This window comes from Streptococcus sp. SM5 (assembly GCF_027497975.1).
Genome location: NZ_JAJNSC010000014.1, coordinates 1 through 95,562 on the forward strand (window position 1 = coordinate 1; position 95,562 = coordinate 95,562).

86 protein-coding genes, 1 tRNA gene, 1 rRNA gene and 4 pseudogenes are annotated in these 95,562 nt (G+C 40.2%); 72 read left to right on the top strand and 20 right to left on the bottom strand.

The window, feature by feature from the left end; all coding sequences use genetic code 11:
• The 6 genes from PAN07_RS10895 to PAN07_RS10920 all read right to left on the bottom strand — a co-directional run.
• Positions 1–5,179, bottom strand: a 5,179-nt coding sequence (locus PAN07_RS10895) for an alpha-L-fucosidase (RefSeq protein ID WP_269797935.1), incomplete at its 3' end; no start/stop codon positions are given.
• Positions 5,180–5,515: 336 nt separating this feature from the next.
• Positions 5,516–5,992: a glutathione peroxidase gene (locus tag PAN07_RS10900; RefSeq protein WP_000203038.1), complete on the bottom strand. Its 477-nt coding sequence runs from the start codon at positions 5,990–5,992 to the stop codon at positions 5,516–5,518.
• The gene (locus tag PAN07_RS10905) at positions 5,989–6,567 is read right to left on the bottom strand and encodes a DUF3278 domain-containing protein (protein WP_000711238.1); all 579 of its coding nucleotides are present in this window, start codon (positions 6,565–6,567) and stop codon (positions 5,989–5,991) included. Before PAN07_RS10905 ends, PAN07_RS10900 begins: the two co-directional genes overlap by 4 nt.
• Before the next feature lie 26 nt (positions 6,568–6,593).
• Entirely contained in the window at positions 6,594–6,929 is a 336-nt protein-coding gene (locus PAN07_RS10910) for a hypothetical protein (protein ID WP_269797936.1), read from the bottom strand.
• Positions 6,930–6,939: 10 nt separating this feature from the next.
• Positions 6,940–7,482, bottom strand: coding sequence for a DUF3278 domain-containing protein (locus PAN07_RS10915; RefSeq protein WP_084861933.1), 543 nt, complete (start codon positions 7,480–7,482; stop codon positions 6,940–6,942).
• 15 nt (positions 7,483–7,497) lie between these two features.
• Positions 7,498–7,692, bottom strand: a complete 195-nt coding sequence (locus PAN07_RS10920; protein ID WP_001082472.1) for a helix-turn-helix transcriptional regulator — start codon at positions 7,690–7,692, stop codon at positions 7,498–7,500.
• Positions 7,693–7,859: 167 nt separating this feature from the next.
• Between PAN07_RS10920 and rsmH the strand changes: the two genes are divergently transcribed.
• From rsmH to mraY, 4 genes are read left to right on the top strand one after another with little or no spacing between them, the layout of a single operon-like run.
• Positions 7,860–8,810, top strand: a complete 951-nt coding sequence (rsmH, locus tag PAN07_RS10925; RefSeq protein WP_000159432.1) for a 16S rRNA (cytosine(1402)-N(4))-methyltransferase RsmH — start codon at positions 7,860–7,862, stop codon at positions 8,808–8,810.
• Positions 8,811–8,819: 9 nt separating this feature from the next.
• Positions 8,820–9,137, top strand: coding sequence for a cell division protein FtsL (gene ftsL / locus PAN07_RS10930; protein WP_000227824.1), 318 nt, complete (start codon positions 8,820–8,822; stop codon positions 9,135–9,137).
• Positions 9,138–9,140: 3 nt separating this feature from the next.
• Positions 9,141–11,393, top strand: a complete 2,253-nt coding sequence (gene pbp2X, locus PAN07_RS10935; protein WP_269797937.1) for a penicillin-binding protein PBP2X — start codon at positions 9,141–9,143, stop codon at positions 11,391–11,393.
• A gap of 1 nt (position 11,394) precedes the next feature.
• Positions 11,395–12,375 carry a phospho-N-acetylmuramoyl-pentapeptide-transferase gene (gene mraY, locus PAN07_RS10940; RefSeq protein WP_269797938.1) on the top strand — a complete coding sequence of 327 codons (981 nt, stop codon included), beginning with the start codon at positions 11,395–11,397 and terminating at the stop codon, positions 12,373–12,375.
• A 71-nt stretch (positions 12,376–12,446) separates the two neighbouring features.
• Here the strand turns inward: mraY and PAN07_RS10945 are convergent, their stop codons facing one another.
• Complete coding sequence (locus PAN07_RS10945) at positions 12,447–17,960, bottom strand: SIALI-17 repeat-containing surface protein (protein WP_269797939.1); 5,514 nt, start codon at positions 17,958–17,960, stop codon at positions 12,447–12,449.
• Between the two features lie 329 nt (positions 17,961–18,289).
• Here PAN07_RS10945 and PAN07_RS10950 point away from each other — a divergent pair, with 329 nt between their 5' ends.
• The 10 genes from PAN07_RS10950 to yidD all read left to right on the top strand — a co-directional run bounded on the left by PAN07_RS10950 (position 18,290) and on the right by yidD (position 24,447).
• Complete coding sequence (locus PAN07_RS10950; protein WP_084861926.1) at positions 18,290–18,538, top strand: YneF family protein; 249 nt, start codon at positions 18,290–18,292, stop codon at positions 18,536–18,538.
• Between the two features lie 199 nt (positions 18,539–18,737).
• Positions 18,738–19,532 carry a glutamate racemase gene (gene racE, locus PAN07_RS10955; RefSeq protein WP_084861925.1) on the top strand — a complete coding sequence of 265 codons (795 nt, stop codon included), beginning with the start codon at positions 18,738–18,740 and terminating at the stop codon, positions 19,530–19,532.
• Complete coding sequence (locus tag PAN07_RS10960; protein ID WP_265470824.1) at positions 19,529–20,500, top strand: nucleoside-triphosphate diphosphatase; 972 nt, start codon at positions 19,529–19,531, stop codon at positions 20,498–20,500. The genes racE and PAN07_RS10960 overlap by 4 nt, the downstream gene beginning before the upstream one ends.
• Positions 20,476–20,997 carry a metallophosphoesterase gene (locus PAN07_RS10965; RefSeq protein WP_001118949.1) on the top strand — a complete coding sequence of 174 codons (522 nt, stop codon included), beginning with the start codon at positions 20,476–20,478 and terminating at the stop codon, positions 20,995–20,997. The genes PAN07_RS10960 and PAN07_RS10965 overlap by 25 nt, the downstream gene beginning before the upstream one ends.
• Positions 20,994–21,455, top strand: a complete 462-nt coding sequence (cbpB, locus tag PAN07_RS10970) for a cyclic-di-AMP-binding protein CbpB (protein ID WP_084861921.1) — start codon at positions 20,994–20,996, stop codon at positions 21,453–21,455. Before PAN07_RS10965 ends, cbpB begins: the two co-directional genes overlap by 4 nt.
• Positions 21,452–22,186 (top strand): site-specific tyrosine recombinase XerD, encoded by a 735-nt coding sequence (gene xerD, locus PAN07_RS10975; protein WP_338092166.1) that lies wholly within the window; start codon positions 21,452–21,454, stop codon positions 22,184–22,186. The genes cbpB and xerD overlap by 4 nt, the downstream gene beginning before the upstream one ends.
• Positions 22,186–22,914: a segregation/condensation protein A gene (locus tag PAN07_RS10980; protein WP_084861917.1), complete on the top strand. Its 729-nt coding sequence runs from the start codon at positions 22,186–22,188 to the stop codon at positions 22,912–22,914. Before xerD ends, PAN07_RS10980 begins: the two co-directional genes overlap by 1 nt.
• A gap of 18 nt (positions 22,915–22,932) precedes the next feature.
• Entirely contained in the window at positions 22,933–23,502 is a 570-nt protein-coding gene (gene scpB, locus PAN07_RS10985; protein WP_000105302.1) for an SMC-Scp complex subunit ScpB, read from the top strand.
• Positions 23,489–24,211 (top strand): pseudouridine synthase, encoded by a 723-nt coding sequence (locus PAN07_RS10990; RefSeq protein ID WP_001222228.1) that lies wholly within the window; start codon positions 23,489–23,491, stop codon positions 24,209–24,211. The genes scpB and PAN07_RS10990 overlap by 14 nt, the downstream gene beginning before the upstream one ends.
• Positions 24,211–24,447, top strand: a complete 237-nt coding sequence (gene yidD, locus PAN07_RS10995; protein WP_084861916.1) for a membrane protein insertion efficiency factor YidD — start codon at positions 24,211–24,213, stop codon at positions 24,445–24,447. The genes PAN07_RS10990 and yidD overlap by 1 nt, the downstream gene beginning before the upstream one ends.
• Before the next feature lie 247 nt (positions 24,448–24,694).
• On the opposite strand, the gene galE is transcribed toward yidD, so the two are convergent.
• Positions 24,695–25,693 (bottom strand): UDP-glucose 4-epimerase GalE, encoded by a 999-nt coding sequence (galE, locus tag PAN07_RS11000; protein WP_084861914.1) that lies wholly within the window; start codon positions 25,691–25,693, stop codon positions 24,695–24,697.
• 295 nt (positions 25,694–25,988) lie between these two features.
• On the opposite strand from galE, the gene pepA reads away from it, so the two are divergent.
• Entirely contained in the window at positions 25,989–27,053 is a 1,065-nt protein-coding gene (gene pepA, locus PAN07_RS11005) for a glutamyl aminopeptidase (protein ID WP_084861912.1), read from the top strand.
• Between the two features lie 21 nt (positions 27,054–27,074).
• A complete protein-coding gene (locus PAN07_RS11010; protein ID WP_084861910.1) occupies positions 27,075–27,371 on the top strand; it encodes a bacteriocin immunity protein in 297 nt (98 codons plus the stop codon).
• A 97-nt stretch (positions 27,372–27,468) separates the two neighbouring features.
• Here PAN07_RS11010 and PAN07_RS11015 read toward each other — a convergent pair whose 3' ends face one another.
• Complete coding sequence (locus PAN07_RS11015) at positions 27,469–29,100, bottom strand: Na/Pi cotransporter family protein (protein WP_049499742.1); 1,632 nt, start codon at positions 29,098–29,100, stop codon at positions 27,469–27,471.
• Positions 29,101–29,403: 303 nt separating this feature from the next.
• Here PAN07_RS11015 and PAN07_RS11020 point away from each other — a divergent pair, with 303 nt between their 5' ends.
• The 5 genes from PAN07_RS11020 to glnA all read left to right on the top strand — a co-directional run bounded on the left by PAN07_RS11020 (position 29,404) and on the right by glnA (position 38,454).
• Positions 29,404–34,209: a bacterial Ig-like domain-containing protein gene (locus PAN07_RS11020; RefSeq protein WP_269797940.1), complete on the top strand. Its 4,806-nt coding sequence runs from the start codon at positions 29,404–29,406 to the stop codon at positions 34,207–34,209.
• Between the two features lie 273 nt (positions 34,210–34,482).
• Complete coding sequence (locus tag PAN07_RS11025; RefSeq protein WP_265465464.1) at positions 34,483–35,682, top strand: phosphoglycerate kinase; 1,200 nt, start codon at positions 34,483–34,485, stop codon at positions 35,680–35,682.
• 429 nt (positions 35,683–36,111) lie between these two features.
• Entirely contained in the window at positions 36,112–36,639 is a 528-nt protein-coding gene (locus PAN07_RS11030) for an aromatic acid exporter family protein (RefSeq protein WP_084947380.1), read from the top strand.
• A gap of 76 nt (positions 36,640–36,715) precedes the next feature.
• On the top strand, positions 36,716–37,072 hold the full coding sequence (gene glnR / locus PAN07_RS11035; RefSeq protein WP_000659548.1) for a transcriptional repressor GlnR: 357 nt from the start codon (positions 36,716–36,718) through the stop codon (positions 37,070–37,072).
• 35 nt (positions 37,073–37,107) lie between these two features.
• Complete coding sequence (glnA, locus tag PAN07_RS11040) at positions 37,108–38,454, top strand: type I glutamate--ammonia ligase (protein WP_261010469.1); 1,347 nt, start codon at positions 37,108–37,110, stop codon at positions 38,452–38,454.
• An 89-nt stretch (positions 38,455–38,543) separates the two neighbouring features.
• Here glnA and PAN07_RS11045 read toward each other — a convergent pair.
• Positions 38,544–38,663 (bottom strand): annotated as a pseudogene (locus tag PAN07_RS11045) (glutamine synthetase).
• Between PAN07_RS11045 and PAN07_RS17455 the strand changes: the two are divergent.
• Both PAN07_RS17455 and PAN07_RS11055 read left to right on the top strand, forming a co-directional pair.
• A pseudogene (locus PAN07_RS17455) lies at positions 38,628–38,776 on the top strand (cell envelope). The pseudogenes PAN07_RS11045 and PAN07_RS17455 sit on opposite strands and share 36 nt — an antisense overlap.
• Positions 38,777–39,229: 453 nt before the next feature.
• Complete coding sequence (locus tag PAN07_RS11055) at positions 39,230–40,495, top strand: restriction endonuclease subunit S (RefSeq protein WP_265472574.1); 1,266 nt, start codon at positions 39,230–39,232, stop codon at positions 40,493–40,495.
• On the opposite strand, the gene PAN07_RS11060 is transcribed toward PAN07_RS11055, so the two are convergent.
• The 5 genes from PAN07_RS11060 to PAN07_RS11080 form a co-directional block, all read right to left on the bottom strand.
• Positions 40,449–40,898, bottom strand: a complete 450-nt coding sequence (locus PAN07_RS11060; RefSeq protein ID WP_269797941.1) for a restriction endonuclease subunit S — start codon at positions 40,896–40,898, stop codon at positions 40,449–40,451. The genes PAN07_RS11055 and PAN07_RS11060 overlap by 47 nt on opposite strands.
• A gap of 108 nt (positions 40,899–41,006) precedes the next feature.
• Entirely contained in the window at positions 41,007–41,804 is a 798-nt protein-coding gene (gene psrA, locus PAN07_RS11065; RefSeq protein WP_265470821.1) for a tyrosine-type DNA invertase PsrA, read from the bottom strand.
• Between the two features lie 56 nt (positions 41,805–41,860).
• Positions 41,861–43,435, bottom strand: a complete 1,575-nt coding sequence (locus tag PAN07_RS11070) for a restriction endonuclease subunit S (RefSeq protein ID WP_265472572.1) — start codon at positions 43,433–43,435, stop codon at positions 41,861–41,863.
• The gene (locus PAN07_RS11075; RefSeq protein WP_050271293.1) at positions 43,435–44,898 is read right to left on the bottom strand and encodes a class I SAM-dependent DNA methyltransferase; all 1,464 of its coding nucleotides are present in this window, start codon (positions 44,896–44,898) and stop codon (positions 43,435–43,437) included. The genes PAN07_RS11070 and PAN07_RS11075 overlap by 1 nt, the downstream gene beginning before the upstream one ends.
• 12 nt (positions 44,899–44,910) lie before the next feature.
• Positions 44,911–47,244, bottom strand: a complete 2,334-nt coding sequence (locus PAN07_RS11080) for a DEAD/DEAH box helicase family protein (protein WP_265470817.1) — start codon at positions 47,242–47,244, stop codon at positions 44,911–44,913.
• A 470-nt stretch (positions 47,245–47,714) separates the two neighbouring features.
• On the opposite strand from PAN07_RS11080, the pseudogene PAN07_RS11085 reads away from it, so the two are divergent.
• From PAN07_RS11085 to dnaJ, 5 genes and pseudogenes are all read left to right on the top strand, one after another.
• Positions 47,715–48,023: pseudogene (locus tag PAN07_RS11085) on the top strand (DUF2812 domain-containing protein); the annotation flags it as partial.
• A 160-nt stretch (positions 48,024–48,183) separates the two neighbouring features.
• Positions 48,184–49,218 carry a heat-inducible transcriptional repressor HrcA gene (gene hrcA, locus PAN07_RS11090; protein WP_269797942.1) on the top strand — a complete coding sequence of 345 codons (1,035 nt, stop codon included), beginning with the start codon at positions 48,184–48,186 and terminating at the stop codon, positions 49,216–49,218.
• 26 nt (positions 49,219–49,244) lie between these two features.
• Entirely contained in the window at positions 49,245–49,769 is a 525-nt protein-coding gene (grpE, locus tag PAN07_RS11095) for a nucleotide exchange factor GrpE (RefSeq protein WP_000046029.1), read from the top strand.
• A 369-nt stretch (positions 49,770–50,138) separates the two neighbouring features.
• Entirely contained in the window at positions 50,139–51,962 is a 1,824-nt protein-coding gene (dnaK, locus tag PAN07_RS11100) for a molecular chaperone DnaK (protein ID WP_000034661.1), read from the top strand.
• A 474-nt stretch (positions 51,963–52,436) separates the two neighbouring features.
• The gene (dnaJ, locus tag PAN07_RS11105; RefSeq protein WP_001066310.1) at positions 52,437–53,573 is read left to right on the top strand and encodes a molecular chaperone DnaJ; all 1,137 of its coding nucleotides are present in this window, start codon (positions 52,437–52,439) and stop codon (positions 53,571–53,573) included.
• A gap of 280 nt (positions 53,574–53,853) precedes the next feature.
• Here dnaJ and PAN07_RS11110 read toward each other — a convergent pair whose 3' ends face one another.
• Positions 53,854–54,141, bottom strand: a complete 288-nt coding sequence (locus PAN07_RS11110) for a hypothetical protein (protein ID WP_000777754.1) — start codon at positions 54,139–54,141, stop codon at positions 53,854–53,856.
• Positions 54,142–54,150: 9 nt separating this feature from the next.
• Complete coding sequence (locus PAN07_RS11115; RefSeq protein ID WP_001278317.1) at positions 54,151–54,561, bottom strand: HIT family protein; 411 nt, start codon at positions 54,559–54,561, stop codon at positions 54,151–54,153.
• Between the two features lie 67 nt (positions 54,562–54,628).
• Here PAN07_RS11115 and PAN07_RS11120 point away from each other — a divergent pair, with 67 nt between their 5' ends.
• Both PAN07_RS11120 and PAN07_RS11125 read left to right on the top strand, forming a co-directional pair.
• A complete protein-coding gene (locus tag PAN07_RS11120) occupies positions 54,629–55,360 on the top strand; it encodes an ABC transporter ATP-binding protein (protein ID WP_000889953.1) in 732 nt (243 codons plus the stop codon).
• The gene (locus PAN07_RS11125; RefSeq protein WP_247939785.1) at positions 55,357–56,406 is read left to right on the top strand and encodes an ABC transporter permease; all 1,050 of its coding nucleotides are present in this window, start codon (positions 55,357–55,359) and stop codon (positions 56,404–56,406) included. Before PAN07_RS11120 ends, PAN07_RS11125 begins: the two co-directional genes overlap by 4 nt.
• 61 nt (positions 56,407–56,467) lie before the next feature.
• On the opposite strand, the gene PAN07_RS11130 is transcribed toward PAN07_RS11125, so the two are convergent.
• Positions 56,468–56,797, bottom strand: a complete 330-nt coding sequence (locus tag PAN07_RS11130) for a helicase BlpT (RefSeq protein WP_261084168.1) — start codon at positions 56,795–56,797, stop codon at positions 56,468–56,470.
• 295 nt (positions 56,798–57,092) lie between these two features.
• Here PAN07_RS11130 and PAN07_RS11135 point away from each other — a divergent pair, with 295 nt between their 5' ends.
• The 39 genes and pseudogenes from PAN07_RS11135 (at position 57,093) to PAN07_RS11325 (ending at position 92,107) form a co-directional block, all read left to right on the top strand.
• A complete protein-coding gene (locus PAN07_RS11135; protein WP_269797943.1) occupies positions 57,093–57,830 on the top strand; it encodes a LytTR family DNA-binding domain-containing protein in 738 nt (245 codons plus the stop codon).
• Between the two features lie 13 nt (positions 57,831–57,843).
• A complete protein-coding gene (locus tag PAN07_RS11140) occupies positions 57,844–59,175 on the top strand; it encodes a sensor histidine kinase (protein ID WP_269797944.1) in 1,332 nt (443 codons plus the stop codon).
• An 86-nt stretch (positions 59,176–59,261) separates the two neighbouring features.
• The gene (locus PAN07_RS11145; protein WP_269797945.1) at positions 59,262–59,618 is read left to right on the top strand and encodes a hypothetical protein; all 357 of its coding nucleotides are present in this window, start codon (positions 59,262–59,264) and stop codon (positions 59,616–59,618) included.
• A gap of 277 nt (positions 59,619–59,895) precedes the next feature.
• Complete coding sequence (locus PAN07_RS11150) at positions 59,896–60,141, top strand: hypothetical protein (protein WP_269797946.1); 246 nt, start codon at positions 59,896–59,898, stop codon at positions 60,139–60,141.
• Between the two features lie 483 nt (positions 60,142–60,624).
• Positions 60,625–61,029: a hypothetical protein gene (locus tag PAN07_RS11155; protein WP_049505115.1), complete on the top strand. Its 405-nt coding sequence runs from the start codon at positions 60,625–60,627 to the stop codon at positions 61,027–61,029.
• Positions 61,030–61,087: 58 nt separating this feature from the next.
• Entirely contained in the window at positions 61,088–61,336 is a 249-nt protein-coding gene (gene blpZ, locus PAN07_RS11160) for an immunity protein BlpZ (RefSeq protein WP_000276515.1), read from the top strand.
• 30 nt (positions 61,337–61,366) lie between these two features.
• Positions 61,367–61,978 carry a type II CAAX endopeptidase family protein gene (locus PAN07_RS11165; protein ID WP_269797947.1) on the top strand — a complete coding sequence of 204 codons (612 nt, stop codon included), beginning with the start codon at positions 61,367–61,369 and terminating at the stop codon, positions 61,976–61,978.
• 161 nt (positions 61,979–62,139) lie between these two features.
• Entirely contained in the window at positions 62,140–62,934 is a 795-nt protein-coding gene (locus PAN07_RS11170; protein WP_000362999.1) for a phosphotransferase family protein, read from the top strand.
• The gene (trmB, locus tag PAN07_RS11175) at positions 62,931–63,566 is read left to right on the top strand and encodes a tRNA (guanosine(46)-N7)-methyltransferase TrmB (protein WP_001266094.1); all 636 of its coding nucleotides are present in this window, start codon (positions 62,931–62,933) and stop codon (positions 63,564–63,566) included. The genes PAN07_RS11170 and trmB overlap by 4 nt, the downstream gene beginning before the upstream one ends.
• 126 nt (positions 63,567–63,692) lie before the next feature.
• Entirely contained in the window at positions 63,693–64,172 is a 480-nt protein-coding gene (rimP, locus tag PAN07_RS11180; RefSeq protein ID WP_269797951.1) for a ribosome maturation factor RimP, read from the top strand.
• A gap of 43 nt (positions 64,173–64,215) precedes the next feature.
• The gene (nusA, locus tag PAN07_RS11185; RefSeq protein ID WP_033681345.1) at positions 64,216–65,352 is read left to right on the top strand and encodes a transcription termination factor NusA; all 1,137 of its coding nucleotides are present in this window, start codon (positions 64,216–64,218) and stop codon (positions 65,350–65,352) included.
• 21 nt (positions 65,353–65,373) lie between these two features.
• Positions 65,374–65,667, top strand: a complete 294-nt coding sequence (locus tag PAN07_RS11190) for a YlxR family protein (RefSeq protein ID WP_000857567.1) — start codon at positions 65,374–65,376, stop codon at positions 65,665–65,667.
• The gene (locus tag PAN07_RS11195) at positions 65,660–65,959 is read left to right on the top strand and encodes a YlxQ-related RNA-binding protein (protein ID WP_033681346.1); all 300 of its coding nucleotides are present in this window, start codon (positions 65,660–65,662) and stop codon (positions 65,957–65,959) included. The genes PAN07_RS11190 and PAN07_RS11195 overlap by 8 nt, the downstream gene beginning before the upstream one ends.
• A gap of 16 nt (positions 65,960–65,975) precedes the next feature.
• On the top strand, positions 65,976–68,765 hold the full coding sequence (infB, locus tag PAN07_RS11200) for a translation initiation factor IF-2 (RefSeq protein ID WP_269797948.1): 2,790 nt from the start codon (positions 65,976–65,978) through the stop codon (positions 68,763–68,765).
• A gap of 251 nt (positions 68,766–69,016) precedes the next feature.
• Complete coding sequence (gene rbfA, locus PAN07_RS11205) at positions 69,017–69,367, top strand: 30S ribosome-binding factor RbfA (RefSeq protein WP_020903129.1); 351 nt, start codon at positions 69,017–69,019, stop codon at positions 69,365–69,367.
• Positions 69,368–69,582: 215 nt separating this feature from the next.
• Positions 69,583–69,765 carry a hypothetical protein gene (locus tag PAN07_RS11210; RefSeq protein WP_000522922.1) on the top strand — a complete coding sequence of 61 codons (183 nt, stop codon included), beginning with the start codon at positions 69,583–69,585 and terminating at the stop codon, positions 69,763–69,765.
• On the top strand, positions 69,762–69,914 hold the full coding sequence (locus PAN07_RS11215; RefSeq protein ID WP_000668203.1) for a hypothetical protein: 153 nt from the start codon (positions 69,762–69,764) through the stop codon (positions 69,912–69,914). The genes PAN07_RS11210 and PAN07_RS11215 overlap by 4 nt, the downstream gene beginning before the upstream one ends.
• A 116-nt stretch (positions 69,915–70,030) precedes the next feature.
• A complete protein-coding gene (locus PAN07_RS11220) occupies positions 70,031–70,264 on the top strand; it encodes a DUF1858 domain-containing protein (protein WP_000368739.1) in 234 nt (77 codons plus the stop codon).
• A complete protein-coding gene (locus PAN07_RS11225) occupies positions 70,264–71,598 on the top strand; it encodes a DUF438 domain-containing protein (protein WP_269797949.1) in 1,335 nt (444 codons plus the stop codon). Before PAN07_RS11220 ends, PAN07_RS11225 begins: the two co-directional genes overlap by 1 nt.
• Positions 71,599–71,607: 9 nt before the next feature.
• Positions 71,608–71,862, top strand: a complete 255-nt coding sequence (locus PAN07_RS11230) for a DUF1912 family protein (protein ID WP_000119706.1) — start codon at positions 71,608–71,610, stop codon at positions 71,860–71,862.
• A 95-nt stretch (positions 71,863–71,957) separates the two neighbouring features.
• Positions 71,958–72,353, top strand: a complete 396-nt coding sequence (locus PAN07_RS11235) for a helix-hairpin-helix domain-containing protein (RefSeq protein ID WP_000038635.1) — start codon at positions 71,958–71,960, stop codon at positions 72,351–72,353.
• A 279-nt stretch (positions 72,354–72,632) separates the two neighbouring features.
• Positions 72,633–73,198: pseudogene (locus PAN07_RS11240) on the top strand (GNAT family protein).
• A gap of 57 nt (positions 73,199–73,255) precedes the next feature.
• On the top strand, positions 73,256–74,317 hold the full coding sequence (locus PAN07_RS11245; protein ID WP_247930552.1) for a hypothetical protein: 1,062 nt from the start codon (positions 73,256–73,258) through the stop codon (positions 74,315–74,317).
• Positions 74,318–74,328: 11 nt separating this feature from the next.
• Entirely contained in the window at positions 74,329–76,980 is a 2,652-nt protein-coding gene (locus PAN07_RS11250) for a valine--tRNA ligase (RefSeq protein WP_269797950.1), read from the top strand.
• A 60-nt stretch (positions 76,981–77,040) separates the two neighbouring features.
• A complete protein-coding gene (locus tag PAN07_RS11255; RefSeq protein ID WP_158086149.1) occupies positions 77,041–78,468 on the top strand; it encodes an AAA family ATPase in 1,428 nt (475 codons plus the stop codon).
• Positions 78,455–79,480 carry a DUF4435 domain-containing protein gene (locus PAN07_RS11260; RefSeq protein ID WP_158086150.1) on the top strand — a complete coding sequence of 342 codons (1,026 nt, stop codon included), beginning with the start codon at positions 78,455–78,457 and terminating at the stop codon, positions 79,478–79,480. The genes PAN07_RS11255 and PAN07_RS11260 overlap by 14 nt, the downstream gene beginning before the upstream one ends.
• A gap of 248 nt (positions 79,481–79,728) precedes the next feature.
• Positions 79,729–80,949, top strand: coding sequence for a DNA cytosine methyltransferase (locus PAN07_RS11265; RefSeq protein ID WP_078352915.1), 1,221 nt, complete (start codon positions 79,729–79,731; stop codon positions 80,947–80,949).
• Positions 80,950–81,019: 70 nt separating this feature from the next.
• Positions 81,020–82,597, top strand: coding sequence for a hypothetical protein (locus PAN07_RS11270; protein ID WP_180374746.1), 1,578 nt, complete (start codon positions 81,020–81,022; stop codon positions 82,595–82,597).
• A 132-nt stretch (positions 82,598–82,729) separates the two neighbouring features.
• Complete coding sequence (rpoE, locus tag PAN07_RS11275; protein WP_000418409.1) at positions 82,730–83,317, top strand: DNA-directed RNA polymerase subunit delta; 588 nt, start codon at positions 82,730–82,732, stop codon at positions 83,315–83,317.
• A gap of 236 nt (positions 83,318–83,553) precedes the next feature.
• Entirely contained in the window at positions 83,554–85,161 is a 1,608-nt protein-coding gene (locus PAN07_RS11280; RefSeq protein WP_084926156.1) for a CTP synthase, read from the top strand.
• A gap of 119 nt (positions 85,162–85,280) precedes the next feature.
• Positions 85,281–86,357: an N-acetylmuramoyl-L-alanine amidase family protein gene (locus tag PAN07_RS11285; protein WP_192855174.1), complete on the top strand. Its 1,077-nt coding sequence runs from the start codon at positions 85,281–85,283 to the stop codon at positions 86,355–86,357.
• Between the two features lie 236 nt (positions 86,358–86,593).
• A complete protein-coding gene (locus PAN07_RS11290; RefSeq protein ID WP_001815024.1) occupies positions 86,594–86,893 on the top strand; it encodes a DUF4651 domain-containing protein in 300 nt (99 codons plus the stop codon).
• Positions 86,890–87,207 carry a thioredoxin family protein gene (locus tag PAN07_RS11295; protein WP_000615781.1) on the top strand — a complete coding sequence of 106 codons (318 nt, stop codon included), beginning with the start codon at positions 86,890–86,892 and terminating at the stop codon, positions 87,205–87,207. Before PAN07_RS11290 ends, PAN07_RS11295 begins: the two co-directional genes overlap by 4 nt.
• A 15-nt stretch (positions 87,208–87,222) precedes the next feature.
• Complete coding sequence (gene ytpR, locus PAN07_RS11300; protein WP_033687657.1) at positions 87,223–87,849, top strand: YtpR family tRNA-binding protein; 627 nt, start codon at positions 87,223–87,225, stop codon at positions 87,847–87,849.
• A gap of 41 nt (positions 87,850–87,890) precedes the next feature.
• The gene (locus tag PAN07_RS11305; protein ID WP_020903140.1) at positions 87,891–88,652 is read left to right on the top strand and encodes an SDR family NAD(P)-dependent oxidoreductase; all 762 of its coding nucleotides are present in this window, start codon (positions 87,891–87,893) and stop codon (positions 88,650–88,652) included.
• Positions 88,653–88,728: 76 nt separating this feature from the next.
• Positions 88,729–89,124 carry a single-stranded DNA-binding protein gene (locus tag PAN07_RS11310; RefSeq protein WP_000282467.1) on the top strand — a complete coding sequence of 132 codons (396 nt, stop codon included), beginning with the start codon at positions 88,729–88,731 and terminating at the stop codon, positions 89,122–89,124.
• Between the two features lie 155 nt (positions 89,125–89,279).
• Complete coding sequence (gene groES / locus PAN07_RS11315) at positions 89,280–89,564, top strand: co-chaperone GroES (RefSeq protein ID WP_000917323.1); 285 nt, start codon at positions 89,280–89,282, stop codon at positions 89,562–89,564.
• Positions 89,565–89,579: 15 nt separating this feature from the next.
• Positions 89,580–91,202, top strand: a complete 1,623-nt coding sequence (gene groL / locus PAN07_RS11320) for a chaperonin GroEL (protein WP_084861832.1) — start codon at positions 89,580–89,582, stop codon at positions 91,200–91,202.
• A gap of 137 nt (positions 91,203–91,339) precedes the next feature.
• Positions 91,340–92,107, top strand: coding sequence for an epoxyqueuosine reductase QueH (locus PAN07_RS11325; protein ID WP_084861830.1), 768 nt, complete (start codon positions 91,340–91,342; stop codon positions 92,105–92,107).
• A gap of 71 nt (positions 92,108–92,178) precedes the next feature.
• Here PAN07_RS11325 and PAN07_RS11330 read toward each other — a convergent pair whose 3' ends face one another.
• Positions 92,179–92,712, bottom strand: a complete 534-nt coding sequence (locus tag PAN07_RS11330; RefSeq protein ID WP_000775316.1) for a DUF402 domain-containing protein — start codon at positions 92,710–92,712, stop codon at positions 92,179–92,181.
• Between the two features lie 88 nt (positions 92,713–92,800).
• Positions 92,801–93,577 carry a recombination regulator RecX gene (gene recX, locus PAN07_RS11335; protein ID WP_084861828.1) on the bottom strand — a complete coding sequence of 259 codons (777 nt, stop codon included), beginning with the start codon at positions 93,575–93,577 and terminating at the stop codon, positions 92,801–92,803.
• A 37-nt stretch (positions 93,578–93,614) separates the two neighbouring features.
• On the opposite strand from recX, the gene rlmD reads away from it, so the two are divergent.
• The 3 genes from rlmD to PAN07_RS11350 all read left to right on the top strand — a co-directional run.
• Entirely contained in the window at positions 93,615–94,967 is a 1,353-nt protein-coding gene (gene rlmD, locus PAN07_RS11340; RefSeq protein ID WP_084861826.1) for a 23S rRNA (uracil(1939)-C(5))-methyltransferase RlmD, read from the top strand.
• Positions 94,968–95,030: 63 nt separating this feature from the next.
• A tRNA-Glu gene (locus PAN07_RS11345) sits at positions 95,031–95,102 on the top strand.
• Positions 95,103–95,344: 242 nt separating this feature from the next.
• Positions 95,345–95,562, top strand: a 16S ribosomal RNA gene (locus tag PAN07_RS11350); the annotation flags it as partial.

A 95,562-nucleotide genomic window follows, 5' to 3' on the forward strand; every position in this document is an offset into this window, starting at 1 on the left:
TTGCTTTATCAGTAATTTCAACTAATTTTTTCTTAGCATCGTTGTTAGTACCAAGTTCAGCCACTTTTTTCGCGATAGCTTCAGTCAGGCTAGCCATAGCCTTATCGTAATTGATTTCAGGCTGTTCCGGTTGTTTTGGTTCAACCGGTTGTTCTGGTTGGCTAGGTTGCAATTGCTTGATTTGTTCAAGAGCGTTATTGAGGGCTTTGTTGACGTCTTCTTGAGTCTTGGCTTCTTGGATAGCTGCGATTGCTTTATCAGTAATTTCAACTAATTTTTTCTTAGCATCGTTGTTAGTACCAAGTTCAGCCACTTTTTTCTCGATAGCTTCAGTCAGGCTAGCCATAGCCTTATCGTAATTGATTTCAGGCTGTTCAGGTTGTTTTGGTTCAACTGGTTGTTCTGGACTTGTTTCGTCTCCGGGTTTTTGGTAATTTTCGTCTTTGCTAAGAATATCTTGCAAAGCAGTGACTGTTGACATCACATCTTGTACATTTACAGTATCAGAACTTAATTGTGCAGTGAGTTTATCAAGATTAGACTTAAATGCTTGGCGTGCAGTTGCTGTATTTTTCAAACCACTTGGATCAAAGTTAGATAAGTCGTCTTTCCATTTAGAGAGAGATTGAAGGATTTGTGTTTTGCTGTAGAGTTCACTTCCTTCACCACGAGTGATGAATTGATCCACCTGGATACCGATGTTTCGAGACAAATCGTTTCGATCAGGATCTAGTTGAAGGGTGACTGCGTGCAAGTTTTCATCAAGACCTTTTAGGCTAACCAGAGTTTGATTGCCTTGACGTTGAGCAGCGTGACCGCTAAAGTATTTCTTGCCCTCAATAGTCGACGCATTTCCCATGCCGTCTTGGTAAGGAACTTCTTTGCCATCTAGGAAGACTTTGTAGATACCATGATTTGGATCAACATAGCCCTTGATATCAAGTCCAGTACCGTAGAAGTAGGCTGTGACAGTTGTCTTTTTCTTTTGTTCATCAGTTAAGCGACCAAAGGAAGCCCAAGACTCCGTTTTTTGGTACTTGTCTGCTGAATTGGTTTCATGGTGCCAGCCAGGACTGTAATCCAACTGACTAGCTTGGTCATCATAACTTGTTTGATCCTTGATCAGCAATTCAGCTTTCATCACTTGGATGGTTGCATCGGTAGCAAAACCGAGTAAAGCACCATCAGAAACAGAAGTGAGCTTGGCTTTGAAGTCAAAGATAGAGTCGGCTTGTTCTGTAAAGTCAATCGTTGGGATGGTAACAGTCTTTTCTGTTTCTCCATCTTCAAAAGTCACATCTTGAGTTGTATCTTGGTAAACTTTACCGTGAACCCCAGTTCCAGGTTCTGTGATGAAGCGAACAGTAGCAGTACCCTTGCTTCCACCAACACGTTTAATTTTAACAGTGACTGGTTTTCCTTTTTCGACTTCGTAAGAAGTTGCTTCAAGCTCAAACATACCCTTGCTGTTATTGTTTAGAGTGTAGATTCCTTCTGTAGCAATTGGTTCACCTGTTTTATTAACAAGGGTAATGGTATGTTGGCCAGGTGCTAAATCGTCTGTTTCATATACTTTTTGGCTGCGTTTACGGCTAGTGTTCTTAGTTTGCACATCCGCAACTTTTTGGCCATCAACGTAGACGGACATTTCTCCATGACCTGGGTCAACTGTAGAGACGACATAGGCCTTGGTTCCTGTGAAAGTATAGCTTACTTTGGCATCTTTTTGATTGGTCCACATAGAAGTGCCACGAACACCTTCAGATTCATTGTACCAAGTTGTACCGGCTGTATCCGCTGTTGTATTTGAGTGGTATTCAAGTCCAAGAGGGTAGCCGTCTGTCTTTTCGATACTACTTGGTGTCTTGTAGACTGAGAAGTTGGTTAAGATTGGAGTTGCTTGAGCTCCGGTGATGGTTACACGGATTTTTTGTGCCTCTACAGGCTTGCCTTGAATCAAGCGACGGTAACCAACAGTTGAACCTTCTCCGTAAGTCACCCAGCGACCGTTGATTTCGACTTCAATCTTGAAACCAGAGATACGCTGACCTTTGGCGATGTCTTCCTTGAGTTCGACAACGTCAAAGCGTCTCTTTTGTCCCAAATCGACTGTGAAGCTACCTGTTGTGGCATCATTTGAAAGAGCCCAGCTAGTATCATCTTTACCGTCTGTAAGGTGGCTTTCTTTGTAGAGATGGTTCTGACGAGTCGAGCTTGCTGTTACAGTTGCTCCTTTGGCAAAGTCAGTCGCATACATTTGATCTAGAGTCGCTTTGAATTCTTTCAAGCGAGCCACGTCAGCATCTGCGAATTTACCTTCTTTGTTTGGTGGAATGTTGAGAAGAAGTGGCGTTCCACGACCAACAGACTTGAAGTAGATATCCATCAATTCTTTGAGGGATTTTGGTTGCTGGTTATCGTGGTAGAACCAGCCAGAGCGGATGGAAACATCTGCTTCTCCTACAGAGTACATATCTCCGTCAGGGTCACCGTGGTTAAGGTATTCGTTCTTAACATTTTCGGTGATGTTTGCTTTCTTGACCTTATGCCATACAGGGTCACCGGCGATACCACGCTCATTTCCAATCCAACGGATACTTGTTGGTTCGGCAGAGAAGATAGCGATATCTCCTTCAGCTTCCTTGATGTATTTGAACCACTCATCAAAAGTGTAGGTTACTTTTTGGGCACCGCTACCGCGTGCTCCATCCATCCAGACTTCAATAAATTTACCCTTATTACCGTATTTTGGATTACCAAGGATTTCTTTTAGCTGATTGAGGTAGTATTCGTTGTATTCTTTTTGAGTAGCTACCTTATATTTAGGGCTATTAACATCCCATGGTGATAGGTAAACACCCATGTTCATATCGTATTTAGTAGCCGATTTAGAGATTTCTTCTAAAAGGTCACCCTTTCCATCTTTCCATGGGCTTGCAGCTACGGTGTGATTTGTATATTTAGATGGGTAAATAACGAAACCATCGTGGTGTTTGACAACCATAATAGTTCGTTTAAAGCCAGTTTCCTTTAGAGTACGGATCCATTGATCTGTATCTAAGTTAGTTGGATTGAAGTTTTTAGGGTCTTCATTTCCATGTCCCCACTCAGAATTAGTATAAGTATTCATACCATAGTGGATGAAGGCAGCTAATTCTTCCTTGTGATAATCAAGTTGAGCCTTGCTTGGAAGGGGGCCGTGATTTCCGATTTCTGTTTCTTTATCTTCTGGATGAGCAGCAGGTAAAACATTTGAAGTCGGATTAGAGCTATCAGAGATTTTTTCGTATTCAAAGACAACATCATTCACACCCTTGTGCTGGATGCTGGCTTCTAAGCGTGGAGTGATTGCGCGGTAGCCTGCGATTTCTTTTGCTTCAAAAGTGTTTACAAAGGAAACATCGTATTCTTTTCCGTCATTATTATCAGTAACAACATCTGCTAATTCTTGCTCTGAGCCTTTCAAACGATAATGAATGGCAAATGAACCTTTATTCACTTTATAAACCACCTTGATGACCCGTGTTCCTGGAGCTGTTTTGCTGACGACGTTGTAGGTCCACTCATCTTTGAGTTGTTTGTTGATTTCGACGCCATCAATAGAGACAATCTGGTATTTCTCTTGATTTTTTGTATAGAAGTCAGTCTTAGCGATTTCTTTTTTGAAGTTATAATCAAAAGCTGTTCCAACTTCAGTTTTTTCAACAAAAGTATCATCAGTTTTGATTGGATTACCAGTTTCATCTACGTGTTGAACAACTACACGTCCGTAATCGATTCCTTTAATGAGTGTCGCAACACCATTTTCATCGAAAGAATATTGATTTTCGCCAATAACAGCAGTTTTATTTCTGAACATTTCTCCTTCAGGAGTAAAGTAATATCGTTTCCCATTATCACCTTGGTACCAACCTTTGACGCCATATTTTGCGATAATATCTTTTACCCATTTTACTTGCTCGGGTGAGAGGACGATTCCGCCACCGAAGCGGTCTTTGTCAGGGATGCCGTTTTCAATTGTGCCGTGTTGGTGAACACCGACTACTTTACCATCACCGTTGATAATACCAGCACCTGAAAGGCCTGAAACAGAAGTCATATGATAGGTGATGCCTTTTGAGCCTTTATCATCATAATTATCAACAGATTTCACGACACCATCAGCCTTGTAAAGTTGACCAGCTACAATTGGTTTTTTGAGCTCAGGTGAGCTTGAATCAGTTGGATATCCAATCGTGCTAACAGGGTCCCCAGGTTGATAGGTTTTATTTTCTGCCAAGGGAACAAAGGTAGCAGCTTTATTTGGACTAGCGATTTGAAGAGGAACAGGTGCTACAACAGCAGCCAAGTCATTTTGATATCCTTTTCCAAATTCTTTCTTGTTCCAAAAATGAATATCTTCTTCTTTGAATAGAGTAGTATTACCCGTTACAGGTTGAGAATTGCGAACAGCAGAATTAGAACCGAGGTTATAGTAAAACTTAGCAGAATCTCCGCCTCGAATATGTCCTTCTTTTGTATCACGGTTTGATTCTAAAAAGTTGTGGGCAACAGTCAAGATGACATTTGGTGCCACAAAAATACCAGAACCAGACACGATATAGCGTTGGGAACCACCATTGTAAATAGTGTAAATCATACTAGCAGCAGTAGCAGGTTGTCCTTCATAAGGGACGTGCTTCAAATCTAGACCACCGTTGATAATTGCACGATTACCATTTTCAGCTTCTTTTGGAAGTTCTTCCTTGTTTTTTAGAATGCTTTCTGTCTCAACTTTAGGGCTATCCTTCTTGTCTACGATTGCTGAAGTATCTATGTTTTTCACGGGTGCATCAGGATAAGCTTGATCGTGGATTTCTTCAGGAAGCAAGTCAGTAGTTTTAGTTTCTGCTACAGTCTTCTCTTCTACTGGTTTAACAGTTTTTTCTGCTTTCTCTGCTTTCTCTGACTCTTGAGGTGTAGAAATTACAGGACTTTCATTTTTGACTTCTGGTTTGGTTTTTTCAACTTCGGCCAATTTTTCTACATTTGGTTGAGAGCTTGTAGTTTCAATTTTTGCTTCGTCAGCTAGTGCTGTACCAGATGCAAAAAAAGCGAGTCCGACCATAACCGAAGCAACTCCAACGGTTAATTTTCTGATGCTAAAAGTTTGCTCTTTTTCAAAAAGGTATCGATTCATAATGTACTCCTAGTTTGAATCAAGACAGTCAGCTACTGTCTGAGCCCAAGTATGACTTGGAAACGATTTTCTTTAGCGATAGTTAGATTTTGTGCAATAGTTTGAGACTAATTACCCCCTCTGTTTAAGCGCTTTCATTTTAGAACAAAAAAATTAAAATTGTTATCTTAATCTTTAAAATAACTTAAAAACCTTAACATAACAAATATACTAAATTGTTCCAAGAAATGCAATAGAGAAAGTAAACCTAATTTAAAGAAATTCTTTCACTTTTTAAAGAAAAAAATACATCCTTTTAAGAATTAAACTGAATGAAAGAATGTATTCAAAAAAAAGTCAGAGTAATTTTTGTATCGCCTCTTCAATTTGTTTTGGGTCTGTTTTTGAAGAGAAGCGTTCAAAGACCTGCCCATCTCGACCGATGAGAAACTTAGCGAAATTCCATTCGACTCGTTTTCCCAGTGGGCCAGATTTTTGTTCTTTCAACCAAACATAGAGAGGGTCTGCTTCCTTACCGTTGACCTTGATCTTGGCAAAACGTGGGAAGGTGGTTTGATAATGTAGGCTACAGAAGGCGTTGATTTCCTCTGCGCCGCCTGGTGCTTGTCCCATAAACTGATTGCAAGGAAAGTCTAAAATCTCAAAACCTTGTTCTTGATAGCGATCATAGAGTTCTTGAAGTCCTTGGTACTGGGGCGTTAAACCACATCCAGTAGCAGTGTTGACAACCAAGAGAACCTTACCACGATAGGTCTCTAGTGGAGTTTCTTGATGGTCTTGGTTCAAGACTGAAAAATCGTATAGTGAAGTCATTGCTTGCTTTTCTCCTTCTGTTTGGTATTTTTAGGAGTTTTCTCCTCCTGTAGTGATAGAAATCCGTAGGTCAGGGTTCCAAAAATGCTTCCGATAATCAGGCTATACATCAGGAAAGGAATACTTTTATCGAATTGCATGAGCAACTTTCCAAAATCTGAAAGGGACATCTGTTGAACGAAGACTTTATGAAAGATGAGTAAGGTAAAGAAGCCAATCTGAATACCGATAAACACAATCCAGCTTCGGAATTTGATTTGAGCTTTGCTGTAGGTTTTGAGAATGATTTCTGATTTGTCATCCTTTTCAAGATGAAGCTCTTGGACGGCTTTTTGAGCTTTTATACTCATGAACAAAATGAGTCCAAAATAGATGTAGGGCATAACATTTCGAACAATTTCTATAAAGCTTCCGAACAAAATATAGAATAGGAAGAGAATGAAGGAAGAGTAAAAGATTTGGATCATGGAACGGGCGCAAGCCTTGTAGATAACCTCTTGACGGCATTCATCAAAAGGCCCTTGGATATGAAAGAAATTTCGAAGTAAGCGAGTTGTTAAGTCTTCTTTTTTCATGGGTGATTTCTCCTAAATGAACGATGTTATTTTGTTTCTTTTACGAATTGATAGAGATAATAAAGATAAGTAATAGAAGAAAGGATGGCGATAGTTAGCAGTATATAATATTTCCAATTGCTTGAAATGAGCGTCAGCTGTGGTAAGGATAGAAAGGATAGAATCATAAAGCATAGTGCTAGGTTGAGTATGCGCGTTTTTTGGGAATCTATCTTTAGATAAGTCAATCCTTTGTTGAGTGCTGGAACAAAGACTGGAAGGAGGACTATATCGTAGATTGGCAAGTTCCCTGAAACGATGATGAAGATGAGCAGAGAACTGAACAAAAGATGATAGGTAAGTAAAGTTATTAGTGATTTCATAGGGCACCTCCTAATCCTCATCTTGATCTTTCTTAGCTTTAGCAATGCGACGGGAGATGATAATTTGTATAATCACTCCGAAGAAGAAAGAATGGAGAATACTTGAAAAAATATTTTTAAAAGCGAGAAGAGACTGAAGATAGTCCTGGCTCTCACCTAGCAGTATATGGAGAAGAGGTGTTATAAAAAATATCAATAGACCAACAAACAAACCCGCTTTCAGACCAGGGTAGTGTAGTTGCTTACTTTCTTTCTCGCTCAGCATATCTGGATCAATAGCTGTGATGCCTGTTTTTTTGGTTTGGGAGAGCACATAGAGAGAAGAAATCATGGAAATCATAAAGACAATGATTGGATAGCCGATAGCGACAATTTGCGGGTATTTATAAGCGAGGACGAAGGGGATGAGATTCCCAAACGTCATCAGATAAAAGAGGATGATAAAGACTTGATTGCCAATACGATCAGCCTCGCGTCGTTTGTGTTCGTCGAGAGGACCAGAAATTCCGTATATGCGTTTGATGAGTTTTTCAGTGAAGGTTTCTTTTTTCATAAGTTTGCTCCTTTTTTAAAAATCTTCCTCCCAAAAGAGACTGTTGAGGTCAGTTTGGAGGCTACGGGCGAGATTGAGACAGAGTTCCAGAGTTGGGTTGTACTTGTCGTTCTCAATCATATTGATGGTTTGTCTCGAGACACCTATATCCTTGGCTAGTTCGAGCTGGGAAATGCCCAGTTCCTTGCGAAATTCTTTCACACGATTCATCTGGACTCCTTTCTGATTTGTGTCGTATATATTTGACTATATTATATTCTTCTATGAAATAGATGTCAAGCATATTTGACATCTATTTCTTAAAGAAATCTTACTTTTTTTGCCCTATTTGTCTGACTAGTGCAAGCTGGTCGGATTTGTGGTAAAATAGATAGGATATGACAAAAGAATTTCATCATGTAACGGTCTTACTCCACGAAACGATTGATATGCTTGATGTGAAACCTGACGGTGTTTACGTTGATGCGACCTTGGGTGGAGCAGGCCATAGCGAATATTTATTAAGTAAATTAAGTGAAAAAGGCCATCTCTATGCCTTTGACCAGGACCAGAATGCCATTGACAATGCGCAAAAACGTTTGGCACCTTACATTGAAAAGGGGATGGTGACTTTTATAAAGGATAACTTCCGTCATTTACAGGCACGTTTGCGCGAAGCTGGTGTTCAGGAAATTGATGGAATTTGTTATGACTTGGGAGTGTCTAGTCCTCAATTGGACCAGCGTGAGCGTGGTTTTTCTTATAAAAAGGATGCGCCACTGGACATGCGGATGAATCAGGAAGCTAGTCTGACAGCTTATGAAGTGGTGAATCACTATGACTATCATGACTTGGTTCGTATTTTCTTCAAGTATGGTGAGGATAAGTTTTCTAAACAGATTGCGCGTAAGATTGAACAAGCACGTGAAGTCAAGCCAATCGAGACAACGACTGAGTTGGCAGAGATCATCAAGTCGGCTAAGCCTGCTAAGGAGCTCAAGAAGAAGGGCCATCCTGCCAAGCAGATTTTCCAAGCTATTCGGATTGAAGTCAATGATGAACTGGGAGCTGCAGATGAATCTATCCAGCAGGCTATGGATATGTTGGCTCTAGATGGTAGAATCTCAGTGATTACCTTCCATTCGCTAGAAGACCGCTTGACCAAGCAATTGTTCAAGGAAGCTTCAACAGTTGAAGTTCCAAAAGGCTTGCCTTTCATCCCAGATGATCTCAAGCCCAAGATGGAATTGGTGTCCCGTAAGCCAATCTTGCCAAGTGCAGAAGAATTAGAAGCCAATAACCGCTCGCACTCAGCTAAGTTGCGCGTGGCCAGAAAAATTCACAAGTAAGAGGAAAAAATGGTAGATAAGAAAGAAACAACCAGTCAATTCTTGCAGAATCGTATCAAAAAATTCTCCCGTGTGGAGAAGGCTTTTTATCTTTCCATCGCTTTTACAGCTCTCGTCTTAGCAGTGAGTATTATCTTTATGCAGACACGACTCTTGCAAGTGCAAAGTGATTTGACAAAAATCAATGCGCAGATAGAGGAGAAGAAGACAGAACTGGACGATGCTAAGCAGGAAGTGAATGAATTGATTCGTTCCGAGCGCTTGAAAGAAATTGCAGATAAAAAAGATTTGAAATTGAATAATGAAAATATCCGAACAGCGGAGTAAGATATGAAATGGACAGAAAAAATAACCCGATTTGCGGTAAAAAATCGTAAATCTCCAGCAGAAAACCGTAGAATAGTCGGCAAGTACATCAGTTTGTTAGCTGTCGTACTTTTCGCTATCTTTTTGGTCAATTTTGCTGTTATTATCGGGAGTGGTAGTAAATTTGGTACTGACTTGGTAAAAGAAGCTAAGAAGGTTCACCAAACAACTCGCACAGTCCCTGCTAAGCGTGGGACTATCTATGACCGAAATGGAGTGCCTATCGCTGAAGATGCGACCTCTTATAACGTATATGCTGTTATTGATAAAAAATACAAGTCAGCAACTGGAAAAATTCTTTATGTAGAGGATTCGCAGTTTAATAAGGTAGCTGAAGTCTTCCATAAGTATTTGGATATGGATGAAGCTTATGTAAAAGAGCAACTGGCTCAACCAAATCTGACCCAAGTTTCCTTTGGTGCAAAAGGAAATGGGATTACCTATGCCAATATGATGGCTATTAAAAAAGAGTTAAAAGATGCTAGTGTGGAGGGGATTGACTTTACAACTAGCCCTAACAGAAGCTATCCAAATGGACAATTTGCTTCTAGTTTTATTGGCTTAGCCCAACTTCATGAAAATGAGGATGGTAGTAAGAGTTTGTTAGGGACTTCTGGTTTGGAGAGTTCTTTAAATACCATTCTTGCTGGGACAGACGGTATTATTACCTATGAAAAAGACCGTGTAGGAAATATCGTACCCGGTACAGAACAGGTATCGCAACAAACTGTAGATGGCAAGGATGTTTATACAACATTGTCTAGTCCGCTCCAATCTTTCATGGAAACTCAGATGGATGCCTTTCTAGAAAAAGTAAAAGGTAAGTATATGACCGCGACCTTGGTCAGTGCAAAGACCGGTGAAATCCTCGCTACCACCCAACGACCTACCTTTAATGCAGATACTAAGGATGGCATCACCAAAGATTTTGTTTGGCGTGATATTCTTTATCAAAGTAATTACGAACCAGGATCAACCATGAAGGTCATGACGCTAGCAGCATCTATTGATAATAATACTTTCCCAGGTGGAGAATACTTCAATAGCAGTGAATTAAAAATAGCGGATGCGACGATTCGAGATTGGGATGTTAATGATGGTTTGACTACTGGTAGGATGATGACTTTCTCACAAGGTTTCGCTCACTCCAGTAATGTTGGAATGAGTCTACTTGAACAAAAAATGGGAGATGCTACTTGGTTGGATTATCTAAACCGCTTTAAATTTGGGGTCCCAACTCGCTTTGGTTTGACAGATGAATACGCTGGTCAACTTCCAGCTGATAATATTGTCAATATTGCTCAAAGCTCATTTGGGCAAGGGATTTCAGTAACACAAACACAAATGCTTCGTGCCTTTACAGCTATTGCTAATGATGGAGTTATGCTGGAGCCAAAATTTATAAGTGCTATTTATGATACTAACAATCAGTCTGTACGAAAGTCTCAAAAAGAGATTGTAGGAAAACCTGTATCTGAAGATGCAGCAAGCTTGACTCGTACTAACATGATATTAGTTGGGACGGACCCTCTATATGGAACTATGTATAATCACTACACAGGAAAGCCAATTATAACAGTTCCTGGACAAAATGTAGCAGTTAAATCCGGTACGGCTCAAATCGCTGATGAGAAAAATGGAGGATACTTGGTTGGTTCTACCAATTATATTTTCTCAGTTGTGACTATGAATCCTGCTGAAAATCCTGATTTTATCTTGTATGTAACGGTTCAACAGCCTGAGCATTATTCAGCTGCCCAGTTGGGAGAGTTTTCCAATCCAATATTGGAGCGGGCTTCAGCGATGAAAGAATCTCTGAACCTTCAATCTCCAGCTAAGAATTTAGATCAAGTGACGACAGAATCTTCGTATGCAATGCCTAGCATCAAGGATATTTCACCTGGTGATTTGGCGGAAGCCTTACGTCGAAATATTGTGCAACCAATCGTTGTTGGTACTGGAACAAAGATTAAAGAGACTTCTGTAGAAGAAGGAAAAAATCTTGCACCAAACCAACAAGTTCTCCTTTTATCGGATAAGGTAGAAGAAATTCCAGATATGTATGGCTGGAAAAAAGAGACTGCTGAGACCTTTGCTAAATGGTTGGATATTGAGCTAGAATTTGAAGGTTCAGGTTCCGTCGTCCAAAAGCAAGACGTTCGGACCAATACAGCTATCAAAAACATTAAAAAAATTAAATTAACTTTAGGAGATTAACATGATTAGTTCCATCAGTGCTGGAATTGTGACATTTTTACTAACTTTAGTAGGAATTCCGGCCTTTATCCAATTTTATAGAAAGGCGCAAATTACAGGCCAGCAGATGCATGAGGATGTCAAACAGCACCAGGCAAAAGCTGGGACTCCTACAATGGGGGGGCTTGTTTTCCTCATTGCTGCAGTTGTGGTGAGTTTCCTCGTCGCTCTTTTTTCAAAACAATTGACCAATAATGTTGGTATGGTTTTGTTTATTTTGGTCTTGTATGGTTTGGTTGGTTTTTTAGATGACTTTCTCAAGGTCTTCCGAAAGATCAATGAGGGGCTAAACCCCAAACAGAAATTGGCTCTTCAGCTTCTAGGTGGTGTTATTTTCTACCTTTTCTATGAACGTGGGGGCGATATGCTCTCTGTCTTTGGCTACCAAGTGCATTTAGGGATTTTCTATATTATCTTCGCTCTTTTCTGGCTAGTTGGTTTTTCAAACGCAGTCAACTTGACAGATGGTATTGACGGTCTAGCTAGTATTTCCGTTGTGATTAGCTTGTCTGCTTATGGAGTTATTGCCTATGTGCAAGGTCAGATGGATATCCTTCTAGTGATTCTTGCCATGATTGGTGGTTTACTTGGTTTCTTCGTCTTTAACCACAAGCCTGCCAAGGTCTTTATGGGGGATGTGGGAAGTTTGGCCCTAGGTGGAATGTTGGCAGCTATCTCTATGGCCCTCCACCAAGAATGGACTCTCTTGATTATCGGAATTGTTTATGTCTTTGAAACAACTTCGGTCATGATGCAAGTCGGTTATTTCAAACTGACAGGTGGCAAACGTATTTTTCGTATGACGCCTGTGCATCACCATTTTGAGCTTGGAGGATTGTCTGGTAAAGGAAATCCTTGGAGCGAGTGGAAGGTTGACTTCTTCTTTTGGGGAGTGGGGCTTCTAGCAAGTCTCTTGACACTAGCCTTTTTATATCTACTGTAAAAAATAATCCTTTATTGACAAAGAAATCAGGATGAAGCTTATCTTCATCCTGATTTTTGTGTGGTTAAACGTTAGTTTGATTCATCCTTTTTACTCTTAAGTAGAAAAGTTGCTGTTAGGACTAGACTCAATCCTGACAAGAATAGTAGTGGATTAGATGTTTCACCAGTAGCTGGAAGTTGTTCTTTAGGAGAATCATTTGCAGATTGAACAAGGTCTGGACTAGATGAAACTTGCTCAGAGCTATTGGCTAATGGTTTGATATCTGTTTCACTTGGTTTTTGCTCTGCAGTAGTTGATGCTCCATTAGCTTGATAAACGACTGCATAGGTGCTGAAATGACTAGTCGTAAATTCTGCCATTCCCTCGCGAATAGTAAAATCGAGAGCCTGTAACTCTTTTGATGGAGTTAGGTAGTAGACATTTTCGACAGCAGAGGAAATAGGCAAGCGAACCAAGACAGCTCTTTTTGGTTGCAAACTCTGGTCTGTTGGATTTTTAAGGTGAAGATCGTAAGCATCATAGGTCCTACCAAATAGTTCTTGAGCTAATACACGTCTGCTAGAAATGTGAGAAATTCCCTCTAAGTCAGTCGCCCCTCCAATAATTTCAACTCCAGTCCTTTCATCTTTTAAGACACGAAGTTTATATTCAGGAACAGAAACAGTAGGCGCTTGCTTTTGTCCTGCTGTACCGATAGGCTTCGTGTACTCAGGCATAGAAACCGTAGGTGGCTGTTCTTGTCGCACAGTACCGATAGGCTCAGTATACTCGGGGATAGAAACAGTAGGTGGTTGTTCTTGTCCCGCTGTGCCGATAGGTTGAGTGTATTCAGGGATAGAAACAATAGGCGCTTGTTCTATTCCTGCTGTGCCGATAGGTTGAGTGTACTCAGGGATAGAAACAGTAGGTGCTTGCTCTTGTCCTGCTGTACCGATAGGTTTAGTATATTCAGGGATAGAAACAGTAGGTGCTTGCTCTTGTCCTGCTGTACCGATAGGTTGAGTGTATTCAGGAATATTTACTACAGGAGGTTGTTCCTGTCCAGCCGTTCCGATAGGTTTAGTGTATTCAGGGATAGAAACAGTAGGCGGTTGTTCCTGTCCAGCAGTTCCGATAGGCTCAGTGTACTCAGGAATAGAAACGGTAGGTGGCAGTTCTTGTCCCGCTGTGCCGATAGGTTTAGTGTACTCAGGAATGTTTACTACAGGGGGTTGTTCTAGTCCTGCTGTGCCGATAGGTTTAGTATACTCCGGAATATTTACTACAGGCGGTTGTTCCTGTCCTGCTGTACCGATAGGCTTAGTGTATTCAGGAATTTCTACAATAGGAGCAGGGTCATCTCCCTTGCTTGTAGTTGGCTGCTGATTCTCAACCTTCTTCTCATCCTTTTTGGTAAAGACAGCTACGACAGGACTGCTTGTTGTATTTCCCTGGATAGAATAAGCTTCTATCGCATTTCCAATTTTTCGATTGGTTTCGTCAGGGATAGGGATTTGTACCCGATTATCTTGAATTGATAAGACAGTCTGATCTCCAGTCGTAACTAGATGATTATCGTCTATCCTGCGTAAAACGAGTGGATCTTTGATGCCTGGGAAGGTCACAGCGATGGCTTCCCAATCTCCAGCTGGAAGAGTTAAAGAGATGTTTTTATCCCCTTCCTTAAGTGGTGCGATACTTGGACTATCCAAGCTTACAGCTGGAGCCTTAATCACATCAAATGAATCTAGAGAAATTTTCTTGCGACCTGCTGGTGAATTTGGATCAACTTTCAATGTCAAAATATGATTGCCATCACTCAGATTAGTAAATTCTCCAATTAAGGTTGCCTTTTGGGTAGCGCCAGCAGTGTAGAAGTCTAGACTTGGCATTTCTTTGCCATCTAGTGTCACGAGAGCTTTTCCAAGAGCGGATGTTTTAAGTCCGTAAATTCGAATACCTGTTCCAGTAAATGGAATGGTTGCTTGAGCTTCTGAAGCGGTACTTGGGTCGGCGTTATTGATGTCCGCATATTTTTCTGTGCTCTTATATAATTCAGTGTCGCTCCAATCTTTGAATTGAGATCCGTATTGAATGCGAGGGTCGCGGTCATCCATTTTTTCAATGGTTGTTCCTTGTCCCGGTAAAACTTTAAAGTAGTCTAAGGAAATTTTGGAACGTTCACTTCCACGGTGTTTATGCTCTTGTTTTACAGTGATAGTCATCACATGACTACCATCTGACAATCCTGTGAAGCGACCGATAAGGCTACCTTTTTCAGTTGCACCTGCAGTATAGAAGTCCAGTTCACCGACTGATTTACCATCGATTTTGACTTCAGCGATTCCCAATTGAGATGATTTGAGACCATAGATTTCAATACCAACACCATTGAAAGGAATGGTTGCTGTCGCATCTTTATCTGTATAGTTACCTAGTGAAAGGTCAGCAAACTTCTCTGTTCCTCCAAATAATTCTGAGTCTGCCCAGTTTCCAAATGCAGAACCGTATTGGATTCGGCTATCACGGTCATCCATCAATTGGTTATAGGTTTCGACATTGGCCTTTTCGGATACCTGTGTAGAAACATTACCCAGCATAGCCTTAACAGTATAAGTGTAGGCGAGTTGAGGATCGAGTGAACGGTCGATAAAATGGGTTTGATTGGTCACAAATCCTCTGCTTGCAGAGGTTTGGCCAGATTCGTCTTTCACTTGTCTTTGGATAACATAGTGGGTAGCGCCTTCTACTTGGTTGAAGGTAAGTTCGGCAGTGACGCCATTTTGTCGAACTGCTGTCAGACTGGTTACACGACCAGGGAAATGTTCAAAGGTAATGACATCACCTTTTTGTGTTGCCAGTTGAATGCGGCCATCTTTAAGAACAGTTGCTTGGACAGATTTGCCATTAACCTTAACCTGACTGGCTTCGATATTTGGATAATCTACAACTAGGTCTCCACCGACATTTGAAAGGAAGGACAAGCTTTGCAGGTTTTTATCTTTCCACTTCATGCTAACTTCAAAGTTACCACGGGCAACCAGACCAGAAACCTGACCGTCTTTCCAAGCATCTGGAAGGGCTGGCAATGGTGCAATGTAGCCAGTGTGTGATTGAAGAAGCATTTCTGCAATCCCACTGGTTGCTCCAAAGTTTCCGTCGATTTGGAAAGGTGCGTGCGTATCCCAAAGGTTTTCTAGGGTTGAATATTTGAGCTGTTCAGCAAGCAGGCGATGGGCACGGTTACCGTCTAAGAGACGAGCCCAGAGGTTGATTTTATTGGCCTTAGACCAACCAGTACCACCATCTCCACGGTGGTTGAGGGTAGCACGTGCAGCTTCTAGGTATTCAGCTTGATCTTTGCTAAAGAGCGTACCTGGGAAGAGACCAACTAGATGGGAAACGTGGCGGTGGTGATTTTCAATCCCTTCATTAGTGAATTGGGGACTGTCTTCTTCGTACCATTCCTTGATGCGTCCTTCTTTGTTAATGTGAAGTGGTTTTAGTTTGTCAAATTTAGCCTTGACCTCTGTAACTAAGTCTTGGTCGACATTCAGATGGTTGGCGACTTCCATGTAGTCATGGAATAGCTGCCAGACTAGTGATTGGTCAAAGGTATTTCCAATGGTAATAGTACCGTGTTCAGGTGAATAGGATGGAGAAGATACCCAACGGTCGCTGGCCTGGTCGTAGTGTAAGAAGGAATTCCAGAACTTAGCTGTTTCCTTGAGCATTGGATAAATCTTTTCTTTGAGATAAGTCTCATCCTTGGTAAATTTATAGTAGTCATAGACGTTCTGCATCATCCAGGCATTAGCTGCTGGCGACCAACCCCAATAGTAATTCCAACCAGGAGTAGTCCAGCCAAATGGTGTCGCCTGGGTATGAACCAGCCAGCCATTTTCTTGTCCATCTTTGGATTCGATACCGGCGTATTCCTTAGCAGCGATACGGCCATAGTAGCGCATATCGTCAATGTAATTGATCATTGGCTTGGCTGTTTCAGCTAGATTGCTCATGTAGGCTGGCCAATAGTTCATTTGCAAGTTGACATTGAGGTGGTAGTCAGCGTTCCAAGGTGGATTGTCTACGGCATTCCAGACTCCTTGTAGGTTGGCAGGAAGGGCATCTGTCCGATCACGAGATGAACTAATCAATAAATAACGTCCGTATTGGAAGAAGAGTTCTTCCAGTTTTTGCCCTTTGCTAGGGTTATAGGTCTGAAGGGCCTCTTTTGTCGTTTGAGCAGCATTGCTTCCACCTAGGTTTAGTTTGACGCGGTTAAAGAGGCTTTGATAGTCTTTGATATGGTTCTTTTTAAGTGTCTCGTAGTCTTTGCCCCTAGCTGCTTCTACAATGCCTTTAACTGTTTTTTCGAGGTCAATGTCTTTGCGATAGTTTGTTTTTGGATTCTGAGCAAAGTTAGTCTTGGCACTGAGTAAAAGCGTAGCGTAGCTAGCTCCTGTGATTGTTAAACTATCCTCATGAACAGTAACTTTTCCGTCCGTTTTAATTCCTAGATAGGATGCGAACTGGAGGCCATTATCTTTGACTGTACCTTTTAGTAGGATACCATTTGGGTCTGTCGTAACATGGCCACTCTTGTAGTTAGAATATTCCGCTGAGTAGTCTCCGTTAGCAAGTAAATCTTCTGTTAAGCTATTCCAAACTGTAAAATCAAGTTTTTTGTCCCCTTTTTGGGTCAAGTGAGTAACAGTAACATCATCAGGGTAACTTGAGAAGGTTTCTCTTTTAAAGGTCGTTCCATCTTGGGTGTAAGAAGTTGTAGTAGTGGCTTCTGTGATATCCAAACCACGGTGATAGTCTGTAACTGTATCCAGCCCCTTTTTCTGGTTATTGAAGACCATGAAGATATCACCAAAGGCTAGATAACGTCCATACTGGGCGTTGTTTGGTCCAACTAGATTTTGTTCAGCTAATCGTTTGGCTTTTTGGCGATCTCCGTCTTCAAGAGCCTTACGAATTTCTGCTAAAATTTTATAACGTTCCTGATAGTTTCCTCCGTTATAGTCGGTACTGTCGGGACGCGGACCACCTGACCAAAGAGTTTTTTCGTTGTATTGGATTCTCTCCTCGCCGATGAGACCAAAAACCTTAGCACCCATTTCACCATTCCCAACTGGGAGTGCTTGTTTTTCCCAGCCATCATAGGAAGGAGCTGTTGGTCGATCATAGTTTAGCTGATAGTTGCTTTGTTCTGTCACAGGTAGTTCTTGTTTTTCGGTTTCCTTATTTTCATTAGGTTTTACAATAGCTTCAGTACTGGCTTGGTTAGTTGTAGCAGAAGTAACATCAGCCTCAGCGGGTTTGCTTTCAGAAGAACTATTATTAGCTAGAACTAGTTTTGTATGATCAATTGGCACGTTTGGCTGTGTATGCTCAGTTGATTCACTTGCTTTTGTTATAGTGTCTGTCTTAACTGTAGTTTTCTCTAATGCAGGCTCGTTTTGCTGTACTTCAATAGTATCAGCAGAGACGGTATGACTAGCTAGAAAAACCGCTCCAAGCAAAACAGAGGCTGTGCCGACTGTTAGCTTTCGAATACTGTAGCGACAGGATTTCTCCCTCCAAATTTTTTCCATAGAAACCTCCTTTAGTGATTAAAAGCGCTTTCATTTTTAATGAGGCGAACTTTTATTTCTATATTGTATTGTTAATCTAATTTTACCAGCTAATGAAGTGTTGTCAAGAGGATTAGAGAAGGATATATATTTGATATTGTTTTGTATTAAAAAAGTGGAGGAAACGAATAGTAAGGGAGTGTATTTTGTATATTCTTTCTAGTTTTGACTAGAACAATAAGCCAACTTTAATTACAGCTTACTCATCTCTGAAAGCGTAAAACAAACTAGTCAGGGTGGCTAGTTTGTGGTATAATGAAAGAGACTCAAAAAGAAACAGGAGAAATATGATGGATTTACTTTTAGCAATTGTATTGATTGTGCTAGCTTTTCTAGGAGGAGCTCTTGGAGGAATGTACTTGGTTCGTAAGCAAATTGAAAAAGAATTCGCTGACAAGCCACGTTTGAATGCTGAAGCAGTTCGTACTCTTTTGAGTGCAAATGGTCAAAAACCAAGCGAAGCTAAGGTACAACAAGTTTACCACCAAATCATCCGCCAACAAAAAGCAGCCCTTGCTAACAATAAAAAGAAAAAATAAATAAGGAAAAGTCTGGGATGAAAGTTCCAGACTTCTCACTATGTTGGCTATGGTTTAGGGATGAGACTTTTTCCTTGCATTCTATTGATATTTGATTATGATTAAGAGAGATAGTAGTTGTTGAAGCTGTCCTTCAGTTCTTAAAGACAAGTAATCATAATGAACTATCAATCAGAAAAAAGACTAGAAAGAAGACTGTATGGATAATCGACCAATTGGTTTTTTGGATTCGGGTGTCGGGGGGTTGACCGTTGTGCGGGAGCTCATGCGCCAGCTTCCCCATGAAGAAATCGTCTATATTGGAGATTCGGCACGGGCGCCCTATGGTCCCCGTCCTGCTGAGCAAATTCGTGAATATACTTGGCAGTTGGTCAACTTTCTTTTGACCAAGGATGTCAAAATGATTGTCATTGCTTGTAATACTGCGACTGCGGTCGTCTGGGAAGAAATCAAGGCTCAACTCAACATTCCTGTCTTGGGTGTAATTTTACCAGGAGCTTCGGCAGCTATCAAGTCCAGTCAAGGTGGGAAAATCGGAGTCATTGGAACGCCTATGACAGTCCAATCTGACATTTATCGTCAGAAAATCCATGATTTGGATCCAGATTTACAGGTGGAGAGTTTGGCCTGTCCCAAGTTTGCTCCCTTGGTGGAGTCTGGGGCCCTGTCAACCAGTGTCACCAAGAAAGTAGTTTATGAAACCCTGCGTCCCTTGGTTGGAAAGGTGGATAGCCTGATTTTAGGCTGTACCCATTACCCACTCCTTCGCCCTATCATCCAGAATGTCATGGGACCAAAGGTTCAACTCATCGATAGTGGAGCAGAGTGCGTACGGGACATCTCAGTCTTACTTAATTATTTTGAAATCAATCGTGGTCGCGATGCTGGACCACTTAATCACCGTTTTTACACAACAGCCAGCAGCCAAAGTTTTGCCCAAATAGGTGAAGAATGGCTGGAAAAAGAAATTCATGTGGAGCATGTAGAATTATGACAAATAAAATTTATGAATACAAGGATGACCAGGACTGGTATGTCGGGTCCTATAGTATTTTTGGTGGCGTCCGGGCGTTGACTGATGAAGACTTGGATTTCCCTCTGGTTGGATTGGCCAAAATCTTTCGAGACGAGGAACGAGGTTTCCCGATTTCAGTTACTGTTTTACGCTATGGTTCTCGCTACCGTTTATTGTCTTTTGTGGTAGATATACTAAACCAAGAAGCAGGTCGCAATCTAGAAGTCATCCAACGTCAGGGAGCTTTGCTTTTGGTTGAAAATGGCCAACTCTTGTATGTGGAATTGCCCAAAGAAGGGGTCAATGTTCATGATTTCTTTGAAACAAATAAGGTCAGAGAAACCTTGTTGATTGCGACTCGTAACGAGGGCAAGACCAAGGAATTTCGAGCTATCTTTGACAAGTTAGGATACGATGTGGAAAATCTTAATGACTATCCTGACTTACCTGAAGTAGCAGAAACAGGCATGACCTTCGAAGAAAACGCCCGCCTTAAGGCGGAAACCATTTCACAGTTAACAGGCAAGATGGTTTTGGCAGATGATTCTGGACTTAAAGTCGATGTCCTTGGTGGCTTGCCAGGTGTCTGGTCAGCTCGTTTCGCAGGTGTGGGAGCAACTGACCGTGAAAATAATGCTAAACTCTTGCACGAGTTGGCCATGGTCTTTGAACTCAAGGACCGCTCGGCTCAATTCCATACAACCCTAGTCGTAGCCAGCCCAAACAAGGAAAGTTTAGTTGTTGAGGCTGACTGGCCAGGCTACATTAACTTTGAACCCAAGGGTGAAAATGGATTTGGCTATGATCCCCTCTTCCTAGTGGGAGAGACAGGCAAATCATCAGCTGAGTTAACCCTTGAAGAAAAAAATAGCCAATCTCACCGTGCCTTAGCCGTTAAGAAACTTTTGGAGGTATTTCCATCATGGCAAAGCAAACCATCATTGTAATGAGCGATTCTCATGGCGATAGCTTGATTGTGGAAGAAATCCGTGATCGCTATGTAGGCAAAGTTGATGCCGTTTTTCATAACGGCGATTCTGAACTGCGTCCTGATTCTCCCCTTTGGGAAGGCATCTGTGTTGTTAAAGGGAATATGGACTTCTATGCAGGTTACCCAGAACGTTTGGTGACTGAGCTTGGTTCAACCAAGATTATCCAAACCCATGGTCACTTGTTTGACATTAATTTCAATTTTCAAAAGTTGGACTACTGGGCTCAGGAAGAAGAGGCCGATATCTGCCTTTATGGTCACTTGCATGTGCCAAGTGCTTGGATGGAAGGCAAGACCCTCTTTTTAAATCCAGGTTCTATCAGTCAACCACGTGGGACCATCAGAGAATGTCTCTATGCTCGTGTGGAGATTGATGATAGTTACTTCAAAGTCGATTTTTTGACACGAGACCATGAGGTGTATCCGGGCTTGTCCAAGGAGTTTAGCCGATGATTGCCAAGGAGTTTGAGACTTTCTTGTTGGGTCAGGAGGAAACTTTTTTGACCCCTGCTGAAAATCTAGCTGTATTGATTGATACCCACAATGCTGATCATGCGACCCTCTTGCTCAGTCAGATGACCTATACCCGTGTTCCTGTTGTAACAGATGAAAAACAGTTTGTTGGGACGATTGGGCTCAGAGATATTATGGCTTATCAGATGGAGCATGATGTGAGCTCAGAAATCATGGCGGATACGGACATTGTCCACATGACGAAAAGGGACGTAGCGATTGTTTCGCCTGATTTTACCATTACGGAGGTCCTGCACAAGCTGGTAGATGAGTCTTTCTTACCGGTTGTGGACGCAGAAGGTGTTTTCCAAGGGATTATTACGCGCAAGTCTATCCTCAAGGCTGTCAATGCTCTCTTGCATGACTTTAGTAAGGACTATGAGATTCGATGCAAATGAGAGACAGGATTTCAGCCTTTTTAGAGGAAAAGCAGGGCTTATCTGCCAATTCCAAGCAATCTTATAAGTATGATCTGGAGCAATTTTTAGACATTGTGGGCGAGCGGATTTCAGAGACCAGTCTCAAGATTTACCAAGCCCAGCTAGCCAGTCTGAAAATCAGCGCCCAGAAGCGGAAGATTTCGGCATGTAACCAATTTCTCTACTTTCTCTATCAAAAAGGAGAAGTGGATAGCTTTTACCGTTTGGAATTAGCCAAACAAGCTGAAAAGAAGACTGAAAAGCCGGAACTGCTAGACCTAGACTCTTTTTGGCAGGAAAGCGACTATCCAGAGGGCCGCTTACTGGCGCTTCTTATCTTGGAAATAGGGCTCTTGCCCAGTGAGATTTTAGCCCTCAAGGTTGCGGATATCAATCTGGATTTTCAAGTGTTGCGAATTAACAAGGCTTCCCAACAGAGGATTGTCACCATTCCCACAACCTTGCTTTTAGAGCTAGAACCCTTGATGGGACAGACCTACCTCTTTGAAAGGGCAGGGAAAGCCTATTCTCGTCAGTGGGCCTTTCGTCAGCTAGAGTCTTTTGTCAAGGAGAAAGGTTTCTCAACCTTATCCGCCCAAGCCTTGCGGGAACAGTTCATTCTAAGACAAATAGAAAAGAAGGTCGATTTGTACGAAATTGCAAAAAAATTAGGATTAAAAACAGTCCTGACCTTAGAAAAATATAGATAATGGATATTAAATTAAAAGATTTTGAAGGGCCGCTGGACTTGCTTTTGCACTTGGTTTCTAAGTACCAGATGGATATCTACGATGTGCCCATTACGGAAGTTATCGAACAGTATCTAGCCTATGTCTCAACCCTGCAGGCCATGCGTCTGGAAGTGACGGGTGAGTACATGGTCATGGCCAGTCAGCTGATGCTGATCAAGAGTCGCAAGCTTTTGCCAAAGGTGGCAGAAGTGACCGACTTGGAGGATGACCTGGAGCAGGACCTTCTTTCTCAAATCGAAGAATACCGTAAGTTCAAGTTCTTGGGGGAGCACTTGGAAGCCAAGCACCAAGAACGGGCCCAGTACTATTCCAAAGCACCGACAGAGTTGATTTACGAAGATGCGGAGCTTGTGCATGACAAGACAACCATTGATCTCTTTTTGGCTTTTTCAAATATCCTAGCCAAGAAAAAAGAGGAGTTTGCACAAAATCACACGACTATCTTGCGGGATGAGTATAAGATTGAGGACATGATGGTCATCGTAAAAGAGTCCTTGACTGGACGAGAACAGTTGTGTTTGCAGGATTTGTTCAAGGAAGCCCAGAATGTCCAAGAGGTTATTACCCTCTTTTTGGCAACCCTAGAGTTAATCAAAACCCAGGAGCTGACCCTCGTGCAAGAGGAGAGTTTCGGAGATATCTATCTCATGGAAAAGAAGGAAGAAAGTCAAGTGGCCCAAAGCTAGACTTGATAGAGAGGAAAGATGAGTACTTTAGCAAAAATAGAAGCGCTCTTGTTTGTAGCGGGTGAAGATGGGATTAGAGTCCGCCAGTTAGCTGAACTCCTCTCTCTGCCACCGACAGGCATCCAACAGAGTTTAGAAAAATTAGCTCAGAAGTATGAAAAGGACCCAGATTCCAGTTTGGCTCTGATTGAGACTGGTGGCGCTTATAGATTGGTGACCAAGCCTCAATTTGCAGAGATTTTGAAGGAATACTCTAAGGCACCTATCAATCAGAGTTTGTCTCGGGCTGCCCTTGAGACTTTGTCCATTATTGCCTACAAACAGCCCATCACACGAATAGAAATTGATGCCATCCGTGGGGTAAACTCGAGTGGAGCCTTGGCAAAGTTGCAGGCTTTTGACCTGATTAAGGAAGACGGAAAAAAAGAAGTGTTGGGGCGCCCCAACCTCTATGTGACAACGGATTATTTCCTAGATTACATGGGAATTAACCATTTGGAAGAATTACCAGTGATTGATGAGCTTGAAATTCAAGCCCAAGAAAGCCAATTATTTGGTGAAAGGATAGAAGAAGATGAGAATCAATAAGTATATTGCCCACGCAGGTGTGGCCAGTAGGAGAAAAGCAGAAGAGCTGATCAAGCAAGGCTTGGTGACGGTTAACGGCCAGGTGGTACGTGAACTAGCAACGACCATCAAGTCAGGCGACAAGGTTGAAGTTGAAGGCCAACCTATCTACAACGAAGAAAAGGTCTATTATCTGCTTAACAAACCACGCGGTGTCATTTCCAGTGTAACAGATGACAAGGGCCGCAAGACGGTTGTCGACCTCTTGCCCAATGTCAAAGAGCGTATCTACCCTGTAGGTCGTTTGGACTGGGATACATCAGGAGTCTTGATTTTGACCAATGATGGGGATTTTACGGATGAAATGATTCACCCTCGTAATGAGATTGACAAGGTTTATGTCGCGCGTGTTAAAGGTGTGGCCAATAAGGATAATCTCCGCCCCTTGACCCGTGGACTTGAGATTGATGGTAAGAAAACTAAGCCGGCTGTCTATGAGATTCTCAAAGTGGATCCAGTAAAAAACCGCTCTGTGGTGCAGTTGACTATCCATGAAGGGCGTAACCACCAGGTTAAAAAGATGTTTGAAGCTGTCGGTCTCCAAGTGGACAAGTTGTCACGGACTCGTTTCGGACATCTAGACTTGACAGGACTCCGTCCAGGAGAATCCCGTCGTCTTAATAAAAAAGAAATCAGTCAACTACACACCATGGCTGTAACCAAGAAATAATGAAACGAATTTTAATAGCGCCTGTGCGCTTTTACCAACGTTTTATCTCACCAGCCTTTCCACCCTCTTGTCGCTTTGAGCCTACCTGTTCAAACTACATGATTCAGGCTATTGAAAAATATGGCTTCAAGGGTGTTTTGATGGGCTTGGCTCGGATTTTACGTTGCCATCCCTGGTCGAAAACAGGTAAGGACCCCGTCCCAGACCACTTTTCTTTAAAGAGAAATTCAAAATAATACTCAATGAAAATCAAAGAACAAACTAGGAAACTAGTCGCAGGCTGCTCAAAACAGTGTTTTGAGGTTGCAGATAGAACTGACGAAGTCAGTAACATCTATACGGTAAGGCGACGTTGATGTGGTTTGAAGAGATTTTTGAAGAGTATAAATTGGATTCTAATGTATAAAACACAGATAGATGATACTTGGTATTTATCAAGTGCCATCTATCTGTGTTTTTATTTATTATTGATGTTTCTGCTATTTATTCCAAAATGTTTTTACCTTCTTTAACACGCCAATGATAATCCGATAAAATAATATCTTCAAGAGAGTAGCTAGCCTTCCAATCAAGATATTTTTTAGCTTTTGATGCGTCTGCTAGGACGCTGGCTGGGTCACCAGCACGGCGAGCAACAATTTCGTGTGGTATTTTTTGATTCAGTAATTCTTCAGCAGTTTTAAAGATTTCTTTGACGGTATAGCCTTTTTCAGTTCCTAAGTTAAAGATTTGAGAAGAACTGTTTTCTTGAAATAGGTAGTTCATTCCTTTAACATGAGCCTGTGCAAGGTCCAAGACATGAATGTAATCTCGAATACATGAACCATCACGTGTATCGTAGTCATCTCCAAATATTTTCAGGCTATCATTTTGTCCCAATGCGGTCTTGTTGATATTTGGAATAATATGAGTTGGATTTTTTACACGCAGACCATTTGAAGCATCCATTTCAGCTCCAGCAACATTAAAGTAACGGAAAATAACATATTTCCAATCATAGCGATTGGCCATCCAGTAAATCATTCGTTCACCCATCAGTTTTGTTTCTGCATAAGGGTTGACAGGGTCGAGCAGGGTATCTTCAGTTGCAGGCTTGTCAATACAGTTATTACCATAGAGGGAAGCAGTCGAAGAGAACATGATTTTTTGAATACCAACTTCAGATAAGACTTTGAGAACTTGGTTCATACCAGCAACATTGGCAGTGAAGTATTTGCTTGGGTTTTCAATGCTTTCGCTCACAACAATTTCACCTGCACAATGAAGAACAGCATCAATCTGATTTTCTTCTAAATAAGCTTTTAGGGAACTAGAATCATAAACATCTAGTTGCTTAAAGCTAGCACGACTATCCACAGCCGCTCGATTTCCTGTAGAGAGATTATCTAGAACATGTACCTGATAGCCAGCATTTAAAAGAGCTTTAACGGTATGGGAGCCAATGTAGCCAGCTCCACCTGTAACAAGAATTGTTTTGGTCATGATTTTTTCCTTTTCCTAGTTTTGTACTATTTTAAAGAAATAAGAAGGCAAAGTCAACTGTTTTCTGCAAATTTCATGAAAAACTGAACAAATATAGCATTGGATTGTTTTTTTTGTTTGTGAATTAATAGTTTGGTTTGTCTTGGAATAGTTCTTAGATTTCACCTCACATGCAAGAAAATACAAGCTTTTTCTAAGATACAGTAAGACTAAGATACTAATTTAGAAATCCACCTTCCCGCTATCCTTCTCCTATAAAAAGTGGTAAAATGGATGAAAGAAAGAAGGAACTGAAATGACAACATTATTTTCAAAAATCAAAGAAGTAACAGAACTTACTGCGATCTCAGGTCATGAAGCACCTGTTCGTGCTTATCTTCGTGAAAAGTTGACCCCGCACGTGGATGAAGTGGTGACAGATGGCTTGGGTGGTATTTTCGGAATTAAACATTCAGAAGCTGCAGATGCACCACGCGTCTTGGTTGCTTCTCACATGGATGAAGTTGGTTTTATGGTCAGCGAGATTAAGCCAGACGGCACCTTCCGTGTCGTAGAAATTGGTGGCTGGAACCCCATGGTAGTCAGCAGCCAACGTTTCAAACTCTTGACTCTTGACGGTCGTGAAATTCCTGTGATTTCAGGTTCTGTTCCGCCACATTTGACTCGTGGTAAGGGCGGACCAACCATGCCTGCTATTGCAGATATCGTCTTTGATGGTGGTTTTGCGGACAAGGCTGAGGCAGAAAGTTTTGGCATCCGTCCTGGCGACACCATCGTACCAGATAGTTCTGCAATCTTAACAGCCAATGAAAAAAATATCATCTCAAAAGCTTGGGACAATCGCTACGGTGTGCTCATGGTTAGTGAGTTAGCAGAAGCCCTGTCAGGTCAAAAACTTGGCAATGAACTCTATCTGGGTTCTAACGTCCAAGAAGAAGTTGGTCTCCGCGGTGCTCATACATCTACAACCAAGTTTGATCCAGAAGTCTTCCTCGCAGTTGACTGTTCACCAGCAGGTGATGTTTATGGCGGTCAAGGCAAGATTGGGGATGGAACCTTGATTCGTTTCTACGATCCAGGTCACTTGCTTCTCCCAGGAATGAAGGATTTCCTTTTGACAACGGCTGAAGAAGCTGGAATCAAGTATCAATACTACTGTGGTAAAGGCGGCACAGACGCTGGCGCAGCTCATTTGAAAAATGGTGGTGTCCCATCAACAACAATCGGTGTTTGCGCTCGTTATATCCATTCTCACCAAACCCTCTACGCTATGGATGACTTCCTAGAAGCTCAAGCTTTCTTGCAAGCCTTGGTGAAGAAATTGGATCGTTCAACGGTTGATTTGATTAAAAATTATTAAACCATAAGGGAGGTGGTAGGGATGGTAGAACCAAACCTAGAAAGCCTTATAAAAGATCTTTACAATCATGCTCGACATGATTTGAGTGAAGATTTAGTTGCTGCTCTCCTAGAGACTGCTAAAAAACTGCCTACTACAAATGAGCAATTGCTGTCAGTTCGTCTCTCAGGCCTGGTCAATCGTGAATTGCTCCTAAATCCCAAACATCCGGCACCTGAGTTGCTCAACTTGGCTCGCTTTATCAAAAGAGAAGAATCCAAGTACAGAGGAACTGCGGCTTCTGCGATTATGTATGGGGAGCTCTTTAAAATGCTTTGATTCCATTGTGAATCAAAGCATTTTTCTATATGTTAGAAAAGCAATTCTTGGTTAGGAAAAGAAAAAAGCCATCCTATTTAGGATAGCTTCTTGGTTCTTAGATTTGTTCAGCGATGACCTTTTCAGCTAGATTCATAGCATGGTCAGATACACGAGTATAGTGGGAAATGATGTCGATAAAGTTGACCCCAGCTTGCGTTGAACACTCGCCCTTGTTGAGGCGTTTGATGTGGGTCTTTCTGAGAACACGTTCCATATTGTTGATTTCTTTATGGCGTTCAATCAGACTTTGAGCTTTTTCAATATCATTGTTTTCTACACTATCAAGGGCATCCTTGATAAAGCCAGTGGTTTTTTGATAGATATCAGCTAATTCCTGCAAAGCAGCTTCAGAGAACTCAACATTTTTACGTTGAAGGTAGTCAGTTAGATTGATTAGGGCTTCTGCGTGGTCCCCAATCCGTTCCAAATCACGGGATGAATCCAGGATGTTGGTCAGCACTTCACTTTCTTTCTGGCTAAGGGCCTCACTTGAAAGAGTAATGAGGTAGCGAGTCAATTTTTCATCAATGGTATTGATGGCTTCCTCTGTCTTGTGTCCTTTTTCAGCAACCTTTTCATTAAGGTCAATGATGTAGTTGTATGAAAGGTCAAAGGCTTTGGAAGCATAATTTCCCAAGTGAAGGAGTTCTTTTTTGGCATTTCCGAGAGCGATTGATGGAGCTTGTTTAATCAAATGCTCATCAAGATAAAGTGGCTCGTACTTGACAACTTCGTCTTCACCAGGGATGAGCTTGGTTACAAAGTAAGCCAAGGCTCCGATGAATGGAAATTGGATAATAGTATTTGTGATATTAAAGGTTCCGTGGGCGAAGGCAATGGTCATTTCTGGAGCCAGATTGAGTGTAGATTCAAACCATTGAATCAAGCCAGTGAAAGGTACAAGGAAGACAATACAGATAACCGTACCAATCACGTTAAAGGCGACATGGGCACCAGCAACACGTTTGGCAGCGATATTGGCTCCAAGAGAAGCAATAATAGCTGTAATGGTCGTTCCGATATTATCACCAAACAAGACTGGTAGGGCACCTTGTAGATCAATCAAACCACTTGCGTAAAGATTCTGTAGGATACCGATAGTTGCGGAAGAAGCTTGAATGAGTAGGGTTAGTCCAGTTCCGACAAAGACACCTAGAATAGGACTCTTACTTAGTTCAACCATATAGTCTCTAAAGACTTGCAGGTCTTTTAGAGGTTCCATTGCACCGCTCATAAGATTGAGAGCGAAGAAGATACCACCTACACCAAAAATGATACGTCCGATGTTATTGATAGAGCGATTCTTGGTGAAGAAGAGACAAATCGCTCCGATGAAAAGCATTGGTAAGGCATAATCTCCTAGCTTAAAACCGATAATAAAGGATGTAACGGTAGTTCCAATATTGGCACCCATGACAATACCGATAGCTTGACGCAAGGTCAAAAGTCCTGCGCTGACTAGCCCCACTGTAATGACTGTGACACCAGAACTTGACTGAATTAGCGCCGTCATACCGATACCAACCAGAACTCCAAAGAACGGATTGCTGGTATATTTGTCAATGTAAAAACGAAGGCGATCTCCAGCAGCTTGTTGCAAACCGTCTCCCATGGTCTTGATACTATATAAGAATAGTCCCAGCCCACCTAAAAAGTGAAATAAAATTTCCTGCCAATTAATGGACATTTCTTTTTCCTCCGAAAAATAATAACGGAATTTCTCCTATTCTATTTTAAAGGATAAAAGTAAATCTAACAAGTGTTTAGCTAAGATTTTAGAAAGAAAATTCGTTAGAATGGGCCTTAATTATATTAATTTTACCAATTTCTAGCCTAGATATAGGTATTTCCTTTTATATATTGACATTTAAAAGAAATATTTTAAAATGAGGGAGGAATTATCTTGGTCCCTGTGATTGGGATAAAAATTTTATAAAGAAAGTTAAGCGCTTTCTTTTGTGCAACAAAATCAATTTTTTAGGAGGAGAAAATGAAGAATCCATTTTTTGAAAGACGTTGTCGTTACAGTATTCGTAAGTTATCAGTAGGAGCCTGCTCGCTGATGATTGGTGCTGTTTTATTTGCTGGTCCAGCCTTGGCAGAAGAAACTGCAGTTCCTGAAAATAAGGGAGCCAATACAGCGCTTGTTTCAGGAGAGAGTGAGCATCCAACTAATGAAGCTGACAAGCAGCATGAAGGAGAACATGCTAGAGAAAATAAGTTAGAAAAGGAAGAAGGAGTAGCGACAGTATCTGAAACTGCTTCGCCAGCAAGCAATGAAGCTGCAACTACTGAAACCGCAGAGGCAGCTAGCGTAGCTAAACCAGAGGAAAAAGCAAGTGAGGTGGCTGCAGAAACACCATCTGCAGAAGTAAAACCTAAGTCTGACAAGGAAACAGAAGCAAAGCCTGAAGGAACTAGCCAAGGGGATGAGTCTAAGCCAGCAGCAGAAGCTAATAAGACTGAAAAAGAAGTCCAGCCAGATGTCCCTAAAAATACAGAAAAAACATTAAAACCAAAGGAAATCAAATTTAATTCTTGGGAGGATTTGTTGAAATGGGAACCGGGTGCGCGTGAGGATGATGCTATTAACCGCGGGTCTGTCGCCCTCGCTTCACGTCGGACAGGTCATTTAGTCAATGAAAAAGCTAGCAAGGAAGCAAAAGTACAAGCCCTATCAAACACCAACTCTAAAGCAAAAGACCACGCTTCTGTTGGTGGAGAAGAGTTCAAGGCTTATGCTTTTGACTATTGGCAATATCTAGATTCAATGGTCTTCTGGGAAGGTCTCGTACCAACTCCTGACGTTATTGATGCAGGTCACCGTAACGGGGTTCCTGTATATGGTACACTCTTCTTCAACTGGTCTAATAGTATTGCAGATCAAGAAAAATTTGCTGAAGCTTTGAAGCAAGACCCAGATGGTAGCTTCCCAATTGCCCGTAAATTGGTAGATATGGCCAAGTATTATGGCTATGATGGCTATTTCATCAACCAGGAAACAACTGGGGATTTGGTTGAACCTCTTGGAGAAAAGATGCGCCAGTTTATGCTCTATACTAAGGAGTATGCTGCTAAGGTAAACCATCCAATCAAGTATTCTTGGTACGATGCCATGACTTATAACTATGGACGTTACCACCAAGATGGTTTGGGAGAATACAACTACCAATTCATGCAACCTGAAGGAGATAAGGTTCCAGCAGATAACTTCTTTGCTAACTTTAACTGGGATAAGGCTAAAAATGATTACACTATTGCAACTGCCAACTGGATTGGTCGTAATCCTTATGACGTATTTGCAGGTTTGGAATTGCAACAGGGTGGTTCCTACAAGACCAAGGTCAAATGGAATGACATTTTAGATGAAAATGGGAAATTGCGCCTTTCTCTTGGTTTGTTCGCCCCAGATACCATTACAAGTTTAGGAAAAACGGGTGAAGATTACCATAAAAATGAAGATATCTTCTTTACAGGTTACCAAGGGGATCCTACTGGTCAAAAACCAGGTGACAAAGATTGGTATGGTATTGCTAACCTAGTTGCGGACCGTACGCCAGCAGTAGGTAATACTTTTACTACTTCTTTTAATACAGGTCATGGTAGAAAGTGGTTCGTAGATGGTAAGGTTTCTAAGGATTCTGAGTGGAATTACCGTTCAGTTTCAGGTGTTCTTCCAACATGGCGCTGGTGGCAGACTTCGACGGGGGAAAAACTTCGTGCAGAATACGATTTTACAGATGCCTACAATGGCGGAAATTCCCTTAAATTCTCTGGTGATGTAGCTGGTAAGACGGACCAGGATGTGAGACTTTATTCTACTAAGTTAGAAGTAACTGAGAAAACCAAACTTCGTGTTGCCCACAAGGGAGGAAAAGGCTCGAAAGTTTATATGGCCTTCTCTACAACTCCAGACTACAAATTCGATGATGCAGATGCATGGAAAGAGCTAACCCTTTCTGACAACTGGACAAATGAAGAATTTGCTCTCAGCTCACTAGCAGGTAAAACCATCTATGCAGTCAAACTCTTCTTCGAGCATGAAGGAGCTGTAAAAGATTATCAGTTTAACCTAGGTCAATTAACAATTTCAGACAATCACCAAGCACCACAAGCGCCTACAGGCCTTTCTGTGGTGAAACAGTCTCTTAAGAATGCCCAAGAAGCTGAAGCAGTGGTTCAATTTGCGGGTAATCAAGATGCGGATTTCTATGAAGTCTACGAAAAAGATGGGGATAACTGGCGTTTGTTGACAGGTTCATCTGCTTCAACCATCTACTTGCCAAAAGTTAGCCGCTCTGCTAATGCGACTGGTACGACGCAAGAATTGAAAGTCGTTGCAGTTGGTAAAAATGGCCTTCGTTCAGAAGCTGCGACGACATCCTTTAACTGGGGCATGACTGTTCAGGATACGACTCTCCCAAGACCTTTGGCTGAAAATATTGTTCCAGGAGCAACGGTTATCGGTAGCACTTTCCCGAATACCGAAGGTGGAGAAGGTATTGAAGGTATGTTGAACGGTACCATTACCAGTCTTTCAGACAAGTGGTCTTCAGGACAATTGAGCGGTAGTGTCGATATTCGTTTGACCCAACCACGTCGTGTTGTCAGATGGGTGATGGATCATGCGGGAGCTGGTGGTGAGTCTGTTAACGATGGTCTGATGAACACCAAGGATTTTGATCTTTACTACAAGGATACAGATGGCGAGTGGAAACTAGCTAAGGAAGTCCGTGGTAATAAAGCGCACGTTACGGATATCACTCTTGACAAACCAATTACTGCCCAAGACTGGCGTTTGCATGTCATTACATCTGATAACGGAACACCTTGGAAGGCCATTCGTATCTACAACTGGAAGATGTACGAAGCCTTGGACACTGAAAGTCAAAATATTCCAATGGCTAAGGTAGCTGCTCGTTCACTTGGAAACCACCAAGTTCAACTAGGCTTCTCTGATGTTCCGGCAGGCGCAACCATCACCGTTTACGACAAGGCTGATTCACAAACACCAATTGCAACCTTAAAGACTGAAACTGGCGGTGACTTGGCAACAGCTCCATTGGGCTTTGATAAGCAACCAACTCTCCTATACTATCGTACCCAACTACCTGGCAAAGAAATCAGTAACACCTTGGCTGTAGCGATTCCACAGGATGAGAGAAAAATTGCTGCAGTTAGCCTTGAAAAAGGACCTAAAAAGACAGTTTATAAAGAAGGAGAAAAACTGGACCTCAGAGGCGGAACACTCCGTGTTCAATACGAAGGGGGACAAGTCGACGAGCTGATTAACCTTACTCACTCAGGTGTGACGGTATCTGGATACGACGCTCATCAAAAAGGGGAACAAAACCTAACACTGCAATACCTTGGTTTACCAGTGTCAGGTGATCTGAAAGTCCAAGTGACAGGACAGGATGAAGGAAAACCAAAAGAAGTAGCGGGCTTGTATATTACTAAGAAACCAAAAACAGACTATCTAGTAGGAGATCAACTGGATCTCTCTGAAGGTCGCTTTGGTGTTCTCTATGATGATGAGACAGAAGAGACTCACAGCTTTACTGATGAAGGTGTTGAAATCACGGGGTACGATGCTCAGAAGACTGGACGCCAGACCTTGACCCTGCATTACAAGGGGCACACGGCTGAGTTTGATGTCTTGGTTTCTCCAAAGGCTGCAGTTAATGATGAATACCTTAAACAAGAAATCACTGCTGCCCAAGGCCGTCAGTCAACCCTTGCCTATACCTTCTCAAGTGAGGACAAACAAGCTGTACTAGTAGAGAAACTCAATGCAGCGAAAGTTGTAGCAGAAAACCACAATGCTAGCCAAGAAGAAGTCAACAAAGCCTTGAATGAATTGAAACAAGCTGGAGCGGACTTGGATGGAAATCAACGTTATCAAACTGCTAGAGAAGAATTGGAAGGCTTGCTCGAATCTATCCGTGAAAAAGATCCTAAAGCTGAGTTGATTGAACAAGCAGAAACTTTGTTGGCTTCAGAGATGCCAACTCCACAAGCTTTTGCGGACATGAAAGAAAAGCTGAATAAGAAACTAGCTCCTGCAGAAGAAAGTCATCATGTTGGTAGCATGGATCCAAGTGAAGTAGCCCCAACAGTTGAGGCCCTCCCTGAACTAGTTGTTGAAACTGAAACAACAGCCTATGAACGTCAAGAGCGACCAAGTGCGAACCTTCGTAAAGGTCAACTTCAACTTGTCCAAAAAGGAGAAGAAGGGCAGATTCGTCGTCTAGTAGAAGTAGATAGTCAAGGCAATCGCACTCTTCGTTCAACAGAAGTTCTCAAGGAAGCTCTTCCAGAGATTACCGAAGTAGGTACAAAAGTTCTATCAAGCAATCAACCAGCTGAGGGAGTAAAAGACCTAGTTTTAGAAATTCCGAAACTAGAAATTGAAGAGGATACAGTTGCTTTCGAACGTCAAGAACGCCCAAGTGCAAGCCTTCTTAAAGGACAACACCAGCTAGTTCAATCAGGTGTGAAAGGACAAGTTCGTCGCTTTGTAGAAGTCGATGCCCAAGGCAATCGTACCCTTCGTACAACAGAAGTTCTCAAGGAAGCTCTTCCGGAAATTGTTGAAGTTGGAACGAAAGTAGAGCAAGACTCTCAAAAAACAGGTCAAGCTCTTTTAGCAACACCGACAAATGAAAAAGTAGGTAAAGAACTTCCAAATACTGGAGTAACAAGAGATGCTAGTCTAGTAGCACTAGGACTCCTCGGAGTGATAAGTGGCTATGGCCTACTTGCTGGAAAGAAGAGAGAAAACGAATCGATTTAGGATTCTTGCATTTCCTCATAACAACTAAAAACAAGGTTTGACTGCAGATTAGTCAAACCTCGTTTTAACTAGTAAAAATCAGTGGAAGAATGAGATGGATTAACTAGTTTTTCTTGTATTACTTAGTGATTTGGAAAGGTTTTTCTAGTTTTGATTTTCAGAAATGCTAGTTTTCGTTGCAAGAAAGAACTGGAAAAGTTTAGGGTTTTTCTATCTCTTTTGCTGATTTTGTGATATAATTAACACGTATAAAAAAAGAAGGAGTCATATCTAATGGCAAAATTGACTGTTAAAGACGTTGAATTGAAAGGGAAAAAAGTTCTCGTTCGTGTTGACTTCAACGTACCTGTAAAAGATGGCGTGATTACCAACGACAACCGTATCACTGCAGCTCTTCCAACTATCAAGTACATCCTTGAACAAGGTGGACGTGCTATTCTCTTCTCTCACCTTGGCCGTGTAAAAGAAGAATCAGACAAAGCTGGTAAATCACTTGCTCCTGTAGCTGCTGACTTGGCAGCTAAATTGGGTCAAGACGTTGCTTTCCTTCCAGGTGTCACTCGTGGTGCTGAATTGGAAGCAGCTATCAACGCTCTTGAAGATGGACAAGTTCTCTTGGTTGAAAACACTCGTTACGAAGATGTTGACGGCAAGAAAGAATCTAAAAACGATCCTGAACTTGGTAAATACTGGGCATCACTTGGAGATGGTATCTTCGTAAACGATGCATTCGGTACAGCTCACCGTGCACATGCATCTAACGTTGGTATCTCAGCAAACGTTGAAAAAGCAGTTGCTGGTTTCCTTCTTGAAAACGAAATTGCCTACATCCAAGAAGCAGTTGAAGCTCCAGAACGTCCATTCGTGGCTATCCTTGGTGGTTCAAAAGTTTCAGACAAGATCGGTGTTATCGAAAACTTGCTTGAAAAAGCTGATAAAGTTCTTATCGGTGGTGGTATGACTTACACATTCTACAAAGCACAAGGTATCGAAATCGGTAACTCACTTGTAGAAGAAGACAAATTGGATGTTGCGAAAGCTCTTCTTGAAAAAGCAAACGGTAAATTGATTTTGCCAGTTGATTCTAAAGAAGCTAACGCATTTGCTGGTTACACTGAAGTGCGTGATACTGAAGGTGAAGCAGTTTCTGAAGGCTTCCTTGGTCTTGACATCGGTCCAAAATCTATCGCTAAATTTGACGAAGCTTTGACTGGTGCCAAAACAGTTGTATGGAACGGACCTATGGGTGTATTTGAAAACCCAGACTTCCAAGCTGGTACAATCGGTGTGATGGACGCTATCGTGAAACAACCAGGCGTGAAATCAATCATCGGTGGTGGTGACTCAGCTGCCGCAGCAATCAACCTTGGCCGTGCAGACAAGTTCTCATGGATTAGTACGGGCGGAGGCGCTTCTATGGAGCTTCTCGAAGGTAAAGTATTGCCAGGTTTGGCTGCACTTACAGAAAAATAATTTCAGCCCGTTAGTCTCTACAAAATCCTGATTTTGTAGAAAAAGGAACAAAACTGAAACGTTAACAAAAAGGTGGCTATACCACCTTTTTGTGTTAGTGGAGGTATTTGTGACGCGGTGGTGGGGAATCAATGGAGCTTCTTGAAGGTAATACTCTTCGAAAATCAAATTCAAACCACGTCAACGTCGCCTTGCCGTACTCAAGTACAGCCTGCGGCTAGTTTCCTAGTTTGCTCTTTGATTTTCATCGAGTATAAAGTTCTTCCAGGACTTGCAGCCTTGACTGAAAAATAAGATTTACTAAATGAATCAAAGAAGAGAGGGATGAAAGTTCCTCTTTTCTTTTACTGAAAATAAAAACGCTTCCTCTCAACTATTGCTCATAAAATCAGCCAATTTATGATAAAATGGAAATAGAAAGTTGAGATTATGAGTTATTTTAAAAAATATAAATTCGATAAATCCCAGTTCAAACTTGGTATGCGAACCTTTAAAACAGGTATTGCTGTTTTTCTAGTTCTCTTGATTTTTGGCTTTTTTGGCTGGAAAGGTCTTCAAATCGGTGCTTTAACAGCTGTTTTTAGTCTGAGGGAGAGTTTTGATAAGAGTGTTCATTTTGGAACTTCACGTATTCTAGGAAATAGTATCGGTGGCCTCTATGCCCTCCTCTTCTTCCTATTAAATACCTTTTTCCACGAAGCCTTTTGGGTGACCTTGGTTGTTGTTCCAATCTGCACCATGTTAACCATTATGACAAATGTAGCCATGAATAACAAAGCAGGTGTTATAGGTGGTGTAGCAGCTATGTTAATCATTACCCTATCGATTCCAAGTGGTGAGACAATTTTGTACGTGTTTGCGCGTGTATCAGAAACTTTCATGGGAGTTTTTGTCGCAATTCTCGTGAATTACGATATTGATCGTATTCGTCTCTTTTTAGAGAAAAAAGAAAAATAATGTTACATTTTATAACATTATCAATTGACGTTTGTCTTTTTTTAGACTATAATAGACAGAAAGAAGGAAATTGTAAATGAAGGAAAAAGAATTTCGCCGAAATATGGCTGTTTTTCCTATCGGCAGTGTTATGAAGTTGACCGATCTATCGGCGCGTCAGATTCGTTATTATGAAGATCAAGAGTTGATTAAACCTGATCGAAACGAAGGGAACCGTCGCATGTATTCCTTGAATGACATGGATCGTCTGCTTGAAATCAAAGATTATATCTCTGAAGGTTATAATATCGCTGCGATTAAGAAAAAATATGCTGAACGTGAGGCGAAGTCCAAGAAAGCGGTGAGTCAGACTGAGGTGCGTCGTGCACTTCATAATGAACTCCTCCAACAGGGTCGCTTTGCTTCAGTACGGTCACCTTTTGGTCGCGGTTAGGAAACCGCAAGTAGTCATAATTAAGGAGAAAATTCATGCCAATCACAGCTGCAGATATTCGTCGTGAAGTCAAGGAAAAAAATGTTACCTTTATTCGTCTCATGTTCTCAGATATTTTGGGAACCATGAAAAACGTCGAAATTCCTGCTACAGATGAACAGTTAGATAAGGTCTTGTCAAATAAGGCTATGTTTGATGGATCTTCTATTGAAGGTTTTGTACGTATCAATGAGTCAGATATGTACTTGTACCCAGACTTGGATACATGGACAGTCTTCCCGTGGGGAGATGAAAATGGAAGTGTTGCAGGTTTGATCTGTGATGTCTATACAACAGAAGGTGAACCATTTGCAGGCGACCCTCGTGGCAATTTGAAACGTGCTCTTCGTCACATGGAAGAAGTGGGATTCAAATCTTTCAACCTTGGTCCAGAGCCAGAATTCTTCCTATTTAAGTTGGATGAAAATGGAGACCCAACACTTGAAGTAAATGACAAGGGTGGCTACTTTGATTTGGCGCCTACTGACCTTGCGGACAATACACGTCGTGAGATTGTCAATGTCTTGACCAAAATGGGATTTGAAGTAGAAGCGAGTCACCACGAGGTTGCGGTTGGACAACACGAGATTGACTTTAAGTACGATGAAGTTCTCCGTGCCTGTGATAAGATTCAAATCTTTAAACTCGTTGTTAAAACTATTGCTCGCAAACATGGTCTATATGCAACCTTTATGGCCAAACCAAAATTTGGTATTGCTGGATCGGGTATGCATTGTAATATGTCCTTGTTTGATGCAGAAGGAAATAATGCCTTCTTTGATCCAAATGATCCAAAAGGAATGCAGTTGTCTGAAACGGCCTACCATTTCCTTGGTGGTTTGATCAAACATGCCTACAACTATACTGCTATCATGAACCCAACGGTTAACTCATACAAACGTTTGGTTCCAGGTTATGAAGCGCCTGTTTATATTGCTTGGGCTGGCCGTAACCGTTCGCCACTTGTGCGCGTGCCTGCTTCACGTGGTATGGGAACTCGTCTTGAGTTGCGTTCGGTAGACCCAATGGCAAACCCATATATCGCTATGGCAGTTCTATTGGAAGTTGGTTTGCATGGTATTGAAAATAAAATCGAAGCACCAGCTCCTATTGAAGAAAATATCTACATCATGACAGCAGAAGAGCGTAAGGAAGCTGGTATTACAGACCTTCCATCAACCCTTCACAACGCATTGAAGGCTTTAACAGAGGATGAGGTTGTCAGAGCAGCTCTCGGAGATCACATCTACACTAGCTTCCTTGAAGCCAAACGAATCGAATGGGCAAGTTATGCAACCTTCGTTTCACAATGGGAAATTGATAATTATTTAGATCTTTACTAATAGAGAAGGAAGATTGCCTGAGGATAAGCAGTCATACAGCAGTCTAAGCAATCGAATACTTATAACCCCTAAAATAGCGATTTCGGTCGCTATTTATTTTTCGAAAAATCCTCTTGATTCTTTTTCAAATTAGATTTATCATCAGACGTGTAGAAGAAAATCTATGAGTCGCTATAGAAAAATTCAATTTTGAAAACAATATCGGGCAAGAAAACGAACTGCCTCAAATCGAAATCTACAAGCTCACTAACTTTTGCAAGCTTCAAAATTACACATCTGTAAATATTTTTTGAAAGATATATTTGAAGCTATAGTGGATTGAAACTAGAATAATACACTACAGCTGCTAAAACATTTCTGGCAATTGATTTAACTTTCCTAATCGATTTGTTCACATCTTATTTCAATCTACTATATTATCCCGATAAATGATGATGACAATCGTTTTGTTTATGCTTGTCGATTTTTGAATCCTGAACGAGCGGAAAAATAATTCTGCCGAGGTTGCTAAACAAAAAAATCCTGAAAATATTGAATTTTAGGACGAATAACTATAAGCAGAAAAGGTGGAGATTTCGAATATTCGGTTTGAAGTAAAAAAATGAACTACCTACAATCTCATCAACAATAAACCTATTTCAACCCCATTCTCTATAGGCGTATTTTTACACCTTTTTATATACTTGAAGCACATAAGAAACATTATGAGAAGTTCGCTGATGGAAGTGTTCAAGAAATTGATGTTCCTTATGATATTCCTGAGAATTGGGAGTGGGTGAGGGTTGGTAATATTTGTACTACAAATATTGGGCTGACTTTTAAACCGAGTGAAGTTCAAGAAACAGGAATACCTATCTATAAGGCTAATAATATTAAAAACGGGAAAATTAGCACACTAGATTTAGCCTTTGTATCTGAAAAAACAATAATAAAGGAAAATGAGTGGCTAAACAAAAATGATATTTTAATGGCTGTTAGAAGTGGTAGTAAGCAACTTGTCGGAAAGACAGCTATTGTCGGAAATTTAAAGACGAAAACGAGTTTTGGTGCATTTATGTCAGTAATTCGTCCTATATCCGTTTCCTCTACTTTTATGAACTATTTTTTTCAATCAAGTCATTTCAGAAGTCAGCTTGACGATGCAAACACAACTACAATTTTTCAAGTTACTCAAAAAATGTTAAAGGAAACTCTCCTCCCCCTTCCATCCCTCGCCGAACAAAAACGGATTGTTGCTCAAATTGAACGAGCCTTGAAAAAGGTTGAAATTTACGCTGAAAGCTACAATCAACTACAAAAGTTAGATAAAATTTTTCCAGATAAACTAAAAAAATCTATTCTTCAATATGCTATGCAAGGAAAATTAGTTGAACAAGACCCAAATGATGAATCAGTCGAAGTTTTACTTGAAAAAATACGAGCAGAAAAGCAAAAACTCTTCGAAGAAGGCAAGATTAAAAAGAAAGATTTGGAGATTTCTATTGTTTCCCAAGGAGATGATAACTCTTATTATGAGCAGTTACCGAGAAACTGGATGTTTTCAACTCTAGATAGTGTCTCCAATCTCTACACTGGAAATAGTATTAACGCTACTGAAAAGAAAAAATATTTTTCTGGAGTAGATGGGATTAATTATATTGCAACCAAGGATGTCAATTTTGATAATACTATTAATTATGATAACGGCATTAGAATTCCCGATAACTATTTGTCAAAATTCAAAATTAGCTATTTCAATTCTGTATTGTTGTGCTTAGAAGGTGGTAGTGCTGGACGCAAAATAGGATTGTTGAAACAAGATGTCTGCTTTGGTAATAAGTTGTGTAATTTATCATTTTACTACGGAGAAAATAAATTTCTTTATTATTTTCTTCAAAGTCCACAATTTTTAAGTGATTTCCAAAAAAATAAATCTGGAATAATTGGAGGTGTTAGTATTAAAAATTTAGGTAATATCCCTATTCCTATATTACCCATAAACGAACAAAATAGAATCACTCAGAAAGTTGAGAAACTTTTTGAAAAAGTAAATCAATTTTAGCGACAATTCTCTTTTGTTCTAAAACTGAAGGAATACCTATTATTTTAGATTTTAGATACGAATAATGTCGAGCATAGCCCCTGTTCCTAACAAATAATAGCGTATAGTCTAAGTGGTATTTTAAAAATTTTGCAGATAAGTAAATTGGAGACAGAATTTTTACTCCGTCTGCACCAACAACAAAAGGGAAGTCTATAATCTTAAGATTTCTTGTATGGTCACCAAATATTACAACGTCTGTTTTATAGTCTAGAATCTTAGAAAAATTATTAGAAAATCCTTCAACTAATATTTTAGATTGACTAACTACTGGAATCTTGCCCTCTTTTACAATTTCAGACTGTTTTATTTGATAAGGCTTAGCTGAAATAGTTGTTACAATTTTTTCTAAAGGAGCTAGCAACCAAGTTGATCTTCTTGGAAAATCTATTTCAATTTTAATGTTATTCAGATAATAAGAGCCATAATCACAAAAAATAGCAGATAGTCGATTTGACCACCTGTTATTTTTTTACCAATTAACAATTTTATCTACAATATTTTGTTGTTCGGTAGCTGTTTTTCTTAGATAAATTCGAGTAGTTTCTATACTTTCATGTCCCATCAAATCTGCTAGTAAAGCAATATCGTTATACTTCGCTAAAAAATTCTTAGCAAATAAATGCCTAAAAGAATGAGGGTAAATTACTTTAGGATTCATTTTGTATTTATCAGCATAATTTTTTAACTGTTGAGCAACTCCTCTTGCTGTAATTGGTTCATTAAATTTATTCAAAAATAAATAACCACTTCGGCGATTTTCTGATTCTAACCAACTAAGACAACTATTTCTTAATTTTTTAGGAATGTACAGTCTACGAATTTTACCACCTTTTGAGTAAATGTCAAAATAACCGATTTCTACATGCTCTACTTTTAGTTTAATAAGTTCACTTACACGAGCCCCAGTTGCACCTAAAAACCAAACAACAAAATGCCATTTTAAAATACCATCTTTTTTCAAACTACGTTTAAGAAAAAGGTAATCAGCATGGCTAATGACATCTTCTAAAAACGGTTTTTGCTGTACTTTGACAAATTTTAATTTCAAATCATCGTGGCCAATAAAAGACAGATATTTATTTACTCCTTGTAGTCGCAAATTGACAGTTTTAGGTTTAAAATTGTCTAATAAATATCCTTTGTATTCAAATAATTCTTCCATTTTGAGTTCGTAATTCTCCAAGAAAAATCGAACACCATAAAGGTACGAACGCACAGTATTTTCAGCTAAACCAGCTTTCTTCAAATGTAATTCAAAATCTTTCAACGTAAAACTCCTATCTTATGTTTGATAGAAATTCCACCGCACGTAAAACTATTATACTAAATTAGTGCGTCAATATGGGCGAAAGATTGTTCGATTTTATCAACGATTCTAGTTTGTTCGGATAGTGGGGGGAGGGGGATAAGAATAGAAGCAACTTTATCACTATTTAAGTTTTTTACAACAGCTCCACTAATTAGAGATAGAAATTGAGAATAAACTACATTTGATGAAAGAATATAGAATAGGTAATCTTTATTTAATGAGTTTTCATAGTTCGAAATAGCCAACCATCCATCGTGTATTGCACCATCAACATTCAAAATATAAGGTCTACCAAAACTCATAGAATTAGTTAACAAAAATGTACCTTTTTTTACAAATCTAGTTTTGTTAAGCCCTGATTTTTTAATTTTTTCTTTAACATTATTTATATACTTTTCACCCTTTTCGGTATCACCTATTTTTATCCAATTTATTCCATCTACTTCAGAAGTAAGATAATCTTTGATTGGTCGTGGAGAGCCACCTCTGACAATTTCAACCAATGTAGAAAACCTCACCCACTCCCAACTTTCTGGTATTTCATAAGGCACTTCCTCATAATAAGAGTTATCATCTCCTTGGGAAACAATAGAAATGTCCAAATCTTTCTTTTTAATCTTGCCTTCTTCAAAGAGTGTTTGTTTTTCTGCTCGTATTTTTTCAAGTAAAACTTCGACTGATTCATCATTTGGGTCTTGTTCAACTAATTTTCCTTGCATAGCATATTGAAGAATAGATTTTTTTAGTTTATCTGGAAATTCTTTATCTAGCTGTTCTAGTCTATTATAACTTTCAGCATATTCATCTACTTTTTCTAAAGCTGATTCGATTACTTCTACTATTCGTTGTTGTTCAGCTAGCGGAGGCAATAACATAGGAACTTCATATTTTAAAAATTTTATTGAAGCTAAATTTTTTATCGCTGAACCTATAGAATGGTCTTTTAGTGTATTAATCAAACTCGTAAACATCCATTTAAAATACTGTGAATCTATTATATCTGAGTTTAACGTAAGTTTTAATAATGCTTGATTTATAACTCCATTATAATAATTTGAAGGTATTTGAAAGATTTCTCCAATAGTACCTGCACAAGATATTAAAATATCTCCTGCTTTTATTGAAAAATTTTTTAAACGTATATAATCACTCTCTTTTAACCAATAGTCTCCATAATCTATAGTTTTTCTTATAGCATTACCTTGTTCATAAACCTTATATGTATGTTCTCCTTTTGGAACAAACATTGACTTTGTTATAGAACTACCAAAAGGACCTCTTTTTATTGAGCCGTCCTCTAATGCACAAATATCTGGTAAATAAACTATGGCCCATCCTTTAGGTATATTATGTTTAAACTCTTTTATACTTCCATCAGCGAACTTCTCATAATGTTTCCCATCATCACCACGAAATATCTCGGTTTCCTTTTTATCTCGTTTGATTTTTCCTTCACTGATGAGTTTTTCTTTTTCAGCTTTAATTCTCTTTAACAATTCACTTGCAGGTTCGTCATTGGGATTTTGCGGCACTAATTTCCCTTCCATCGCTCTTTGGAGAATACTTGCTTTAAGTTGTTCTGGTGTCATTATTTGTCCTCCAACAACTGCAAAATATCAGCTAATACATTATCAATCTTATGATTTAAAGTTGCTCTTTCCGCTTGATAATTCTGAATCAACTCAAAGGGATTTAAGATTTCCTCTTCCTCTTTTGGAAAACCACACTGGTCTAAATTATAATTCAACTCAGCCAATTCACTAGGTGTAAATGATTTAGATTTGTAGAACTTACCTTCCAGAATCTCTTCACGATTTTTCCACCAGTCACGAACAGGATTGAAGTGTTCTGACTTCATCGGTTTAGTTTTCGAGAAATTTTTATAACCATCTGGCATATCTAAACGATAAAACCAAGTTTCTTCTGTTTTCTTTGTTTTATCAAAGAAAAGAATGTTCGTATGGATTCCTGTATACGGTGCAAAGACACTATGAGGCAACCTAATAATCGTATGCAAGTTGAACTCATCTACCAGTTTTTGTTTCAAGCGAGTTTTTACACCTTCACCAAATAGAAAACCATCAGGTAAAATAACTCCAACACGACCATTTTCTTTCAAACGATACATAATGACAGCCATAAATAAATCAGCCGTTTCAGAACTCCGTAATTCTGCTGGAAAGTTATTTTTTATTGTTTCTAATTCTGACCCTCCAAAAGGTGGATTCATCATAATAATGTCAAATTTTTCATCATCCGTATATTCACGAACATTTTTCTCCAAAGTATTTCCATGAACAATTTTAGGGTCATCAATTTCGTGAAGAAACAGATTTGTAACTGCTAAAAGATGAGGAAATGCTTTCTTTTCAATACCAAAAACAGCTGTATTATATTTTTTGGTATCTTCACTAGTTTTACGTTGACTACTTAAACGGTTCAGAGTCGAAGTCAAGAAGCCTCCTGTTCCGCAAGCAAGGTCTGCCATTGATTCTCCAAGTTTTGGGTCAAGAACTTCGGCAATAAAATCAGTCGCTGCACGTGGCGTATAAAATTCTCCTGAGTTCCCAGCATTTTGAATATCTTTAAGAATTTTTTCGTAAATATCATTAAACGAATGACGATCTTCAGGGCTATTGAAATCAACTTCATCAATAACATTGATGACTTGGCGTAACAAGACGCCATTTTTCATATAGTTGTTCGCATCTTCAAAAGCTGATTTAACAATCGTTTTTCGAATAGGCATATTTGAAGTTATTTCAAGCTCTTTCAACTCTTTGAATAACTTGTTATTGACAAAATCAAGTAATTCATCGCCTGTCAATACCCGTTCCCCATTTTGAGCATGAGCCCAATTTCGCCATTTTAATTCCTCTGGGATAATTGACTCATACTCGTCTTCTTCTAATTCCCAAACCATTTCACGGCTATCATAAATTTTTAAGAATAATAACCAAGACATTTGCTCAATACGTTGAGCATCACCATTAACACCAGCATCGTTTCGAGTGATATCTTGAATTCTTTTTACAAATGATGTAATTGACATACTTTCCTTTCATTAAGCTACTGTAAATAGCTCTTGCTCCAATTCTTTAATTGCTTGTAAATATCGTTTTTTATCTCCAAAATAAGTATTGATGATTTTGAAGGTTCCACCATATATCTGAAATTCTGGAAGTTTTAATGTTTCAATGCTTTCGAGTTCTCCAATACCTTTATCCATGTATTTGTCCAGTAAAATTTCCAAAACAGCACGCGCTTCCTCACTATATTTATATAAATATCCGCTTTGTTTGAGTTTATTGATACGTTCTGTTTTGGTTAATTCTTTTTGACCATAGGCAAGTTTTAGGAGTAAATCAAAATCATCGATTTCTTGTTCTGATATTCCCTCCGACTCTCGAATAGCATCTAGATAAACTCCTTTTTTATAAAGTTCGTCTAAGATAAGCTTCTTTTTATCTGCCGTATGCCAAACTGTAATAAAATCGTTCAAAGTGGCGTAGCTACCTAAGATATTCTTCCGAGTGTAGTCGGTCAGGCTTTCGGTAATCAGTTTCCCGTTTTCGTCCAATACTTGAACAGTCGAATTAAGAATGGTAACCTGCTTATCTCTAACGATATATTTTTCTATTGGGTCACCACCTTCGTTTACAAAACCAGGTGTAGTACCATTATTTGTTTTTGCGCCCGTTTCCAGAACCTTCACTGGTTCACCATCAAAATCAGGGTCAGCAAACAAATTGGTAACATTTCGAAAATCAATAATCGTAAAAAATTCTTTCCCCTTTTGAGGATAAAGACGTGTGCCACGACCAATAATTTGTTTAAATTCAGTCATGGATTGGATATTAGAGTCTAAAACAATCAAACGACATGTTTTAGCATTAACTCCTGTCGTTAATAATTTAGACGTTGTTACAATAGCGGGAAAATTAGAATTGACATCCATAAAGTTATCCAGTTGAGCTTTTCCTTCAGCGTTGTCACCAGTTACTTGCATGACATAACGATAGTCTTCTTGGACTAAGTCTAGATTCTCTTTTACAAGTGCAGCACGCATTCGCTCGGCATGGTCAATATCAACACAAAAAACAATTGTTTTATCAAATCGTGCATTGTTTTGCTTCATATAATCAGAAACAAACTTGGCAACTCTTTGCGTTCTATCATCAATGACAATGGTTTTGTCAAAATCTTTTCTGCCGTAGTACCTATCTTCTATTAATTGTCCGTTAGCATCAACTTTTCCAGTTTCTGGACGATAACCATCCACATCCACATCTAAATTAACCCTCATAACACGATATGGAGCCAAAAAACCATCCTCGATTCCCTGTTTTAAACTATAAGTATAGATTGGTTCACCAAAGTATTCCATATTGGAAGCATTCTTGGTTTCTTTAGGAGTAGCGGTCATCCCAATTTGTGTAGCAGAACTGAAATAATCAATCACTTTACGCCAGTTACTGTCTTCCTTAGCTGAGCCACGGTGCGCTTCATCAATTACGATTAAATCAAAGAAGTCTTTATCAAACTTTTGATAATGTGTTTCAGTTCCATCTTCACCAGTTAGTTGCTGATAAAGTCCTAGATAAATTTCAAAAGAATTTAATTTTTCAGGAGCAGTCAAAAGTTTTGGTGTAATTTTCGTCATTACCTTTTCGAATGGCTTAAAGTCTTCAGCCATCGTTTGGTCTACTAAGATGTTTCTATCCGCTAGGAATAAAACTCGTTTAGCCAAACCAGCTTTTCGAAGGCGATGAATAATTTGAAAAGCCATGAACGTTTTCCCTGTTCCTGTTGCCATCACAAACATTACTCGTTTTTGTCCTCTGGCAACTGTTTCAATAGTACGGTTGATAGCTATTTGCTGATAATAGCGTGGCGTTTTCATTGAGAAGGCGTCTGTATAGTATGGAGTTGAGATAGCTTCTGTAATTTCGTACGTCAATTCTTTTTCCTTCGTCATACGAGAAAATAATTCTTCACGAGTAGGGAATTCGTCTAACTCCAGCTCACGTTCTTCTCTCGTGATACGGTCGTGTTCAATAAAGCCATCACCATTCGAAGAATAAACAAATGGAACATCTAAAATCTCTCCATATTCAATAGCTTGTTGTAATCCTGCTCGAACGCTGTGTTTATTATCCTTTGCCTCAACAATTGCAATTCGAGTTCCAAATTGGTAATACAGTGAATAGTCTGATTTTTTTCCTTCTTTACGACGAGCCTTATCTCCTCTAACCTCAATTCGACCATCAGTGAAGTATTCTTCGTAAGCGATATGCTCACCATTTTTCCATCCTTTGGATACAATAGCAGGAGTGATGAAATTTGCTTTAATATCCTCCTCGCTCATTTCTTTCTTAGACTTTATAAACTCAACCATATTGAACCCTCCGCACTCTAAAAATCTACTTCTCCATAAAATAAACTATCAGAACAAATTATACTTCTATTATATCATACTTATAAAAATACTCTGCTAAATTGTTGAAAATAAGTATACAATATACTTTAGCATCGCGTCAGATTATCTCCGCATAACGCCGCTATTTTTCGCTGTTTTCGGCAGGCGACTTATTATCATTCTACAAGCACTTTCAGTCGGGCTGGTAAGCTATTTTTCAAAAATAAATAATCACATTTAAACATTTTGAAAGTATAAAATATCTACATCAGCCATTCAAAAACTGGTGTAAATTTTACTATAATATTTTGGTTTTGATAAAGATTTTTTTATGTCAAACGGATTTTAACGAGGCGGATGCTTCCTATTTTGCTTCTCTTTTTAGCTCTACTACCGGTTTTCACAAAGTTTGTCACTGGAGGTAGTTCTTTCAGTTGGGAAGTATTTTTGATTTTAGAAATAGAGGTTGGGAATTGATAGGAGCAGGTTCTTGTTCGATTCTTCGTAAATCGTCTTCTGATTTACTTCCAGAGGATCAAGTCTATATGAGTAAAGGGCTCAGATGGGAAGTTATGCAATCTAGACTTCGTTCATGTACAGTTGCTTTCTCAGGTGGTCTTGTTGTTTGTATGAGTTCGTTTAGAGAAGAACTGTCGCAATCTTTCTTTGTCATTTTTGCTCTATATGACATTATGATTTCTTATCTAATCTATGGTTATTTCAGACTAAAAAGGAAATACCAAGTAGATGGAAGGTAGGGTTCTAGGTCTTCAGACTGATTTTTAGCACTCTTGATAAAAGAGTGCTAATTTTTCGAGTTTTTGTCTTGACATTCTCTTTTAAGGGTGTATAATAGAATCATAAGTTAGCACTTGAGTGTGTCGAGTGCTAATCGATCAGGCAGAGAGGAGTGATGAGATGGTTACAGAGCGTCAGCAGGATATTCTAAATCTGATTATTGAAATCTTTACCAAAACGCACGAACCTGTCGGATCCAAAGCCTTGCAAGAGTCTATTAACTCTAGCAGTGCAACCATTCGTAATGACATGGCGGCTCTAGAAAAGCAAGGGTTGCTTGAGAAGGCCCATACTTCAAGTGGTCGGATGCCAAGTGTTGCTGGTTTTCAGTACTATGTAAAACACTCACTGGATTTTGACAGATTGGCTGAAAATGAGGTATATGAGATTGTCAAAGCCTTTGATCAGGAATTCTTCAAATTGGAGGATATTCTGCAAGAGGCTGCTAATCTACTGACAGACTTGAGTGGCTGTACGGTAGTAGCACTGGATGTTGAGCCGAGCAGGCAGCGTTTGACAGCCTTTGATATCGTTGTTTTGGGCCAACATACAGCCTTGGCGGTATTCACCCTAGACGAGTCGCGAACGGTTACCAGTCAGTTTCTGATTCCAAGGAACTTCTTGCAGGAGGATTTGCTGAAACTGAAGAGCATCATTCAGGAACGTTTCCTCGGCCACACCGTTCTAGATATTCACTACAAGATTAGGACGGAGATTCCGCAGATTATCCAGCGTTACTTTACAACAACGGACAATGTCATCGATCTCTTTGAACATATCTTTAAGGAAATGTTCAACGAAAACATTGTGGTGGCGGGCAAGGTTAATCTCTTGAATTTTGCCAATCTAGCAGCCTATCAGTTCTTTGACCAACCGCAAAAGGTGGCTCTGGAGATTCGTGAGGGGTTGCGTGAAGATCAGATGCAAAACGTCCGTGTTGCAGATAGTCAAGAGTCCTGTCTAGCTGACCTAGCGGTGATTAGTAGCAAGTTCCTCATTCCTTATCGGGGAGTTGGAATTCTAGCCATTATCGGTCCAGTCAATCTGGATTACCAACAGCTAATCAACCAAGTCAATGTGGTCAATCGTGTTTTGACTATGAAGTTGACAGATTTTTACCGCTACCTCAGCAGTAATCATTACGAAGTACATTAAAATTGAAATCATTAAAGGAGGCGAAAATGGCCCAAGATATAAAAAATGAAGAAGTAGAAGAAGTCCAAGAAGAGGAAGTTGTGGAAACAGCTGAAGAAACAACTCCTGAAAAGTCTGAGTTGGACTTGGCAAATGAACGTGCGGATGAGTTTGAAAACAAATACCTTCGCGCTCATGCAGAAATGCAAAATATTCAACGCCGTGCCAATGAAGAACGTCAAAACTTGCAACGTTATCGTAGCCAGGACTTGGCAAAAGCGATTCTCCCTTCTTTGGATAACCTAGAGCGTGCACTCGCAGTTGAAGGTTTGACAGATGATGTGAAGAAGGGCTTGGAAATGGTGCAAGAAAGCTTGATTCACGCTTTGAAAGAAGAAGGAATCGAAGAAATCGCAGCTGACGGTGAATTTGACCATAACTACCATATGGCTATCCAAACTCTCCCAGCAGACGATGAACACCCAGCAGATACCATCGCCCAAGTCTTCCAAAAAGGGTACAAACTCCATGACCGCATCCTACGCCCAGCCATGGTAGTGGTTTACAACTAGGCAATTCTGACGGTAGCTAAAGCAACTCGTCAGAAAACGGCAATCGCTATGGCGTTTGTTTAGCCTACTTACAAACTCGTCGTCGAAATAAAATCGATTTGACTCCTAGTGTCGCAATTTACATAATAATAGAAAACTTGTCCGAAACGACAATAAACTATGAAGAAAGATAAGAGGCAAGCCGGAGGCTTGCAAGGAAGATATTTCCCACCGTGGTGAAAGTTTCAGTAGCTTCTGCTACTGAAACAGGGGATTTTTGAGACAATAGGCTCAAAAATAAGTGATGAAATCCCGGAGGGAGTTGCTCACGTCCCCACCACTTAAGGGAAATATCAAAAATAGAAAATTAACTAACAAGGAGAAAAACACATGTCTAAAATTATCGGTATTGACTTAGGTACAACAAACTCAGCAGTAGCAGTTCTTGAAGGAACTGAAAGCAAAATCATCGCAAACCCAGAAGGAAACCGCACAACCCCATCTGTAGTTTCATTCAAAAATGGAGAAATTATCGTTGGTGACGCTGCAAAACGTCAAGCAGTTACAAATCCAGATACAGTCATCTCTATCAAGTCTAAAATGGGAACTTCTGAAAAAGTTTCTGCTAACGGAAAAGAATACACTCCACAAGAAATCTCAGCTATGATTCTTCAATACTTGAAAGGTTATGCTGAAGACTACCTTGGTGAAAAAGTAACTAAAGCAGTTATCACAGTTCCAGCTTACTTCAACGATGCTCAACGTCAAGCGACAAAAGACGCTGGTAAAATCGCTGGTCTTGAAGTAGAACGTATCGTCAACGAACCAACTGCAGCCGCTCTTGCTTACGGTTTGGACAAGACTGATAAAGAAGAAAAAATCTTGGTATTCGACCTTGGTGGTGGTACATTCGACGTATCTATCCTTGAATTGGGTGACGGTGTCTTCGACGTATTGTCAACTGCAGGGGACAACAAACTTGGTGGTGACGACTTTGACCAAAAAATCATTGACCACTTGGTAGCAGAATTCAAGAAAGAAAACGGTATTGACTTGTCTACTGACAAGATGGCAATGCAACGTTTGAAAGATGCAGCTGAAAAAGCGAAGAAAGACCTTTCTGGTGTAACTTCAACTCAAATCAGTTTGCCATTTATCACTGCAGGTGAAGCTGGACCTCTTCACTTGGAAATGACCTTGACTCGTGCGAAATTTGACGATTTGACTCGTGACCTTGTAGAACGTACAAAAGTTCCAGTTCGTCAAGCCCTTTCAGATGCAGGTTTGAGCTTGTCAGAAATCGATGAAGTTATCCTTGTTGGTGGTTCAACTCGTATCCCAGCCGTTGTAGAAGCTGTTAAAGCTGAAACTGGTAAAGAACCAAACAAATCAGTAAACCCTGATGAAGTTGTTGCCATGGGAGCTGCGATCCAAGGTGGTGTCATTACTGGTGATGTTAAAGACGTTGTCCTTCTTGATGTAACACCATTGTCACTTGGTATCGAAACAATGGGTGGTGTCTTCACAAAACTCATCGACCGTAACACAACAATTCCAACATCTAAATCACAAGTCTTCTCAACTGCGGCAGACAACCAACCAGCCGTTGATATCCACGTTCTTCAAGGTGAACGCCCAATGGCAGCAGATAATAAGACTCTTGGACGTTTCCAATTGACAGATATCCCAGCTGCACCTCGTGGAATTCCTCAAATCGAAGTAACATTTGATATCGACAAGAACGGTATCGTGTCTGTTAAGGCTAAAGACCTTGGAACTCAAAAAGAACAAACAATTGTCATCCAATCTAACTCAGGTTTGACTGACGAAGAAATCGACCGCATGATGAAAGATGCAGAAGCTAACGCTGAAGCAGATAAGAAACGTAAAGAAGAAGTTGACCTTCGTAATGAAGTAGACCAAGCTATCTTTGCGACTGAAAAGACTATCAAGGAAACTGAAGGAAAAGGTTTCGACGCAGAACGTGACGCTGCCCAAGCTGCCCTTGATGACCTTAAGAAAGCTCAAGAAGACAATAATTTGGACGACATGAAAGCAAAACTTGAAGCATTGAACGAAAAAGCTCAAGGACTTGCTGTTAAACTCTACGAACAAGCCGCAGCAGCTCAACAAGCTCAAGCAGGAGCAGAAGGCGCACAAGCAACAGGAAACGCAGGCGATGACGTCGTAGACGGAGAGTTTACTGAAAAATAAGATGCAAAGCCCGTTAAAACCTCACAGTGAAAATAGGAAATCTGACGCAGAAACTTTAGTTTCTAGAAAGATTTGTCTTTTTCACCAAGAGGTTAGGGAGTGCTCGATTTAGCATTACTAGTTTGATTTTTAAAACTCGAACGTCGTAATGATAGGAAGAAATCCAGAGGTTGCAACCCAGCCTCTGTTTTTCGGTAAAAAGGGCCTAAACCTGATTTATTTGGGGTTTGTCTCATCAATATGAAATACAGGAATTGAACCCGGCCAAAATCGAGGTTTGATTCAAAATATCAATAGAAAGGAACAGAGGTGTTCAGGGAATTGAACACGGGTTCCCAAATTTATTACTCAATATAAAAGAAAGGAATTGAACCCGACCTAAATTCTCGGAAAAAAGATAAATCTGCCTAGGAGCATCGCTCCAGCGTCAGATTTCCTATTTTTCAGTCGAATTTTACGGTCTTGGTATCTTGTATGAACAATACTGAATTTTATGATCGTCTGGGGGTGTCAAAAAACGCTTCGGCAGACGAAATCAAAAAGGCTTATCGTAAGCTTTCGAAAAAATATCACCCAGATATCAATAAGGAGCCTGGTGCTGAGGAAAAGTACAAGGAAGTTCAGGAAGCTTATGAGACTTTGAGTGACGACCAAAAACGTGCTGCCTATGACCAATACGGTGCTGCTGGAGCCAATGGTGGTTTTGGTGGAGCTGGTGGTTTCGGCGGTTTCGATGGGGCAGGAGGCTTCGGTGGTTTTGAGGATATTTTCTCAAGTTTCTTCGGCGGAGGCGGTGCTTCGCGCAATCCAAATGCTCCTCGTCAGGGGGATGACCTCCAGTATCGTGTGAACTTGACCTTTGAAGAAGCTATTTTTGGAGCTGAAAAAGAGGTTAAATACAATCGTGAAGCAAGCTGTAGTACATGTAATGGCTCAGGTGCTAAGCCAGGAACAAGTCCAGTTACTTGTGGACGCTGTCATGGCGCTGGTGTCATTAACGTCGATACGCAGACTCCGCTTGGTATGATGCGTCGCCAAGTAACCTGTGATGTCTGTCATGGTCGCGGAAAAGAAATCAAAGATCCATGTACAACTTGTCACGGAACAGGTCATGAAAAACAAGCCCATAGTGTACATGTAAAAATCCCTGCTGGTGTGGAAACCGGTCAACAAATTCGCCTAGCAGGCCAAGGTGAAGCAGGCTTTAACGGTGGACCTTATGGTGACTTGTATGTAGTGGTTTCTGTGGAAGCCAGCGACAAGTTTGAACGTGAAGGAACTACTATTTTCTACAATCTCAACCTCAACTTTGTCCAAGCAGCTCTTGGTGACACAGTTGATATCCCAACGGTTCACGGTGATGTTGAATTGGTTATCCCAGAGGGAACTCAGACTGGTAAGAAATTCCGCCTACGTGGCAAGGGAGCTCCGAGTCTTCGTGGTGGTGCAGTTGGTGACCAATACGTTACAGTTAATGTCGTAACACCGACAGGCTTGAACGAACGCCAAAAAGCAGCGCTTAAAGAATTCGCAGCTGCAGGTGATTTAAAAGTCAATCCAAAGAAAAAGGGATTCTTTGACCATATTAAAGATGCCTTTGAAGGAGAATAAAAGTAAAAAGAGCCGTTGGGCTCTTTTTGTTTATAGATTTTTTAAGACTTTTCTTAAGTGATGACGGACGGTAGCGATCTTCTTCGAAGTTCCATACCTAAACTTTGAGCCTAGGTCTCAAAGTTTCCGAACATCTGAAACCAAACTGTTTCAGGTGTTTTCATTACGGCGGAAAATCTTCGATTTAGTTATGAAATGGTGAATGAGTTGCCTAAATTATGATGTATAGTTGATGGGATATAACTTGTTTACCTTTTAAAAAAGAGCAGAGTAGCTCTTTTTACTTATCTTCGATTTCCTGTGTTTCTTTGATCACAGCTAGTCTAGTCTGGATATCTTTTTCCAAGACCTTAAACTTGTAGGTGAGGTCTTCTTGGTATTCCTTGATGAGTTCTTTTTGCTGGTCGATGATTTGCAGGCTGTTTTGGATAATATCTACATCATCCTTGATAGCTTGAACGCGGTCAGTGGTATTCAAGACTTCATCTGTGATGGTTTGGCGATTTTTTGTGACCAGATAACTTCCGGCTGCAGCTCCTGCAAATAGCAGTAGGTTGGATAATTTCATGGCAACTCCTTAGGCGTTTTTGATAGTTTCAGCGACTTGAGCAAGTTTGTCAAAGTCTGGTTCGTGGGCGATAAAATCAATCTTGAGGTCATCGTCCGCACTGTAGCGAGGCACGAGATGAACGTGGGTATGAAAGACTGTTTGACCAGCGATTTCTTCACAGTTGGCAATGATATTCATACCAGCAGCCTTGGTAGCTTTCATGACTTTTTGAGCTACTTTTGGTACTTGGGCAAAGAGTTGGCTGGCGCTAGTAGCATCCATTTCTAAAAGATTGCGATAGTGTTCCTTTGGCACGACCAAGGTGTGTCCTGGTGTCACTTGAGAGATATCAAGAAAGGCAAGAACCTGCTCATCTTCATATACTTTTGAAGCAGGAATTTCCCCTGCAATGATTTTACAAAAAATGCAATCTGACATAAAATCTACCTCTACTGTATTGAATTTTGATATAATATAGCTACATTATACCAGATTTGGAGAAAATATGTTAGAAATTAAAAACCTGACAGGTGGCTATGTTCATGTTCCTGTCTTGAAAGATGTGTCCTTTACTGTTGAAAGTGGGCAGCTGGTCGGTCTGATTGGTCTCAATGGTGCTGGGAAATCGACGACTATTAATGAAATTATCGGTCTGTTAACACCCTATAGTGGTTCTATCAATATCAATGGCTTGACCCTGCAAGAAGATGCGACAAGTTACCGCAAGCAGATTGGCTACATTCCTGAGACACCTAGTCTGTATGAGGAACTGACCCTCAGAGAGCATATCGAAACGGTTGCCATGGCTTATGGTATTGAGCAGAAAGTGGCTTTTGATCGAGTAGAACCTTTATTAAAAATGTTTCGTCTGGATCAGAAATTGGACTGGTTCCCTGTTCATTTTTCAAAAGGGATGAAGCAGAAGGTCATGATTATCTGTGCTTTTGTGGTGGATCCGAGTCTCTTCATCGTGGATGAGCCTTTCCTTGGGCTCGATCCGCTGGCTATTGCAGACTTGATTCAGCTTTTGGAAGTGGAAAAGCAAAAAGGCAAGTCTATTCTCATGAGTACCCACGTGCTGGATTCGGCTGAGAAGATGTGTGATGCCTTTGTCATTCTCCACAAGGGAGAGGTGCGCGCTAAGGGAAATCTCTTGCAACTGCGCGAAGCCTTTGATATGCCTGAGGCTAGTTTGAATGATATTTACTTGGCTCTGACCAAAGAGGAGGACCTATGAAAGACTTGTTTTTAAAGAGAAAGCAGGCTTTTCGTAAGGAGTGTCTTGGTTATTTGCGCTATGTTCTCAATGACCACTTTGTCTTGTTCCTGCTTGTCCTGCTGGGCTTTCTAGCCTACCAGTACAGTCAACTCTTGCAAGACTTTCCTGAAAATCATTGGCCTATCCTTTTATTTGTAGGAATTACGTCTGTTTTACTTTTGCTTTGGGGAGGAATTGCCACCTATATGGAGGCTCCAGACAAGCTCTTTCTCTTAGTCGGAGAAGAGGAAATCAAACTCCATCTCAAGCGTCAAACTGGCGTTTCCCTAGTCTTTTGGCTCTTTGTCCAGACCCTTTTCTTGCTGTTATTTGCGCCTTTATTTTTAGCAATGGGCTATGGCTTGCCTGTTTTTCTGGTCTATGTGCTTTTATTGGGAGTAGGTAAATATTTCCTCTTTCGTCAAAAGGCCAGCAAATTTTTCACTGAAACTGGACTGGACTGGGACTATGTCATTTCCCAAGAAAGCAAGCGTAAGCAAGTCTTGCTTCGTTTCTTTGCCCTCTTTACGCAGGTCAAGGGAATTTCAAACAGCATTAAGCGTCGTGCCTATCTGGACTTTATCCTAAAGGTTGTTCAGAAGGTGCCTGGGAAGATTTGGCAAAATCTCTATCTGCGTTCTTATCTGCGAAATGGAGACCTCTTTGCCCTCAGTCTCCGTCTGCTCCTACTTTCCTTGCTGGCGCAGGTCTTTATCGAGCAAGCTTGGATTGCGACAGCAGTGGTGGTTCTCTTTAACTACCTCTTGCTCTTCCAGTTGCTGGCCCTCTATCATGCCTTTGACTACCAGTATTTGACCCAACTCTTTCCACTGGACAAGGGGCAAAAGGAAAAAGGCTTGCAGGCGGTAGTCCGAGGATTGACCAGTTTGGTCTTAGTAGTGGAATTAGTTGTTGGGTTGATTACCTTCCAAGAAAAACTAGCCCTTCTAGCCTTACTGGGAGCTGGTTTGGTTTTACTAGTCTTGTACCTACCTTATCAGGTCAAACGTCAGATGCAGGACTAACATTGTCTATATGACACTAAAAAAGAAGTTGAGTTCAGTTTGTCTCAGCTTCTTTTATTTTCTACAAGAGAATGGTTGGACCGTAGAGACTTAACTTGGTCTTGACTTGGTCAAAGTGGAAGCGGTCATAGGCCCGCCAAGCGGCGCGAGTAGGAGCATCTGGATCAAGAGCGCTGAGTCCCATGAGAAGACTGGAAGTCTGGTAAAATTTTTCCAGTTCAATCAAGACTCGATTATCGACTGTCTCAGTCTTGGCTAGAAAACCAAGAATAGAGTTTAATTGCTCCTGAAAGCGGACGTCGTCAGCGGTTGCCTGTTTGCATGCTTGGTAGGCTTTGTTTAAGTCAGTAATCAAAGTCTGAGCTCTTTTGATAGGGTCTGTATCTGTCATGAGAATTCCTCCTTTAATCTGGGTGCCAGTCTTGATTCTAGCAACTGTGTTTTGATACTGTCAGTTTATCACTTTTATCTCCTTTTTCACCAAAAAATCTTTAATTGCCCTTGAAATTTCCTGAATGGTACTGTTAAGATTTTATGATAAAATAGTTGTAAGATTATCATGCTTATTTGAGGAACAAGATACCTTTCAGGAGCGTTGAAGGCCTATTTAGGATTTGATGGGCTTGTATCAAAGTATTTTTGCTATTCTCTTTTTAGGAAGAAATTGAAACAAGGAGAGTAAGAAGATGAGAATATTTGTTTTAGAGGATGATTTTTCCCAGCAGACTAGGATTGAAACGACGATTGAGAAACTCTTGAAGGAACATCAGATCACTCCCAGTTCTTTTGAGGTATTTGGGAAGCCAGACCAGCTGCTGGCAGAGGTGCATGAGAAGGGGGCCCATCAGCTATTCTTTTTGGATATTGAGATTCGAAATGAGGAGATGAAGGGGCTGGAAGTGGCTAGAAAGATTCGGGATCGAGATCCTTATGCCCTGATTGTCTTTGTGACGACTCACTCGGAGTTTATGCCCCTGTCCTTTCGTTACCAAGTGTCTGCTTTGGACTACATTGATAAGGCCCTTTCGGCAGAGGAGTTTGAATCTCGGATCGAGACAGCCCTCCTCTATGCCAATAGTCAAGACAGTAAAAGTCTGGCGGAAGATTGCTTTTATTTTAAATCAAAATTTGCCCAATTCCAGTATCCTTTTAAAGAGGTTTACTATCTCGAAACGTCGCCCAGAGCCCATCGTGTTATTCTCTATACTAAGACGGATAGGCTGGAATTTACAGCGAGTTTAGAGGAGGTTTTCAAGCAGGAGCCCCGTCTCTTGCAGTGCCATCGCTCTTTTCTCATCAATCCTGCCAATGTGGTTCGTTTGGATAAGAAAGAAAAACTGCTTTACTTTCCCAATGGTGGAAGCTGTATGATAGCGCGTTATAAGGTCAGGGAAGTGTCTGAAGCTATCAATAACTTACACTGAGTGAGGAGAATTTATGTATATTTTTTGGATGATATTGTATTCACTAGCTATTATTGGGCTAGAAATTATCATGTTCTTTAAGGTAGATGGAATTAGTCTCACTTTCGATAGAATTTTTAAGGCCTTTCTTCTAAAATTTCTTCTAGCAGCAATTGTTACAACTTTTAAATTTTTAGTCTTGACTGACTATCTGTCATACTTTATAGAACCCTTGTTCGGCATCAGCTTATCTCTCTTATTGTTAAGAGGGCTTCCTAAAAAACTCCTTTTCTTTTATGGTCTCTTTCCAATTGTATTGATGGATATCTTTTACAGAAGTGTTTCCTATTTTGTGTTTCCGTTTTTGGGGCAAGGGATTGTAGATGGAGATGGAAATCCTCTCTTTTTGTTGATTATGCTATTCGTTTGCTTCATAGTATTAGTCTTTTTGAAATGGTTGGACTATGATTTTACTAGATTGAGAAAGGAGTTTCTCGATAAAGGTTTTCAACAGTCCCTGACTAAGATTAACTGGATAATGGGGGCTTACTTTCTAGTCATGGAAAATCTGTCTTACTTTGAATATGCATACGATATCCAATCAAAGACTGTTCGCCATCTTATCCTAGTTTTTTACCTCCTCTTTTTTATGGGGATTGTCAAGAAATTGGATACCTATTTGAAGGACAAACTCCATGAGAGATTGGACCAAGAGCAGGCCTTGCGCTACAGAGATATGGAACGCTATAGTCGGCATATAGAGGAACTTTACAAGGAAGTCCGGAGCTTTCGCCATGACTACACTAACCTCTTGACCAGTTTACGTCTGGGTATTGAAGAGGAGAACATGGAGCAGATAAAAGAGGTCTACGACTCCGTCTTAAAGGATTCCAGTGAAAAATTGCAGGACAATAAATATGACCTTGGACGACTCGTGAATGTTCGTGATAAAGCCCTCAAAAGTCTCCTAGCAGGGAAATTTCTGAAAGCCAGAGATAAGAACATTGTCTTTAATGTCGAAGTTCCAGAGGAGATTCAGGTAGAGGGGATGAGCTTGCTTGATTTTCTAACCATTGTGTCTATCCTTTGTGACAATGCTATTGAAGCCAGTGTGGAAGCCAGCCAACCTCATGTTTCAATCGCCTTTTTAAAAAATGGAGCACAGGAGACCTTTATTATCGAAAACTCCATCAAAGAAGAGGGCATAGATATTTCTGAAATCTTCTCCTTTGGAGCCAGTTCTAAAGGGGAGGAGAGAGGAGTTGGTCTCTATACCGTTATGAAGATTGTGGAAAGTCATCCTAATACCAGTCTAAATACCACCTGCCAAAATCAAGTCTTTCGTCAGGTTTTAACGGTTCACTAGATGTCAGTTGATGATTAGAAGACTTGTGGAAAGAAGTATCGCCTGTAGTCATCAATTAAAATGCCAGAGTATCTGAGGTATATTAAATGAATAAGAAATCCTTTTTTATCATCTGTTCTACGTTGATTATAGCATCAAATCTTCTCATGCTTTCCGTTGTGAACAAGGGAGAAGAAACAGGGAGCAATCTGTTTGTGATTGCTATAGCCTGTGTTTTACTACCAGCCTTTTTATATGCGGTTGAAAATCAACTGACTCCATTGGTAAGAGTAGAATCAATACTCCTGATTCAGTTGACAGTTATATCCCTACTCCGTCTTATCAACAGAATAGGGAGTACGCCTGAAATCCTCAACATTATCATTACCCTTATCGCTTTGGCAAGCGGGACAGCTGCTATCCTTGTTGCGATTATGAAAATATATGAGAACATACGGAAGTGAGGGTGAGTAGTTCTCTATTTTGTATTTTCACATTGTCAAGTTCCCCCAGGGCAAGTATGTTTTTCATGCTTGCTTTTTTAAATTTTTTACAATTCAAGATGTTTTGATGACCATTTATGATTTGAGTGATCCAAGGTCAAAACGAGTGCTATACTAACAGTGTAAAGGTTGAAGCAGGAAGTATGATAAATCACAAGTTAAGGAAGCGGTGGCTTCGTTCGTGGAAGTGGTAAATTAGAAAAAATATCTTGTTAAGGAGTTGAAAAAAGAACAAACTATGAAAAAAACGATTTCTATCTTTAAAAAAATAATTACTTGTTTTTTACTTACTTTTGCTATTCAAGTTGTACCATTAACTGTTGTGAGACAATTTTATGACGGAGTGATAGGAGATGTGTTCAGTGTTGGTGTCTTCTTTCTATCTTTCTTTATATGCTTAACCATTCTTGTATATCTTATTAAGAGCTGGGGTGATGAGACTACTTTAGATTGCTTGCCAATCAAATGGGTAGAATTGAAATAGATTGTTCTTGCTTATCTGGCTAATCTGGTTTTAGTAGTTGGTTTTATATTTTTCACGACCGTTCTTGGAAAAGTCCATGATAATACTAGTTCTTTAAGGTTTTTTCAACATTTGGAAACAAGTGGTTTCTTGTACATAGTTCTATTCTGGTTGTCAACTACTTTCACTCAACCTCTTTTGGAGGAGATACTCTTTAGAGGAATCATTTTAGGAAGTTTAGAAAAATATTCTCCCATAGTTGCTATTATCCTTTCGGCTGTTCTTTTTGGATTTGCTCATGACGGAGAAATGCTCTCTCAACATCTAGTGTCAGGAATTGTATTAGGAATTCTCTATATAAAGCGGAGAAATCTATATTCCTGTGTAGTTGTACATGGTTTGATGAATGCTACTGTCACCTATCTCTTTTTTCTGGCTACTTAGGTTTTGAACCGGTGAGTTTGTGTAGTTCTTCGTCTAATAATATATGAAAGGAGCAAAGAAATGAAAACTTTTCTTGCTAAAAAACGGAACATCTTTCTTGCAAGATTGTTCCTAGGTCAGTTGCCCTTACTTGTCTCCACTTATCTATTTCTATCTCGTCAGTTTTTAAATTTTTCCTTGGTTTTCCAATTTCTCTTAGTGGTTATTAACTTAGCTTCCATTTTGGTTACTGTTTACCTCACTAGGGAGATGAGGATAAGAGAGTTTGAAGATGATGATTTGGTTAGTCCTAGAACCAATCAACTCATGTATATCGGCTTGACAGGTTTTATGTCTATTATTTGTTTGTATAGAGGTATCACAGCAGGAGAATCCTACCAACAACTAATCGCTTATATTGGAGCGGTTCTCTGCTTGCTTATCATGCTTCTGCTCATTTGGGGTTTGAAGTATTATAAAAAGTAGGGGAAGAGTTTTCTTCTTAATCTGGGGCTAGTCTATAGACTGGCAGGAGGAGGTCCCCATGTATAAACACTTATTTTTTCTAGATTCAAAAACCTTAGACTGGTTGACACCTTATATTCTGGTCTTGGCTTCTGACACCATTGCTTTTAATGTTTTTGTGCTAACCTTTGTATCTGTGGTGGTCTTTTATTTCCTAAATCCCATGTTATCTTTAATGGCTATCTTCTTAGGGGCTGGCTATGTGGTCGGATTTTGGTTGCTAAAATGGTTTGTTTTGGAAAGGTTAGAGTTAAAGGATGACTTGTAGGGAAGTTTGTTTGTTGAGGAGGCTAGTTTTATGGAGTTTTTTGATAAATTTCATGCCTTTTGTTTTGGATTTTTAGTACTACTAATCGTCATTACAGTTCCTTATACGATTAACCACGGGGATTTTTTTCAAAATGAATCTGAATTGATTATTGTAAGTCTTCTTGTAACTTCGCTGAGTGTTACTTATGCTAGAAAGTTTGAAATGATTTCTTTTGGGATGTTAAGCAAGAAAGACCTTTTGCTTTTCATTGCAATCTTTCTTCTAAGTGTACTTGAGACGCTGGTTTATATTCATTTCTTCGCTGTTTCTTCTGGCGCGGGAGTTCAACACTTGGCGGAAGTCAGCAGAGGAATTTCCCTGTCTTTGATTTTGACTTCCTCAGTTTTTGGACCCATCCAGGAGGAACTCATTTTCAGAGGACTTCTTCAAGGTGCCGTTTTTGACAATTCTTGGTTAGGGCTTGTACTGACTTCCTCTCTCTTTTCTTTCATGCATGGACCTTCTAATGTGCCTTCGTTTATTTTTTATCTACTTGGGGGGGTGTTGCTGGGCTTTGCTTATAAAAAGAGCCAAAACTTATGGGTTTCTACTCTAGTCCACATGTTTTACAACAGTTGGCCACTTTTATATTATTTATAAAAATCATGAAAAGGTAAGTAGGAGATTGTGCTTACCTTTTTCTTTCTATAATGATAACCCAAACGACTCCAGAGGCTTTTCTTTGAGAATCGGGTTAGAGCGGTTGACGAATAGGCCAAAAACTAGTAGAATAGTAAGGAAACTTTATACGGAGGAAAGAAATGGATTTGGGTGATAATGAGCTAACACTGACTCCCATACCTGGGAAAAGTGGCAAGGCTTATATGGGTAGCTATCCTGATGGGAAGCGCATCTTTGTAAAAATGAACACCTCTCCAATCCTACCTGGTCTAGCTAGAGAACAAATTGCTCCACAATTATTATGGAGTCGCCGTTTGGCAGATGGGCGTGATATGTGTGCTCAAGAATGGTTGACAGGCAAAATATTGACCCCCTATGATATGAATCGTAAGCAAATCGTCAATATTTTAACCCGCCTACATCGCTCACGTCCTTTGATGACACAGTTGAGTCGTTTGGGATATGCCATGGAAACACCTGTAGATTTACTACAGTCTTGGCAAGAAACGGCTCCAGATGCTTTGCGTAAAAATCATTTTATCAGTGAAGTGATGGCTGATTTACGTCAGACTATTCCAGGATTTAGAGAGGATCATGCGACTATTGTCCATGGAGATGTACGACATAGTAATTGGATTGAGACAGACAGTGGCTTGATTTATTTGGTAGATTGGGATTCGGTTCGCTTGACCGACCGCATGTTTGATGTGGCCCATATGCTCTGCCATTATATTCCAGAACATCAGTGGAAGGAATGGTTGACCTACTACGGTTACAAGTACAATCAAACGGTATTAAATAAATTGTATTGGTACGGTCAATTGTCTTATTTGAGCCAGATTTCCAAGTATTATATGAACCAAGATTTAGAAAATGTCAATCGGGAGATTCATGGCCTGCGTCACTTCCGAGACAAGTATGGAAAGAGAAGATGAGAGTTAGAAATCGTAAAGGGGCGACAGAATTACTAGAGGCAAATCCCCAGTATGTGGTCCTCAATCCCTTGGAAGCCAAGGGAAAATGGCGGGACTTGTTTGGCAATGACAATCCTATTCATGTGGAAGTTGGAAGTGGAAAGGGTGCCTTTGTTTCAGGTATGGCCAAGCAAAACCCTGACATCAACTATATCGGGATTGATATTCAAAAGTCTGTTTTGAGCTACGCTTTGGACAAGGTGCTTGAAGTTGGAGTGCCTAACATTAAGCTCTTGTGGGTAGATGGTTCTGACTTGACTGACTACTTTGAAGACGGTGAGATTGATCGCTTGTATCTGAATTTTTCAGATCCTTGGCCTAAAAAACGCCATGAAAAGCGCCGTTTGACCTACAAAACATTCTTGGATACCTTCAAGCGTATCTTGCCTGAAAATGGAGAAATTCATTTCAAAACGGATAACCGTGGCTTGTTTGAGTACAGCCTAGTGAGCTTTTCTCAGTATGGCATGAAGCTCAATGGTGTCTGGCTTGATTTACATGCCAGTGATTTTGAAGGCAATGTCATGACAGAATATGAGCAAAAATTCTCCAACAAGGGTCAAGTTATCTACCGAGTTGAGGCAGAATTTTAAGAAATAGCCTAAAATCAGGCTGTATAAGTGCTTTTGCTTTACATAAGTTGGCAAACGTGCTATACTAGTAGCAAGAATATGAGAAAGAGAGGCGGGGAAATATCTTCGCCTCTTGCTTATGAGGAGGTGGACGCAATCGCAACAATCGTAGAATTAGTCAGAGAAGTTGTAGAACCTGTCATAGAAGCGCCTTTCGAACTCGTGGATATCGAGTATGGAAAGATTGGCAGTGACATGATTCTCAGTATTTTTGTAGATAAACCTGAAGGAATTACCTTGAACGACACGGCAGACTTGACAGAAATTATCAGTCCTGTCTTAGACACCATCAAGCCAGATCCCTTCCCAGAACAATATTTCCTAGAAATCACCAGTCCAGGCTTGGAACGTCCTTTGAAAACCAAGGATGCTGTCTCTGGAGCGGTTGGGAAATACATTCATGTCGGGCTCTACCAAGCCATCGATAAGCAAAAGGTCTTTGAAGGAACCTTGTTGGCCTTTGAAGAGGACGAGTTGACCATGGAATATATGGACAAGACGCGTAAGAAAACCGTCCAAATTCCATATAGTTTAGTATCAAAAGCACGTTTAGCAGTTAAATTATAGAAAAAGAAAGGATAGCTTTTGAGGATTCAAAAGTGAAGAAAACATGAGTAAAGAAATGCTAGAGGCCTTCCGCATTTTGGAAGAAGACAAGGGAATCAAAAAAGAAGATATCATCGACGCAGTAGTAGAGTCGCTTCGTTCCGCTTATCGCAGACGCTATGGTCAATCAGACAGCGTAGCTATTGACTTCAATGAAAAAACAGGTGACTTTACAGTCTATACTGTCCGTGAAGTGGTTGATGAAGTATTTGATAGCCGTTTGGAAATCAGCTTGAAAGATGCTCTTGCCATCAATTCAGCCTATGAACTTGGAGATAAAATCAAGTTTGAAGAAGCACCTGCTGAGTTTGGTCGTGTAGCAGCCCAATCTGCCAAACAAACCATCATGGAAAAAATGCGCAAGCAAACACGTGCCATCACTTACAATACTTACAAAGAACATGAGCAAGAAATCATGTCTGGTACAGTAGAACGCTTTGATAATCGCTTTATCTATGTTAACCTTGGCAGCATCGAAGCCCAATTGTCAAAACAAGACCAAATCCCTGGAGAAGTTTTTGCTTCTCATGATCGTATCGAAGTTTATGTCTACAAGGTTGAAGACAACCCTCGTGGTGTTAACGTCTTTGTTAGCCGTAGCCATCCAGAAATGATTAAACGCTTGATGGAGCAAGAAATTCCAGAAGTTTATGATGGAACTGTTGAAATCATGAGCGTAGCTCGTGAAGCTGGTGACCGTACTAAGGTTGCGGTTCGTAGTCACAATCCAAACGTAGACGCTATCGGTACAATTGTTGGACGTGGTGGAGCGAATATCAAGAAGATTACTAGCAAATTCCACCCAGCTCGCTATGATGCTAAGAGCGACCGTATGGTGCCAATCGAAGAAAATATCGACGTTATCGAATGGGTAGCTGATCCAGCTGAATTTATCTACAATGCCATCGCTCCTGCTGAGGTTGATCAAGTTATCTTTGATGAAAACGATAGCAAACGTGCCTTGGTGGTTGTTCCTGATAACAAGCTTTCTCTTGCTATCGGTCGTCGTGGACAAAATGTTCGCTTGGCGGCTCACTTGACTGGTTACCGTATCGATATCAAGTCTGCTAGCGAATTTGAAGCCATGGAAGAAGCTGGTTCGGTAGATTTGGGATCAGAAAACGATACTGTAGAAGAATAAAAGCTGCTAGAGGAGGGAAAGATGAAAACGAGAAAAATCCCTTTGCGCAAGTCTGTTGTGTCTAACGAAGTGATTGATAAGCGTGATTTGCTCCGTATTGTCAAGAACAAGGAAGGACAAGTCTTTATCGATCCGACAGGTAAGGCCAATGGCCGCGGCGCTTACATCAAGCTAGACAATAAAGAAGCCCTAGAGGCTAAAAAGAAGAAGGTCTTTAACCGTAGCTTTGACATGGAAGTGGAAGAAAGCTTTTATGATGAGTTGATCGCTTATGTGGATCACAAAGTGAAAAGAAGAGAGTTAGGACTTGAATAAGCAAAAGATAAGCAATCTCTTGGGACTTGCTCAGAGAGCAGGGCGTATCATATCGGGTGAAGAATTGGTGGTTAAGGCCATTCAAGATGGCAAGGCCAAGTTGGTCTTTCTAGCCCATGATGCTGGACCCAATCTGACCAAGAAGATTCAAGATAAAAGTCATTATTATCAAGTAGAAATTGTAGCCGTGTTTTCAACACTGGAATTAAGCATAGCAGTCGGGAAATCGAGAAAGGTTTTGGCTGTAACAGATGCTGGATTTACAAAGAAAATGAGGTCTCTTATGGAATAGAAGAGGAGGACATGATTTGTCTAAGAAAAGATTGTACGAAATCGCAAAAGAACTTGGAAAAGAAAGCAAAGAAGTTGTAGCGCGTGCAAAAGAGTTGGGCTTGGATGTGAAAAGCCACTCATCAAGTGTGGAAGAAGCTGTCGCTGTAAAAATCGCTGCCAGCTTTAAACCTGTTGCTCCGAAAGTAGAAGCAAAACCTGCAGCACCAAAAGCAAGTGCAGAAAAGAAAGTCGAGAAATCTGAACCAGCTAAACCAGCTGTAGCTAAGGAAGAGGTAAAACCAGCTGATCCAGTCGCTCCGAAGGCAGAAAAAGTAGCAGCTAAACCGCAAAGCCGTAATTTTAAGGCTGAGCGTGAAGCCCGTGCCAAAGAGCAGGCAGAACGACGCAAGCAAAATAAGGGCAATAACCGTGACCAACAACAAAACGGAAACCGTCAGAAAAACGACGGTCGCAATGGTGGAAAACAAGGTCAAGGAAACCGCGACAATCGCCGTTTTAACGACCAAGCTAAGAAACAGCAAGGTCAGCAAAATCGTGGTAATGAGCGCCGTCAACAAGAGGACAAACGTCCACATCAAGCGGCTCCACGTGTTGACTTTAAAGCCCGTGCAGCAGCCCTAAAAGCAGAGCAAAATGCAGAATATGCCCGTTCAAGTGAGGAACGTTTCAAGCAGACTCAGGCTGCCAAAGAAGCCTTAGCCCAAGCAAACAAACGCAAGGAGCCAGAGGAAATCTTTGAAGAAGTGGCTAAGTTAGCTGAACAAGCGCAACAAGTTCAAGCAGTGGTTGAACCAGCTCCTGTAGCTAAAGAAGCGCCAGTGGATACACGTCGTAAAAAACAAGCTCGACCAGACAAAGAACGTGATGATTATGATCACGAAGAAGATGGTCCTAGAAAACAACAAAAGAATCGAAGTAGTCAAAATCAAGTGAGAAATCAAAAGAATAGTAACTGGAATAACAACAAAAAGAACAAAAAAGGCAATAACAAGAACAACCGTAATCAGGCTCCAAAACCTGTTACAGAACGTAAATTCCATGAATTGCCAACAGAATTTGAATATACAGATGGTATGACCGTTGCGGAAATCGCAAAACGTATCAAACGTGAACCAGCTGAAATCGTTAAGAAACTCTTTATGATGGGTGTCATGGCCACACAAAACCAATCCTTGGATGGAGAAACAATCGAACTCCTCATGGTAGATTATGGTATCGAAGCCAAACAAAAGGTTGAAGTGGACAATGCCGACATCGAACGTTTCTTTGTCGAAGATGGTTATCTCAATGAAGATGAATTGGTTGAGCGTCCACCAGTTGTAACCATCATGGGACACGTTGACCACGGTAAAACAACCCTCCTAGATACCCTTCGTAACTCTCGTGTTGCTACAGGTGAAGCAGGTGGTATCACTCAGCATATCGGTGCCTACCAAATCGTGGAAAATGGTAAGAAGATTACCTTCCTTGATACACCAGGACACGCGGCCTTTACATCTATGCGTGCGCGTGGTGCATCTGTTACCGATATTACTATCTTGGTCGTAGCGGCAGATGACGGGGTTATGCCTCAGACAATTGAAGCCATCAACCACTCAAAAGCGGCTAACGTTCCAATTATCGTAGCTATCAACAAGATTGATAAACCAGGTGCCAACCCAGAACGCGTTATCGGTGAATTGGCAGAGCATGGAGTTATGTCAACTGCTTGGGGTGGAGATTCTGAATTTGTTGAAATCTCAGCTAAATTCAACCAAAATATCGAAGAATTGTTGGAAACAGTCCTTCTTGTGGCTGAAATCCAAGAACTTAAGGCAGATCCAACAGTTCGTGCGATCGGTACAGTTATCGAAGCTCGCTTGGATAAAGGAAAAGGTGCGGTCGCAACCCTTCTTGTTCAACAAGGTACCTTGAATGTTCAAGACCCAATCGTTGTCGGAAATACCTTCGGTCGTGTCCGTGCTATGACCAATGACCTTGGTCGTCGTGTTAAGGTTGCAGGGCCATCAACACCAGTTTCAATCACAGGTTTGAACGAAGCACCGATGGCGGGTGACCACTTTGCCGTTTACGAAGATGAAAAATCTGCGCGTGCAGCAGGTGAAGAACGTGCCAAACGTGCTCTCATGAAACAACGTCAAGCTACTCAACGTGTCAGCCTTGAAAACCTCTTTGATACCCTTAAAGCTGGTGAACTCAAGTCAGTTAACGTGATCATCAAGGCCGACGTACAAGGTTCTGTTGAAGCCCTTTCTGCCTCACTTCAGAAAATCGATGTGGAAGGTGTTAAAGTTACTATCGTTCACTCAGCGGTCGGTGCTATCAACGAATCAGACGTAACCCTTGCCGAAGCTTCAAATGCCTTTATCGTTGGTTTCAACGTACGCCCTACACCACAAGCTCGTCAACAAGCAGAAGCTGACGATGTTGAGATCCGTCTCCACAGTATTATCTACAAGGTTATCGAAGAGATGGAAGAAGCTATGAAAGGGATGCTTGATCCAGAATTTGAAGAAAAAGTTATTGGTGAAGCAGTTATTCGTGAAACCTTCAAGGTGTCTAAAGTGGGAACTATCGGTGGATTCATGGTTATCAATGGTAAGGTTACCCGTGACTCTAAAGTCCGTGTTATCCGTGACGGTGTCGTTATCTATGACGGTGAACTCGCAAGCTTGAAACACTACAAAGACGACGTTAAGGAAGTTACAAACGGTCGTGAAGGTGGATTGATGATCGATGGCTACAATGATATCAAGACTGATGATGTGATTGAGGCCTACGTCATGGAAGAAATCAAGAGATAAGATTTTTTGCTCCTTTCTTAGGTGGTGAGGGACGCAAGCAAACCGATGGTTTCATTGCTTATTTTTGAGCCTAGAGTCTCAAAAATCCCCTGTGATGGGACTGATAAATCAGTTCCATCACTTTCACCACGGCGAAAGAAGCAGATGATTTCAAATTGAACTTCGTTCCAATTTGAAATGAAAATCAATAAATTTAAAAATAGCTAGGTCTGCTGGCCTAGCTTTTGGTTCAAAGTAGAGAAAGGAATATCATGGCAAATCATTTCCGTATGGATCGTGTGGGCATGGAAATCAAGCGTGAAGTCAATGAGATTTTGCAAAAGAAAGTCCGTGATCCGCGTGTCCAAGGCGTGACCATCACAGATGTTCAGATGCTAGGTGACTTGTCTGTTGCCAAGGTTTACTACACCATTTTGAGTAACCTTGCTTCAGATAATCAAAAAGCCCAAATCGGGCTTGAAAAAGCAACTGGTACCATCAAACGTGAACTTGGTCGCAATTTGAAATTGTACAAAATCCCAGATTTGACTTTCGTCAAAGACGAATCCATCGAATATGGAAACAAGATTGACGAAATGCTACGCAATCTGGATAAAAACTAAGAAGAGGGGCAACCCTCTTTTTTGGTGGAGGAAAAGGCAATAAAACATGCTGGCGGAATCTTTCCAGAGTTAAACATTATTAAAAAGCTTTATAAAATTCAACTTGTATGATATTATAGGACATGAAAGAGTGAGATAAAACGATTTTTCAGCGATAGCCAGCAAGGCTGGTATCGTTAATATTTTGAGACTGTAGTTAAACGAGGGAAGATAAGATGGGACTCATAAAAATTCTAGCTAAAACTTACGGGAATTACTTTTTGACCATGCAAGGTGTAAAAGTGATGAAAACGATAAAGAAAGATGACCATGCCGTTGTCGGTCTAGGGAAACTTTTTATTGCCGACAAGTTAATGGATACGGCTCGGTGGCTCATCAAGCCAGAGGAGAGAGAATGAAATTTTTCTGGGGACTTCTTGCTATTCTTTTTATCAAACCGATTATTGGGATTGTGAAATTCGTTTGGATGATCATCTCTTTTGCGCTCCAATTGCTGTTTTACAAGCTATTATTTAAAATATTGGATTGGCTCTTTAAACTTATTTAGATGGTCATCCAAGTCGTGGGGAACTAGCAAGTCTTGTACTGCTAGTTTTTTAATCTCTTTCCATATGGTATAATATAAGCAGTAAAATCATTTTAGAATATTCAATGGAGGTCGTCATGGACAATATCATCGATGTGTCAATTCCCGTTGCAGAAGTGGTGGACAAGCATCCAGAAGTCTTGGAAATTCTAGTGGAGCTAGGTTTTAAACCTCTTGCCAATCCCTTGATGCGCAATACAGTCGGTCGCAAGGTATCGCTCAAACAGGGTTCTAAGCTTGAAGGAACTCCTATGGACAAGATTGTCCGCACACTGGAAGCAAATGGTTACGAAGTGATTGGATTAGACTGATGGCAGATGAACGGATTCATGTCCTGCGGGATATTTTGTTAGAATTGCATAATGGTGCCTCTCCTGAGTCGGTTCAGGAGCGCTTTGATGCGACCTTTACAGGTGTGTCAGCCATCGAGATTTCTCTCATGGAGCATGAGTTGATGAACTCAGACTCAGGTGTCACCTTTGAAGATGTCATGGAACTCTGTGATGTTCATGCCAATCTTTTTAAAAATGCTGTTAAGGATGTCGAAGTTGCAGATACCGAGCACCCAGGTCACCCAGTTCGGATTTTCAAAGAAGAAAATCTAGCCCTCCGTGCGGCCTTGATTCGCATTCGGAGATTGTTGGATACCTATGAGTCTATGGAAGATGAAGAAATGCTGGTGGAGATGCGTAAGGGCTTGGTGCGTCAGATGGGACTTTTGGGGCAATTTGACATCCACTACCAACGTAAAGAAGAACTATTCTTTCCAATCATGGAGCGCTATGGACACGATTCACCTCCAAAAGTTATGTGGGGAGTGGATGACCAGATTAGGGAACTCTTTCAAACAGTTTTAGCGACAGCCAAGTCACTACCTGAAGTGTCGATTTCCACTGTAAAAGATGTTTTTGAAGCCTTTGCGACAGAGTTTGAAAGTATGATTTTCAAGGAAGAGTCCATCCTTCTTATGATTCTCCTTGAATCCTTTACTCAGGATGACTGGCTTCAGATTGCGGAGGAGAGCGATGCCTATGGCTATGCTATCATCCGTCCGTCAGAAAAATGGGTGCCAGAACGTCAAAGTTTTGTTGAGGAAAAGAGTGCAGAGGAGTCTATACAGCTAGATACGGCAGAAGGTCAAGTTCAACAAGTTATCGATACGCCAGAAGGGCAGTTTACCATTACCTTTACCCCTAAGGAAAAGGAAGCAGTGATGGACCGTCATAGTCAACAGGCTTTTGGGAATGGCTATCTTTCAGTCGAGCAGGCTAATCTCATCCTCAATCACCTCCCTATGGAGATTACCTTTGTCAATAAAGACGATATTTTCCAGTATTACAATGACAATACGCCGGCTGATGAGATGATTTTCAAACGGACGCCGTCCCAAGTTGGGCGCAATGTTGAACTTTGTCATCCACCTAAGTACTTGGACAAGGTCAAGACTATCATGAAGGGGCTTCGTGAAGGTACTAAGGATAAGTATGAAATGTGGTTCAAGTCGGAGTCGCGAGGTAAGTTTGTTCACATCACCTATGCAGCAGTGCACGATGAAGATGGGGAATTCCAAGGTGTGTTGGAATACGTTCAGGATATCCAGCCCTACCGTGAGATTGACACGGACTATTTCCGTGGATTAGAATAAGGAGAAAAAATGAGTTACGAACAAGAATTTATGAAGGAATTTGAAGCCTGGGTCAATACCCAGATTATGATCAATGACATGGCGCACAAGGAAAGCCAAAAAGTCTACGAAGAAGACCAAGACGAGCGTGCCAAAGATGCCATGATTCGCTACGAAAGTCGCTTGGATGCTTATCAGTTCTTGCTTGGTAAGTTTGAAAACTTCAAAGCAGGCAAGGGATTCCATGACTTGCCAGATGGCTTATTTGGTGAGCGAAATTATTAAACGAGATAGATTCTTGATTTTTTACTAAAATCTTGATAGAATATTTATATTAAATCCTTGTCAGAGCAGGGTTTTTTTATTGAAAGGATTTTATCATGTCAAAGAAACTCAATCGTAAAAAACAATTACGAAATAGCCTCCGTCGTGCAGGTGCTTTTTCAAGTACTGTGACTAAGGTTGTAGAAGAGACAAAAAAAGTCGTAAAACGTGCTGAGCAGTCAGCGAGCCAAGCTGGTAAGGCTGTTTCTAAAAAAGTTGAACAAGCAGTCGAAGCTACCAAAGAGCAAGCTCAAAAAGTAGCCAATTCTGTAGAAGATTTTGCAGCAAACTTGGGTGGACTTCCACTTGACCGTGCCAAAACTTTCTATGATGAAGGCATCAAGTCTGCGTCAGATTTCAAAAACTGGACTGAAAAAGAACTCCTTGCCTTGAAAGGAATCGGCCCAGCTACCATCAAGAAATTGAAGGAAAATGGCATCAAGTTCAAGTAATTTTTCTTGTTCCTTGCATTTCCGTCAAAATCTTGCTACAATAGAGCCATTAGAGGTGTTTTGAATCCCGCATTTTACAGAAAGTGGCGGCGCTGAGAAGTCCACAAATGTGTCAAAACTAGTTGCTAATGGATGAAAAATTGAAATAAAAGTGTCTTTTTGTTTTAAAGACGAAAGTTGCGGGCAACTGCCCGAAATTGGGTGGTACCGCGGATAAATACATTCGTCCCTGTCATGTAGATGGCAGGGGCATTTTTTTATGGGAAGCGAGGGTTGAAGATGGAGCAAGCACAATTACCAGAACGATTAGAAACTGATCGGCTCGTCTTACGAGTCCGTACAATAGCTGATGCCGAGGCTATTCATGCCTATGCTAGTCTGCCAGAAGTTGCCTATCCAGCAGGCTTTCCCCCGTCAAGACCTTGGAAGATGAGATTTATTATCTAGAGCATATCCTTCCTGAGCGCAATCAAAAGGAAAATCTCCCAGCGGGCTACGGGATTGTCGTTAAAGGAACCGATAAGGTCATTGGTTCTGTTGATTTCAACCATCGCCACGAAGACGATGTCTTAGAAATTGGCTATACCTTGCACCCAGACTATTGGGGCCGAGGCTATGTGCCCGAAGCGGCACGTACCTTGATTGATTTAGCTTTTAAAGAATTGAACCTACACAAGATTGAACTAACTTGTTTTGGCTACAATATCCAAAGTCAACGAGTCGCTGAGAAACTTGGGTTCACCCTCGAAGCTCGCATAAGAGAGCGCAAAGATGCCCAAGGAAATCGCTGTGACAGTCTCATATATGGCTTGCTGAGGAGTGAATGGGAAACTAGAATTTGCTAGTTGAACTGTTCGAATATTTCGAACAGTTGGTATTTATTAAAGAATATCGAAATTGAGGTGAGAGGATTGGAAACAAGCCAGATTATTACTCTACTGAGTGGAGCAGGTCTAGGAGCTGTATTAAGTGCGATTTTAGTTTTTACTAATAATAGTAAAAGAAATCAACTTGATTATATTGTGAAAGAACGAACTGAGTGGAGGAAAAAAATTGAGGGTATTATTGAGGATCTTCAAATTTTTTCTAAACGCAGAAGTGCTTTTATAAGATTAAAGGGTCATATTAATCCCTATGGCTATAATCTTGATATTAAAAATACAAGAATTTATTTTATGAATGATGGGCATATTTGGGATAGTCTTACTAAGGGGAATTATAAAAATACTATCTACTTTTTAGAGCTTCTATTAAAACATGACTGGGAAAGAAGAAAGCAAGAGGCTAAGTTTCAATATTTAAATGCTTTATCATGGATAGTTCAAATATTTTTTTGTGTTTTTACTATCTACTTGGTATATTTAGTAGATTCAGATTTAACAAAGTCTGATTGGTCTCATGTAGCTCTAGGGGGGTTAAGTTATTCATTTTTAGCTTTTATGTTACAAGGATATATTGTTGGTTTTCTAAAAATAAATCCTTCTAAAAATCATCATGAGAAATTAATGGTCTTTTTAGCTTTTTTTGTTGCCCCTTACTTTATTAACTGGGGTACGGCTATAGTTTATACTACCTTTCTAAAGCATTTTTCAATTGCTTTTATCGCTTTATTAGGGATTTATATTTATGAATTCTATTATCTTCAATTGATATCAAATAGAGTAGATGAGGATTATGTAAAAGCAATAGAGCAATTTCAAAAGAAATCTTCGACCATAAAATCTTCAAAAATAGATGTTAAAGCTACTAAACTTAACAATGATATAATACGTCTAGAATCTAAAGTTTATAGTTTTGAAAACAGAAAAGTGGATTTAGAATTACTAGAAAAGGAACGAAGAAGGTTAAGAAAAAAATTAATAAGAAAAGAACAACCAAATATTTTTCGTCATCCAATACGATTTTATCGCTTTTTGAAGAACAAAAAACGGGTTTCAAAAATAGTTTTAAGAATACTAAATTAAGGAGAACACACATGTCTAAAGAACTTTCACCTAAATACAATCCAGCCGAGGTTGAGGCTGGTCGTTACCAAAAATGGCTTGATGCTGATGTTTTCAAGCCTTCAGGCGATCAAAAGGCTAAGCCTTATTCAATCGTCATTCCACCACCAAACGTAACTGGGAAACTTCACCTTGGTCACGCTTGGGATACGACTCTTCAGGATATTATTATCCGTCAAAAACGCATGCAAGGTTTTGATACGCTTTGGCTTCCAGGTATGGACCACGCTGGGATTGCCACTCAGGCTAAGGTTGAGGAGCGCTTGCGTGGAGAGGGCATTACACGTTATGATCTTGGTCGTGAGAAATTCCTCGAGAAAGTCTGGGAATGGAAAGACGAATATGCCACTACCATCAAGGAACAATGGGGCAAGATGGGGCTCTCTGTAGACTACTCTCGCGAGCGTTTCACTCTTGACGAAGGCTTGTCGAAAGCCGTTCGCAAGGTCTTTGTGGACCTTTACAAGAAAGGCTGGATCTACCGTGGTGAGTTTATCATCAACTGGGACCCAGCTGCTCGCACAGCCCTTTCTGATATCGAGGTTATCCATAAGGATGTCGAAGGTGCCTTCTACCACATGAATTACATGCTGGAAGACGGTTCACGCGCCCTTGAAGTTGCGACCACTCGTCCTGAGACCATGTTTGGGGACGTTGCGGTTGCGGTCAATCCAGAAGACCCACGCTACAAGGATTTGATTGGTCAAAACGTCATCCTTCCAATCGCTAACAAACTCATCCCAATCGTTGGGGATGAACACGCAGACCCTGAGTTTGGTACTGGTGTTGTGAAAATCACGCCTGCCCACGATCCAAACGACTTCTTGGTTGGTCAACGTCACAACTTGCCGCAAGTCAATGTCATGAACGACGACGGAACCATGAATGACTTGGCCTTTGAATTTGCAGGCATGGATCGCTTTGAAGCTCGTAAGGCAGTCGTTGCCAAGTTGGAAGAAATTGGTGCCTTCGTTAAAATCGAAAAACGTGTCCACAGTGTTGGTCACTCAGAGCGTACAGGTGTTGTGGTTGAACCACGCTTGTCTACTCAATGGTTCGTCAAGATGGACCAATTGGCCAAGAATGCCATTGCCAACCAAGACACAGATGACAAGGTAGAATTCTACCCACCTCGTTTCAACGATACCTTCCTCCAATGGATGGAAAATGTCCACGACTGGGTTATCTCTCGTCAGCTCTGGTGGGGTCACCAAATCCCCGCTTGGTACAATGCTGAGGGTGAAATATATGTCGGCGAAGAAGCTCCAGAAGGCGACGGTTGGACTCAGGACGAAGACGTCTTGGATACTTGGTTCAGTTCTGCCCTTTGGCCATTCTCTACCATGGGCTGGCCGGATGTCGACTCAGAAGACTTCAAACGTTATTATCCAACATCAACTTTGGTGACTGGTTATGATATTATCCCGTTCTGGGTATCTCGAATGATTTTCCAAGGTTTGGAATTTACTGGCAAATCGCCATTCAAAAATGCATTGATTCATGGTCTGATTCGTGACGAGGAAGGCCGTAAAATGTCTAAATCTCTCGGTAACGGGATTGACCCGATGGATGTTATTGATAAGTACGGAACAGATAGCCTGCGTTGGTTCCTTTCAAACGGTTCTGCACCAGGTCAAGACGTGCGCTTCTCTTACGAGAAAATGGATGCTTCATGGAACTTCATTAACAAGATCTGGAACATCTCTCGCTACATCCTCATGAACAATGAAGGCTTGACCCTTGAGCAAGCAACTGCCAATGTGGAAAAAGTTGTCAACAAGGAAGCTGGTAATGTCACAGACCGCTGGATTCTCCACAACCTTAATGAAACCATCGGAAAAGCTACTGCTAACTTTGATAAGTTTGAATTTGGTGTGGCTGGCCACATCCTCTACAACTTCATCTGGGATGAGTTTGCGGACTGGTACGTTGAGTTGACCAAAGAAGTCCTTTATAGCGATAATGAAGAAGAGAAAGTCATCACACGTTCTGTCCTCCTTTACACTTTGGACAAGATCCTTCGTCTCCTTCACCCAATCATGCCATTCGTGACAGAGGAAATCTTTGGACAAATCTCAGAAGGCTCTATCGTGACAGCAGAATACCCAACTGTCAATCCAGCCTTTGAAGACCTTGCTGCTCACACAGGTGTAGAAAGCCTCAAAGACTTGATCCGTGCCGTTCGGAATGCGCGTGCAGAAGTAAACGTAGCGCCAAGCAAGCCTATTACAATTCTTGTCAAGACAAGCGATAGCGACTTGGAAACCTTCTTTAACAGCAATGTCAACTACATCAAACGCTTCACAAATCCAGAACACTTGGAAATTGCATCAACCATCCCTGCACCTGAACTCGCTATGTCAAGCGTCATCACAGGAGCAGAAATCTACTTGCCACTGGCAGACCTCCTCAATGTCGAAGAAGAACTGGCTCGTCTCGACAAGGAACTGGCTAAATGGCAAAAAGAACTGGACATGGTCGGCAAGAAGCTCTCTAACGAACGCTTCGTAGCCAACGCCAAACCAGAAGTCGTCCAAAAAGAACGCGACAAACAAGCCGATTACCAAGCCAAATACGACGCGACCGTCGCACGTATTGATGAGATGAAGAAGTTGGTGAAATAAACACAGAAACACGGTGATGAGCCGTGTTTTTGTGGTATAATAGGGCGAATGGAGGTTTATATGAGAAGCATTAAAATACAAGGATTACATGATTCTAAGACGGTAAGTATACATTTTAATAATGCTATTAATATTTTTGTAGGAGAGAATGGTGTTGGTAAGACTACTGTTTTAAATATTTTATACTATTTATTAAGTGGTAACTATATTGAACTTAAAAAAATTAATTTTACAACAATCTCTATTGGATTTGATGAACAAGAGATAATTGAATTCTCAAAAGATGAAGTATTGGATTATATAGATTCTCCTTATGAAGATGAGATTTATTTGAAGTATTTATCATGGGAATTTAGAAATCTAGATTTCAGTAGTGTACTTAAAGCAAAAAGTATCCGTGGTGATGATATTGTATTTAAGAGATGGGCAAGAGATATAGATAAATCAATTATTGCCGAAGTAAAAAATTCTACTAATTTTAAAGATTTAAACTTGAGAGAATTGCACTCTAAAAATAGAGATACATCTAAAATGCCTTATAATTATTTTGTATATTGTATAGCAACTATATATGATAATTCACATATAAGTCATTCAAGTATTAGTGAGTATGTTAATCCTTTTAAAACTTTTGTTAGTAGAATAGAGGCTTTTAAAAAAGATAAAAAAATATTATACTTTCCGACTTATAGGCGAATTGAAGAAGAGATTTTTGCAAACAATGATATTACTAATTTACCATTCCGTGAAGAAATAAAAGAAAATTTGATTAATTTTGGAATGGAAGATGTCAAAAAACAGATTGACAATATTTTATATGGTATAAAAACAGTTACAAGCCAAAACTACGAACAAATGACAACAGGTTTATTAAATGAATATACTACGGATGATGATTTTGAATTTTCAGAACTGGAAAAATCTGATCCTGAAACAATTAGAATTGCATTGAGCCGTTTAGGTAGTAAAGTTGAAAAGAGAACAATTGATATTATTATAGATAAATTTAAAAAAGATAGTTTTTCAAAGGATAAAGATAAGTATCTTATGAATCTATTAAACAAAATTTTGGAAAATTATTCAAAATTAAGTGATATAGATAATAGAATTAAACGATTTGTTGATGTCGTAAACAAATACTTCATTAATAAAGAGTTTGTTTACAATCAGTCCTCTTTAGACATAGCTATTTATTCCAGAGAGAAGAAAAAAATTGAATTAAATCAACTATCTTCTGGTGAAAAACAATTGGTATCTATTTTTTCAAAAGTACTATTAGAAGATAAAGAAATTATTGTATTATTTGATGAACCAGAGTTGTCATTGTCAATTGAATGGCAAAAAGAATTCCTAGTGGATATCTCCAACTCTAATTCCTTATTCTTTCTAGTCGCAGTTACACATTCTCCTTTCATATTTGAAAACCTATTTGATAATGTTTCTGATTTTGAAGTTTTTAGTGGAGATAAGAATTATGACGAAGAATAGTCGAGCAGAGGAGATGAGAGAAAAATCTAAAAATGCGGCATCTGCATGGCTTGATTTTTCTCAAAGAAAAAATAAGAATATGGATATCTATCATTTCTTTTTTGAAGGCTATGATAGATTCTATTACTTTAATAAATTCAAAGAGGTTCATTATAGTTTGTTGAAAAGCTATCCTTTGTGTAATCAGTATGAATGTGGTGGAAAAAGCGAAGTTTTAAAAGTACATCAAAAAATTTGTAGAGAAGAATCATTGATTCCTAAAAATCAATTATTATTTTTTATAGATAAAGATTACGATAATGTAGGTTCATTGCAACCTTGTTATGAAGGAGTCTATCAAACCGATTTTTATTCAATAGAGAATTTTTATACTTCCTCTGAAGTCATTAAGAGAATTGTAGAGGAAGAAATTGGATACAATCGAGGAAGTATAGAGTTTAATGAATTAGTATCTAAATATGAAAAATTGCACCAGAGTTTTATTGATAAATTAACTGACTATAATTTATTCAGCATGTTGTGCATAAAATATGGTTTTCAGTTGAAATTTGAAGAATTCAATATTATTAATTGTATAATCATAAAAGATTTTTCTATAGAACTTATTAATGCGGGTATCGATGGGAAACCATTATATGATATAGATATTGACTATTTAATTACACGTTATGAAATTCAGTTAGTAAAAAAAATACGTAAGTTAAAAAATGAAGGTAATGATGTTAGTCGTTTCATAGGTCTATTAAATCTTTTTAAGTGTAAAAAAAGAGGTATTAAAAGATTTATCCAGTATTATAAACAAACTGAATCTTTTGATATTAATTACTTTTTTAGAGGAAAAGAAGATTTCAAATTTTTAGTTAATTTTCTTAGACAAACAGAATTTTCTTACGGATGTAAAACAAATTTATCTTTAAATTCTCCTGAAAAAACATTATTGTCTCATCTAGCAAAGCATGCAATTACTTCTCCTAGTTTGTTATCTTATTTTGAAGAAAAAATATCCAAATAATATTTTTTGATAATCTAAAATAAAGTCGTTAACAAATGTATATGTATTACTAAAGTTCTTAATTTAATAATTATTTAAAGTAATTCATAATGAACATTATTGCTCATAAAGCTGAATTTAGTATATAAGTTGATTATATAAATTTTAGATACAAGTTTACAAAAAAAGAATACAATATATTTTGAAAATCATTACTTTTTAACAAGATTTCATACTAAATGATAAGATTCTAGAAAGCAGGTTACTACATGACAAATTCTGTAAGTTCGAACCGACCTGAGAAGTACAACATTGCAGCCTTCTTCTCAGGTGTTGGGGGAATTGAGTTGGGATTTGAACAGACCAACGAGTTCAGAGTGGTGTATGCCAATGAATTTGATAAGTATGCGCGTCAGACTTATCAGTTAAACCATCCAGATACCTATTTGGATGGTCGTGATATTCACGATGTTCAGCCAGAGGACATCCCAGCTGAGCGCGTGGATGTGATTATGGGAGGTTTCCCTTGTCAGGCCTTTAGTATTGCGGGTTATCGCAAGGGCTTTGATGATGATCGTGGCGATCTTTTCTTCGAATTGCTTCGTATGATTGAGGGATGTAAACCTCGTGCCATCTTTATCGAAAACGTCAAGAACATGGTTGGTCATGACCACGGCAATACCTTCAAGGTTATTCGTGAAGCCTTGACCGAGAACAACTATTTCATCAAGTGGAAGGTTCTCAACGGAAAAGACTATGGAAATATCCCACAAAACCGTGAGCGGATCTACATTGTTGGCTTTGATACTAAGGAAGCTTATGACTTGTTTGAATTCCCAGAGGAAATCAAGCTGACGACTTCTCTTCAGGATGTGATTAACTTTGGTGATAAGCTAGACGAGGTTTACTACTACCGTGAAGGCAAGCAGAATTTCTACGACCAGTTGAAATTTGAAGTCACCAGTCAAGATACGGTTTACCAGTGGCGCCGTCAATATGTCCGTGAAAATAAAAATGGTGTTGTCCCTACTTTGACAGCCAATATGGGAACAGGTGGACATAACGTTCCATTAATTTTGACAGACAGTGGTGAGATTCGTAAGCTGACACCTAAGGAAACCTTTAATGTTCAAGGTTATCCTAAATCTTTTAAAATCCCTGAAGAGGTTTCCAATGGTCAGCTATATAAGCAGGCTGGAAACAGTGTGGTTGTTCCTGTGATTAAACGCATCGCAGGAAATGTTGCCAAGGCTTTGAACGAAAGCCAAGGAAAATCTCAGCTTGATCGTTCAGGAAAATTCGCCATTATCTACACTAAGATGAGTGGTCAATTTGAGGGCCAGTCCTATGTCAAGGATTTTGTAGATAGCTATGACCAGGCTCTTGAAAAAATCAAGTCTTATGACGATGGTCTAGCCCTTCTGTCCGGTGAAGATTATTTAAAATTGGTAAAAAAACGAGGAAATCTCGAATTTTACAGTATTAATTAACGAATATATAAGAGGGTTAGTGAAAAACTAATCTTCTTTTGATATACTGAAAATAGAAAAGAGGGTGCTTATGTGGGAACATCTAAAGTCTGAACAAAAAGACAAATACAAAACTTTAATTACCAACTTCGCTAGTTTGAGCCAAGCTTTCTCTCAAAAGGCAGAATCAGAAGATGAGGGACAAACAGAGAATTATGTTGCTCCGATTGTTAATTCTAAATTTCAAGAAACAGTCTTCCAGAAGGCTTTTAATGCGGTTGGGGAAGATATTGCAAATACCTCCTATGATGCCTCTGTCGTTGTGGATGAAAATCATAAATACTTAGTGGGAATTAAGTCTTTTGGGATTAATTCTGGAGACCAAAAAATCGCTCAGTTTAAGAAGGACTCTCAAGATTGGACGGACTTATTGGGTGATATCAAATTCCATGCAGATATATCAGCAGATAAAGAAACAGCAGACAAGAAAAACTATCAACGCTATGAAGAGTTGGCACGAAAGATTGCGACCTTAAGAAATCAGAGAATCGAATCTTCTAAGGCACAAATCAAGGGATTTAGTTCGGACTCGGTCAATGTTGAAGCAGTTTATCACGTTCTGATGCCGACACCTAAGGGAGAAAATCCTAAGATTTTTGTCGGTGAAACATCTTATTTGCCAGTTGATATTGATAATCTGGTCATTGAAGGATCAACCACCAAAAACAATCCAACCAATTTTCGATTTACGGATGGGCAACACCACTACAAGTATACAGCGGCTGACAGCCAGCTCCACATGACTTTTAACAATAAAGACATTGTGGTAGATACTTGGGATGTCCATTATATTGAAGATCCTTTTTCTCTCTTTGAAAACCTTCATTTACTGACAGCTGAAAAGGATAAAACCGATATCTTAGAAACAGTGTCTTGGGTTATTACAGACAAACATGGAAATGTGGAAGAAAACTCTGGTTTCAATGCCTTTAACGGAGGATCAAAACTAGCTAAGAAAGATCGTCTGCCACGGATTCTAAAGATTCAGGAAAAATTCAAAGACAGTCTGACTCCAGAAGAACTAGCCTTTGTGACTTTTTCTTTAGAAGAAATTCTATTGAAAAAATGGACCAGCAAGGAAGAAAAAGCTCAGATGAAGCCTATTCGCGAGGACTTGATTAACTTTGTCCACGAGACTGGTAATGAAAAGCTCATTAAAGAAATTGAGCAGTTAGTGTACCGTCCAGTTAGTGAAGTTTACATTCCTCTGCCTGACTCCAAAAATTTCCACGATGAAAGACCAGACTTCTTTGGTTCTGGATTTGGGACCTTTGAACCTGGAACTAAAAAATTGGCTTTATCTAAAGAAGAAAGAACTTTTAAACTACGCTTTTTATCTTCTGGGGATGTTATTAACGCCTATATAAATCAAGAAGCTGGAAAGGCAATTCAGTCAACTGATAAGCAAGAAATCCTCGGGAATTGGATATTACGTGGCGTTTTCCAGTTGAAGGAACGTGAAGTCTTGACAGGTCAACGACTCAATGAGCTGGAAATCAACGGCATTCGTTTGACTAAGTTTAAAAATGGGGAAATTGGTATTGAATTTATCTGGATTGATACCGAAACCCCACCTCACGATGCCATCGGCTGGGTAGCGAAGAAATAAAAGTCCTATCACTTTCCCCCCCCCTTAACCTTTGACTATTCCGTAAAATTATCGTAAAATAAAGAGTAAATGATAAAATGAGGTCAGAGTCTGTTCGCTCTGGCGATAGTAGTATAAATGAGGAGAAACGCTTTGGAATTAGAAGTATTTGCTGGGCAAGAAAAAAGTGAACTATCTATGATTGAGGTAGCGCGTGCTATCTTGGAACTTCGTGGTCGCGACCATGAGATGCATTTTAGCGATCTTGTAAACGAAATTCAAAACTACCTTGGAACATCAAACAGCGATATCCGTGAAGCCTTGCCTTTGTTTTACACAGAGTTGAACTTTGACGGTAGCTTCATCTCACTTGGAGACAACAAATGGGGTCTTCGTTCATGGTATGGTGTGGATGAAATCGATGAAGAAATCATCGCTCTTGAAGAAAATGACGACGATGAAGTAGCACCAAAAGCTAAGAAAAAACGTGTCAATGCCTTCATGGATGGCGATTCAGATGCCATTGACTACAATGCAGATGATCCAGAAGACGAAGATGCATACGAAGCAGATCCAGCTCTTTCATATGATGATGAAAATCCAGATGATGAGAAAAATGAAGTGGAAGCTTACGATGCAGAAATCAACGAAATCGCTCCTGATGACTTGGGTGAAGACGTGGATCTCAACGAAGAAGACGACGAGTTTTCAGATGATGATACTGAAAACATCGAGGAATAAAAGTTAGCTATTGACAATTATCCTATTTTTAGGTATCATATTGTTCGGGCACCTCTTTTAGAGGTCGGGGCTCCCTAGTTCTTAGGGAGCTATTTTTGTTTTTTCAAGAAGTTATCTTCTTGTATTTTGGTTGTGAATCTGGTGCAGTCGTTCCAGATTATTCTTATTAGTAGGGTCTTGTTTTCTATGTCCCCTCGTAGTTGACAAGACCTTGAGCATTTTAGAAAGAGGAATCTATGTCAACGAAATATATTTTTGTAACTGGTGGTGTGGTATCGTCTATTGGGAAAGGGATTGTCGCAGCGAGTCTGGGCCGTCTCTTGAAAAATCGTGGTCTCAAAGTAACCATTCAAAAGTTTGACCCTTATATCAATATCGATCCGGGAACTATGAGCCCTTACCAGCACGGGGAAGTTTTTGTGACAGATGACGGAGCTGAGACAGATTTGGACTTGGGTCACTATGAACGTTTCATCGATATCAATCTCAATAAATATTCCAACGTGACTACTGGTAAAATTTATAGTGAAGTTCTTCGTAAAGAACGCCGTGGAGAATACCTTGGGGCAACTGTTCAAGTTATTCCTCATATCACAGATGCTTTGAAAGAAAAAATCAAGCGTGCCGCTCTAACGACAGACTCTGATGTCATTATCACAGAGGTAGGTGGAACTGTTGGGGATATCGAGTCCTTACCATTCTTAGAGGCCCTTCGTCAGATGAAGGCAGATGTGGGGGCGGATAATGTTATGTACATCCATACAACCTTGCTTCCTTACCTCAAGGCCGCTGGTGAAATGAAAACCAAACCAACACAACACTCTGTCAAAGAATTGCGTGGATTGGGAATCCAACCAAATATGTTGGTTATTCGTACAGAAGAGCCAGCTGGTCAAGGAATTAAAAACAAACTGGCCCAGTTCTGTGATGTGGCACCAGAGGCTGTTATCGAGTCTTTAGATGTCGAACATCTTTACCAAATTCCATTGAATTTGCAGGCACAAGGTATGGATCAAATTGTCTGTGACCATTTGAAACTAGACGCACCAGTAGCGGATATGACAGAATGGTCAGCTATGGTGGACAAGGTCATGAACCTTAAGAAACAAGTTAAGATTTCCCTTGTTGGTAAGTATGTTGAGTTGCAAGATGCCTACATCTCAGTGGTCGAAGCCTTGAAACACTCTGGTTATGCCAATGACGCAGAAGTTAAAATCAATTGGATCAATGCCAATGATGTGACGGCAGAGAATGTGGCAGAGCTTTTGTCTGCTGCGGACGGAATCATCGTACCAGGTGGTTTTGGCCAGCGTGGTACTGAAGGGAAAATCCAAGCCATTCGCTATGCGCGTGAAAATGATGTTCCAATGTTAGGTGTCTGCTTGGGAATGCAGTTGACTTGTATCGAGTTTGCTCGTCATGTTTTGGGGCTTGAAGGTGCTAATTCTGCAGAGCTTGCACCAGAAACAAAATACCCTATCATTGATATCATGCGTGATCAGATTGACGTTGAGGATATGGGGGGAACCCTTCGCTTGGGACTTTACCCATCTAAGTTGAAACGTGGCTCTAAGGCAGCAGCTGCTTACCACAATCAAGAAGTGGTGCAACGCCGTCACCGTCACCGCTATGAGTTTAACAACGCCTTCCGTGAGCAGTTTGAGGCAGCAGGCTTTGTCTTCTCAGGAGTTTCTCCAGATAATCGTTTGGTAGAAATCGTGGAAATTCCTGAAAATAAATTCTTTGTAGCGTGTCAGTATCACCCTGAACTGTCAAGCCGTCCAAATCGTCCAGAAGAACTCTACACTGCCTTTGTGACTGCAGCAGTTGAGAACAGTAATTAGCAAGACCAAAACCTTTGAGAACAATCTCAGAGGTTTTTTGCTTGCATATTTAGGATATGAGTTGCAAAATAAAAACATAGTGATATAATTAACATAACAACGACTAAGAAGGAACTACAATGAAAAAAATCACATTATTTGGTTTGTCTCTAGCTGGTCTAGCTTTGCTTGTTTCACCTCATTCAGGGCAGGCATTTGAGCTTAAAGAAGAATGGGTTGTTAAGTGTGGAGTACAGTATCAAGATGGCAAGATTCTTCGGTTTAACAATGGTCATGAAGTGGATATCAAAGTCTTGGATTTGCCAAAAACCGAGAAAATCGAGTGGACGGTTAGTCTCAATGGTCAAGATCAGACTGTCAATTTCCTAGGTCAAGAAAAGGATAAGTCTATGATGGGTGTAGAGGGGCGTTACCTGAATTTTTACGTACCTTATGGCTATAGAGGAGATATCAAGGTCGAGGCTAAGAGCGGAAACGAAGTGAAGACCTGGTCAACGAAAGTTGTGGATGATATTCATAATGATAGTGGAAAGAGAGGTTACTATCGTATTGAAGAATCAAATGATCAATACACTTACCTCGATGCTAAATGGGATTATCAAACCAAGACTTACACTGCTACCTTACCAGAGACTGTCAATAGTCAAAAAGTTTTTGCTTGGGCAGATTATGACAATGGCGAGTTGAAACTTGAAAAACTAAAAACTATCAGTCATAAATATGATGATGGAGGATCTTTCAAAGAACTTTATCCAATTGTAAAAGTAGAAAGCTGGTTAAAATCAAACCAAAACTGGTACTATCAAAAACAAGGTCAATTAGTACAGAATGCTTGGGTTAAAGACAAGGGAACTTGGTACTTTATGAATGATAAAGGAGTCATGTTCAATCAAACTTGGCTCTATCAAGGTGGTAACTGGTATGCCTTTAAATCATCAGGAGCCATGGTTGCTAGTGATTGGCTTTACGACCAAGGCAAGTGGTACTATTTATCAACTTCAGGAGCCATGAAAGCAAGCACTTGGATTTATGACAAGGGAGAATGGTATTATGTAAGTTCTTCTGGTGCCATGCTAGCGAATAATTGGGTCAAAGACAATGGTAAGTGGTATTATCTAGCTTCATCAGGTAAGATGCTTCGCAATACCTACACACCTGATGGTTACTACGTTGGCAACTCAGGTACCTGGCAATAAGAATAATACTCTTCGAAAATCTCTTCAAACCACGTCAGCTTCATCCACAACCTCAAAACGCTGTTTTGAGCTGACTTCGTCAGTTCTATCTACAACCTCAAAGCAGTGCTTTGAGCAACCTGCGGCTAGCTTCCTAGTTTGCTCTAGTATAAGAAGTCCTTTTTCTTTAAGGAAGGGGCTTTTTACTTGCTTTTCTGCTGCTTCCTCATTTGTCCTAAAGCCTTTTTTGTGTTAAAATGAATGGTATGAAAGCTAAAAAAATGTGGATGGCAGGTCTGGCTCTGCTTGGTATTGGAAGCCTTGCCCTTGCTACGAAAAAAGTTGCAGATGACCATAAGCTCATGAAGACTCAGGAAGAGTTGACAGCGATTGTGCGAGACCATTTTTCAGACATGGGGGAAATTGCGACCCTCTATGTTCAAGTCTATGAAAGCAGTCTAGAGAGCTTGGTTGGTGGCGTCATTTTTGAGGATGGCCGTCATTATACCTTTGTCTATGAAAATGAAGATCTAGTCTATGAGGAGGAAGTCTTATGATACAACCAGCAAGTTTAGAAGAATTAGCATCTTTGGTGGAAAAAGAGGGCAAGAAGGTCTTTCTTTTTGTGGCAGACTGGTGTGGCGATTGTCGTTATATCTATCCTGCCTTACCAGAAATTGAGGAGACCAATCCAGAGTTCACCTTTATTCGAGTGGATAGAGACCAGTATATGGATTTGGCCAAACTCTGGGATGTATATGGAATTCCTAGCCTTGTTGTTCTAGAAAAAGACAAGGAAATTGGTCGTTTTGTTAATCGCGACCGTAAAAGCAAGCAACAAATTAACGACTTTTTAGCAGGACTGAAATAGGAGAAAAAGGAAACAATGATTTTTACATATAATAAAGAATATGTCGGTGATGTCCTTATGGTCATCGTGAAAAATAGCGGAGATGCCAAACTGGATGTGGAGCGCAAAGGCAAGGTAGCCCGTGTTTTTCTAAAAGATAATGAGGAAACAGTGGCTTGGAATATTTTTGAAGTTTCAAGTTTATTTGAAATTGCAGAGCGCGGTCAAGTATTTTTGACAGATGAGCAAGTCGCTCGTTTGAACCAAGAATTACAAGCGGAAGGTTTTGCAGAAGAAATTGTCAATGACAAGGAACCTAAGTTTGTTGTTGGTGAAATTGTTGAGATGGTAGCCCATCCAGATAGTGACCACCTCAACATCTGCCAAGTTGCAGTCGCAAGTGACAAGACAGTGCAAATCGTTGCAGGGGCTCCCAATGCGCGTGTCGGGTTGAAAACCATTGTGGCTCTTCCTGGAGCTATGATGCCCAAAGGCAATCTTATTTTCCCAGGTGAGCTTCGTGGCGAAAAGAGTTTTGGCATGATGTGTAGCCCTCGTGAATTGCATTTGCCAAATGCTCCGCAAAAACGTGGTATTATTGAATTATCAGAAGACCAAGTTGTCGGAACTCCATTTGATCCAGCTAAGCACTGGACTGCCTAAGAAGTTGTTAGTATCTGATAGACCAGCTAGAAGGAAATAAGATGGCAAAAAATGTTGTGATTACAGGAGCGACATCAGGTATTGGTGAAGCAATTGCGCGTGCTTATCTGGAGCAGGGTGAGAATGTCGTTCTAACAGGACGACGGACAGATAGACTAGAAGCTCTTAAGTCGGAGTTTGCAGAAGTCTTTCCAAATCAAACAGTTTGGACCTTTCCACTAGATGTCACGGATATGACTATGGTGAAGACTGTCTGCTCCGATATTTTAGAAACGATAGGTCAGATTGATATTCTGGTCAACAACGCCGGTCTGGCTCTAGGTTTAGCACCTTATCAGGACTATGAAGAGTTGGATATGTTGACCATGCTGGATACCAATGTCAAAGGTTTGATGGCAGTCACTCGCTGTTTCTTGCCAGCAATGGTAAAAGCCAATCAAGGACATATCATCAACATGGGGTCAACCGCAGGAATCTACGCCTATGCGGGTGCCGCTGTTTACTCAGCTACCAAGGCTGCGGTTAAGACCTTTTCAGATGGTCTGCGAATTGATATCATTGCAACGGATATCAAGGTGACAACCATTCAACCGGGGATTGTCGAAACAGATTTTTCGACGGTACGTTTTCACGGTGATAAAGAACGAGCTGCGTTCGTTTACCAAGGAATCGAAGCCTTGCAAGCTCAGGATATTGCAGATACAGTAGTCTATGTGACCAGTCAACCTCGTCGTGTGCAGATTACAGATATGACCATTATGGCAAATCAACAGGCGACAGGATTTATGGTTCATAAAAAGTAAAAAATTTCCTCGAAAAGTTACAAATTTCTGTAACTTTTTTGATTTCCTACGAATAGATAAGTAGGAGGAAGAAAATATGTATAATAAAGTTATCATGATTGGACGTTTAACGTCTACACCAGAATTGCATAAAACCAACAATGACAAGTCAGTAGCGCGAGCAACTATCGCTGTAAATCGTCGTTACAAAGACCAAAACGGGGAACGCGAAGCTGATTTTGTCAATATGGTCCTATGGGGCAGACTAGCAGAAACTTTGGCAAGCTACGCAACCAAAGGTAGTCTCATTTCCGTTGATGGGGAATTGCGTACCCGTCGTTTTGAGAAAAATGGCCAGATGAACTACGTGACCGAAGTACTTGTTACTGGATTCCAACTCTTGGAAAGTCGTGCTCAACGTGCCATGCGTGAAAATAATGCAGGACAAGATTTGGCGGATTTGGTTTTGGAAGAGGAAGAATTGCCATTTTAAGCATTAAAAAGTCTGAGTTGGTCTCAGGCTTTTTATCTTGAGAAAGTCAGACTTTTTTCTTGACTATTTCTGACCAAGTGATACAATAGAACTATAAATTAGCACTCATATATAAAGAGTGCTAATAATATGTAGTTCATCATGGAGGAAAACAGATGTTGAAACCATTAGGAGACCGTGTGGTCTTGAAAATCGAAGAAAAAGAACAAACTGTTGGAGGTTTTGTCCTTGCAGGTTCAGCTCAAGAAAAAACAAAAACAGCCCAAGTTGTGGCTACTGGACAAGGTGTTCGTACCTTGAACGGTGACTTGGTTGCTCCAAGTGTTAAAGCTGGAGACCGTGTCTTAGTTGAAGCTCATGCAGGTCTTGATGTCAAAGATGGCGATGAAAAGTACATCATCGTAGGCGAAGCTAACATCTTGGCAATCATTGAAGAATAGAAGGAGAAAGTAAGTATGTCAAAAGAAATTAAATTTTCATCAGATGCCCGTTCAGCTATGGTTCGTGGTGTCGATATCCTTGCAGATACTGTTAAAGTAACCTTGGGACCAAAAGGTCGTAACGTTGTGTTGGAAAAATCATTTGGCTCACCCTTGATTACCAATGATGGTGTGACCATTGCCAAAGAAATTGAATTAGAAGATCATTTTGAAAATATGGGTGCCAAATTGGTATCAGAAGTAGCTTCAAAAACCAATGATATTGCAGGTGACGGAACGACAACTGCAACTGTCTTGACCCAAGCAATCGTCCGTGAAGGCATCAAAAACGTTACAGCAGGTGCCAATCCAATCGGAATTCGTCGTGGGATTGAAACAGCAGTTGCAGCAGCAGTAGAAGCCTTGAAAAACAACGCCATCCCTGTTGCCAATAAAGAAGCCATTGCTCAGGTTGCTGCCGTATCTTCTCGTTCTGAAAAAGTCGGCGAATACATCTCTGAAGCCATGGAAAAAGTTGGCAAAGATGGAGTCATCACTATCGAAGAGTCACGTGGTATGGAAACAGAACTTGAAGTTGTGGAAGGAATGCAGTTTGACCGTGGTTATCTTTCACAGTATATGGTAACAGATAGCGAAAAAATGGTAGCTGACCTTGAAAATCCATACATTTTGATTACTGATAAGAAGATTTCAAATATCCAAGAAATCTTGCCACTTTTGGAAAGCATTCTCCAAAGCAATCGTCCACTCTTGATTATTGCAGATGATGTGGACGGCGAAGCTCTTCCAACTCTTGTCTTGAACAAGATTCGTGGAACCTTTAACGTAGTAGCAGTTAAGGCACCTGGTTTTGGTGACCGTCGCAAAGCCATGCTTGAAGATATCGCCATTTTAACAGGCGGAACAGTTATCACAGAAGATCTTGGTCTTGAGTTGAAAGATGCGACAATTGAAGCTCTTGGTCAAGCAGCGAGAGTAACTGTGGACAAAGATAGCACTGTTATCGTAGAAGGTGCTGGAAATCCTGAAGCGATTTCCCACCGTGTTGCAGTTATCAAGTCTCAAATCGAAACTACAACATCTGAATTTGACCGTGAAAAATTGCAAGAACGCTTGGCGAAATTATCAGGTGGTGTAGCGGTTATTAAGGTCGGAGCTGCAACTGAAACTGAGTTAAAAGAAATGAAACTCCGCATTGAAGATGCCCTCAATGCTACTCGTGCAGCTGTTGAAGAAGGAATCGTTGCAGGTGGTGGAACAGCCCTTGCCAATGTGATTCCAGCCGTTGCTGCCTTGGAATTAACAGGAGACGAAGCAACGGGACGTAATATTGTTCTTCGTGCCTTGGAAGAACCTGTTCGTCAAATTGCCCACAATGCAGGTTTTGAAGGCTCTATCGTTATCGATCGTTTGAAAAATGCCGAGCTTGGTACAGGTTTCAACGCAGCAACTGGTGAATGGGTCAACATGATTGATCAAGGGATTATCGACCCAGTTAAAGTGAGTCGCTCAGCTCTACAAAATGCAGCATCTGTAGCCAGCTTGATTTTGACTACAGAAGCAGTAGTAGCCAATAAACCAGAACCAGTGACCCCAGCTCCAGCAATGGATCCAAGCATGATGGGCGGCATGATGTAAGTTTTCTGTAGATAGTAACTTATAAAAAACACAAAAGGAGGGAATGCCCATCCCTCCTTTTTATGCTATTGACTTCTAAATAGATTTGAGCTCTCCTAACTTATATGATAAAATAAGATTAGAAAAAGGAGAAGAACATGATCGATGTAGAAGAAATTCTGAGCAAGATGAACCCCAATCAGAAGATTAATTATGACCGTGTCATGCAGAAGATGGTACAAGTATGGGAGAAAAATGAGCAGCGGCCAACCATTCTCATGCATGTTTGCTGTGCCCCTTGCAGTACCTATACTCTAGAATATTTGACTAAGTATGCAGACGTGACCATTTATTTTGCCAATTCTAATATCCATCCCAAGGCAGAATACCATAAGCGTGCCTATGTGACTAAAAAGTTTGTCAGTGATTTCAATGAGCGAACTGGCAATAACGTTCAATACCTAGAAGCTCCTTATGAACCTAATGAATATCGTAAACTGGTTCGAGGTTTGGAAGAAGAACCTGAAGGTGGCGACCGTTGTAAGGTTTGCTTTGACTACCGCCTGGATAAGACAGCGCAAGTGGCTATGGATCTGGGCTTTGATTATTTTGGCTCAGCCTTGACCATTAGTCCTCATAAGAATTCTCAAACCATTAACAGCATCGGAATCGATGTGCAAAAAATTTATACAACCCACTATTTTCCAAGTGATTTCAAGAAAAATCAGGGCTACAAACGTTCAGTAGAGATGTGTGAGGAGTATGATATCTATCGTCAATGTTATTGTGGCTGCGTCTATGCAGCCCAGGCTCAGAATATTGACCTGGTTCAAGTTAAGAAGGACGCCACAGCGTTCATGCTTGATAAGGATGTTGAAAAAGACTATTCCCACATCAAATTTACTGTTACGAAATTAGATATATAGAAATTAATCCAGCTGAAAAGCTGGGTTTTTCAAATAAAAAAAACCAGGGCTCTCACCCCAGTTTGACAACTTTACCGATTCTTTAGTTCTACATAGCGCTTGTACCAAATGTTTACATAGGCTTCTGAGAAAGGACCACGTCCATTGTTAATCCAATCAACAAGAATTTTGACATGTTCTTTTAAAATATAGTCCAAATCATCAGAATAATTCATTTTGCGTTTGTGACGCTCATACTCCTCAACGTCCAAGAGACGTTTTTCCCCATCTGTAAAAATTTTAACATCCAAATCGTAATCAATATACTTCAGAGCTTCTTCGTCCAGATAGTAGGGGCTGGCCATATTGCAATAGTAGGAAATCCCATTATCACGAATCATGGCAATGATATTAAACCAATATTTCTTGTGAAAGTAAACAATAGCCGGTTCTCGAGTGACCCAACGACGACCATCACTTTCGGTAACCAGTGTATGATCGTTGACACCAATAATGGCGTTTTCTGTTGTTTTTAGTACCATGGTGTCCCGCCAAGTTCGGTGGAGACTCCCATCATGCTTATAACTTTGAATTGTAATAAAGTCGCCTTCTTTTGGAAGCTTCATAACTAACCAACTTTCTACAATTTATAAGTTTATCGTTTACTATTGTACCATAAAATTACCTAAAATCTGTGAATTTTACATGAAAATATTAAAGATATTCTCTGAGAGCGCTTGCTATATCCGAAAAATCGTAGCCTTTTCGTGCTAAAACTTGAGTTAAACGCTGTTTAAGTTCGTATCCTTCATATTTTCGGACATACTTGGCATATTGCTTATCCAGTTCCTTGAAGATGAGTTCCTGAGTCGTTTCTTGGTCAACTTGACTATCCAACTGATCAAAGGCACTTTTAGTATCAGAGTAAGAGAATCCTTTGTTGGTCAAGTTTTGGATAATCTTATCTTGCAAGGCACGAGCTGGAAGTTTTCCTTCATATTTTTTCAAGAGTTTATTAGCTACACGTTGAGCAACTTCCGAAAAATCAAAATCATTCAAGATTTCTTCTATAGTAGATTTTGAAATTCCTTTTTGTGCTAATTTCTGAGTCAGTATATAAGGTCCCTTGTCTCCTGAAAGTTGATTGGCATTGATGATAGCATAAGCGTACTGGCTATCATTAATCCACTTATCTTCTTTAAGATTAGCAATGACTTGAGAAACTATTTTTTCATTAATATCATATTTTTTTAGATATTCTCTGACCTCTTTTTCAGTACGTGCTTTAAAGGATAGGTGGTAGAGGGCTAGATTCTTACCATAAGAAAATTGGGCAAAGTCCTGAATTTCCTTCAATTCCTCTTCGCTTATCACCTTATCTCTCGATAACATAAAACGAACAATTGTATCTTCAGAAATGTAGCATTTGTCACCATTATCAAGCTCTATCAGATAGAGTCTTTTTTTCTTTTCAAGTTTTGTGATTTTCATAGTTCTATTATAACTCAAAATGTGATAAGATAGGGGTATGAATCTGAAAGTGAAACAAAAAATACCATTAAAAATTAAGCGTATGGGAATTAATGGTGAAGGAATCGGCTTTTATCAAAAAACCTTAGTCTTTGTACCTGGAGCTCTCAAAGGTGAAGATATCTATTGTCAGATTACTTCCATTAAACGTAACTTTGTAGAGGCAAAATTACTGAAGGTCAATAAGAAGTCTAAATTCCGTGTTGTGCCAGCTTGTACTATTTATAATGAATGCGGAGGATGCCAAATCATGCACCTGCATTATGATAAGCAGCTGGAGTTCAAGACGGACCTACTTCACCAAGCACTGAAAAAATTCGCCCCTGCAGGATATGAAAACTATGAAATTCGTCCAACTATTGGAATGCAGGAACCAAAGTACTACCGTGCTAAGTTACAATTTCAGACTCGAAAATTTAAGAATCAGGTCAAGGCGGGCTTATATGCACAAAACTCTCACTATTTAGTAGAGTTGAAAGACTGCCTGGTACAAGACAAGGAAACCCAAGTGATTGCTAATCGTCTAGCAGAATTGCTTACTTATCACCAGATTCCAATCACCGATGAAAGAAAAGTTCTAGGTGTTAGAACTATTATGGTCCGACGAGCAAGAAAGACTGGACAGGTTCAGATTATTATTGTTACAAACCGTCAGCTTAACTTAACCCAACTTGTAAAGGACTTAGTTAAAGATTTTCCAGAAGTTGTGACAGTAGCTGTTAATACAAATACAGCTAAAACCAGTGAGATATATGGTGAAAAGACAGAGATTATCTGGGGAGAAGAGAGTATTCAAGAAGGTGTACTCGACTATGAATTCTCACTATCCCCTAGAGCTTTCTATCAGCTGAATCCTGAACAAACAGAAGTCCTCTATAGCGAGGCGGTAAAAGCGCTGGATGTTGATAAAGAAGACCATTTGATTGACGCTTATTGTGGAGTTGGAACGATTGGATTTGCCTTTGCAAAGAAAGTTAAAACCCTCAGAGGTATGGATATTATTCCAGAAGCCATTGAAGATGCCAAGCGAAATGCTAAAAGAATGGAATTTGATAATACTCATTATGAAGCTGGAACAGCAGAGGAGATTATTCCTCGTTGGTACAAGGAAGGCTACCGAGCAGATGCTCTGATTGTGGACCCACCACGTACAGGTCTGGATGATAAGTTATTAGATACTATTCTTACTTATATACCAGAAAAAATGGTTTATATTTCTTGTAATGTTTCGACCTTGGCTCGTGATTTGGTAAAGTTAGTAGAAGTCTATGATCTTCATTATATTCAGTCGGTCGACATGTTCCCACATACAGCTCGAACTGAAGCTGTTGTAAAATTAATAAAAAAATAGAAAAAAGGTGTTGACAAAGTTAGAAAAGTCGGTATAATAGTAAGAGTTGAAAATAGCAACTCTGGTCCGTTGGTCAAGGGGTTAAGACACCGCCTTTTCACGGCGGTAACACGGGTTCGAATCCCGTACGGACTATGGTATGTTGCAGATGGCACACTTGATGAAAAAAGATTTAAAAAAGTTTCAAAAAAGTGTTGACAAGCGAAAGCGGCTGTGATATACTAATATAGTTGTCACTTGAGAGAAGCAAGTGACAAAGACCTTTGAAAACTGAACAAGACGAACCAATGTGCAGGGCACTATAACTAAGGTTATAGTACTGAACAATGAAAAAACAATAAATCTGTCAGTGACAGAAATGAGTGAGAACTCAAACTTTTAATGAGAGTTTGATCCTGGCTCAGGACGAACGCTGGCGGCGTGCCTAATACATGCAAGTAGAACGCTGAAGGAGGAGCTTGCTCTTCTGGATGAGTTGCGAACGGGTGAGTAACGCGTAGGTAACCTGCCTGGTAGCGGGGGATAACTATTGGAAACGATAGCTAATACCGCATAACAGTAGATGTTGCATGACATTTGCTTAAAAGGTGCAATT

Bases quoted from the DNA above. Each gene is read 5' to 3' on its own strand.
- PAN07_RS10900 (WP_000203038.1), bottom strand. From the start codon at position 5,992: ATGACTTCACTATACGATTTTTCAGTCTTGAACCAAGACCATCAAGAA.
- PAN07_RS10905 (WP_000711238.1), bottom strand. From the start codon at position 6,567: ATGAAAAAAGAAGACTTAACAACTCGCTTACTTCGAAATTTCTTTCAT.
- PAN07_RS10910 (WP_269797936.1), bottom strand. From the start codon at position 6,929: ATGAAATCACTAATAACTTTACTTACCTATCATCTTTTGTTCAGTTCT.
- PAN07_RS10915 (WP_084861933.1), bottom strand. From the start codon at position 7,482: ATGAAAAAAGAAACCTTCACTGAAAAACTCATCAAACGCATATACGGA.
- PAN07_RS10920 (WP_001082472.1), bottom strand. From the start codon at position 7,692: ATGAATCGTGTGAAAGAATTTCGCAAGGAACTGGGCATTTCCCAGCTC.
- rsmH (WP_000159432.1), top strand. From the start codon at position 7,860: ATGACAAAAGAATTTCATCATGTAACGGTCTTACTCCACGAAACGATT.
- ftsL (WP_000227824.1), top strand. From the start codon at position 8,820: ATGGTAGATAAGAAAGAAACAACCAGTCAATTCTTGCAGAATCGTATC.
- pbp2X (WP_269797937.1), top strand. From the start codon at position 9,141: ATGAAATGGACAGAAAAAATAACCCGATTTGCGGTAAAAAATCGTAAA.
- mraY (WP_269797938.1), top strand. From the start codon at position 11,395: ATGATTAGTTCCATCAGTGCTGGAATTGTGACATTTTTACTAACTTTA.
- PAN07_RS10945 (WP_269797939.1), bottom strand. From the start codon at position 17,960: ATGGAAAAAATTTGGAGGGAGAAATCCTGTCGCTACAGTATTCGAAAG.
- PAN07_RS10950 (WP_084861926.1), top strand. From the start codon at position 18,290: ATGGATTTACTTTTAGCAATTGTATTGATTGTGCTAGCTTTTCTAGGA.
- racE (WP_084861925.1), top strand. From the start codon at position 18,738: ATGGATAATCGACCAATTGGTTTTTTGGATTCGGGTGTCGGGGGGTTG.
- PAN07_RS10960 (WP_265470824.1), top strand. From the start codon at position 19,529: ATGACAAATAAAATTTATGAATACAAGGATGACCAGGACTGGTATGTC.
- PAN07_RS10965 (WP_001118949.1), top strand. From the start codon at position 20,476: ATGGCAAAGCAAACCATCATTGTAATGAGCGATTCTCATGGCGATAGC.
- cbpB (WP_084861921.1), top strand. From the start codon at position 20,994: ATGATTGCCAAGGAGTTTGAGACTTTCTTGTTGGGTCAGGAGGAAACT.
- xerD (WP_338092166.1), top strand. From the start codon at position 21,452: ATGAGAGACAGGATTTCAGCCTTTTTAGAGGAAAAGCAGGGCTTATCT.
- PAN07_RS10980 (WP_084861917.1), top strand. From the start codon at position 22,186: ATGGATATTAAATTAAAAGATTTTGAAGGGCCGCTGGACTTGCTTTTG.
- scpB (WP_000105302.1), top strand. From the start codon at position 22,933: ATGAGTACTTTAGCAAAAATAGAAGCGCTCTTGTTTGTAGCGGGTGAA.
- PAN07_RS10990 (WP_001222228.1), top strand. From the start codon at position 23,489: ATGAGAATCAATAAGTATATTGCCCACGCAGGTGTGGCCAGTAGGAGA.
- yidD (WP_084861916.1), top strand. From the start codon at position 24,211: ATGAAACGAATTTTAATAGCGCCTGTGCGCTTTTACCAACGTTTTATC.
- galE (WP_084861914.1), bottom strand. From the start codon at position 25,693: ATGACCAAAACAATTCTTGTTACAGGTGGAGCTGGCTACATTGGCTCC.
- pepA (WP_084861912.1), top strand. From the start codon at position 25,989: ATGACAACATTATTTTCAAAAATCAAAGAAGTAACAGAACTTACTGCG.
- PAN07_RS11010 (WP_084861910.1), top strand. From the start codon at position 27,075: ATGGTAGAACCAAACCTAGAAAGCCTTATAAAAGATCTTTACAATCAT.
- PAN07_RS11015 (WP_049499742.1), bottom strand. From the start codon at position 29,100: ATGTCCATTAATTGGCAGGAAATTTTATTTCACTTTTTAGGTGGGCTG.
- PAN07_RS11020 (WP_269797940.1), top strand. From the start codon at position 29,404: ATGAAGAATCCATTTTTTGAAAGACGTTGTCGTTACAGTATTCGTAAG.
- PAN07_RS11025 (WP_265465464.1), top strand. From the start codon at position 34,483: ATGGCAAAATTGACTGTTAAAGACGTTGAATTGAAAGGGAAAAAAGTT.
- PAN07_RS11030 (WP_084947380.1), top strand. From the start codon at position 36,112: ATGAGTTATTTTAAAAAATATAAATTCGATAAATCCCAGTTCAAACTT.
- glnR (WP_000659548.1), top strand. From the start codon at position 36,716: ATGAAGGAAAAAGAATTTCGCCGAAATATGGCTGTTTTTCCTATCGGC.
- glnA (WP_261010469.1), top strand. From the start codon at position 37,108: ATGCCAATCACAGCTGCAGATATTCGTCGTGAAGTCAAGGAAAAAAAT.
- PAN07_RS11070 (WP_265472572.1), bottom strand. From the start codon at position 43,435: ATGACACCAGAACAACTTAAAGCAAGTATTCTCCAAAGAGCGATGGAA.
- PAN07_RS11075 (WP_050271293.1), bottom strand. From the start codon at position 44,898: ATGTCAATTACATCATTTGTAAAAAGAATTCAAGATATCACTCGAAAC.
- PAN07_RS11080 (WP_265470817.1), bottom strand. From the start codon at position 47,244: ATGGTTGAGTTTATAAAGTCTAAGAAAGAAATGAGCGAGGAGGATATT.
- hrcA (WP_269797942.1), top strand. From the start codon at position 48,184: ATGGTTACAGAGCGTCAGCAGGATATTCTAAATCTGATTATTGAAATC.
- grpE (WP_000046029.1), top strand. From the start codon at position 49,245: ATGGCCCAAGATATAAAAAATGAAGAAGTAGAAGAAGTCCAAGAAGAG.
- dnaK (WP_000034661.1), top strand. From the start codon at position 50,139: ATGTCTAAAATTATCGGTATTGACTTAGGTACAACAAACTCAGCAGTA.
- dnaJ (WP_001066310.1), top strand. From the start codon at position 52,437: ATGAACAATACTGAATTTTATGATCGTCTGGGGGTGTCAAAAAACGCT.
- PAN07_RS11110 (WP_000777754.1), bottom strand. From the start codon at position 54,141: ATGAAATTATCCAACCTACTGCTATTTGCAGGAGCTGCAGCCGGAAGT.
- PAN07_RS11115 (WP_001278317.1), bottom strand. From the start codon at position 54,561: ATGTCAGATTGCATTTTTTGTAAAATCATTGCAGGGGAAATTCCTGCT.
- PAN07_RS11120 (WP_000889953.1), top strand. From the start codon at position 54,629: ATGTTAGAAATTAAAAACCTGACAGGTGGCTATGTTCATGTTCCTGTC.
- PAN07_RS11125 (WP_247939785.1), top strand. From the start codon at position 55,357: ATGAAAGACTTGTTTTTAAAGAGAAAGCAGGCTTTTCGTAAGGAGTGT.
- PAN07_RS11130 (WP_261084168.1), bottom strand. From the start codon at position 56,797: ATGACAGATACAGACCCTATCAAAAGAGCTCAGACTTTGATTACTGAC.
- PAN07_RS11135 (WP_269797943.1), top strand. From the start codon at position 57,093: ATGAGAATATTTGTTTTAGAGGATGATTTTTCCCAGCAGACTAGGATT.
- PAN07_RS11140 (WP_269797944.1), top strand. From the start codon at position 57,844: ATGTATATTTTTTGGATGATATTGTATTCACTAGCTATTATTGGGCTA.
- PAN07_RS11145 (WP_269797945.1), top strand. From the start codon at position 59,262: ATGAATAAGAAATCCTTTTTTATCATCTGTTCTACGTTGATTATAGCA.
- PAN07_RS11150 (WP_269797946.1), top strand. From the start codon at position 59,896: ATGAAAAAAACGATTTCTATCTTTAAAAAAATAATTACTTGTTTTTTA.
- PAN07_RS11155 (WP_049505115.1), top strand. From the start codon at position 60,625: ATGAAAACTTTTCTTGCTAAAAAACGGAACATCTTTCTTGCAAGATTG.
- blpZ (WP_000276515.1), top strand. From the start codon at position 61,088: ATGTATAAACACTTATTTTTTCTAGATTCAAAAACCTTAGACTGGTTG.
- PAN07_RS11165 (WP_269797947.1), top strand. From the start codon at position 61,367: ATGGAGTTTTTTGATAAATTTCATGCCTTTTGTTTTGGATTTTTAGTA.
- PAN07_RS11170 (WP_000362999.1), top strand. From the start codon at position 62,140: ATGGATTTGGGTGATAATGAGCTAACACTGACTCCCATACCTGGGAAA.
- trmB (WP_001266094.1), top strand. From the start codon at position 62,931: ATGAGAGTTAGAAATCGTAAAGGGGCGACAGAATTACTAGAGGCAAAT.
- nusA (WP_033681345.1), top strand. From the start codon at position 64,216: ATGAGTAAAGAAATGCTAGAGGCCTTCCGCATTTTGGAAGAAGACAAG.
- PAN07_RS11190 (WP_000857567.1), top strand. From the start codon at position 65,374: ATGAAAACGAGAAAAATCCCTTTGCGCAAGTCTGTTGTGTCTAACGAA.
- rbfA (WP_020903129.1), top strand. From the start codon at position 69,017: ATGGCAAATCATTTCCGTATGGATCGTGTGGGCATGGAAATCAAGCGT.
- PAN07_RS11210 (WP_000522922.1), top strand. From the start codon at position 69,583: ATGGGACTCATAAAAATTCTAGCTAAAACTTACGGGAATTACTTTTTG.
- PAN07_RS11215 (WP_000668203.1), top strand. From the start codon at position 69,762: ATGAAATTTTTCTGGGGACTTCTTGCTATTCTTTTTATCAAACCGATT.
- PAN07_RS11220 (WP_000368739.1), top strand. From the start codon at position 70,031: ATGGACAATATCATCGATGTGTCAATTCCCGTTGCAGAAGTGGTGGAC.
- PAN07_RS11225 (WP_269797949.1), top strand. From the start codon at position 70,264: ATGGCAGATGAACGGATTCATGTCCTGCGGGATATTTTGTTAGAATTG.
- PAN07_RS11230 (WP_000119706.1), top strand. From the start codon at position 71,608: ATGAGTTACGAACAAGAATTTATGAAGGAATTTGAAGCCTGGGTCAAT.
- PAN07_RS11235 (WP_000038635.1), top strand. From the start codon at position 71,958: ATGTCAAAGAAACTCAATCGTAAAAAACAATTACGAAATAGCCTCCGT.
- PAN07_RS11250 (WP_269797950.1), top strand. From the start codon at position 74,329: ATGTCTAAAGAACTTTCACCTAAATACAATCCAGCCGAGGTTGAGGCT.
- PAN07_RS11255 (WP_158086149.1), top strand. From the start codon at position 77,041: ATGAGAAGCATTAAAATACAAGGATTACATGATTCTAAGACGGTAAGT.
- PAN07_RS11260 (WP_158086150.1), top strand. From the start codon at position 78,455: ATGACGAAGAATAGTCGAGCAGAGGAGATGAGAGAAAAATCTAAAAAT.
- PAN07_RS11265 (WP_078352915.1), top strand. From the start codon at position 79,729: ATGACAAATTCTGTAAGTTCGAACCGACCTGAGAAGTACAACATTGCA.
- PAN07_RS11270 (WP_180374746.1), top strand. From the start codon at position 81,020: ATGTGGGAACATCTAAAGTCTGAACAAAAAGACAAATACAAAACTTTA.
- PAN07_RS11280 (WP_084926156.1), top strand. From the start codon at position 83,554: ATGTCAACGAAATATATTTTTGTAACTGGTGGTGTGGTATCGTCTATT.
- PAN07_RS11285 (WP_192855174.1), top strand. From the start codon at position 85,281: ATGAAAAAAATCACATTATTTGGTTTGTCTCTAGCTGGTCTAGCTTTG.
- PAN07_RS11290 (WP_001815024.1), top strand. From the start codon at position 86,594: ATGAATGGTATGAAAGCTAAAAAAATGTGGATGGCAGGTCTGGCTCTG.
- PAN07_RS11295 (WP_000615781.1), top strand. From the start codon at position 86,890: ATGATACAACCAGCAAGTTTAGAAGAATTAGCATCTTTGGTGGAAAAA.
- ytpR (WP_033687657.1), top strand. From the start codon at position 87,223: ATGATTTTTACATATAATAAAGAATATGTCGGTGATGTCCTTATGGTC.
- PAN07_RS11305 (WP_020903140.1), top strand. From the start codon at position 87,891: ATGGCAAAAAATGTTGTGATTACAGGAGCGACATCAGGTATTGGTGAA.
- PAN07_RS11310 (WP_000282467.1), top strand. From the start codon at position 88,729: ATGTATAATAAAGTTATCATGATTGGACGTTTAACGTCTACACCAGAA.
- groES (WP_000917323.1), top strand. From the start codon at position 89,280: ATGTTGAAACCATTAGGAGACCGTGTGGTCTTGAAAATCGAAGAAAAA.
- groL (WP_084861832.1), top strand. From the start codon at position 89,580: ATGTCAAAAGAAATTAAATTTTCATCAGATGCCCGTTCAGCTATGGTT.
- PAN07_RS11325 (WP_084861830.1), top strand. From the start codon at position 91,340: ATGATCGATGTAGAAGAAATTCTGAGCAAGATGAACCCCAATCAGAAG.
- PAN07_RS11330 (WP_000775316.1), bottom strand. From the start codon at position 92,712: ATGAAGCTTCCAAAAGAAGGCGACTTTATTACAATTCAAAGTTATAAG.
- recX (WP_084861828.1), bottom strand. From the start codon at position 93,577: ATGAAAATCACAAAACTTGAAAAGAAAAAAAGACTCTATCTGATAGAG.
- rlmD (WP_084861826.1), top strand. From the start codon at position 93,615: ATGAATCTGAAAGTGAAACAAAAAATACCATTAAAAATTAAGCGTATG.